General features: G+C 62.3%; 112 protein-coding genes, 1 tRNA gene, 1 other RNA gene and 1 pseudogene (1 of these 115 only partly in view). 63 read left to right on the top strand and 52 right to left on the bottom strand.

The features are described 5' to 3' along the window. From PIN31009_RS24835 to PIN31009_RS24825, 3 genes are all read right to left on the bottom strand, one after another. On the bottom strand, nucleotides 1-606 hold the full coding sequence (locus PIN31009_RS24835; protein ID WP_246185844.1) for a hypothetical protein: 606 nt from the start codon (nucleotides 604-606) through the stop codon (nucleotides 1-3). After that, nucleotides 599-1102, bottom strand: coding sequence for a hypothetical protein (locus PIN31009_RS24830; RefSeq protein WP_246185843.1), 504 nt, complete (start codon nucleotides 1100-1102; stop codon nucleotides 599-601). Before PIN31009_RS24830 ends, PIN31009_RS24835 begins: the two co-directional genes overlap by 8 nt. Before the next feature lie 77 nt (nucleotides 1103-1179). Beyond that, on the bottom strand, nucleotides 1180-1668 hold the full coding sequence (locus PIN31009_RS24825; protein ID WP_150791871.1) for a helix-turn-helix domain-containing protein: 489 nt from the start codon (nucleotides 1666-1668) through the stop codon (nucleotides 1180-1182). Between the two features lie 64 nt (nucleotides 1669-1732). Between PIN31009_RS24825 and PIN31009_RS24820 the strand changes: the two genes are divergently transcribed. The 35 genes from PIN31009_RS24820 to PIN31009_RS24650 all read left to right on the top strand — a co-directional run bounded on the left by PIN31009_RS24820 (nucleotide 1733) and on the right by PIN31009_RS24650 (nucleotide 26518). Continuing rightward, nucleotides 1733-1924, top strand: coding sequence for a DNA-binding protein (locus PIN31009_RS24820; RefSeq protein WP_150791903.1), 192 nt, complete (start codon nucleotides 1733-1735; stop codon nucleotides 1922-1924). Beyond that, nucleotides 1921-2964, top strand: a complete 1044-nt coding sequence (locus PIN31009_RS28250; protein WP_246185842.1) for a hypothetical protein — start codon at nucleotides 1921-1923, stop codon at nucleotides 2962-2964. Before PIN31009_RS24820 ends, PIN31009_RS28250 begins: the two co-directional genes overlap by 4 nt. Nucleotides 2965-3003: 39 nt before the next feature. Further along, entirely contained in the window at nucleotides 3004-4629 is a 1626-nt protein-coding gene (locus PIN31009_RS24810; RefSeq protein ID WP_150791870.1) for a Mu transposase C-terminal domain-containing protein, read from the top strand. 9 nt (nucleotides 4630-4638) lie between these two features. After that, the gene (locus PIN31009_RS24805) at nucleotides 4639-5631 is read left to right on the top strand and encodes an AAA family ATPase (protein ID WP_150791869.1); all 993 of its coding nucleotides are present in this window, start codon (nucleotides 4639-4641) and stop codon (nucleotides 5629-5631) included. Between the two features lie 7 nt (nucleotides 5632-5638). Continuing rightward, nucleotides 5639-5824, top strand: a complete 186-nt coding sequence (locus PIN31009_RS24800) for a hypothetical protein (RefSeq protein WP_150791868.1) — start codon at nucleotides 5639-5641, stop codon at nucleotides 5822-5824. Further along, the gene (locus PIN31009_RS24795) at nucleotides 5821-6126 is read left to right on the top strand and encodes a hypothetical protein (RefSeq protein ID WP_150791867.1); all 306 of its coding nucleotides are present in this window, start codon (nucleotides 5821-5823) and stop codon (nucleotides 6124-6126) included. Before PIN31009_RS24800 ends, PIN31009_RS24795 begins: the two co-directional genes overlap by 4 nt. Next, on the top strand, nucleotides 6113-6700 hold the full coding sequence (locus tag PIN31009_RS24790) for a hypothetical protein (RefSeq protein ID WP_150791866.1): 588 nt from the start codon (nucleotides 6113-6115) through the stop codon (nucleotides 6698-6700). The genes PIN31009_RS24795 and PIN31009_RS24790 overlap by 14 nt, the downstream gene beginning before the upstream one ends. Next, complete coding sequence (locus PIN31009_RS24785; RefSeq protein WP_150662829.1) at nucleotides 6697-7323, top strand: DUF3164 family protein; 627 nt, start codon at nucleotides 6697-6699, stop codon at nucleotides 7321-7323. The genes PIN31009_RS24790 and PIN31009_RS24785 overlap by 4 nt, the downstream gene beginning before the upstream one ends. Nucleotides 7324-7333: 10 nt before the next feature. Further along, nucleotides 7334-7735, top strand: a complete 402-nt coding sequence (locus PIN31009_RS24780; protein WP_150791865.1) for an ASCH domain-containing protein — start codon at nucleotides 7334-7336, stop codon at nucleotides 7733-7735. Between the two features lie 51 nt (nucleotides 7736-7786). Beyond that, nucleotides 7787-8059: an HU family DNA-binding protein gene (locus PIN31009_RS24775; protein WP_150791864.1), complete on the top strand. Its 273-nt coding sequence runs from the start codon at nucleotides 7787-7789 to the stop codon at nucleotides 8057-8059. After that, nucleotides 8059-8125, top strand: an RNA gene (locus PIN31009_RS24770) — hammerhead ribozyme type II. The genes PIN31009_RS24775 and PIN31009_RS24770 overlap by 1 nt, the downstream gene beginning before the upstream one ends. A gap of 12 nt (nucleotides 8126-8137) precedes the next feature. After that, complete coding sequence (locus PIN31009_RS24765) at nucleotides 8138-8494, top strand: DUF2528 family protein (RefSeq protein WP_150791863.1); 357 nt, start codon at nucleotides 8138-8140, stop codon at nucleotides 8492-8494. Between the two features lie 9 nt (nucleotides 8495-8503). Further along, nucleotides 8504-8827, top strand: a complete 324-nt coding sequence (locus PIN31009_RS24760; RefSeq protein ID WP_150791862.1) for a hypothetical protein — start codon at nucleotides 8504-8506, stop codon at nucleotides 8825-8827. Nucleotide 8828: 1 nt separating this feature from the next. Further along, nucleotides 8829-9257 (top strand): regulatory protein GemA, encoded by a 429-nt coding sequence (locus tag PIN31009_RS24755; protein ID WP_150791861.1) that lies wholly within the window; start codon nucleotides 8829-8831, stop codon nucleotides 9255-9257. Nucleotides 9258-9286: 29 nt separating this feature from the next. Then, nucleotides 9287-9655, top strand: a complete 369-nt coding sequence (locus PIN31009_RS24750; RefSeq protein WP_246184402.1) for a hypothetical protein — start codon at nucleotides 9287-9289, stop codon at nucleotides 9653-9655. A gap of 209 nt (nucleotides 9656-9864) precedes the next feature. Continuing rightward, complete coding sequence (locus PIN31009_RS24745) at nucleotides 9865-11022, top strand: hypothetical protein (RefSeq protein WP_150791859.1); 1158 nt, start codon at nucleotides 9865-9867, stop codon at nucleotides 11020-11022. Between the two features lie 60 nt (nucleotides 11023-11082). Continuing rightward, the gene (locus PIN31009_RS24740; RefSeq protein WP_150791858.1) at nucleotides 11083-11439 is read left to right on the top strand and encodes a DUF2190 family protein; all 357 of its coding nucleotides are present in this window, start codon (nucleotides 11083-11085) and stop codon (nucleotides 11437-11439) included. Between the two features lie 59 nt (nucleotides 11440-11498). Next, nucleotides 11499-12446, top strand: a complete 948-nt coding sequence (locus PIN31009_RS24735; protein ID WP_150791857.1) for a phage capsid protein — start codon at nucleotides 11499-11501, stop codon at nucleotides 12444-12446. Between the two features lie 71 nt (nucleotides 12447-12517). Next, nucleotides 12518-12913, top strand: coding sequence for a hypothetical protein (locus PIN31009_RS24730; protein WP_150791856.1), 396 nt, complete (start codon nucleotides 12518-12520; stop codon nucleotides 12911-12913). Then, nucleotides 12910-13413: a phage protein Gp36 family protein gene (locus tag PIN31009_RS24725; RefSeq protein WP_150791855.1), complete on the top strand. Its 504-nt coding sequence runs from the start codon at nucleotides 12910-12912 to the stop codon at nucleotides 13411-13413. The genes PIN31009_RS24730 and PIN31009_RS24725 overlap by 4 nt, the downstream gene beginning before the upstream one ends. Then, entirely contained in the window at nucleotides 13410-13841 is a 432-nt protein-coding gene (locus PIN31009_RS24720) for a phage virion morphogenesis protein (RefSeq protein ID WP_150791854.1), read from the top strand. Before PIN31009_RS24725 ends, PIN31009_RS24720 begins: the two co-directional genes overlap by 4 nt. Continuing rightward, nucleotides 13841-14440 (top strand): phage protein Gp37, encoded by a 600-nt coding sequence (locus PIN31009_RS24715; protein WP_150791853.1) that lies wholly within the window; start codon nucleotides 13841-13843, stop codon nucleotides 14438-14440. Before PIN31009_RS24720 ends, PIN31009_RS24715 begins: the two co-directional genes overlap by 1 nt. Further along, nucleotides 14424-14699 (top strand): hypothetical protein, encoded by a 276-nt coding sequence (locus PIN31009_RS24710; RefSeq protein WP_150791852.1) that lies wholly within the window; start codon nucleotides 14424-14426, stop codon nucleotides 14697-14699. The genes PIN31009_RS24715 and PIN31009_RS24710 overlap by 17 nt, the downstream gene beginning before the upstream one ends. 53 nt (nucleotides 14700-14752) lie before the next feature. Continuing rightward, nucleotides 14753-16231, top strand: a complete 1479-nt coding sequence (locus PIN31009_RS24705; RefSeq protein WP_150791851.1) for a phage tail sheath subtilisin-like domain-containing protein — start codon at nucleotides 14753-14755, stop codon at nucleotides 16229-16231. Between the two features lie 48 nt (nucleotides 16232-16279). Continuing rightward, entirely contained in the window at nucleotides 16280-16651 is a 372-nt protein-coding gene (locus tag PIN31009_RS24700; RefSeq protein ID WP_150662813.1) for a hypothetical protein, read from the top strand. An 84-nt stretch (nucleotides 16652-16735) separates the two neighbouring features. Further along, on the top strand, nucleotides 16736-17290 hold the full coding sequence (locus PIN31009_RS24695) for a phage tail assembly protein (protein ID WP_150791850.1): 555 nt from the start codon (nucleotides 16736-16738) through the stop codon (nucleotides 17288-17290). 48 nt (nucleotides 17291-17338) lie between these two features. Beyond that, on the top strand, nucleotides 17339-19720 hold the full coding sequence (locus PIN31009_RS24690) for a phage tail tape measure protein (RefSeq protein ID WP_150791849.1): 2382 nt from the start codon (nucleotides 17339-17341) through the stop codon (nucleotides 19718-19720). Then, nucleotides 19720-21198 (top strand): DNA circularization protein, encoded by a 1479-nt coding sequence (locus PIN31009_RS24685; RefSeq protein ID WP_150791848.1) that lies wholly within the window; start codon nucleotides 19720-19722, stop codon nucleotides 21196-21198. The genes PIN31009_RS24690 and PIN31009_RS24685 overlap by 1 nt, the downstream gene beginning before the upstream one ends. A 3-nt stretch (nucleotides 21199-21201) precedes the next feature. Next, a complete protein-coding gene (locus tag PIN31009_RS24680; protein ID WP_150791847.1) occupies nucleotides 21202-22368 on the top strand; it encodes a phage baseplate assembly protein in 1167 nt (388 codons plus the stop codon). Further along, the gene (locus PIN31009_RS24675; RefSeq protein WP_150791846.1) at nucleotides 22365-22886 is read left to right on the top strand and encodes a phage baseplate assembly protein domain-containing protein; all 522 of its coding nucleotides are present in this window, start codon (nucleotides 22365-22367) and stop codon (nucleotides 22884-22886) included. Before PIN31009_RS24680 ends, PIN31009_RS24675 begins: the two co-directional genes overlap by 4 nt. 83 nt (nucleotides 22887-22969) lie before the next feature. Continuing rightward, nucleotides 22970-23554: a phage GP46 family protein gene (locus PIN31009_RS24670; protein ID WP_150791845.1), complete on the top strand. Its 585-nt coding sequence runs from the start codon at nucleotides 22970-22972 to the stop codon at nucleotides 23552-23554. After that, nucleotides 23551-24672 carry a baseplate J/gp47 family protein gene (locus PIN31009_RS24665; RefSeq protein ID WP_150791901.1) on the top strand — a complete coding sequence of 374 codons (1122 nt, stop codon included), beginning with the start codon at nucleotides 23551-23553 and terminating at the stop codon, nucleotides 24670-24672. Before PIN31009_RS24670 ends, PIN31009_RS24665 begins: the two co-directional genes overlap by 4 nt. Then, nucleotides 24672-25268, top strand: coding sequence for a putative phage tail protein (locus PIN31009_RS24660; protein WP_150662805.1), 597 nt, complete (start codon nucleotides 24672-24674; stop codon nucleotides 25266-25268). The genes PIN31009_RS24665 and PIN31009_RS24660 overlap by 1 nt, the downstream gene beginning before the upstream one ends. Nucleotides 25269-25279: 11 nt before the next feature. Continuing rightward, the gene (locus PIN31009_RS27985) at nucleotides 25280-26107 is read left to right on the top strand and encodes a phage tail protein (protein ID WP_174997378.1); all 828 of its coding nucleotides are present in this window, start codon (nucleotides 25280-25282) and stop codon (nucleotides 26105-26107) included. A gap of 54 nt (nucleotides 26108-26161) precedes the next feature. Beyond that, on the top strand, nucleotides 26162-26518 hold the full coding sequence (locus PIN31009_RS24650) for a phage tail protein (RefSeq protein ID WP_150791844.1): 357 nt from the start codon (nucleotides 26162-26164) through the stop codon (nucleotides 26516-26518). A 202-nt stretch (nucleotides 26519-26720) separates the two neighbouring features. Here PIN31009_RS24650 and PIN31009_RS24645 read toward each other — a convergent pair whose 3' ends face one another. Further along, on the bottom strand, nucleotides 26721-27344 hold the full coding sequence (locus PIN31009_RS24645; protein ID WP_246185849.1) for a M24 family metallopeptidase: 624 nt from the start codon (nucleotides 27342-27344) through the stop codon (nucleotides 26721-26723). 389 nt (nucleotides 27345-27733) lie between these two features. Here PIN31009_RS24645 and PIN31009_RS24640 point away from each other — a divergent pair, with 389 nt between their 5' ends. Next, entirely contained in the window at nucleotides 27734-28702 is a 969-nt protein-coding gene (locus tag PIN31009_RS24640) for a GlxA family transcriptional regulator (protein WP_150791842.1), read from the top strand. A 45-nt stretch (nucleotides 28703-28747) separates the two neighbouring features. Here PIN31009_RS24640 and PIN31009_RS24635 read toward each other — a convergent pair whose 3' ends face one another. From PIN31009_RS24635 to PIN31009_RS24625, 3 genes are all read right to left on the bottom strand, one after another. After that, a complete protein-coding gene (locus PIN31009_RS24635; RefSeq protein ID WP_150791900.1) occupies nucleotides 28748-30043 on the bottom strand; it encodes a 2-hydroxycarboxylate transporter family protein in 1296 nt (431 codons plus the stop codon). Between the two features lie 207 nt (nucleotides 30044-30250). Continuing rightward, nucleotides 30251-31486 carry a CaiB/BaiF CoA transferase family protein gene (locus PIN31009_RS24630; RefSeq protein ID WP_246185839.1) on the bottom strand — a complete coding sequence of 412 codons (1236 nt, stop codon included), beginning with the start codon at nucleotides 31484-31486 and terminating at the stop codon, nucleotides 30251-30253. Nucleotides 31487-31518: 32 nt separating this feature from the next. Then, nucleotides 31519-32403 carry an HpcH/HpaI aldolase/citrate lyase family protein gene (locus tag PIN31009_RS24625; protein ID WP_150791840.1) on the bottom strand — a complete coding sequence of 295 codons (885 nt, stop codon included), beginning with the start codon at nucleotides 32401-32403 and terminating at the stop codon, nucleotides 31519-31521. 103 nt (nucleotides 32404-32506) lie between these two features. Here PIN31009_RS24625 and PIN31009_RS24620 point away from each other — a divergent pair, with 103 nt between their 5' ends. From PIN31009_RS24620 to PIN31009_RS24580, 9 genes are all read left to right on the top strand, one after another. Then, nucleotides 32507-33379: a LysR substrate-binding domain-containing protein gene (locus PIN31009_RS24620; RefSeq protein ID WP_150791839.1), complete on the top strand. Its 873-nt coding sequence runs from the start codon at nucleotides 32507-32509 to the stop codon at nucleotides 33377-33379. 121 nt (nucleotides 33380-33500) lie between these two features. Further along, nucleotides 33501-34508, top strand: a complete 1008-nt coding sequence (paaA, locus tag PIN31009_RS24615; RefSeq protein ID WP_058376421.1) for a 1,2-phenylacetyl-CoA epoxidase subunit PaaA — start codon at nucleotides 33501-33503, stop codon at nucleotides 34506-34508. A gap of 87 nt (nucleotides 34509-34595) precedes the next feature. Beyond that, on the top strand, nucleotides 34596-34892 hold the full coding sequence (paaB, locus tag PIN31009_RS24610; protein ID WP_058376422.1) for a 1,2-phenylacetyl-CoA epoxidase subunit PaaB: 297 nt from the start codon (nucleotides 34596-34598) through the stop codon (nucleotides 34890-34892). Between the two features lie 49 nt (nucleotides 34893-34941). Further along, nucleotides 34942-35745: a 1,2-phenylacetyl-CoA epoxidase subunit PaaC gene (gene paaC / locus PIN31009_RS24605; protein WP_150682428.1), complete on the top strand. Its 804-nt coding sequence runs from the start codon at nucleotides 34942-34944 to the stop codon at nucleotides 35743-35745. Between the two features lie 20 nt (nucleotides 35746-35765). After that, nucleotides 35766-36365: a 1,2-phenylacetyl-CoA epoxidase subunit PaaD gene (paaD, locus tag PIN31009_RS24600; protein WP_087721985.1), complete on the top strand. Its 600-nt coding sequence runs from the start codon at nucleotides 35766-35768 to the stop codon at nucleotides 36363-36365. A 50-nt stretch (nucleotides 36366-36415) separates the two neighbouring features. Continuing rightward, the gene (gene paaE, locus PIN31009_RS24595; RefSeq protein ID WP_150791838.1) at nucleotides 36416-37504 is read left to right on the top strand and encodes a 1,2-phenylacetyl-CoA epoxidase subunit PaaE; all 1089 of its coding nucleotides are present in this window, start codon (nucleotides 36416-36418) and stop codon (nucleotides 37502-37504) included. A gap of 171 nt (nucleotides 37505-37675) precedes the next feature. Continuing rightward, complete coding sequence (locus PIN31009_RS24590; protein ID WP_150791837.1) at nucleotides 37676-38473, top strand: DUF1835 domain-containing protein; 798 nt, start codon at nucleotides 37676-37678, stop codon at nucleotides 38471-38473. Nucleotides 38474-38482: 9 nt separating this feature from the next. Beyond that, entirely contained in the window at nucleotides 38483-39139 is a 657-nt protein-coding gene (locus PIN31009_RS24585) for a TetR/AcrR family transcriptional regulator (protein ID WP_150791836.1), read from the top strand. A gap of 248 nt (nucleotides 39140-39387) precedes the next feature. Further along, nucleotides 39388-40038: a GNAT family N-acetyltransferase gene (locus PIN31009_RS24580; protein ID WP_087691149.1), complete on the top strand. Its 651-nt coding sequence runs from the start codon at nucleotides 39388-39390 to the stop codon at nucleotides 40036-40038. Nucleotides 40039-40149: 111 nt separating this feature from the next. On the opposite strand, the gene PIN31009_RS24575 is transcribed toward PIN31009_RS24580, so the two are convergent. Beyond that, complete coding sequence (locus tag PIN31009_RS24575; protein WP_058376428.1) at nucleotides 40150-40638, bottom strand: Lrp/AsnC family transcriptional regulator; 489 nt, start codon at nucleotides 40636-40638, stop codon at nucleotides 40150-40152. 328 nt (nucleotides 40639-40966) lie between these two features. Then, nucleotides 40967-41191 carry a hypothetical protein gene (locus PIN31009_RS24570; protein ID WP_058376429.1) on the bottom strand — a complete coding sequence of 75 codons (225 nt, stop codon included), beginning with the start codon at nucleotides 41189-41191 and terminating at the stop codon, nucleotides 40967-40969. 610 nt (nucleotides 41192-41801) lie between these two features. On the opposite strand from PIN31009_RS24570, the gene PIN31009_RS24565 reads away from it, so the two are divergent. Then, complete coding sequence (locus PIN31009_RS24565) at nucleotides 41802-45368, top strand: indolepyruvate ferredoxin oxidoreductase family protein (protein ID WP_150791835.1); 3567 nt, start codon at nucleotides 41802-41804, stop codon at nucleotides 45366-45368. Nucleotides 45369-45537: 169 nt separating this feature from the next. Here PIN31009_RS24565 and PIN31009_RS24560 read toward each other — a convergent pair whose 3' ends face one another. Next, on the bottom strand, nucleotides 45538-47823 hold the full coding sequence (locus tag PIN31009_RS24560) for an NADP-dependent malic enzyme (protein ID WP_058376431.1): 2286 nt from the start codon (nucleotides 47821-47823) through the stop codon (nucleotides 45538-45540). A 337-nt stretch (nucleotides 47824-48160) separates the two neighbouring features. Next, complete coding sequence (locus PIN31009_RS24555) at nucleotides 48161-49408, bottom strand: MFS transporter (protein ID WP_150791834.1); 1248 nt, start codon at nucleotides 49406-49408, stop codon at nucleotides 48161-48163. 301 nt (nucleotides 49409-49709) lie between these two features. Between PIN31009_RS24555 and PIN31009_RS24550 the strand changes: the two genes are divergently transcribed. Further along, nucleotides 49710-50399 (top strand): orotate phosphoribosyltransferase, encoded by a 690-nt coding sequence (locus PIN31009_RS24550; protein ID WP_058376433.1) that lies wholly within the window; start codon nucleotides 49710-49712, stop codon nucleotides 50397-50399. Between the two features lie 103 nt (nucleotides 50400-50502). Next, nucleotides 50503-50901: a fluoride efflux transporter CrcB gene (gene crcB, locus PIN31009_RS24545; protein ID WP_150682434.1), complete on the top strand. Its 399-nt coding sequence runs from the start codon at nucleotides 50503-50505 to the stop codon at nucleotides 50899-50901. A 6-nt stretch (nucleotides 50902-50907) separates the two neighbouring features. Here crcB and PIN31009_RS24540 read toward each other — a convergent pair whose 3' ends face one another. Then, nucleotides 50908-51735: a helix-turn-helix transcriptional regulator gene (locus tag PIN31009_RS24540; RefSeq protein WP_150791833.1), complete on the bottom strand. Its 828-nt coding sequence runs from the start codon at nucleotides 51733-51735 to the stop codon at nucleotides 50908-50910. Nucleotides 51736-51908: 173 nt separating this feature from the next. Here PIN31009_RS24540 and PIN31009_RS24535 point away from each other — a divergent pair, with 173 nt between their 5' ends. Beyond that, a complete protein-coding gene (locus PIN31009_RS24535; RefSeq protein ID WP_087721979.1) occupies nucleotides 51909-52718 on the top strand; it encodes a class I SAM-dependent methyltransferase in 810 nt (269 codons plus the stop codon). Nucleotides 52719-52806: 88 nt separating this feature from the next. On the opposite strand, the gene PIN31009_RS24530 is transcribed toward PIN31009_RS24535, so the two are convergent. The 4 genes from PIN31009_RS24530 to PIN31009_RS24515 form a co-directional block, all read right to left on the bottom strand. Beyond that, nucleotides 52807-53568 (bottom strand): peptidylprolyl isomerase, encoded by a 762-nt coding sequence (locus tag PIN31009_RS24530; RefSeq protein ID WP_087691136.1) that lies wholly within the window; start codon nucleotides 53566-53568, stop codon nucleotides 52807-52809. A 65-nt stretch (nucleotides 53569-53633) separates the two neighbouring features. Next, nucleotides 53634-54194, bottom strand: a complete 561-nt coding sequence (locus PIN31009_RS24525) for a gamma carbonic anhydrase family protein (protein ID WP_058376438.1) — start codon at nucleotides 54192-54194, stop codon at nucleotides 53634-53636. A 343-nt stretch (nucleotides 54195-54537) separates the two neighbouring features. After that, nucleotides 54538-55491, bottom strand: coding sequence for a ketopantoate/pantoate/pantothenate transporter PanS (gene panS, locus PIN31009_RS24520; protein ID WP_058376439.1), 954 nt, complete (start codon nucleotides 55489-55491; stop codon nucleotides 54538-54540). A 328-nt stretch (nucleotides 55492-55819) separates the two neighbouring features. Further along, nucleotides 55820-57535 carry a DEAD/DEAH box helicase gene (locus PIN31009_RS24515; protein ID WP_150791832.1) on the bottom strand — a complete coding sequence of 572 codons (1716 nt, stop codon included), beginning with the start codon at nucleotides 57533-57535 and terminating at the stop codon, nucleotides 55820-55822. Nucleotides 57536-57863: 328 nt separating this feature from the next. Here PIN31009_RS24515 and PIN31009_RS24510 point away from each other — a divergent pair, with 328 nt between their 5' ends. Further along, nucleotides 57864-58799, top strand: coding sequence for a LysR family transcriptional regulator (locus tag PIN31009_RS24510; protein WP_150791831.1), 936 nt, complete (start codon nucleotides 57864-57866; stop codon nucleotides 58797-58799). 74 nt (nucleotides 58800-58873) lie between these two features. On the opposite strand, the gene PIN31009_RS24505 is transcribed toward PIN31009_RS24510, so the two are convergent. The 3 genes from PIN31009_RS24505 to mprF all read right to left on the bottom strand — a co-directional run bounded on the left by PIN31009_RS24505 (nucleotide 58874) and on the right by mprF (nucleotide 64784). Next, nucleotides 58874-60181, bottom strand: coding sequence for a solute carrier family 23 protein (locus PIN31009_RS24505; protein WP_150682438.1), 1308 nt, complete (start codon nucleotides 60179-60181; stop codon nucleotides 58874-58876). Between the two features lie 212 nt (nucleotides 60182-60393). Beyond that, nucleotides 60394-62172: a virulence factor family protein gene (locus PIN31009_RS24500; RefSeq protein ID WP_150791830.1), complete on the bottom strand. Its 1779-nt coding sequence runs from the start codon at nucleotides 62170-62172 to the stop codon at nucleotides 60394-60396. 35 nt (nucleotides 62173-62207) lie between these two features. Beyond that, nucleotides 62208-64784 (bottom strand): bifunctional lysylphosphatidylglycerol flippase/synthetase MprF, encoded by a 2577-nt coding sequence (gene mprF / locus PIN31009_RS24495; RefSeq protein ID WP_246185847.1) that lies wholly within the window; start codon nucleotides 64782-64784, stop codon nucleotides 62208-62210. Nucleotides 64785-65376: 592 nt separating this feature from the next. Here mprF and PIN31009_RS24490 point away from each other — a divergent pair. Then, nucleotides 65377-66663 (top strand): serine hydrolase domain-containing protein, encoded by a 1287-nt coding sequence (locus tag PIN31009_RS24490; RefSeq protein ID WP_174997376.1) that lies wholly within the window; start codon nucleotides 65377-65379, stop codon nucleotides 66661-66663. On the opposite strand, the gene PIN31009_RS24485 is transcribed toward PIN31009_RS24490, so the two are convergent. Both PIN31009_RS24485 and PIN31009_RS24480 read right to left on the bottom strand, forming a co-directional pair. After that, entirely contained in the window at nucleotides 66635-66991 is a 357-nt protein-coding gene (locus PIN31009_RS24485; protein WP_246185838.1) for a GIY-YIG nuclease family protein, read from the bottom strand. The genes PIN31009_RS24490 and PIN31009_RS24485 overlap by 29 nt on opposite strands. Beyond that, nucleotides 66988-67800 carry a helix-turn-helix domain-containing protein gene (locus tag PIN31009_RS24480; protein WP_150791827.1) on the bottom strand — a complete coding sequence of 271 codons (813 nt, stop codon included), beginning with the start codon at nucleotides 67798-67800 and terminating at the stop codon, nucleotides 66988-66990. Before PIN31009_RS24480 ends, PIN31009_RS24485 begins: the two co-directional genes overlap by 4 nt. Before the next feature lie 164 nt (nucleotides 67801-67964). On the opposite strand from PIN31009_RS24480, the gene PIN31009_RS24475 reads away from it, so the two are divergent. Both PIN31009_RS24475 and PIN31009_RS28405 read left to right on the top strand, forming a co-directional pair. Beyond that, nucleotides 67965-69431 (top strand): SLC13 family permease, encoded by a 1467-nt coding sequence (locus PIN31009_RS24475; RefSeq protein ID WP_150791826.1) that lies wholly within the window; start codon nucleotides 67965-67967, stop codon nucleotides 69429-69431. 125 nt (nucleotides 69432-69556) lie between these two features. Next, entirely contained in the window at nucleotides 69557-70768 is a 1212-nt protein-coding gene (locus PIN31009_RS28405; RefSeq protein ID WP_150791825.1) for a methyl-accepting chemotaxis protein, read from the top strand. Here the strand turns inward: PIN31009_RS28405 and PIN31009_RS24465 are convergent. From PIN31009_RS24465 to PIN31009_RS24420, 10 genes are all read right to left on the bottom strand, one after another. Beyond that, nucleotides 70736-71179, bottom strand: a complete 444-nt coding sequence (locus PIN31009_RS24465) for a hypothetical protein (protein WP_150682446.1) — start codon at nucleotides 71177-71179, stop codon at nucleotides 70736-70738. The genes PIN31009_RS28405 and PIN31009_RS24465 overlap by 33 nt on opposite strands. A 4-nt stretch (nucleotides 71180-71183) precedes the next feature. Continuing rightward, nucleotides 71184-71834, bottom strand: a complete 651-nt coding sequence (locus PIN31009_RS24460) for a hypothetical protein (RefSeq protein ID WP_150791824.1) — start codon at nucleotides 71832-71834, stop codon at nucleotides 71184-71186. Nucleotides 71835-71899: 65 nt separating this feature from the next. Further along, the gene (sctE, locus tag PIN31009_RS24455) at nucleotides 71900-73399 is read right to left on the bottom strand and encodes a type III secretion system translocon subunit SseC family protein (RefSeq protein ID WP_174997374.1); all 1500 of its coding nucleotides are present in this window, start codon (nucleotides 73397-73399) and stop codon (nucleotides 71900-71902) included. Then, nucleotides 73396-73911, bottom strand: a complete 516-nt coding sequence (locus PIN31009_RS24450) for a CesD/SycD/LcrH family type III secretion system chaperone (RefSeq protein WP_246185837.1) — start codon at nucleotides 73909-73911, stop codon at nucleotides 73396-73398. Before PIN31009_RS24450 ends, sctE begins: the two co-directional genes overlap by 4 nt. Beyond that, nucleotides 73908-74522: a hypothetical protein gene (locus PIN31009_RS24445; protein ID WP_150682449.1), complete on the bottom strand. Its 615-nt coding sequence runs from the start codon at nucleotides 74520-74522 to the stop codon at nucleotides 73908-73910. Before PIN31009_RS24445 ends, PIN31009_RS24450 begins: the two co-directional genes overlap by 4 nt. A 30-nt stretch (nucleotides 74523-74552) precedes the next feature. Then, entirely contained in the window at nucleotides 74553-75095 is a 543-nt protein-coding gene (locus PIN31009_RS24440) for a hypothetical protein (RefSeq protein WP_150791822.1), read from the bottom strand. A gap of 14 nt (nucleotides 75096-75109) precedes the next feature. Beyond that, nucleotides 75110-75517, bottom strand: coding sequence for a hypothetical protein (locus PIN31009_RS24435; protein WP_150791821.1), 408 nt, complete (start codon nucleotides 75515-75517; stop codon nucleotides 75110-75112). A gap of 187 nt (nucleotides 75518-75704) precedes the next feature. Beyond that, the gene (locus PIN31009_RS24430) at nucleotides 75705-79346 is read right to left on the bottom strand and encodes a hydantoinase B/oxoprolinase family protein (RefSeq protein ID WP_150791820.1); all 3642 of its coding nucleotides are present in this window, start codon (nucleotides 79344-79346) and stop codon (nucleotides 75705-75707) included. A 207-nt stretch (nucleotides 79347-79553) separates the two neighbouring features. Beyond that, a complete protein-coding gene (locus PIN31009_RS24425) occupies nucleotides 79554-80891 on the bottom strand; it encodes an MFS transporter (protein ID WP_246185836.1) in 1338 nt (445 codons plus the stop codon). A 183-nt stretch (nucleotides 80892-81074) separates the two neighbouring features. Beyond that, the gene (locus PIN31009_RS24420) at nucleotides 81075-81848 is read right to left on the bottom strand and encodes a putative hydro-lyase (RefSeq protein ID WP_150791897.1); all 774 of its coding nucleotides are present in this window, start codon (nucleotides 81846-81848) and stop codon (nucleotides 81075-81077) included. 284 nt (nucleotides 81849-82132) lie between these two features. On the opposite strand from PIN31009_RS24420, the gene PIN31009_RS24415 reads away from it, so the two are divergent. Next, nucleotides 82133-83065: a LysR family transcriptional regulator gene (locus PIN31009_RS24415; RefSeq protein WP_150682453.1), complete on the top strand. Its 933-nt coding sequence runs from the start codon at nucleotides 82133-82135 to the stop codon at nucleotides 83063-83065. A gap of 12 nt (nucleotides 83066-83077) precedes the next feature. On the opposite strand, the gene PIN31009_RS24410 is transcribed toward PIN31009_RS24415, so the two are convergent. From PIN31009_RS24410 to PIN31009_RS24385, 6 genes and pseudogenes are all read right to left on the bottom strand, one after another. Next, complete coding sequence (locus tag PIN31009_RS24410; protein ID WP_150682454.1) at nucleotides 83078-83440, bottom strand: cytochrome C oxidase subunit IV family protein; 363 nt, start codon at nucleotides 83438-83440, stop codon at nucleotides 83078-83080. A gap of 9 nt (nucleotides 83441-83449) precedes the next feature. Next, a complete protein-coding gene (locus PIN31009_RS24405) occupies nucleotides 83450-84151 on the bottom strand; it encodes a heme-copper oxidase subunit III family protein (RefSeq protein WP_174997372.1) in 702 nt (233 codons plus the stop codon). 14 nt (nucleotides 84152-84165) lie between these two features. Continuing rightward, a complete protein-coding gene (locus PIN31009_RS24400) occupies nucleotides 84166-84789 on the bottom strand; it encodes a cytochrome c oxidase subunit 3 (RefSeq protein WP_246185835.1) in 624 nt (207 codons plus the stop codon). Continuing rightward, nucleotides 84786-86615: a cytochrome c oxidase subunit I gene (ctaD, locus tag PIN31009_RS24395; protein WP_150791819.1), complete on the bottom strand. Its 1830-nt coding sequence runs from the start codon at nucleotides 86613-86615 to the stop codon at nucleotides 84786-84788. Before ctaD ends, PIN31009_RS24400 begins: the two co-directional genes overlap by 4 nt. Before the next feature lie 416 nt (nucleotides 86616-87031). Then, a pseudogene (locus PIN31009_RS24390) lies at nucleotides 87032-88153 on the bottom strand (cytochrome c oxidase subunit II); the annotation flags it as partial. A gap of 313 nt (nucleotides 88154-88466) precedes the next feature. Further along, nucleotides 88467-89795 (bottom strand): hypothetical protein, encoded by a 1329-nt coding sequence (locus PIN31009_RS24385; protein WP_150791817.1) that lies wholly within the window; start codon nucleotides 89793-89795, stop codon nucleotides 88467-88469. A 424-nt stretch (nucleotides 89796-90219) separates the two neighbouring features. Between PIN31009_RS24385 and PIN31009_RS24380 the strand changes: the two genes are divergently transcribed. From PIN31009_RS24380 to PIN31009_RS24340, 9 genes are all read left to right on the top strand, one after another. Continuing rightward, complete coding sequence (locus PIN31009_RS24380) at nucleotides 90220-90585, top strand: MarR family EPS-associated transcriptional regulator (RefSeq protein WP_150682458.1); 366 nt, start codon at nucleotides 90220-90222, stop codon at nucleotides 90583-90585. Next, the gene (locus tag PIN31009_RS24375; RefSeq protein WP_150791816.1) at nucleotides 90582-92048 is read left to right on the top strand and encodes a mannose-1-phosphate guanylyltransferase/mannose-6-phosphate isomerase; all 1467 of its coding nucleotides are present in this window, start codon (nucleotides 90582-90584) and stop codon (nucleotides 92046-92048) included. The genes PIN31009_RS24380 and PIN31009_RS24375 overlap by 4 nt, the downstream gene beginning before the upstream one ends. Before the next feature lie 45 nt (nucleotides 92049-92093). Then, on the top strand, nucleotides 92094-92930 hold the full coding sequence (locus PIN31009_RS24370; RefSeq protein WP_150682460.1) for a WxcM-like domain-containing protein: 837 nt from the start codon (nucleotides 92094-92096) through the stop codon (nucleotides 92928-92930). Nucleotide 92931: 1 nt separating this feature from the next. Next, on the top strand, nucleotides 92932-93387 hold the full coding sequence (locus tag PIN31009_RS28400; protein ID WP_150791815.1) for an acyltransferase: 456 nt from the start codon (nucleotides 92932-92934) through the stop codon (nucleotides 93385-93387). Further along, complete coding sequence (locus PIN31009_RS24360) at nucleotides 93384-94487, top strand: DegT/DnrJ/EryC1/StrS family aminotransferase (RefSeq protein ID WP_150791814.1); 1104 nt, start codon at nucleotides 93384-93386, stop codon at nucleotides 94485-94487. The genes PIN31009_RS28400 and PIN31009_RS24360 overlap by 4 nt, the downstream gene beginning before the upstream one ends. A 69-nt stretch (nucleotides 94488-94556) precedes the next feature. Further along, nucleotides 94557-95819: a glycosyltransferase family protein gene (locus tag PIN31009_RS24355; RefSeq protein WP_150791813.1), complete on the top strand. Its 1263-nt coding sequence runs from the start codon at nucleotides 94557-94559 to the stop codon at nucleotides 95817-95819. Between the two features lie 67 nt (nucleotides 95820-95886). After that, a complete protein-coding gene (locus tag PIN31009_RS24350; protein ID WP_150791812.1) occupies nucleotides 95887-96765 on the top strand; it encodes a DUF4422 domain-containing protein in 879 nt (292 codons plus the stop codon). Nucleotides 96766-96866: 101 nt separating this feature from the next. Beyond that, entirely contained in the window at nucleotides 96867-98180 is a 1314-nt protein-coding gene (locus tag PIN31009_RS24345) for a flippase (protein ID WP_150682465.1), read from the top strand. Nucleotides 98181-98190: 10 nt separating this feature from the next. Next, nucleotides 98191-99339, top strand: coding sequence for a glycosyltransferase family protein (locus tag PIN31009_RS24340; protein WP_150791811.1), 1149 nt, complete (start codon nucleotides 98191-98193; stop codon nucleotides 99337-99339). Here the strand turns inward: PIN31009_RS24340 and PIN31009_RS24335 are convergent. The 15 genes from PIN31009_RS24335 to soxC form a co-directional block, all read right to left on the bottom strand. Then, nucleotides 99323-100540, bottom strand: coding sequence for a glycosyltransferase family 4 protein (locus PIN31009_RS24335; protein ID WP_150791810.1), 1218 nt, complete (start codon nucleotides 100538-100540; stop codon nucleotides 99323-99325). The genes PIN31009_RS24340 and PIN31009_RS24335 overlap by 17 nt on opposite strands. Nucleotides 100541-100554: 14 nt before the next feature. Continuing rightward, a complete protein-coding gene (gene wecB / locus PIN31009_RS24330) occupies nucleotides 100555-101691 on the bottom strand; it encodes a non-hydrolyzing UDP-N-acetylglucosamine 2-epimerase (RefSeq protein WP_150683356.1) in 1137 nt (378 codons plus the stop codon). 7 nt (nucleotides 101692-101698) lie between these two features. Then, on the bottom strand, nucleotides 101699-102826 hold the full coding sequence (gene wbjC, locus PIN31009_RS24325; protein WP_150791809.1) for a UDP-2-acetamido-2,6-beta-L-arabino-hexul-4-ose reductase: 1128 nt from the start codon (nucleotides 102824-102826) through the stop codon (nucleotides 101699-101701). Nucleotides 102827-102923: 97 nt separating this feature from the next. Continuing rightward, nucleotides 102924-103931 carry a polysaccharide biosynthesis protein gene (locus tag PIN31009_RS24320; RefSeq protein WP_150682469.1) on the bottom strand — a complete coding sequence of 336 codons (1008 nt, stop codon included), beginning with the start codon at nucleotides 103929-103931 and terminating at the stop codon, nucleotides 102924-102926. A 207-nt stretch (nucleotides 103932-104138) separates the two neighbouring features. Beyond that, a complete protein-coding gene (locus PIN31009_RS24315) occupies nucleotides 104139-105311 on the bottom strand; it encodes an EpsG family protein (RefSeq protein ID WP_174995924.1) in 1173 nt (390 codons plus the stop codon). Nucleotides 105312-105500: 189 nt separating this feature from the next. Continuing rightward, nucleotides 105501-105576 (bottom strand) — tRNA-Ala (locus PIN31009_RS24310). Nucleotides 105577-105678: 102 nt separating this feature from the next. Next, a complete protein-coding gene (gene soxB / locus PIN31009_RS24305) occupies nucleotides 105679-107388 on the bottom strand; it encodes a thiosulfohydrolase SoxB (protein ID WP_150791808.1) in 1710 nt (569 codons plus the stop codon). A gap of 77 nt (nucleotides 107389-107465) precedes the next feature. Continuing rightward, complete coding sequence (locus PIN31009_RS24300) at nucleotides 107466-107930, bottom strand: TlpA family protein disulfide reductase (RefSeq protein ID WP_150791894.1); 465 nt, start codon at nucleotides 107928-107930, stop codon at nucleotides 107466-107468. Nucleotides 107931-108065: 135 nt separating this feature from the next. Next, nucleotides 108066-108713: a sulfur oxidation c-type cytochrome SoxX gene (gene soxX, locus PIN31009_RS24295; protein ID WP_150791807.1), complete on the bottom strand. Its 648-nt coding sequence runs from the start codon at nucleotides 108711-108713 to the stop codon at nucleotides 108066-108068. Between the two features lie 19 nt (nucleotides 108714-108732). Then, on the bottom strand, nucleotides 108733-109524 hold the full coding sequence (gene soxA, locus PIN31009_RS24290; protein WP_407668854.1) for a sulfur oxidation c-type cytochrome SoxA: 792 nt from the start codon (nucleotides 109522-109524) through the stop codon (nucleotides 108733-108735). A gap of 209 nt (nucleotides 109525-109733) precedes the next feature. Continuing rightward, nucleotides 109734-110045, bottom strand: a complete 312-nt coding sequence (gene soxZ, locus PIN31009_RS24285; RefSeq protein WP_058376479.1) for a thiosulfate oxidation carrier complex protein SoxZ — start codon at nucleotides 110043-110045, stop codon at nucleotides 109734-109736. A gap of 30 nt (nucleotides 110046-110075) precedes the next feature. Further along, complete coding sequence (gene soxY / locus PIN31009_RS24280; protein WP_058376480.1) at nucleotides 110076-110543, bottom strand: thiosulfate oxidation carrier protein SoxY; 468 nt, start codon at nucleotides 110541-110543, stop codon at nucleotides 110076-110078. 120 nt (nucleotides 110544-110663) lie between these two features. After that, nucleotides 110664-110993 (bottom strand): c-type cytochrome, encoded by a 330-nt coding sequence (locus PIN31009_RS24275; protein ID WP_058376481.1) that lies wholly within the window; start codon nucleotides 110991-110993, stop codon nucleotides 110664-110666. An 82-nt stretch (nucleotides 110994-111075) separates the two neighbouring features. Continuing rightward, nucleotides 111076-112179 (bottom strand): c-type cytochrome, encoded by a 1104-nt coding sequence (locus PIN31009_RS24270; protein WP_217426837.1) that lies wholly within the window; start codon nucleotides 112177-112179, stop codon nucleotides 111076-111078. Between the two features lie 109 nt (nucleotides 112180-112288). Next, a protein-coding gene (soxC, locus tag PIN31009_RS24265; RefSeq protein ID WP_150791805.1) for a sulfite dehydrogenase crosses the window boundary here: on the bottom strand, nucleotides 112289-113431 show its 3' portion. It continues 231 nt past the right edge of the window; the window shows 1143 of its 1374 coding nt (coding positions 232-1374); its start codon lies beyond the right edge, outside the window; it ends in the stop codon at nucleotides 112289-112291.

Here is a 113431-nt window from a genome sequence, read left to right as displayed (position 1 = left end):
TCAACTGGTGGTGCTGCTCACTTCGCGGCAGCGCCAAAGCGCCTTCCCCTCAGCGACTTGTTTCAAGAGCTCAGGCTCACAGCTCTCTTTGGGAGCCGCATCACCTGCTCGTGTTTGAATGAAAACTTGCGCCTGAGGTTCGGACTTCAGTTGCCTATCGCAGTCCCCAATGGTGATTTGATAGGCCTTAATTTTCTTTTCGGCCGCAGTCGTAAGCTCCGGTTCGGAGGCACTGCGGATCGTCTCGTCTATGGCCGAAAGCGCGGCGGAGCCAAGCATGCCGCAGGTGCCCAATGGTTCCGACATTGGCTTGCCGAACATCTCAACCGTTTCGCTCGCTAGACGGACATTCTCCAGCGCAACCTTGAGTGTGGCTGCATCGCCTGCGCTGAAACTCTCGGGCGCAGAAACCATCTTGACCATGAGTGCAGTCGACTGATTCATTGAGTTTACGACAGCATCACGATAGCGCTGAGCGTGTTCGCGATGCTCCCGGTAAAACCTAATTTCATCGGCGTTGTTTCCGACGACAGTGTGCGAAGTATCACAGCCGGTGACGGCCAGCAGTGCGATACAGCACCAAAACGTCCTCATGTGGTTAAACACCTCTAGCCTCCCAGTAGCTACCCCATCTAGTCATAGTGAATGCGAGCGTGGCACGCAACTCCCACATCGTCATATCGCGTAGCAACTCGCTATTGAAGTTCGTTCGCGCAAATTCGATCGTCGGCATTTTGATGTGCGGCACGATGCCCCACATTCTCAGAATCTGGGCGACCATGGCGTCATTCGACAGCTCTCGACCCTGAGCGCAGTTCCGCCATCCGTTAAGGAAGATGGACGCTTTCTGGATCATGTCGGGTGTGATTCCTTCGACGCTTTGCACGCCGAGGTATGCGTTCAATGCGCCGCGAACGATCTTGCTCGATACCGAACCTTGTTCAGCCGTCACCACTTCTTCGGCCCATGCAGACAGTTGGCCACGCTCCTGGCGCGACAACTTTCCGATCGAAGGGCTTTTCGCTTTCGCCTGCTGAACAACTATGTTTGTAACAGACAAGTCGCCCGAGACTTGAATGATGTTGCTGCCCATCGCGGTCATCAATGGGGTGTCGTTTTCTGATGCTCTGGTCATCCGTCGGTGTTCCCCTATAGCAAATACGATTCATATTTTGTACATCATTTGGTGTTCATTTTACCGCCACGAGAAATAGAAATTCGGCCTCCTACCTGAGTAATTCCAGTGCCAGTGGCGATCATGTTTCCACGGCCGGTCGGTTCGCGTACAGAGGACACCTCTTCCGGCGGCAACGGCAACGCCTTAATCGTCTGCGGCATCAACGTTTTTACCATTTGTACAAATTGGCTCGATGTCACCTCCACTCCGGAGGACTTGATCATCTCAAACGCCGTAGAAATGGCGTTCTCCATCGCATCGATCGGAACACTGTTTTCAACAGTTCGCCTTCCCGTCGTTATGTACTGAATGTCGACGCCTGCCGAAGCGATTGCGACTAGGTAATTGAGGTCCGGCGAGCGCTTACCCGTTTCGTACACAGTTTGTGAACGTTGGGTGGTTCCGGCCAATGACGCAAAGTCCGTTTGGTTGTATCCAAGGCGAATTCGCTCTTCACGAAGCCTTTCATGAGCACCAATTAGTGTTGACATAGCACCAAATGTTCCTATAATGGGTGTCAGTTGTACTTCTATCGACGTATGAATGGGGTTCAATATGACAGGTGAGCAAGTCAAGCGCAAGTTGCGCTCTGAAGGCAAGACGATCCGCCAATGGGCGGACGAGAACGGTTTTTCGTACATCCTCGTGTCGCGGGTAATTCGTGGTGTGCAACGTGGCAACTACGGAAAAGGACACGACATCGCGGTCGCGTTGGGTATGAAACGCGCCATCGGGGAGGACGCATGAGCCGGGTAAAGAGCATCGTGCCGGCCAAACATGCGGGCAAAATTGATTCGGCAGCAGGCCACGCTGCCGTGGTGGAAGTCAAATCCCCGAACGTTCGGGGATTTGGCGACGCAGAACAGACGCTGGCGGACGTGCTGGGAGTCTCCGTGTCTGGTGGTGCCGAAGCCCGCATAAGCAGTGCCGTGGCAAAAACAAACTCAGCACTCCGACTCGTCATTGAGGCGGGGTTGATCCTTCTGAGCGTACGTGCCGAATGTGGCCATGGTGAATTCGAGGCATTGATCGCCGATCACGGAATGCCCAGTCAGCGTGCCAGTGAAGCTATGACCTACGCCCGATTCGCGGCATCGCTGTCGCCGCAAGATCGTGATCGCGTTATCGAAATGCCCAAGACGAAAGTTCTTGAGCTCGCCAAGGCGGACCCTGAAGTTCTTCAGGATCTATTTGAAGACGACGCCAAGTTTGACGAGCTAACGGCGCTGTCGGTGCGCGACCTTCGTATCGCACTGCGCGATGCCAACGCAAAGCGCACGGACCTTTCCACGCGTAACGAGACGCTGGAGCGCGAGCGCGACCGCTTGCAAGAGGATCTGCGGGTGTTGCGCGAAGGCCGGGTGCGCACTGGTGGTGACGTGCCGGCGGTCGTGCAGGACATCCGGCTGGAGTGCGCCGCACTTCACAAGAAGGCGCTCATGGCGGTCGAGGATGTTGGTCGACTCGGGCGGGAATTCTTTGTGAACGGCCTCCCCGACGACTCCGAGTGGAACGTGCCCGTCGTGCGTCATCTGTATGGCTCACTCGCCTCCCTGCATGCCGTCATCGGCGGGCAGCTCGCGGACCTTCGTAAGAGCTTCGGCCCTCGCGTGGGCGGTGAATCATCGGTGCTCGATACGTTTTCGCCGGAGGAAGCGACGCGGTGCGCGCTTGAATACCGCGCGTTGATCCAAGAGCACGACCACGAAGCCAAGGCTCGCGAGTGGGAGCGTGAAATGGACCGCCCGCGCAAGGCTGGTCGACCACGCACCGCTCCGAAGAAGTAATCCCCCGATCAGATCGACTACCGCCCATCAAGGTGCGATATGCGCTCCGTACTCATCAAATCCGACACCATGACCAGCCAAGTACCGGCTGCGCTGAATAGCGACCCTTGGCTGGTCGCCACCGAAGCGCAGCGGCAGACGGCTGAGCTGCGATATCAGTTGATCGGCCCAGGCGTTCAATTGATCCAGTCCGGCGCCAGCGTCAACAATGTTGCGGCGTTGCTTTGCGAGCGTCTGCGCGATGCAGAGTCCGCTGTCCAGAAACAGCTGCTCGCCCACTTGGGTGAGGTGCCGTCTCTGTCCACGCTCAAGCGCTGGCTTTCAGCGTTCCGTCGTCAGGGCAAGGTCGGTCTGCTGTCCCATCACACCGGCCGCGTCCGCAAGGAATATGGCTGGGAGTTGCGCGCCACCGCGCTGTTCAATCTCCCCAGCAAGCCGAGCTATTCGGCGGTCGCGCTGAAGCTGCGCAAGGAAGGGTTCGATACCGCGACGGAATCACGCGTGAAGACCTATCTGAAGTCCTTGCCGGCGACATTGGGCGAGAACAGCCCCGCCCGCGTTGGCAAGCACCTGCACAAGTTGCGTCACCAGAAGTACCAGCCCCGCACCTTGGAGCAGATCAAGGTCGGCGACATCTACGCAGGCGACGGCCACACCTGCGACTGCTATGTCGCGCATCCGAATACCGGCGGGCTTTTCCGTCCCGAACTTACCGCGTTCATCGACATTCGTTCGCGGTACGTGCCTGGCTGGTATCTGTCCGAGTCGGAGTCGGCGTTGTCGACGGTATTCGCGCTGTCTCACGCGATGCAAACCCACGATCACCTGCCGCTCTTCCTCTACCTGGACCGTGGTGCAGGCTACCGAGCCAAGATGCTCAACGACGAGTCGACCGGCTTTTATGCGCGATTCGAGATGGACGTCATCGGCGCGTTGCCCGGCAACCCGCATGGGAAAGGCTGGATTGAGCGGTGGTTCCGCACGGTGCGTGACCATCACGACAAGTTCTTTGCCGGTGGCCAGCTTTACTGCGGCGACGACATGGCCGAGGAAGTGAACCGCCGCTTGTCCGTACAAGTGCGCTCGGGCAAGCGCCAGTTGGCGTCTTTGGCCGAGTACATGGCAAGCCTCGCCAACTTCATTCACGAGTACAACCACACGCCCATGGACGTGCTGGAGGGCCGCACGCCCGCCCAGGTATGGGCATCGCTTGATCGCAATCCGGTTGTGTTGTCTGCCGAAGCCATTGTCCGACCACGCGAGAAGCGCACCGTGCGTCGTCAGATGGTGGAGCTGCATAAGCGCCAGTACTACGCCGCCGAGCTGGCGCTGTACGACGGCAAGCCACTCACGATCGAGTACGACCTGCACGACGACAAGACCGTCTGGCTCTACGACGCCAAGGACCGATTCGTCTGCCAGGCGTCCATCGTTCGCACTATCGGCGTCGTGCCGCAGTCACGCATCGATGAGCAACGGGAGAAGCGTCTGCAAGGCCAGATCAAACGCCTGGAGCGCAAGGCCGACGAAGCCCGCGCCAGGTCGTTGGACAGCGTGACCGTCCAGGACCAACTGGCGCAACTGCCCGATCTACAAGTTCAACCTGTCATCGATCTGGAGCGCCCTGGCAAGGGGATCGTGATCGATTTGCTCGATAACAACTAAGGAGTGTCCATGACTTCCAAGAGCCAAAACGAAGCGTCGCTGCCGGTGCCGACCGAATGGACCGAGCACTACAGCGAGAAGAACCGCGCCGAAGCGCTCGCAATCTCGAAGCAACTGGCCGACATTGGCAAGACGCGTGCATGGCTCGCGCGACTGTCGCGCGTCAATGTCACCACGCTGTCGACCGTGCTCAATGGCAACTATGCCTCCGATCCGTCGAAGTGGCTGCGGATGATGGCCGATGCCCTGGAGACGATTGCCGGTCGCGCGACGATTGCCGCCATGCCACACGTCCAAACCAGCGTGTCGCAACTGGCGACCGTGGTGTGCGATCGCGCTCGCAAGTATCGCAACTTCGGCGTGCTCACCGGCTTCGTCGGTGTCGGTAAGACGGACGCTGTTCGCCAGTACAAAGAGCAGAACAGTCACACGATCATCATTGAGGCCAACCCCAACATGTCGCCTGCCGTGATGCTCGATGAGCTGCGCGCCAGTCTGTCCGCACCGATGGCGCGCACGCTCGACGGGAAGTTCGCCACCATCGCTGAAGCACTCTCGAGCTCGACGTATCTGATCATCGTGGACGAAGCAGAAACCATGATGCCGAACTGCCTGCATTACCTACGTCGGATCCGCGACAAGGCAGGTATTGGCATCGTCCTTGTCGGCACAGATCGCTTACTCCAACTCATCAAGCCCAGCTACGGCCAGTTCGACCAGATCCGCTCGCGTGTCGGCTTCTGGCCGCAGAACGTTCGCGGCATTTCCCGCGACGACGCCGACGCCTTGGCGCAGGCCGCGTTGGACGACCAGGGCGAACTGTCTGCCGAGGTACTGGAGGCCCTTTGGCATTACTGCCGAGGTTCCGCCCGCATGCTCATCGAAAACTTCATTCCGGCACTGCGCGATTACGGCCTGAAGAAGAACCACGAACTGTCCGCTGAGCTGGTCCATGCCGTCGCTCGCGACGCGCTACTGCTCGGCGATCAACGTACCGCGTGAGGCAGCCATGCAGAAGAAAACTCGCTCATGCATCACCATCACTCAGAAGCCTGGCCGCACGCGTATCAGCGTCACGGGACGCTTCGCGTTGCCGATGCTCGAAGCACTGGCCAATGGGGCAACGCCGCAGGCCGCAGCGATTACCGCGTGGCTTACGACGCCTCCGTCAGCAGAACAGGAGGCGAAGGCATGAACCGGCCAAACCGATGGAAGCGTGGCCCCGTGCTGACGGAAGTACTTGCTGGCCTGCAGCGAGTAGCTGCGGAGGCACGCCTTACTGCTCAGCGCGTGCGCGTGCATTGCCAACTGCGAGCGTTGGAACGCGACGAGCGCCGAGCGATTCGGGAACTTGCGTGGCTGCACCGCGAGTATTTGAATGCCCAAGCTAATTTCGCGCTGATCGAGCGGCGCTGCAAGAACCAACGACGAGCACTTCAACGCCGCTTGCAGGAGACATTGCGCGATCGCTCGGGAGACTGCGATGCCGCTTCCTGAAATCTCCTGCCCGAACTGCCGCGTGCGCATGAGCTTGGACGTCGTGCTCGCTGACGACAGCATGCGCGACATCGTGCTGGCGTTGACCGACATTCACCCCGCCGGCGATGCCTTTATCAAGCCGCTCCTACGTTATCTGAGCCTGTTCGCGCCGCATAAGTCGCATATGTCTTGGGGGCGCATGGTGACGTTGATCCGTGAACTGGAGCCGGAAATGCGCGCCGCGCAGTTGACCTGGAACGGAACCACGTACGCCGCGCCGCTCGCCAATTGGTCGTCTGCGATGGCATATGCGGTCGACCAGGCACACCAGGGAAAACTGGATCTTCCGCTCAAGTCGCATGGTTGGCTTCGCTCCGTGATGGCCAGTCAGATCATCCGCGCGGCCGGGCGGGCGGAGGAAGCGCGCGAAGCTCAACTGCGCGGCGTCGCTGGTGCAGGGTCTGTCGAAGAACGTCGCGCGCCAACAGGTCCGGCCGGAGGTCCGATCCGACTGGACGCCTCACTGCCCAAATCCAAGATGCCACAGCACATCCGTGAACAGCTGAAGTTAAAACCGAGGGACCCATCATGACCAAGCAGACCAAAGAAGTTATTCCGACTGGCTACCGCAAGAACGCCGTGGGCCACCTGGTGCCCGAGGCGACGATCCGCGATATCGATCTGGAGCGCGACGGCCTGGTGCGAGAGATGATCGACGCCGCGAAGGCTGCACAGGAGAGTTTGAGCGGCCTCAAGCAACGTCTGTTTGGCGATGCCAACGCCTTTATCTCCCTCTCTGCCGACAAGTACGACGTGAAGCTGGGCGGCGCGAAGGGCAACGTAACGCTGCACTCCTTTGATGGCTCGCTCAAGGTCGTCATCCAACGCGCAGAGAACATGTCGTTCGATGAGCGCCTGCAGGCCGCCAAGGTGCTCATCGATGAGTGCATCACTGAGTGGGCGCGAGGCAGCGATCCGAAGATTCAAGTGCTCGTCCAGCAAGCATTCGAGACGGACAAGGAAGGCAAGATCAACGTGGGTCGCGTGCTTGCGCTGCGTCGCCTGGAGATCGATGACGAGAAGTGGCAGCGCGCAATGTTGGCCATCGGCGAGTCGGTCCAGGTCGTCGGTACAAAAACGTATATGCGCTTCTACGAGCGCCTGGAGGGCAGCGAGCAGTACACGGCAATCAGTCTTGACTTCGCTTCGCTGTGAGGCCCTGGACATGCACCTGCTCAATTTTCAATCGCACTTCGAGCCGCTGATCGTCAGCGGCCACAAGCCTCACACCATTCGCGCTAAGCGGGTCGACGGACGGGATCCGGAGCCAGGCGACGTGCTGCGCATGTACGTCGCGCTGCGATCGCCGCGCGCCCGGATGATCGCCCAAGAGGTCTGCGAGTACGTGTCTGAGATCCAGATCCTGCCACCGCTCGCCGACCGCTTGCCGCAGGTGTTCGTCGGCGATCGCTTGCTGGAAGAAGCGCAGGTCGAGGCGCTGGCCCGTGCGGACGGATTCGATGGATGGCGCGACATGGTCGCCTACATCGCAGGACAGTACGGCTTGCCGTTCACCGGCAACCTCATCGGCTGGGTTCACACGCCGTCTTACGTTCGATTGCAGTAACGCCCGCCGCGAGCGTTTCGTGGCAACTCAATCCAACTGGAGAACTACCTCATGAACAAGTCGCAACTGATCGAAGCCGTCGCCAAGAATGCCGAGCAAACCAAGGCGCAAGCCGCGCAATCCGTCGATGCGGTGCTCGACGCCATCCGTATCGGCCTGCAGGAAGACGGTGACGTTTCTCTGTCGGGCTTCGGCACCTTCGGCGTCTCGCAGCGTGAAGCGCGCACCGGCCGCAACCCGGCGACCGGTGAGGCAATCGAGATTGCCGCGAGCAACGCAGTGAAGTTCAAAGCCGGCAAGACGTTGAAAGACGCTGTGAACTGATGCGAAACGCCCGCGCAAGCGGGCGTCTATCCGGCGCGGTGGCCGGGTACTGACGAGCAGCCACACTTGAGAAAACCAATGCCGACTATCAAGAAATATACCTTGGAGCATGAGTTCGGTGCCGAGATCGACGTGGAAGTGGATCACGACATCCTGACGCCTGAAGTGCTCACTGAGTTTGTGATGTTTTGGGGTGATGGGGCCGAAAAACTCGCAGAGTATGGGCCGCTGCACGCGTTTCTTCGCAACTTTGCTGTCGCGTTTCTGGTCGAGGCGATCACGTCCATCTCGCCGTCCGACAGCTTCAATCGAGGATGTGTCGAGGGCTACCCCGCAGTGGATGGATCGACCGGCCTGCGAGTGTTGCATTACGACGTTTTCGACTTCGATAGCGCTGATGTTGACGTGCGGGAACGTGCCGCACGCGCTGCGTGAGCTGCTGCCATGGCCGACGTGAAAATCTTCTATGAAGTCGTCGCCGGGGAACGGCTGACTACCGTCTGTGGTGAATGCATTCGACTGCCGTACACCAATGCGTCGTTCGGCATCCATGCACGCCATAGTGCCTTGGGGGAGTTTCAAGGCTGGACCGTAACGCACCTTCTGTCGGGTGCGTGTTTTGGCGAAGGCGGCACGAAGACGGCTGCGTTCCTCAATGCGGTCCAACACGTTCGCAAGCATGGGAACGACATGCCTTCAGTCCTGGCGCGTGCCGTCGAATTCCGGGCGCAGCTCGAAAGCGCCCTTGTTACTGCCCAAGGAGGTTGACATGGCACTGTCTCAGGATCCGGCAAAACGCGACACACAGATGGTCCGCCTGAAAGCCATGAAGGCGGGCATGACCGAGGACCAATACAAGGATTGGTTGTTCGCCCAGTTCGGCGTGCGGTCAGCCACCGCGTTGACGGAGCGGCAACGACGCCAGGCACACGGACGCCTGCATAAGCTGCTCGATGCAGGCAAGCCTCAATCCTGGAATGAGCCGCAATTGCGCAAGCTGCGTGTCTTGTGGGGAATGCTCGCTGAGCGCGGAGCGGTCCAGGTCAAGACGGAGGACGCGATGGAAGCCTGGGCCACGCGCCGTATTCCCGGACTCGACGCGCTTCGCTTTGCGCGAAGCGAGGAACTGCAGCATCTGATCGAATCGGCCAAGAAGTGGCTGCTTCGGGTAGATCCAGACGTCGACCTGACGCTATGAGCACGGGGGCCATCATCAATCGCGCTGCGTTGCCCGAGCTGCTGCGCGAGCTCATCGACTGTATCGGTGAGGCCGCTGCATTCGCACTGATCGACTGGCGCGGTGGCGCGTATCTCTCGGTGCCCAAGCGGGTCGATCCGCAGCATATGCTGGTCGATCATATTGGCCCGGTCGCCTTCGTGGCCCTGGTCGATCGCTTCGGTGGCGAGACGGTCATGCTACCGAAGAAAGACGCAATCACGCGCCAACAGCGCCACCAAATCGTGCGTCATCTTCGCTACTTCGAGCGACTGACCGTCGATCAAATCGCCATCCGCACCGGATACACGATGCGCCGCGTTTTCCAGATTCTCGGAGAGCGCCCCGCTGAACCATCGAGCGGCGATTTGTTTGAGTGAGGTTCGCTGTCAAAGGGAACCCCATTCAAAAACCTTCAAACCGTATTTCAAAACCGCTGCTACCCTCCGGGACGACCCTTCGGTCATCTAACCCCGCCAGCGGCTTGTAGGCCCTCTCAGCACGCCTACTCCCCAACCTCCCAACGAACCGTTTGCTTGTGAAATGGTTCACCAATTTTTCCTAGTCCGAGCCACGCACACTGCGAGGCATGGACAAGACCACTCTTCCTCAAGCTAAGGGCCTCGCCAACTGGATCGAGGTGTTTCGGGCCGGCAGTCATACCGACGCCAAAGGCCAGCACATCACTTTTTCGCGTGCGGATCTGGATCAGATGGTCGCGAACCATGCGTTGGGTGCCGCCCCGGCTGTGCTCGGTCATCCGAAACATAACGATCCGGCCTACGCCTGGACCAGCAGCATCAAGCGTGACGGCGACACGCTGCTCGCCCGCTTCGCCGACATCAACCCGCAGTTTGCCGCCGGCGTCGAGTCGGGGGCGTACCGCAATCGCTCCGTATCGGTGTTCAAAGATCCGCAGCACGGCTGGCGGGTGCGTCATGTCGGCTGGCTCGGAGCGACGCCGCCCGCCATCGACGGACTGCGCCCGGTCGAATTCGCGGACGGCCATGAATGCTTCGAGTTTGCCGCTCCTGGCGTTGCGCAGCTCGGCTGGGGCCTCAATTCGGCCGCACGGCTGTTTCGCGGCATCCGTGAGTGGATCATCGGCTCCCAGGGCATGGAGGTGGCTGATTCCGTGCTTCCGAACTACCAGGTCGAATCCATCGAAGAGGCAGCGCGTGCGGCGAACGATGTTGACGCGGCGTCCGCCATTTCCGCTTTTTCCCACCCCGGAGGTAATGACGTGAACTTCACGAAGGAAGACCTGGACCGTGCGCGCCAGGAAGGCATGACCCAAGGCCGCGAGACGGCGACCGCCGAATTCAGCCAGCGCGTGAACGACGCGGATGCCCGCACGGCGCGCGTTGAGGGTGAGCGCCGCACCGAGCGTATCCAGACGCAGATTGCCGGCTGGCTCGGTGAAGGCCGCGTCCTGCCAGCCGAGCAGGCGGGCCTGGCCGAATTCATGGCACAGATCGAGACTGCTGGCCAATCGTTCGAGTTTTCGGCGAACAACGGCACGGTCTCGAAGACGCCCGCGCAATGGTTCGCAGAGTTCATGTCGGCTCGTGCCCCGGTCATCAAGCTCGGCCAGCACGCAGACGGTGGCACGCCGACCGATGTCAACGACGCGGCAGCGCTTGCGGAGAAGGCCAAGGAGTTCATGAAGAGCCAGCAAGACAAGGGCCTCACGGTGTCGTATGCCGACGCTGTTTTGAAAGTCTCCACTGGCTCGGCAGCCAGCTAAACCAGTCGCGACTCACGCGCTCACGCTCACGCATTCCCACATATCCAATAGAGGATCGAAATGCTCACCAACAAACGAATCTTGGTCGCGAACTACGTTGCGGCCACCGCGATCGTCTCGCACCAGCTTGTCGCGTATGGCGACGCCGACGACCAGATCAAAGCAGCAGCCGGCACAGTTGGCGAAAAGCTGCTGGGCGCGTCCACGGACGTGGGAGCCGGAATCGGAGAGCGCGCCGACGCCGTGCTGCTCGGTCCGACGCCGGTCGTGTACGGCGGTGCTGTCGCGCGCGGTGACCGCGTAAAGGCCGACGCCCAGGGGCGAGCAGTGACCGCTGCCGCAGGCGACGCTTCCGTCGGCGAAGCGATGATCAGCGGCGTCGCGGGGGATATCGGCTCGGTGTTCATCGGCCGCTAATCGCATCGTTTCGCCTTTAGTACACACATCACAGTTCACTCAAAGTCTAGGAGCACTCCATGGCCAGTCCGTTTCCGATCGATCCGCAGTTGACCGCCATTGCGGTGATCGTGCGCAACCAGGCGATGATCGCCGACCTGGTCCTGCCGCGCACGTCGCCGCTGGGCAAGCCGACTTTTGCGTACCAGTACTACCCGCCCGAGCAGCAGTTCACCGTGCCGGACACGAAGGTCGGTCGTCGCTCGCAAGTCAACGAAGTCGAGTTCAACGGCGAGCGCAAGACCTCGGAGACCGAGGACCACGGTCTGGATCACCCGCTGCCTCAGACCGATATCGACAACGCGCCGGATAACACCAATTTGCAGGCGCTGACGACCGAGATGCTGTCCGGCCTGATCCTCCTGGGGCGCGAGATCCGTGTCGCCCGCCAGGTGTTCAACGCTGCGACGTACAACGGCAACTCGGAGAACGTCGCCGCGACGGATCGCTTCGACAACGCGAACAGCGACCCGCTCGAATACCTGCTCGATGTGCTGGATCGCCCGATCATGCGCCCCAACGTCGCGGTGCTTGGTCAGTCCGAATGGCGTGCATTGCGCACCCATCCGGTCATCGCCAAGGCTGTGCACGGCAACGCGGGCGACAAGGGCGCAGCGACGCGTGAGCAAGTGGCCGAGCTGCTCGAAATCGACCAGATCCTGGTCGGCCGTGCTCGTGTGAACCTCTCGAAGCCTGGTCAACAGGCCAAGATTGCACCGGCCTGGAGCGGTGGCATGTCGTTGCTGTATCAGGACACCGCTGCCGCCAAGATCGCCGGCGTTGTCGACGGTGCGAACGTCACGTTCGGCTTCACCGCTGAATACGGCTCGCGCATCGCTGGTGCCGAATCGGACTCGAAGATCGGCCTGCGTGGCGGCGTTCGCGTGCGCGTCGGCGAATCGGTCAAGGAAGTCGTCTGCGCACCGCAGCTCGGCTTCTTCCTCAAGGACGTCATCACGCCGGCATAACAACCCGCGAGCGTGCCAGCGACCCCGGCCGGTGTGGAGTGCAGCGCCGGCCGGCAACGGCAGGAGAGATCATGAGCGAGAAGAAAACGTATGAGGTGGTGCAGCCGATTCGCCTGGAGCGTCGTTCGCATCCCGTTGGTGCGCGTGTTCACGCTGAGCCCGATCACGTCGCCGACCTGGTGGCCGGCGGCGTGCTGCGTGAAGTGGGCGACGCCGTCGCACAACAGCGCCCGACCGATGGTGCACAGTCGAAAGCCGGTGCAAATCCCGATGCAGCGCTGGACACTGCCCCGAAGGGTACGTCGGCTGGGGTTGAAAGCGGCTCGCAAGCCGCCAAAGCGCCCGACAGTACGGCGCAGGCAACAAACGACCAGCCGACGCGCAGCCCTGTGAAGAAGCCGGCCGCAAAAGTCGCAGCGTCGAAAAACGCCCCGAAGCGCGGCACCGCAGCGAAGGGCCGGCAATGACCGCATACGCGACGCTGGCCGAGTATGTGCAGGAGTTCGGACTTGAGGAAACCTGCCAACTGTTGCGTGATGAAGGCGATGATCTCCTGACGCCGGAGCTGTTGCGCGAAGGCATCGCCGACGAGTACACGCCGGAACGTTCGGCTGACGAGCGCGCCGCCTGCGATCGCGCGATGGCCAGGCTGAGCGCCATGCTGGATCAGACCAGCCGGTTCATGGACGGTTACTTGCGCGCGAACGTTCGTTTGCCGCTTCTTCAAGCGGATATCGATCAAACGCCGCTGAAGACATGCTGCCTGGCGCTCACTCGGTGTTCCCTGCAGGACGATCCCGACAACGCGACCGACCTGCAGGAAAAGCGTTGCAAGTCTTGGTACGACTGGCTGCGGGATGTCTCAACCGGGCGCGTGCGGCTGCTGCCGCCGCCAGTAGCAAGCGGTCGACGTGTGCTTTGGGGCAAGGTCGACAGCGGCTATGACTGGGGGAACTACGGGCGATGAATGGCGCATCGGTCCAATGGTCGTTTGACGATGGCCAGATCCGCAAGCACCTCGCAGCAATCGGGGGAGCAACGTTTGAGCGTGTGCGCCAAGACATCGGCGAATACATGCTCGGGCAGATCCAGGATCGTTTTGACCAGCAGCAGCTCTGGGATGGATCGGCGATGCCGCAGTCGCGCGCAGCCCTGGCGCGCGGTGGCCAGACGCTCATGAACACGCGCCGACTGTACAGCAGCTACGTTTATCGGCTGGTGAGTGGCGGCGTCGAGATCGGTAGCAACCTCGTCTACGCCCGGATACACCATTTCGGCGGGGAAACCGGACGCGGGCACGCCGTGCGCATCGAGGCGCGGCCGGTGTTGGGTGTGAATGATGAAAACTCGACCGTGATCGGCAACATGCTGCTCGACGCAATAAGGATGATGTGATGTCACACCCGCTCAAGTCCGTAGAAATTCTGGACAGCGTGAAAGCTGAGATCCGCGCCCGTATGGGATCGATGTTCAAGACCATCGAAGATTACGGCGGTGATTTCGGCGACGAAGAGATCGGCGCAAAGTCGTTCGTGTCTCCTGCTGCGTTCACGACCTGCCTGGGATGGCGCAAAGCAGCGAAGGGATCGTATGTCGGCGGGAAATTTGTCTGGGAAGCCCGCTTCGCTGTGTTCATCGTGACAAAGCATAGCGAGCGAGCCGAGCGCATGCGCGAGGCAATGGTGCGCGCGGAAATGGTGTCGCGCGTGCTTCAGGCATGGTCGCAGCCACCGTGCGTCGGTCGTCCTGACGGCTTGATGGCGGAGAACCTTTACAACCGCAAGCTCGACACCAAGGGTCTGGCGCTCTGGATGGTTGCCTGGTGGCAGGAGGCCGAGTTTAACGGCACGCCGTCCCCTGACGAGATCCCTGCCATGGGCGCGGTTGGTATCACGAGCGAGCCGACGGTGTCGGTACAGGATCCACCTCGCGAGATGCCTGATTTGACTGTGGAACATGAAATCAAAGGAGTGACGAATGGCAACGAAAGCTAAGACCGGCGGCAGCGTCTCCACCGCACCGACGCAAATCGCTACGGAATACGACGTGACCGAGTCTCCCGTCACGCAGGTGCGTTTGCCCGCACCGCGGATGGGGCAAATGATCCGTGTCGTGGCAGCCGCAGACCGTTTCGTCATCAATCGTGAATTCGGCGGCCGCTACAGCGAGACCGAGGCGTCCCCTGCGACCGTCAATCTCCGCATCCTTCGCTTGCTCCAGGACAGCGACCTGATCCGCCAGCCCGACGAGTGATCTTTCCCGTCGGCTGAAACGCACTTTCAACGAACTTTAATGAGGCCTTCGACATGTTGCCGAACCTGCTTTCCTTGAACTTTCTGGTGCCGTTCGTGGCACACAAATTCGATGCATCCAAGGCGATCCGTGGACTTCGCGGCATGCCGCGAAGCCTGCTGCTCATCGGTCAGGCGAGTCCGCCCGTCGGCGTCGACATCACGAAGCGCCAACGCGTAACCAGCGAGGCCGAGGCCGTGGGCCTGCTCGGCGAAGGCTCGATGCTGCTCGCGATGTGGCGCAAGGGCAAGGCGAATGCGGACCTGGGCATGCCGATCGATCTCGTGATCCTGGCGGACGACGAAACTGCGATCGCATCGACCGGGAAAGTGACCGTGCAAGTCAGTGCGCAACACGCTGCGGGCGAATTGCCGCTGTACATCGGCGGCGTGCGTGTGCGCATCGGTGTGGCGATCAACGACACGGCGATCACGGCGGCGACAAAGCTGGTCAACGCTATCAACGCCGTTCCCAGCCTGCCCGTGATCGCTGCGGCAGGTGCAACGGACGGCGAAGTGAAGCTGACCTGCCGCTGGAAAGGCGCGACCGGTAACGGCATTGATCTGCGTGGCACGTATTACGCGGACGACCGTCTTCCTCAGGGTGTGACTTTGACCGTCTCGCCGATGGCTGGCGGCGCAGTCAATCCCGACGTCACGCCGGTGGTGTCCGCAATCCAGGGCTTCTGGCCGACCGAATACGCGATGCCGTACACCGACAGCCCGAACATGGGGGTGTTGGAAACCGAGCTGGAGCGGCGCTGGAACTTCGACAACATGAAGGACGGCCAGGCCGTGACGGTGATGCGCGGCACCGAAGGTGAGGTCGTCGGCTGGCTGGGCCCCCGCAATAGTCCGCAGGTGCACACCATCTGCGTCACGCGTGATCTGACGAATACGTGGGAGACGGCGGCAGCCGCTGCGGCCGCGATCGAAAGCCAGGCGGCGATCGATCCCGCTCAGCCGTGGACGGGCGTGAAACTCAGCGGGTATGTCGCGGCACGCCTGGAGGACGACTGGGAAGTCGAGCAGCGCAACAACATGCTCGTGGCTGGCGGCTCCGTGCTCGAAACCATGGAAGACGGCACTGCCAACATCCTGCGCATGGTGACGAACTACACCACGCACCCGACTGGGGCCGCTGATGCTTCCTGGCGCAATCTGAACTGGGTGAAGACGCTGTCGTATTACCGGTGGTTCATCGTCTCGGAATTCCAGACGAAGTATCGCGGGTACAAGCTGGCCGAATACGTCACTGAGCCGATTCCGGGCCAGAAGATCATGACGGCCCAGCTCGGCAACGACATCATGCTCAACTGTTATGAACAGTTCATGGGAGCCGGCCTGTTCCAGAACATGGAGTACTACAAGAACGCGCTCCTGGTCGAGGTCGACGGGCCGAACGGGAAGCTGAAGATTGTGGATCAGCCGGTCCTCATCACGCAGCACTACCAGACCGAAATCACCAGCGAGTTCATCGCCGGGCACGTCTGATCACCCGCACATCACACTATTTTCTGACTGACTGACTGGAGGGGCTAAATGGCCTGCGATAGCGAACTTTTCCGCGTGGATAGCTTCACCGTCGATGGTGAGGAATGGGCGATTGAGGACGGCAGCGCAACGATTGAAGGCGCGGCCGGCTTTGAGCGCGAGGCTGCTCTGGCGGCAAACGGTCCGGATTTCACCACGCGTAAGCGCGTGGCCCGTGTCATCAAGGCCAAGCTGCTGTTCACCGGGTCGCGCAACCCGGACACGATCAGCCAAATCTGCGAAGCACAGATCGTGATGACCAACTTGCATACCGGTCGACGTGTGCGCGCCGGCAAATGCTCGTTCATGAGCATGGGCGAGGTCGGCACGGGGGCTGTCGACATCCAGTTCGCGGTCCTCACGGCGCTCCAGTGGCTTTAAGCGTCGCCCGCTGATGCAGCTCTCCCGAAGGCAGGATTTTTCCTGCCTTCGTTACTTTCCGCCCACACATTCGAGGTTCACACCATGAATCAGCAAGACATCCATGTCGTCGCGCTCGTTGACGGCCTGCGCTCCCAGGTTGGGGACAAGGAAGTTCGATATCGCACGGTGCGCCTGCGTGAGACGACCGTTGCAGACGAATACGCTGCGATGCAGCTTGCGGAACGCGTTGTCGACGTGAAGGGCAAGCCCACTCTGCTCGTGTCCGACGAGTTGTATCGCGTCGCGTTGACGCTGCGCCATTGCGACCGTTTCCAGTGTGCTGGTCTGGACGACATCCCGCTGAGCCTCATGACACTGGAGATGTTCGGCCGTCTGTCGCCGCTTGATCTGGCTCGCATCGAAGAGCGTTGTGTCCTGGTCGACTTGGCGGCGCAGCTTCGCCACGGCCTGATTTCCCAAGACGCGTTCGAGACGATGCTCAGCGACGTAACCAAACCGGAGGGTGTCGGCCCGCGATCCGAGGGCCAGACTGCAGAGCTGGGAGACGCTGGCGCGTCAGCTCAGTCTGGCCCTTCCATGCTCGCTGACTACGCTGCGCGAAACACCGAAGGTGCAGCTGATGGCGCAGGCCGCTGACTTGGAGCGGATGAATAAGGCACGGCAGGCAGAAGCGAGGAAGAGACGATGAGCAGCATGACGTTGCGATACATCATCAATCTGGCGGGCGACCTCAAGCGAGGCGCTGCGGAAAACGCGCGCGCGATCGAGCAAGCTGGCAAGCGGCAAACCACGGCGCTGACCAACACCGACAAAGCAGCTCAGAAGGCTGAGAAGTCTGTGGAAAAGGTAGGAGCCAAAACGGGCGCGAGCAAGCTCGAATCCGACGCACGTCGTATGCAATCGGGCTTGAACAACGTCACTTCGGCCACACAGCGTGCTGACAGTGCATTGTCCCGCCTGGGCAGTTCGACGGCGCTTGATCGCCAGTTTCGCTACCTCGGGAGCATCGCGCGCCGCATGAGCGATATTCGCCGCGACGCGGATCGTATGGCGGCTGTGCTCGGTCGTGCTGGCCAGACGGCCGGCGCTGTCACCGGAGGTGTGGTCGCAGGCGGCGCGGCTGCTGTGGCCACGCTCAAGCGGCCGGTGCAGTTCGACACGCGTCTGGCCAACATGGCAAACGTGGCCTATGGCGATCGTAATCTCGCGGGTCGCCTGCTTGGCATGAAGGAACTCGAAGGCACCATTAATGACGCGGTCCGCCAAGGCGGCGGTACTCGTGACTCTGCTGCAGAGGCATTAAACAAAGTCATTTCCTCCGGAGTTGTGAAGATTGATACGGCAAAGGCCATGCTGCTTGATCTCCAGCGAGGAGCAACCGCTGGAGATGCCGATGTCGGAGATATCGGAAACATTGCGATTGCCGGTCTGCGAAACTATGGGCTGACCGAAAAGAATATCGGCCAGGCTATTTCCAAAGCCGTCGTCGCCGGGCAGGAGGGCGGATTTGAGCTTAAAGACATGGCTCGTTGGTTGCCGGAGCTCATGGCTGCATCGAGTGACAAGCTGGGCATGCGCGGGATGGCCGACTTCGAGCGTCTGGTGTCGTACGCACAGGCCTCCATCATGACTGCAGGGAGTGCCGATGCTGCAGGCAATAACCTCAAGAATTTGTTGTTGAAGATCAACTCAGCCGACACGGAGAAGGACTTCGCTCGTTTGGGCGTTGATCTTCCGAAGTCACTTGCGCGCGCGCGCGAGCGAGGCGTTGACGGTATCGCGGCGTTTGTAGATTTTGCGGAGCAGATTGCGGGCAAAAACAAGAGCTTCGTGTCTCTTCGCGATCGCGCCGCTACAGAACAAGGCGACGAAAAAAAAGCGACGCTTCAAGCAATGGCTTCGATTCTTCAGGGATCGGCCATCGGGCAGGTTATTCAAGACCGGGAAGCTCTGATGGCGCTCGTCGGAATCATGCAAAACAAGGGCTACGTGAAAGATGTACTGGCGAAAGTGCATGAAGACACAGGGCAAGCCGTCGCGTCGAACTTTGATGTCGTCTCTGGACGCGCAGGATATAAGGCGCAACAGGTCGCAAACGAAACGGACATGGCGCGTAGCCGTGTGTTCGATCAGATCGACGGTCCGCTCAAAGCCGTGCTCAAGAGCGCGACCGATCTCGCCCAGGCATTTCCTGCCGTGACGACAGCGCTGACCGGATTCGGTCAGGCGGTTGGTATCGCTACCGCAGCGGGTGCCGGCGGCGCATTCACCGCCTTTTTGTTATCGCGCGGCCGCTCGGGTGCTCCTGGTGGTGCGGGCCCCGGCGGACTCGGAGGGTTCGGAGCCGGCCCCATTCCTGTTTGGGTTGTGAACAAGATGCCGGGCTGGGACGCCCCTATGCCTGGCGGTCCGGGTGGTGCTGGCGGGGCCGGTGGCCCTGGCGGTGCTGGCGGCAAGCGTGGCGCGGCATTCCTTGGCGGCGCGCGTGGCGCTGGCATGGCTGCTGCCGCATATGCGGCCTACGAGGCCATCCCTACGCTGCTTGATGGCTCCAAATCGGCTACAGAGAAGGTCAATGACTTGGGCCGGATTGCGGCTGGAGCGACTGGAGCGTGGGCCGGCATGCAAGCCGGTGCAGCAGTCGGGGCATTTGGCGGCCCGCTCGCACCTATTACGGTTCCGATCGGCGGCGCAATTGGCGGGGCACTCGGCTACTTCGGCGCAACGCGCGCGGGCGACGCCCTGACGCGCATGACGGCCACGCCATCCCAGCGCGCAGGACTCCTGGCCGATGCGGCCGGATTGCCCACAGATACGCAGGACCGTATGAGCGTCCTGCGTACTGCACCGGCGTACATGACAAACCCGCTCATGCAACCGTCCGTCGGGCTCGACATGATCAAGCGCATCCAGGCAGAACCGCAGCGGGTCGAGATCGGCAACGGCCAGCTCGGCATTAACGTCACCGTGCGCGACGATCGCGTGATGATTGGAACGCAAGTGTTCCGGCAGCCGAATGCGTTGCGCATTGATCCAGGTGCGACGAACCCAGGGGGAGCGAATTAATGTCACTGATCGACAATCTGCCGAGCGTCCCGAGTCTTCCGAGCGTGCCCAGCCTGGGGAACCTGACCAACTTGGCCGGCTTAGGCGGTCTTTCGAGCCTCGCTGGTGCTGGCAAAAACACCTGGTTGAACCAGCTTCGCACGGCATCGTGGCGCGACGTACCGTTTCAGGTCGATTCGACCGAAATGACCGATGGCGATAACACCGTCCTGCGCGAATACCCGTTTCAGGATCTGCCGACGGTGTTTCGCATGGGCTCTGGTGCGAACGAGATTAAGTTCTCCGCGTACCTTATCGGCGATGATTACCTCGACCAGCTCAGCAAGTTGCGCAACGCGCTGACGGGTGACGGAGTGCTTGTCCATCCGACGCAGGGCAGCATTCGCTGCTGGTGTAATGGCAAGTACACGATCAAGGAAGCGCCGACGACCGAGGGCGGGTGCGCTCGTCTGGAGCTGTCATTTGTCAGGGCCGAGCCGCGTCGGTATCCGGCCGGCGTAACCAACACCACAGACCAAGTTTCCGCTGCGGCCGACAACGCAGAAAAGTCGCTCATTGACTCGCTGGCGGCCAATTTCAATGTCGCAGACCTGACGGGCTGGGCCAAGGACAATGTGCTGTCGCGCATGCGCTCGGCGCTTGATACTGTCTGGGATGGCATCTCTGCGGTCAATGGCGCTTTCGATACGTACAACAGCCTTGTGCGCCAGTACATCACGTTCCCGTTGAACGAGTTGTCGGCGATCTCGTCGGTGCTCGGCAGTCGATTTTCGGACCTCACGAAGATCCCGGATACGCTGACGTCGAACGATGCCTGGTCGGTCTTCGGAGCGGCACGCAATCTGTGGAAAGCGCCGACGGCGACGCAGAGCCTCCTGTCGCAGTCGACGCCGGCGTCACCGTCTGGATTGCCGCAAGCGATCAGCCCTGACGTCGCGGCTGCGTACGCCTCCACGGGCTTCACTCCCTCGTCCGCACAGGCCAAGCTGGCCGAGGCCTTCACGCCGCCCGTGAGTCCTTACCAAACGGCGTCGCGCCAGGCAGAAGCGCAAGCACTCAAGACGCTTGAAGGCTTCGTCAACGGAGTCATGACGATCATGGCCGTTCGTGCGGTGACGCAGATCGACCTGGACAACTATGACCAGGCGCTGGCGCTTCGCTCCGACTTCGGCCAGCAAATCACCGAGCTGATTCTGGCCAGCGCGGCTGAGCCGATCGGTGGCGTTGGCACGACGACGACTCACGATTCCCTTGTGCGCCTGAAAACCGCCGTGCTCACGGACCTGCAGGCGCGATCGCGTGATCTGGCGCGTCTCACGACTTACACGCCCGAGTCGTGGCAGCCGGCGCTGTACGTTTCGTATCGGATGTTCGGCACGACTCGCTGGGCCGACGAGATCATGGCCATGAACCCGCATATCCGTCATCCGCTGCTTGTGCCGCCTGGCGCTCCTTTGCGCATCACGAAGCACGACTGACCTATGGCAAAACCAACTCAGTTCACGCGCGACGACGCGAAGATTTATGTGACGGTCAATGGCCGCGACTACCAGGGGTGGCTGTCGTCCAGCGTCGAACGGTCACTTGAGACGCTGTCGAGCCGATTCAGCATCCCGGTTTCCCTTATTCCCGGCAATCCTCCGGACATCAATCGCCAGGACAGCATCAAGATTCGGATCAACGAAACGCTGGTCGTAACAGGGACGGTGCTCGCCGCCGAGCCGTTCTACCGGCGTGACGACTGCGGATTCAAGATCGAGGGCCGCAGCCGTAGCGGCGACCTAGTGGCCTGCTCTGCGATCTATCAGGGCGGCCAGTGGCGAAACGCGAAGCTCGACAGGATCGCGCGGGATCTGTGCTCGCCTTTTGGTATCGACGTGCGGATCGATACCGACATCGGTGAGCCGATCCGCGATCTGAAGATCGAGCACGGCGAGAAGGTCGTCCAGGTACTTGCACGCGCCGCTCGACTGCGCGGTGTTCTGGTGACAACCGATGCGGAGGGACGTGTGCTCATCACCCGCGCGGGCCAAACGAAGAGCCATGGGGCCATCGTGCGGGGCGTCAACGTGATCAGTATGGAGAGTGCCGGCACCGACGCCGATCGTCACTCCGACTACTTCTGTTACGGCCAGGGCAACGTCACGCACCACAAGAGCCTTCAGACGCTCGATGTCGGCGGAACAATGAGCGATGTTACGAAGGCATTCGGTCAAGCCGCTCAACAGAAGGCCCACTCTAAAGATCCAGGCATGAAGCGCTATCTACCGTTGGTGATCCATGCGGATGGCAACAACGAAGCGCCGGACATGCAGCGTCTCGTTGACCACACGATGCGCGTTCGCCGGGGCCACGCGTTCGGCTTTAAGTACACAGTGGAAGGCTGGACGTGGCAAGGCAAGCCGTGGGAAATCAATACGCTTGTGCCGATCTATGACGACATCGCGGGTCTGGACGGTGAAGAATGGCTCATCTGTGAGGTGAAACAGACTGTGGACCTCAAGGAAGGAGACGTAACCGAACTACTGGTGCGCCCGAAGGAGGCATACGACACCGTGCCGCTCAAAACGAAGGTGCGACGTGGTCGCGGCAAGGGAAAGCGCGGCAAGGACGGTTCCGTGCTCGAATTCAAGGGAGACCCGTCATGAACCTGATGAACATGCTACGCCGCGCGCTGCTGCGCGGCCTCAAAGAAGGCCCCGTCCAGGAAGTCTCAGTGCAGGTTTTTGACAGCAGCGGGCGTGAAAGCGTTGAGCGCTGGCAAGACTACGGCTTTGCGGGCAATCCCGTTGACGGGCAGGGGCTGGTCATCGAGGCCGGCGGGCATACGATCGTGTTGCGCATGGATCGTATCGACGGCCGGCCCCACCTGGCACCTTACGACGTGGCCGTATGGCACAAGGAGGGACATAGCATCCTGCTCAGTCAGGGCGGGAAGATCGCGGTGAAGTGCACGGATTTCGAGGTGGAGGCCGACACTATCGCTCTCAAAGGCAAGACCGGCGTGGCAGTCACGACGCCAACGCTGTCGACCAGCGAAGCACTCACCGTCGGCACGCGCGCGGAAGTCGGCGAGTCACTGCAGGTCTCGGAAAGCGAGTATTTCGGCCACAAGCACGACAATGTTCAACACGGTAGCGACCAGTCAGGCGGTGTCTCTCGCTAACCCGCTCCTGTCGTGTGTGAAATGTTTCACAGCGACTTAAACCCCTTCTGAACCGATCATGAAGGCCTAATCAATAGGCCATCATGATCGATATCCTCACCACCTCCCGAGCATCCGTTGATACCGGTATCCCGTTCGACTGGAGCATCGTTCGGAGCGGTCGCAGGACCACGGGTGCCTGGCACGATTTCTCCAATCCTTGTATTGCCGTAGGTCACTATGCCGACCTCCTGGAGGTTCGCGCCCTGGAGCTCGATGACAGCCTTTGCACGGCAGTCATTCTGTCGCTGTTTTGCGATCGCCGAGCTGACGACGACACGGTGTTGCCGCAGAACCAGACGGACCGTCGAGGCTGGTGTGGCGACGAGTTCGTCATGCCTGCTACTGATGCGCCGCGCGATGAAACCGACGCGTGGGGATCGCATCTGTGGCTCTGCTACGTCACCAAATCGACGGTCGACATGCTGGAGCGGGCTCGCTTCGCGGCGTGGGAGTCCCTGCAGTGGATGGTCCGTTCTGAAGTGGCCAGCCAGGTCGACGTGGTAGCGCAGTGGGCGGGGGCAACCAATGAACGCCTCGCGCTGCGGCCGTGCATTTTTCAAGGGAACATCGAACGCCCGGTCTACGACGTGCTTTGGGGCACGAGCCTTCGGAGGGCTGCAGCATGAGCACATTCGTCCAGGTTGCAATCCCTTCGATTGCCGAGCTCAAGGACAATGCCGCTCGCCAGCTTCAGCAAGGGCTTGTCGACGCCGCGACCGCGCAAGGGGCAGATCTATCGGCCACGGACGTGGCGCTCGCACGCTCGAACATCGATGTGCAGGCGTTCGTCCAAGGTGTCGGAATTCACGGCGCATACCGTTACCTGCGCGACTACATCGCCAAGCAAGCCATTCCGACCAAGTCGAGCGACGAATTTCTGGACGATTGGCTGGTCGCCTACGGCTTGCCGCGTAAAGAAGCGAACGTCTCACGCGGCATGGTGATCGGCACCGGCACCGCGAATTCATTGCTGGAAGCTGGCAACGTCATTCGGGCCGACGGCGACCAAACGTTCACGGTACTGGAAGACGCTCGCGTCGCGGCCGATCTGAGTATCACGGCCAAAGTGGCTTGCGACGTCGCAGGCAGCGCCGGCAACCTCGCGGCCGACACGCCGCTGGAGCTGATCGCGACCGTCCCTGGTATTGATGTCAGCTTCAAGGCTGGCCCGGATGGCATTGCCGCCGGCACGGACCGGGAGACAGACGCCGAAGGCATCTATCGGTTGGGGCAGCGATTGGCTAACCCGCCCCGAGGTAGTGCGCCTGGCGACTACGAACGCTGGGCACTCTCTGTGCCGGGTATCACGCGCGCATGGGGTGTTCGCAACCCGAGCGGCCCCACGTCGGCGGGTGTGGTCATCATGGCCGACAACAACACGCCATACGGTCTGCCGACGGCCGCGCAAAAGCAACTGGTTTACGACTACATCCGTGATCCGATGCGCGGGCCGCCCGACGAGCTGTTTGTGATTGTTCCTGAGCCGGTCTTCGTCGACATCGAGCTGGAGATTACGCCGGATACGGCAGCGACACGCGATGCGATCGAGCTGGAGCTGAAAGACCTGTTCTTTCGCGAGGCAGCACCGCACGGCCGCATCCCTCATTCGCACCTGCGTGAAGCCGTTTCGACAGCGCCAGGTGAATTCGATCATCGGTTTATCGCGCCTGTGCTCACGGAGGGCGGCTTTTTAGTCGCCGGCGCGTACGAGATTCTGATCCTTCGATCGGTGACGTTCCGCTGATGGACAAGTTCTGGCAAGCCCTGACGCACTTGCTGCCGCCTGGCTTCGCGTTCCCCCGCGCGCCGGGATCCGTAGTCATGCGTTGGCTCAAGGCATGGGCGGGCGTCCTACGCGAGCACCACGAGTGGGTGGAAAGTGCCGTTCGACAGTGGATTCCCCATCGGACGTGCTCACGTCTAGAGGAATGGGAGGAAGCGCTGGGCTTACCTGATCCCTGCTTCGAGGGCGAACAGGATGGCGAGCAACGGCGCACGAACATGCTCGCGCGGCTGCGTGGTGACGTTGATCTGGCATACGACGACAGCTCGGCGGAAAGCCCGGAGGCGATCAAAGCCTATCTGGCCAGATACGGCTATCAAGTCGAAATCTGGTATTCGACGCCGTTTCGCGTTGGGAGAAACCGGGTCGGCGATCGGCTCGGCAGCCTATCAGGCGTGCTCAACGTGAAGGTGCTGTATCTGTGCGTCCCGTTTCGGGTTGGCGCGAACCGTGTTGGCCAACGTCTGCGCATCTGCAGCCAGGACGGCATTGAAATCCAATGCCTGCTTGGCCGAATCGCGCCAGCGCGCTTTGAAATCAACGTAATCTACCTTTAAAGAGGCTTTGAATGGACTACACAACCAGTGCCGACAATGTGGTGCACGGCCCGACTGGCCACCGCATGCATAGCGACAGCGTCGCAGTGCCGACGGTCTGGTCTGGAAACGACAGCAATATGATCATCTGGAGCCTGATGGAGCTGCTGAAGCTGGCCAACATGGACGGCCAGCCGTTCAATCCTGATGACCCTGACAGTTATTCGCTTCTGCGTGACGCACTCCTGGCCGTCTTCGCGAAGCGCTCCGACTATCCCCGGCTCTACTCGATCACGGCGCTGCCCACCCAGAATATCGGTCCGATTTCCGTGGCCGAGGCCGGGGAGATCTGGATCTGGAGCGCCAGCGCGTATTTCACCGGCTACCGTTCGCCGCTTTGCGGCCGCCCTATCGACGGACATACGTTGACTCCGCTGGCCAGCGAAATTGACGCTGTCGGTGGCACGTTGAGCAAGACCGCATACGCTGGACTGTGGGGCTACGCGCAGGAAAACGGCTTAGTTGTCGCCGCTGGCGCTTGGACGGCCGCCATGCATAAGTTTGTCGACCTCGGCGGAGACAACTTCCGGTGTCCGGACCTGCGCAACCAGATCCGCCGATATACCGGCACCGACGCTGACACTGGAAATGCCCGGACGCTGGGAACGAAGCAGGTCGGATCGATTCAACGCCACTCTCACACGCTGACCATGTTCGCATCGAGCACGGTATTCCCCGCTGGGAGCTACTCAGCCGTCATGCAGACCCCCGGTGACTCTCCGAGCAGCGCGACCAATGAAACGGGAGGGGCGGAAACCCGCCCGACTAACACCGCCTATGCCCCGCGCGTGCACATCTAGATGTGAATTCTCGGACCATAAGCGTTATGTGGAACTACCTTTGAAGGATTGATGATGGAAGAGAAGATCGTGTACCAAACCGACGAGTCCGGTTTTTTTCTATACCAGACAACAGCGCACGAGCTGTTCTTGTCGCCCGGCGAGTTCAATGTCCCCTATGGCGCTGTGGAAGCGGAGCCGCCGGCGGTGAACGAAGGCTCCGTTTCGAGGTGGGACGGCGAGAAGTGGACGATCGTTGAAGACAACCGTCGAAAGCTGCTCTATGTCGTAACGACCAGCGCCCCCTACACGATAGGTGAGCCCGTTGATCTGGTGAACGAGACCGTCAGATACGACGGGGGCGGACCTATCCCGGCGTGGCTGACGCTCGGCCCTCTATCTCCGAAGGATCCGCTGCGTCAGGCGGACTGAAAGTCTGTCGGCGCGCAAGGTCAGCACTTCCATCGGAGGGCTTGCTAGCGCGCTTTCCCGGTGTCGTAAAATTTGCAGCCGAAATTACTGGGTCAAATTAAACGTCAGCGCGGGTCAAAATAAACGGCGCGCTACTGGGCGTCGCGCGGGCGCGACGATTGCCCATCGTTCAGGAACCGATCAAGCACAGATCGGGAATCGATCAATAGTAGGTATCGTCGAGCAACATGTCCTCGAAGAACGCGCCGAAGCGTTGCTGCGGGTCGCGCAAATGGATTTCCAGAATCCAGCGCATCGCCGATGGGGTGGTCTCGAAGTCGGCGAGCGAGCCCGTATGAATGGCGGCATGCGGGAAGTCCGACACGCGATGCCCCGGCAGGTCGAAGTTCAGTTCCCAGCCCATCCGTTTCGCCACATCGTCGGCATAGGCGTACAACGCTTGTCCCGATACGCCGTCGCGCAGCCACTTGCCGCGCACGTCATGAAACAGCGCTTGCGCGTCGTGCGCGCAACGCGCTTGCTCCGCGTGCTCGCCCACGACGAAGCTCGCGCCGCCATCGCCTTCCCACGCGTCGAAGCGCGGCGCGATGTCAATGAAGAAGATGTCGTTCTCACCCAGCACCACACCGGGTGCGGACGGCTGGCGCATGGGTTTGAGCGTGTTCACGCCGAAACGCACCCGCGTCGGATGCCAGCTCAGTTCGAGCCCGGCGGCCACGAGCACGCCTTTGGCCATCTCGACGGCATCCTCTTCCACCATGCCCGGCTTCACCTGCTGCGCGATGTCGGCAATAGCGGCACGCGTCTTGTGACGCGCCATCAACATGCCGTCGACCGAGAACGCCGGGCCGACGCGCTCGGCGAGCGATGCATCGTCCGGATAGCGCACGCGAGGTGCATCGTTGGCCGCCGCCCCGCCCGTTGCGGTGGACGGTGCGGAGGGCGTTGGAGAAATCGGCGGAGTCGGGGAATTCGGGGAAGTCGGGGAAGTCGCAGTTTTGGCGTTGTGCATCGATGCCTCTCGGGGGAAACGCAGCGGCCCATGCCGCCGTCGATGTCACCGATTGTGCGAACGCTGCCTTTGGATGCCACGCGCCCCGAGCGGCCCGATTCTGCCAAACCGAGGCACCTTCGCGCCAATGGCGGGGCGTGATCGGCTCACCTGACCGCTTTCTGCCAAAATGCAGCGCATTACTGCCAGAGCGCCCCTTTGCCATGATCCGGAATGTCGCCTTGCTGGTTTTTCCCGGCGTGCAATCGCTCGATGTGAGCGGCCCGCTCGACGTCTTCGCGGAAGCGAACCGCTTTCTGCTGCCCGGCGATCACTATCAGACGGAAGTCATCGGCACCCAGCACGGGCCGATTGCCTGTTCGAACGGCATGACGATCCTGCCGCGCCGTCACTATCAGGAAGCCGGCGGACATGTCGATCTACTGCTGGTAGCGGGCGGCCCGTCGCTGCTGACCGATGACCTCGGCCCGAACGTGTCGCGCTGGCTGCACGACGCCACGGCACGAGCGCGCCGCTTCGGTTCGATTTGCAACGGCGCGCTGGTGCTCGCCGCCGCTGGCCTGCTCGACGGCAAACGCGTGACCACGCACTGGAACGATGTCGACGTGCTTGCCGAGCGCGCCCCCGGCGCCCGCATCGAGGCCGACCGGCTCTTCGTTCAGGACGGGAATCTGTACACGTCTGCGGGTGTGACGGCGGGCATCGACTTGTCGCTACACCTGCTCGCGCAGGATCACGGGCAAGAGGTGGCACTCAACGTGGCGAAGCGGCTGGTGGTGTTCACACAGCGCGCCGGCGGTCAGTCGCAGTTCAGCCCGTACCTCACGCCCTACGCGGGACCGAACTCCCCGGTCGCTCAGGTGCAGCAATTCGTGCTGGAACATCTGGCCGAGCCGCTGTCGGTGGGTGATTTGGCCGCGGTGGCCAAGATGAGTGTGCGCAATTTCTCGCGCGTGTTTGCTCGCGACGCGGGCGTGACGCCCGCCGACTTCGTGAGCGCCGCCCGCATCGATGCGGCGCGCGTGATGCTGGAGAACGGCAACGCACCGCTCAAAACTGTCGCATGGCAATGCGGCTTCGGCGATCCGCACAACATGCGCAAGGTATTTCAGCGCCGCTTCGGCGTGTCGCCCCAGCAGTATCGCGAACACTTCGGGCAGCCGCAGGACTGAACAACCGACGGCCGCGTGCTGCCCGTTACCGGCGACGCTCCAGCTTCAATGCCAGTAAGAAAACGCCGCCAGCGACGTCATCACGACAATCGCGCCGCCGATACGGGTGGCGATCTGTGCGAAGGGCATCAACGCCATGCGGTTCGCTGCCGTCAGAATCGCCACATCGCCAGTGCCGCCCAAGCCGCTGTGTGTCACGTTGACGATGGCTGCTTCCACCCGATACATCCCTACCCACTTCGCCACCACGAACCCGGTGACCGCCAGTGACAGCACCGTCGAGACGGCCGTCACGATATTGATCCAGTGAAATGCGGTGACGATCTCGCCCCACGGTGTCATCGCGACGCTGATAGCGAACATCAGTGGATACGTGACCGCCGTCGAGAAGAAGCTGTACATGAAGCGTGCCCCGCCCCGCACGCGCGGCGACACGATCTGGAACAACTGCGCGATCACCACGAAGACCAGCATCACCACGGGCGCCGGCCAGTTGAACCACTGATGGCTCAGCACCCCCAGCAGATACAGGGCAATCGCCGTGCCGCCCGCCGCCGCCAGACTCGAGGCGTCGAAACTCTGTGACGACTCATCTTGCGCCGCGAGCGCCTCACCCGCCGGCGTGACCGTCAGTTGGCCATTGCCGGTGAGCTTCGGCTTGCGCGTGCCCAGATAGCTCAACAACCCCGCCAGACAGATCGCCGAGATGTTGCCGAGCATCGCGGCCGAGAGTGCCTGCGCGAAGAGCGGCCCCTGTTCCACGCCGAGAATCTGCGCGTAGCCCGCCGAGAGCGGCAACGCGCCTTCGCCGACCCCGCCCGCCATGATCGGCACGACGATGTAGAAGAACGCCTGCTTCGCCTCGAGACCCAGTGCTGTGCCGACCGACGTGCCGACAATGGCCGCGACGAACGATCCACTTGCCAGCGGGATGAAGATACGCACGAAGCCTTTCACCAGCGTGCGCCGGTCCATGCTCAACACGCTGCCGACGATGATCGCGGCGATAAACAGGTAGAGGAAATTGGAGCTCTTGGTGAACGTGGTGACAGCCTTCGTCACCGGCGCGGGCATGAGGCCGTAATAGACCATTGCCGACGGGATGAACGCCGCAAAGATCGACGTCGCGCCGATATGACGCACCCACGGAATGCGCTTGGCCAACTCGGCACACGTGAAGCCGCCGACGGCGACGAGCGCGATGCCGGTAGGCAGATCGGCGGCGAGCTTGCCGTTGTGCGTCATCGCCGCGAGGATCGCCACGAGCGCGAGATACACCGGCAACGGCAGCGCACCGATGCGCAGGTCGAACACCGCCCACCAACGTTCGCGCAGCGACATCACGCTGCCGCTTGCAGCACCGGCGCCGTCCGTCGTGCCCGAGGGCTTGGGCGGTGTCGCCCCGGCCCTCGGCTGGGTCTGCACGGATGCCCTTGCCGCCTCAGCGCGCGTGGTTACCGTTTCCATGGATTTGTCTCCGTTCATCTTTCTTATATAAGGCGCGCAGCCTTGCGAATCCGTTCGCCTGTCGCGCGCGGGGGGATTCGCTTACTGCACCGCCTCTGTCTTACGCAGCGCGGCGATGTCGGTGTCCGTCAGGCCGAGATCGCGCAGCACTTCATCGGAATGCTGGCCGAAGGCGGGCGCGGCGCGCGATACCGGCGCGTTGCCGTTATCGCTGGCGCCTGCGCCGAACCGGATCGGCTGCCGGAAACCGCGATAGCCCAGATCACCGTTCGTCCCGGCGTAGGTGTAGTGCTGCACCATCGCTTCGGCATCGACCTGCGGGTCGTCGAACATGTCTTCGATGCGACGCGCGGCGGCGCACGGCACGGCGTCGCCAAAGATCACCTCCCACTCGCGCGCGCCATGCGCCTGCAACGCGGCGTGCAACTGCGGCACGATCTCGTCGCGATGCTGCGCGCGCTTGCGCACGGAATCGTAGCGCTCGTCGGCGGCCAGTGCAGCCATGCCCGTCTTTTCGCACAGCGCCTGCCAGAAGTGCGGCGTGTTGGCGGAGATATACAGATAGCCGTCGCGCGTCGGATGGATACCGGTAATACCGCCAGAGCGCATATCGCGACCGACGTCACGCGGTTCGTCATCGGCCCAGATCATGCGGGCGGACTGCATCGCCAGCGCGCTGCGCAGCAACGACACGCCCACGTATTGCCCCTGCCCGGTGCGCTCACGCGCGAACAGCGCCGAGCACACGCCCGCCGCCACCATCGACGCCGCATAGTAGTCGACCACCGAGCCGTAGAGTATTTCGGGCGGCCCGTCGGCCTTACCCTGCATGGCGCACATGCCCGTCATGGTTTGCAGCACTTGGTCGTAACCGGCCTTGTCCTTGTTCGGGCCGGTCTCGCCGTAGCCCGTCACCGCGCAATAAATCAGGCGCGGATTCACTTCGCAAAGTTGTTCGTACGCGATGCCCAACCGGGCGGGCACGCTCGGACGGAAGTTGTGGACGAGCACGTCGGCCGATTCGACCAAACGGCGCAGCACGGCAAGCGCTTCCGGCTGCTTGAGATCGAGCACGAGCCCGCGCTTGCCGCGATTGACGCCGAGAAACGCGCGGCTCTCGCTGGCAAGCGTCGACGGGTATTTGCGCAGGTTGTCGCCCGTGGGCGGTTCGATCTTGATGACTTCCGCCCCCTGATCGGCGAGCAACGTGCAGCCGTAGGGGCCCGCGATGTAGGCACTCAGATCGAGCACGCGGACGCCATCGAGCGGACCGGCAGCGGTGGCAGCCGTCGCGTCTTGGGTGACGGCGGAAGACAAAAGGGAATCTCGGGAATCTCGTTTCATAACCGTCAGTTCACCGGTTGCTCGTCGCGCAGCAGGCCCATGCGGCGGGCGTTGCTCACCAGCGCGCGGGCGCGTTCGACAAACGGCACATCGATCATTTTTCCGTCGACGACATAGGCACCGACGCCATCACGCGCCGCAGTGCGTGCGGCATCGACCACGCGCAACGCATGAGCGATCTCTTCATCGGACGGTCGGAATACATCGTTGGCGAGCGCAATCTGGCTCGGATGAATGCAGCTCTTGCCGAGGAAACCCATCGCTTTGGCGAGCTGCGCTTCGGCGCGAAAGCCCGCCTCGTCTTTGATATTGGCGAAGGCGGCGTCGTAGGCAAAAACGCCCGCCTCCCCGGCGGCCATGCGCAACGCGAACATCGCTTGCGAGATCGCGGCGGTTTCGCGACGTGCCATGCCCAGCGGTTCGAACAAATCACCAAGACCCAGCTGCAATCCGGCCACGCGCGGATGCGCCGCCGCAAGTTCGGCGGCACGGCGCAGCGCTTGCGGCGATTCGATATTCAGCAGCAGACGTACGGGCGTCGTGACGCCGTTGGCGCGTTCGGCCTGCTCGATTCGTTCGGCGGCGGCGAGCACGTCGTCGGCGCTTTCAGGCTTGGGCAGATTGATCAGGGCAACGCCGTTCTGCACGACGGCATCGATGTCGTCGCCGAAGTACGCGGTATCGCGCGGGTTCACGCGCACGATCAGCTGCTTGTCGGCGTGGGCGGAACCCGGCGTACGCAGCCAGTCACGCAGGGTGTTGCGCGCGTCGTGCTTACGCTCGGGGGCGACGGAATCTTCCAGATCGAACGACAGCGCGTCCGCCGCGCTGGCGAGCGCCTTGGCGAAGAGCTCCGGCCGCGATGCGGGCACGAAGAGTTTGCTTCTCATGTCTCCAGTCCTTGCTTTCTTCTGACTGGAAATGAGTCTAAGTGCCGCCTTGCTTTAGATAAACTATCTGCACCTATCTTAAAAGCATAGAAAATCTATCGTTATGGACACGACCTTTCTTGCCAATCTTCTGCTCGTGGTCGATAGCGGCTCGATGGCCGAGGCCGCGCGCCGTATCGGGGTGACGCCTGCTGCTATCGCCCAACAGGTGCAGGCGCTCGAACGCGAACTCGGCGTGCCGCTGCTGGTGCGCGCGGGGCGGACCGTCATTCCGACGGAAGCGGGACATCGGGTGATTGAAAAAGCACGCGCGCTGGTTCGCGAGGCAGCCGAGCTCAAAGCCGTGGCGCTGACCGACGAACCCTCGGGCGAACTGCGGATCGGCACCATTACGACGGCGTTGCTCAGTTTGCTGCCCGACGTGCTGGCGAACTTCTCGACGGCGTTTCCGCAAGCCAAGGTACTGATTCGTGCGGGCACGTCCATGGAGTTGTACGAAACCTTGCAGCGCGGCGATCTGGACGTGGCCATCTGCCTGCATCCGCCGTTTGCGCTGCCTAAGGCCTACGACTGGCACTTGCTGCGCGAGGAGCCGATCGTGGTGTTGGCGCCGTCGCATCTGGCGAATGAAGATCCACACTCGTTGCTGCGGCGCGAGCCGTTCATCCGCTATGACCGGTCGCTGGGCGGCGGCAAGCAGGCCGACCATTACCTGCGCGCGGCCAAGATCGTGCCGAACGAGTTGTTCGAACTGAATTCGCTGATGGCCATCGCCATGATGGTGGACCGCCGGCTGGGCGTGTCGCTGGTGCCCGATATCGTCTCACCGCTCACGAGTGGCCTGAACATCGTGCGTCTGCCGCTGCCAGCCCCCGTCGAGCGCCGTCGTTTCGGCTTGCTGTGGCACCGGGCGTCGCCCCGGGCACGGCTGATCAAGGGGTTGATGGCCTGTGCGGCCGAGGTGATCGGGACGTAATCAGGGCGCAAACACCCCTCCTCAATCGCCCCCGCCATCTCATGGAAAACATTTATTGACCGACCGGCCGGTCGGTTTATAATGCGTTCCATATCCCCATATGCCGCGGAGGCCTTCCTCTATGTATACGCAAGCCATCGATCTGGCCGGCAACAGCCCCAAGGGCGTGCGCACCCTGAGCGAGACGGAGCAGCAGCAACAAGCCCGCTTCGACGCGCGCATGGCCGCCGATCAGAAGATCGAGCCGCAGGACTACATGCCCGTCGAGTACCGCAAGACGCTCGTGCGCCAGATTTCGCAGCACGCGCACTCGGAAGTCGTCGGCATGCTGCCGGAAGGCAACTGGATTTCGCGCGCCCCCAGCCTCAAGCGCAAAGCGATCCTGTTGGCCAAGGTGCAGGACGAAGCCGGCCACGGTCTCTATCTCTATTCCGCCGCTGAAACCCTCGGCACGTCGCGCGACCAGATGATCGACGCGCTGCACTCGGGCAAGGCCAAGTACTCCAGCATCTTCAATTACCCCACGCTCACGTGGGCCGACGTCGGCGTGATCGGCTGGCTGGTCGATGGCGCCGCCATCATGAACCAAGTGCCGCTGTGCCGCTGCTCATATGGCCCGTATGCGCGCGCGATGATCCGCGTCTGTAAGGAAGAGTCGTTCCATCAGCGTCAGGGCTTCGACGCCCTGCTCTCGATGATGAACGGCACGCAGGCCCAGCGCGACATGGTGCAGGAAGCCGTCAACCGCTGGTGGTGGCCGGTGCTGATGATGTTCGGCCCGAGCGACAAGGAATCGATCCACAGCGCGCAGACCATGAAGTGGGGCATCAAGCGCATTTCGAACGACGACCTGCGTCAGAAGTTTGTCGACGCCGCCATCGAACAAGCCCGCGTGCTCGGCGTGACCTTCCCCGATCCGGATCTGAAGTGGAACGAAGCCCGCAAGGCCCACGACTACGGCGAGATCGACTGGTCGGAATTCTGGCGTGTCGTGAACGGCGAAGGCCCGTGCAACAAGGAACGTGTGGGCACCCGCGTGGCCGCGCACGACAACGGCGCCTGGGTGCGCGACGCCGCCCTCGCCCACGCGGCGAAGCAACGTCAGCGCGCTGAAAAACAAGCCGCCTGAACAAGCTGCCCGAACCAGCCGCCCGGCCAGTCACGTGCGCCAGCGGCAACCTCACAGACACGCGGGACGCCCCGCACAGGAACGATCATGACGCAAGCAAGCAACAAGGAATGGCCCCTCTGGGAAGTGTTCGTGCGCAGCAAGATGGGCCTCGAACATAAGCACAGCGGCAGCCTGCACGCCGCCGACGCCGAAATGGCGCTGCGCATGGCGCGCGACGTGTACACGCGCCGACAGGAAGGCGTGAGCCTCTGGGTCGTGCCCTCGGCCGCCATCACGGCCTCGGCACCGGAAGACAAGGCCGAACTGTTCGACCCGGCCGCCGACAAGATCTACCGCCACCCGACCTTCTATCAGTTGCCGGAAGAAGTGAACCACATGTAAGTGGCTGCGCGCCGTCTGTCACGGCGCGCCCCGAGCGAGACACCAGAACATGAAACCGACGCAGGAACACCTGTCCTATCTGCTGCGCCTTGCCGACAACGCGCTGATCCTCGGTCAGCGCAACGCGGAATGGTGCGGCCACGGCCCCGTGCTCGAAGAAGACATCGCGCTCACCAACCTGAGCCTCGATCTGATCGGGCAGGCACGCATGCTCTATCAACACGCCGCCAAGCTCGAAACCGAACTGACCGGCCTCGCCAAGCAGGAAGACGACTACGCCTTCTGGCGCGACGAGTTCGCCTTCCGTAACTGGACGCTCGTCGAACTGCCGCATTACGGCCCGACCGCCGGTACCTCGGCCGCCGAGCGCGACTACGCCGTGACGATCGTGCGCAACTTCCTGTACTCGGCCCTGATGGTCGAAGTCTGGCAAGCGCTCGCGCAGTCGGGCGACGCCGAACTCGCCGCCATCGCCGCGAAGTCGGTCAAGGAAGCGCATTACCACCTGCATCACGCCCGCGACTGGCTGGTGCGCTTTGGCGACGGCACGGAAGAGTCGCACCGTCGCGCGCAGGCTGCCCTCGACTACCTGATGCCGTACATGAACGAAATCTTCAAGCGCGATGCGCTCGAAGACGCCGCGGCCGCTGCCGGCACGGGCGTGACCATGTCCGATCTGAAGGATGCATGGCAGGCCGTCGTGACCGACGCGCTCGACGAAGCCACGCTCAGCGCCCCGGCCACCGGCGCGTTCGAGAGCACGGGCAAGTTCGGCCATCACTCCGAGCACATGAGCTACCTGCTCGGCGAGATGCAGGTCATCGCGCGTCAGCATCCCGGCGCGAGCTGGTAACTGGTCACGCGACGCCCGCCATGCACACGCACCTCGACACGATCATGAATCTGCCGCTCACCCCGCCCGTCGCACCCGACGTGCTGACACCGGCATCGGAAGCCTCGCTGCCGCTCGCGTGGCAGACGCTCGAATCGGTGCCCGATCCCGAGATTCCGGTCGTGTCGATTCGCGAACTCGGCATTCTGCGCGACGTGCGCGTGGTGCAGAACGCGGATGACGTGACGTCGTTCGAGATCGTGATTACGCCGACGTACTCGGGGTGTCCGGCGATGCAACAGATCGCCGAAGACATCGACGCCGCGATGACGCGCGCGGGCCTCGGCCCGTGGCACATCAAGACCGTGCTGGCGCCCGCGTGGACCACCGACTGGATCAGCCCGGAGGCCCGCGAGAAGCTGCGCGGCTACGGCATTGCACCGCCCACGGGCGCGCATGCGGTAGCCGCCGACGCACCGCGCAAGATCACGTTCTACGGCCGCCCGAAAGACGGTGTGCCGTGCCCGCACTGCGGTTCGAGCGACACGGAAGTGGTATCGGCGTTCGGCTCGACCGCGTGCAAGGCGCATTACCGTTGCCGTACGTGCCGCGAGCCGTTCGACTACTTCAAGCCCTATTGATTGATCCGATTGATCCCGACCGGCGGGTGCCGGCGGCAAGGAAGCCCACGATGACGACCCCGCAATTCCATTCGCTGACCATTCGCGAAATCCGTCCCGAGACCGCCGACGCCATCTCGATCGCGTTCACCGTGCCGGAAGCCCTGCGCGACGCCTACCGTTTCACGCAAGGCCAGTTCCTCACGCTCAAGACGCAGATCGAAGGCGAGGAAGCCCGCCGCTCCTACTCCATTTGCGTAGGCGTTCCCGACTACGAGGCGACCGGCGAATTGCGCGTGGGTATCAAGCGCGTGCCGGGCGGCAAGTTCTCGAACTTCGCCAACGACCAGTTGAAGCCGGGCCAGCAGATCGACGTGATGACGCCGGACGGCCGCTTTTTCACGCGTCTGTCGCCTGAGCATGCCAAGCATTACGTCGGCTTTGCCGGTGGCTCGGGTATCACGCCGATGCTCGCGCTCATCAAGACGACGCTGGCTTCGGAGCCGAACAGCCAGTTCACGCTCGTGTACGGCAACCGCTCGGTGCCTGCCATCATGTTTGCCGAAGCGCTGGAAGACCTGAAGAACACGTATCTGGGCCGTCTGCGCCTGTATCACGTGCTCTCGGACGAAGCGCAGGAAGTCGAGTTGTTCAACGGCCTGCTCAATCAGGACAAGTGCTCGGCGTTTCTCGATACGCTGATCCCGCCGTCGAGCATCGACGAAGCGTTCATCTGCGGGCCGGGCCCGATGATGGATGCCGCCGAAGCCGCACTGGCCGCCGCTGGTGTCGCGAAGGAAAAGATCCACGTCGAGCGCTTCGGTGTGCCCACGTCGCAAGCCCCGGTGAAGGCGGTGGTGATCACCGACGACACGCCGATGGCCGAGCTGGTCGTCGTCATGGACGGCAAGGAACGCCGCCTGCGTCAGCCGTACGAAGGCCAGAGCATTCTCGACACGGGTCTCGCGGCCGGACTCTCGCTGCCGTACGCCTGCAAGGGCGGCGTGTGCTGCACGTGCCGCGCCAAGGTGCTCGAAGGCGAAGTGGCGATGGAAAAGAACTACACGCTGGAAGATTACGAGGTGGAACAAGGTTTCGTGCTGACGTGTCAGGCACGTCCGTTGACGGAACGCGTAGTGGTCAGCTACGACGAGCGCTAAGCCCGCCGTTGGGTGCGCAGGGCGGCGGATTCTGTTGCCGCCCGGTGCGAACGCTCCCGAACGCCACGTCATCGCAACGGGATTTGCCTTGAATTGGTGCCAATGCGTCGATTATTCCCGGCATTACGGGAGCGTCAACCCGAGGTACCGGGAATACCGTAAACTACCGGCATGAATACCATCCATGTCGTCTGTGGCGATGTCGCCGCGCAGCAGTTGCGCGCGGCGATGGCGCAAGCGCTTCGCGCCGACCCTGTCCTTGTCTTACGTGACGATCTGGCCGTTGGCCCGTTGCGCGAAATCGACGAGAACGAGCGGCAACGCGCCGCCTTCTGGCAACGTGTCGTCCCCTCCGCCGGCCGCGATTATGCGGGTGAGTTGCGCGAGGAACTGGCATCGCTGCAACGGTTGGTGGAAGGCGACAATGCGGTGGTTTGCTGGCACGGCGACAGTGCTTCCGACCAGCTCACGCTGCGGCGCGTGGCGTTCATGCTGCGCAACACCCCCGCGCGGCTGAACGAGATCGTGCTGCGCAGTACCGATCTGGCCCCGTCTGCCCAGACGGCGACGGCGCAGGATGCCAATCGCCGCACTAGCGTCGGCATGTACGCGCCGGAAGTGCTGGCCGAGCGCTTCGCCCGTATCGCCCCGATTTCGCTGCTGCGGATCGGCCGGTTGTCACTGGAATGGCGAGCGCTCAAGCAAGTGAATACCCAAGTGCGCCGCTGGGTGCACAACACCTTCGAAGGTGCGACGTTCGCCGAAATCGATGACCAGATTCTCGATCGGGCGCCGGTGACGTGGATGCCGATGGCCGCGTTTCTCGGTGAAATGATGCCGCGCGTCGAAGGTTTTTTCGCGACCGACAGTTTTCTGCTCTGGCGCTGCCGCGAACTCGGTGCGGCGGGCCGGCTCGCGTTGCGCGGCGACACCACCGTGCCCGCAGCGTGCGATCTACGACTGGAGTAACCCCCGTTTATGGCACGTACCAAGGCGCCCGACCACGAGTCGCAGCGCGAACAGATTCTCGATGTCGCCGCCGAGGCCTTTGCCCGCGCGAGCTATCCCAGCACGTCGATGTCGGAACTGGCCGCCGCCTGCGGCACGTCGAAAGCCCGTCTCTATCACTACTACGCCAGCAAGGACGCCATCCTGTTCGACCTGCTCGACCGCTACACGCAGCGGCTGATGCTGATCGTCACGGAAGTCGAAGCCCTTGGCCAGCGGCGCGGGCTCTCCGAGCGCGAAACGTTTCATGAACTGATCCGTGCGTTTCTGGACGAGTACGAAACCTCGCAGACGCGCCACATTGCGCTGCTCAACGACGTCAAATTCCTCAACGACGAACAGCGCGAAGTGGTGCTCAACCGCCAGCGCGATGTGGTCGGTGCCTTCTCCCGTCAGTTATCGCGCGCGTTCCCCGAGCGCGTGGGCAAGCCCAATCAGACGGCGCTCACGATGATGCTGTTCGGCATGATCAACTGGACCTTCACGTGGCTCAAGCCGGGCGGCCGCATGCGCTACCGCGACTTCGCCGATGAAGTGATCGGTGTGCTGGAACACGGTCTTGCCCAGCCGCTGCCCGAGACGACCGGCGCGACCGCCGCAGCGACATCGGGCTCCGCGCAGGCCTGAACACCATCGAAGTGAGCGACCACTTACGACAAAAAGGGCGAATTTCGCCCTTTCTTGTTGCTTCGCAGCAACCCCTCCCCTGATGGTCCGACGCGAACTATCGAGAAAACACGCCATTCTTCAGGCACTTAGACGTTTCCTTCCACGGCGCGCTTTTATTTCCTAGGGTTTTTACCTAGCCGTTCGGCTATAATTCTTTTGCGCCGCACAATTCAGTGCACGCTCGAAAGAACACCAAGGAATACGCCATGACTGCCCCGAACCACACGCCCGACGTCGCCCGCGCGACGGTTGCCGCCAACGAGCGGTCGAGCGTGCTGATTCGTGAGCTGACGTCGGGCGACATCCACCGCCTGCAACGCCACTTTCTGGCGCTGGGCGAAGAAGACCGCCTGCTGCGTTTCGGTCAGGCCGTCACCGACGACGTGATTACCCGCTACGTCGCCAGCCTCGACTTCTCGCGTGACAGCCTGCTCGGCGTCTACGACGACAATCTGGCGCTGGTCGCGGTCGCCCACGTGGCACAACTCCCCGAAGGCAAGAACGGCCGTGTCGCCGAATTCGGCGTCTCGGTACTGGAATCGGCTCGTGGCCGCGGCATCGGCTCGCGTCTGTTCGAACGTGCCTCCATCCACTGCCGCAACAAGCGCGTCGATACGCTCTACATGCACTGCCTGTCGCGCAACGCCCGCATGATGCGCATCGCAAAGAAGGCCGGCATGGAAATCAACTACGCCTATGGCGAAGCCGACGGTTACCTCAGCCTGCCGCCCGCCGACACGCAGTCGATGCTCTCGGAAATGATGCAGGATCAGGTCGCCGCCTTCGATTACGCGATCAAGCGTCAGGTGCGTAACGCGCGACGCCTGCTCGGTGCCATCCTGCCGAACGCCGCCTGATTCGCCTCAGACCCGCAGCACGGCAAAACAAAAAACCGGCCAAATTGGCCGGTTTCTTTTTTGTCCCGTCAAAATGACGAATCGCTGGGCATCCTGCGGTCACCGCACGGATCAGGGTAGCGGTAGCGCCGTCGTTTCTTTGAGCTGATCGAGTACGAAGCTCGTTTTCACGTCGACCACGCTGGGATGCATCAGCAGCTGCTTTTGCATGAAACGCGAAAAGTGCGTCATATCGCCGACGTGCACGCGCAGCAGATAGTCCATGTCGCCGGCCATCGCATAGCAACCGACGACCTCGGGCCACGTATCGACCACGTCGCGAAAGTGCTCGTTGACTGTGCCGCCGTCTCCGTCGCCGGGATGCCGTTTGTCGAGCCGCACGTTGACGTACGCCAGCAAGCCGAGCCCCAGCCTTGTGGGTTCCAGCAGCGCAACGTAGCCGCGAATGACGCCGGCCTCTTCCAGACGCCGGATGCGGCGCAGGCAAGGGCTCGGCGAGAGCCGCACCTGTTCGGCGATTTCGAGGTTGGATAATCGGCCATTGCTTTGCAGCAATCCGAGAATCCGGCGGTCGATCTTATCCAATTCGAGTTTTGGCACATCTCCCCCTGATTTTGATATTTATGAGCAATGATATTGCGTCAAAATACGAAAATCATAAAGTCATCACCCTGTTTACCCGATTACAAGACATTACAAGACAGTTCGGGGTAAAGACTTAGGGAATCGCGGCAGTCACGCCGCAAAGACACCCCCTGCGAACCACCCATTAAAAAAGGCGCCAGCCTCATCGGTCGGCGCCCTGTGGTGTGGGGCGGTGTCACGCGGTGGTGACGCGCTCATGGTGTGTCTGGGGCCCGGCTTCGCAGCGCCTGATGCGCTCGCGTGGGAACAGTCTGACCCCGTTAGCCGTTATGCCTGCTACGGCTTAACGGCGCTGAAATTCTCGCGGATCGATCGTGCGCTGGTCGAGCGGGCCTTCGTACCGTTGCGGCTGCTGCGTGGTGCGCAGCGGCGGCGTGACTGCCACGGTAACGGGGGTAGGTTCGGCCGCCTTGTCGCGTGCCAGTTCATCGGCGCGTGCGACGCTCACTTCCAGGGTCAGAAACGAAGCGGAAACCAGCAGGAATTTGGCGATGTTTCGTTGATTCACAGTGACTCCTTCTTTCGTGTTGCTTGGGTGCTTCCTTGCGTACTTCTTAAGCGCAATGTCGTTTTTCCATCTGTCGGGTAACGCAACTTAGTGTGCATTCTGCCCTGCCCGTTCCCGATCGCCGACAGGCGTTACACGTTGTTACCGCCGTGTCAGAAACCACCGACAAGCGTACCTTTGTCGACATAATCGCGACACAATCCCGCCATTTTGCTGCGGAATCCGAAAAACACCACGCGTCACGATGCCGCATCTGCCACCCCATATTGGGATGATGCACATCGGCGCAAAGGGAGGGTTTACGCCAGCCATATGACGTTTACGTAAACGTCATAATCCTCGCTATACTGCCCTCGATCGACAACTCGGCTGACACCGGAACAACGTCGCTACGCGGGCACGATGCCCAGCGGGCGATGGCGTGACGCCGGTGCTAACATAGTTGCGACTGGTAACAGCATCACGAAAAAAGGCCCCGCTCATGGAGTGACATCGTTCACCCATGGGACGTTAAAGAGGCCTGTGTCACCACCGCCGTCCTGCTTCACGAGAGCGGGGGGGCAGGAAGTTTTGGCGATCCCAAAATCAGTGAGAGTGAGGAGCACACCCCATGAACGCCCCCGTCAATCCGAGCTTGCTGGCCGCGCTGGAGTCGGTCACGCTCGACGACAAATACACGCTCGAGCGCGGTCGCGCTTATATGAGCGGCATTCAAGCCCTGGTCCGACTACCGATGTTGCAGCAGGCCCGCGATGCGGCCGCCGGGCTCAACACCGCCGGTTATATTTCGGGCTATCGCGGCTCGCCGCTCGGCGGTCTGGATCTGTCGCTATGGAAGGCCAAGCAGCACCTCGCCGGCCATAACATCGTCTTTCAGCCCGGTCTGAACGAAGACCTCGCGGCCACCGCCGTCTGGGGCTCTCAACAAGTCAATCTGTATCCCGCCAAGTTCGATGGCGTGTTTTCCATGTGGTACGGCAAGGGGCCCGGCGTCGACCGCTCCATGGACGTACTCAAACACGGCAACTCGGCAGGCTCGTCGAAGCACGGTGGCGTACTGGTCCTCGCCGGCGACGACCACGCGGCCAAATCCTCCACGCTCGCGCACCAGTCCGAACACGTCTTCAAGGCAGCCGGTATCCCCGTGCTGTATCCGTCGAACGTGCAGGAGTATCTCGACTACGGCCTGCATGGCTGGGCCATGAGCCGCTACTCGGGCCTGTGGGTCGCGATGAAGTGCGTGACTGACGTGGTCGAATCGTCGGCCTCGGTGATGATCGACCCGCACAACGTCGACATCCGCCTGCCGAACGACTTCATCATGCCGCCCGACGGCCTGAACATCCGCTGGCCCGATCCGCCGCTGGTGCAGGAAGCGCGGATGATCGACCACAAGTGGTACGCCGCCCTCGCCTACGTGCGCGCCAACAAGCTCGACCGCGTCACGATCGATTCCGACAACGCGCGTTTCGGCATCATGACCGGCGGCAAGGCGTATCTCGACGTGTGTCAGGCGCTCGCCGATCTGGGGCTCGACGAAGCCACGTGCCAGCGCATCGGTATCCGTCTGTACAAAGTGGGTTGTGTGTGGCCGCTCGAAGCGCAGGGTGCGCGCGCGTTTGCACAAGGCTTGCAGGAAATTCTCGTGGTCGAGGAAAAGCGTCAGATCCTCGAATATCAGATCAAGGAAGAGCTGTACAACTGGCGCGACGACGTACGCCCGCGCGTGTACGGCAAGTTCGACGAGAAGGATGGTGCCGGCGGCGAATGGTCGGTGCCGATGGCCAACTGGCTGCTGCCGGCGCACTACGAACTCTCGCCCGCACTGATTGCGAAGGCAATTGCCACCCGTCTGGAAAAATTCGAATTGCCGAGCGACGTGCGCGATCGCATCAACACGCGCCTCAAGGTCATCGAAGCCAAGGAACAGGCGCTCGCCAAGCCGCGCGTGGCCGCAGAACGCAAGCCGTGGTTCTGCTCGGGCTGCCCGCACAACACCTCGACGAACGTGCCGGAAGGCTCGCGCGCCATCGCAGGCATCGGCTGTCACTACATGACCGTGTGGATGGACCGCAAGACCGACACCTTCTCGCAGATGGGCGGCGAAGGCGTGCCTTGGATCGGTCAGGCGCCGTTCTCGTGCGACGAACACATCTTCGCGAATCTGGGCGACGGCACCTACTTCCACTCGGGCTTGCTCGCGATTCGCGCGGCGATCTCGTCGAAGGTCAACATCACCTACAAGATTCTCTACAACGACGCCGTCGCGATGACGGGCGGCCAGCCGGTCGACGGCACGTTGAGCGTGCCGCAGATCGTGGCGCAGGTGGCTGCCGAAGGCGCCGAGAAGATTGTCATCGTGACCGATGAGCCCGAGAAGTACGAGGGTGTGAAGCTCGTTGGCGATGTGCCCATCTACCATCGCAGCGAACTCGATCGCGTGCAGCGCGAACTCCGGCTGGTCAAAGGCACGACGATCCTCGTCTACGACCAGACGTGTGCCACCGAGAAGCGCCGCCGCCGCAAACGCGGTGCGTATCCCGACCCGGCCAAGCGTGTCGTGATCAACGAGGCGGTCTGCGAAGGCTGCGGCGATTGCTCGGTGAAGTCGAACTGCCTGTCGGTCGAACCGCTGGAAACGGAATTCGGCACGAAGCGCCAGATCAACCAGTCGACCTGCAACAAGGACTTCTCGTGCCTGAACGGGTTCTGCCCGAGCTTCGTGACGGTGGAAGGCGGTCAGCTGCGCAAGCCCAAGACGGCCAAGGTCGATAACGAAGGTCTGCCGCCGCTGCCGGAACCCGCGCTCCCGCAAATCACGCGTCCGTACGGCATTCTCGTCACGGGCGTGGGTGGCACGGGTGTCGTGACCATCGGCGGCCTGCTCGGCATGGCGGCGCATCTGGAAAACAAGGGCGTCACCACGCTCGACGTGACCGGCTTGGCGCAAAAGGGTGGCGCGGTGACGAGCCACGTACAGATCGCGCTGCAACCGGACGACATCCACGCCACGCGCATCGCCATGGGCGACGCACGTGTGGTGATCGGCTGCGACGCGATCACCACCGCCACCGACGACACGCTGTCGCGCGTACAGCACGGCGTGACGAACATCGTGGTGAACAGCGCCCACACGCCGACGGCCGACTTCATCCGCAACCCGAACTGGCGTTTCCCGGGATCGAGCACGGAGAACGATATCCGCGCCGCCGCCGGTGACAACGTCGATTTCGTCGATGCGAATCACCTCGCACTGCGTCTGCTCGGCGACACGATCTACACCAACCCGTTCGTGCTCGGCTTCGCGTGGCAGAAGGGCTGGGTACCGCTCTCGTACGCCGCACTCACGCGCGCCATCGAACTCAACGGCGTGTCGATCGAGAAGAACAAGCAGGCGTTCGAGTGGGGACGCCGTGCCGCGCACGATCTCGCCAGCGTACGCAAGCTCGCCCAGCAAGGGGAAACGCCGGAGTCCTCAGCCGCCGGCGGCAAGCTGATCACGCTGCACTCGCCCAAGGCGCTCGACGCGCTGATTCAACGCCGCTACGACCAACTGGTGGCGTATCAGGATCGTGCGTATGCCGAGCGCTTCAAGCAGACGGTCGATCGCGTGCGCACGGCCGAGTCGGCCATCGACAACGGCGCGTCGCAAATGCCGCTGACCGAAGCGGTTGCCCGCGCGCTCTACAAACTCATGGCCTACAAGGACGAGTACGAAGTCGCGCGCCTGTACACCGACCCGGCCTTCATGAAGAAGCTGAACGAGCAGTTCGAAGGCGACTTCTCGGTGCACTTCCACCTGGCGCCGCCGTCGCTCGCCAAGCACGACGACAAGGGGCATCTGATCAAGAAGTCCTACGGCCCGTGGATGATGAAGGCGTTCGGCGTGCTGGCGAAGTTCAAGGGCCTGCGCGGCGGCGCGTTCGACATCTTCGGCCGCACGGAAGAGCGTCGTACCGAACGTGCGCTGATCGGTGAGTACGAGGCACTGGTGAACGAGCTGATCTCGCATCTGAACGAGCGCAACACGTCGCTGGCCGTGCAACTGGCCGAGCTGCCGCAGGAGATTCGCGGCTATGGCCACGTGAAGGATCAGAACCTCGCCGCCACGCGCATCAAGTGGACGAAGCTGCTCACGCAGTTCCGCGATGGCAATGCGCATCGCGTTGCGGCTTGAAAGTCCGTTTAGTCTGAGCATGAGCCTGAGCCGATAGCATCACCTGCATCAGAAGCTGTATGAAAAATCCCGCCAGCGCGTAAGCGACTGGCGGGATTTTTTTATCCTGCACTTCCTGCACTGACAGACACGCGCACCGGATCCACCCGGCCGCGTGTCCGTCAGATCATCAACGAACCACGTTGGCAGCAGCCACGGCGGTCATGTTGATGATGCGGCGCACGGTGGCGGCCGGCGTCAGGATGTGAACCGGCTTGGCGCAGCCAAGCAGGAACGGACCGACCGTCACGCCTTCGCCGCCCGTCATCTTGAGCAGGTTGTACGTGATGTTGGCCGCTTCCACGTTCGGCATGACCAGCAGGTTGGCTTCGCCCGACAGACGCGAGGCCGGGTAAGCGGCGCGACGCACCGACTCCGACAGCGCGGCGTCGCCGTGCATTTCGCCGTCCACTTCCAGCGACGGTGCGCGGGCAGCGAGCAGTTCGCAGGCGCGCGCCATGCGTTGTGCCGATGCCGACTTCACGCTACCGAAGTTCGAGTTCGAGAGCAGCGCCACCTTCGGGGCGATACCGAAGCGCTCGATTTCCTTGGCGGCGAGCACCGTCATCTCGGCGAGTTGCTCCGAGGTCGGCGTCTCGTTCACGTACGTGTCGCTGATGAACAGGTTGCGCTTCTCAAGCATCAACAGGTTCATGGCGGCGTAGTTGCTCACGCCTTCGGCACGGCCCAGCACCTGATCGACCACGTCGAGGTGACGGTGGTACGTATCGATCATGCCGCAGATCATGCCGTCGGCTTCGCCCAGATGCACGAGGATCGAACCGATCAGCGTGTTGTCCTTGCGCATGGCGGCCTTCGCCACTTCCGGGGTCACGCCGTGACGGGCGCCCAGGTTGTGGTATTCCTGCCAGCAACGCTGATAGCGCGCGTCGTCTTCCGGATTGACGATCTCGAAATCGACGCCCGGCTTGAGCTTCGAGCCGATCTTTTGCAGACGCATTTCCACCACGGCCGGACGGCCGATGATGATCGGCTTGGCGATGCGCTCGGCCAGCACGAACTGGGCAGCACGCAGCACGCGCTCGTCTTCGCCTTCGGCAAACACGATGCGGGCAGCCGTATCGGCGGCGAAACGGGCACGCGCGGCGGCAAACACCGGACGCATGATGAAGCCCGTGCGGTAGACCGTGCCACCGAGTTGCTCGCGGTAGGCGTCCATGTCCTTGATCGGACGCGTCGCCACGCCCGAGTCCATCGCGGCTTGCGCGACGGCCGGTGCGATCTTGATGATCAGACGCGGATCGAACGGCTTCGGAATGATGTATTCCGGACCGAATTCGAGCGACTGGCCTTCATAGGCGCGCGCGACTTCTTCGCTCTGCTCTTCTTCCTGCGCCAGTTCGGCGATGGCACGCACGGTGGCGAGCTTCATCTCTTCCGTAATGGTCGTCGCGCCCACGTCGAGCGCGCCGCGGAAGATGAACGGGAAGCACAGCACGTTGTTCACCTGGTTCGGATAGTCCGAACGGCCGGTGGCCACGATGCAGTCCGGGCGAGCGGCCTTGGCGATTTCCGGGCGAATTTCCGGCTCGGGGTTGGCGAGCGCGAGAATCAGCGGGCTCGGGCCCATGGTCTTGACCATGTCGCCGGTGAGCACGCCTGCGGTCGAGCAGCCGAGGAACACGTCGGCACCGTTGCTCGCATCAGCCAGCGTGCGGGCTTCGGTCGCCACGGCGTAGCGTGCCTTGCTCTCGTCGAGCTTGTCGCGGCCGGTGTGAATCACGCCCTTCGAGTCGAGAACCAGAATGTTCTCTTTCTTCAGGCCCAGATTCACCAGCAGGTCCAGACAGGCAATCGCGGCAGCGCCGGCGCCCGAGCAGACCAGCTTCACGTTGCCGATATCCTTGCCCACGACCTTCAGGCCGTTGAGGATAGCGGCCGACGCGATGATGGCGGTACCGTGCTGATCGTCGTGGAAGACGGGGATCTTCATGCGCTCGCGCAGCTTCTTCTCGATGTAGAAGCACTCGGGCGCCTTGATGTCTTCGAGGTTGATGCCGCCGAGCGTCGGCTCGAGCATGGCGATCGCTTCGACGAGCTTGTCCGGGTCATGTTCGGCGAGTTCGATGTCGAACACGTCGATGCCGGCGAACTTCTTGAACAGGCAGCCCTTGCCTTCCATCACCGGCTTGGCGGCGAGCGGGCCGATGTTGCCCAGACCCAGCACGGCGGTACCGTTGGTGATCACGCCCACGAGGTTGCTGCGCGACGTGTAGCGATTGGCGGCGAGGGGGTCTTCGGCGATCGCTTCGCAGGCGTAGGCCACGCCCGGCGAGTAAGCCAGCGACAGATCGATCTGGTTCGACAGCGGCTTCGTCGGCGTCACCGAGATTTTGCCCGGGCGGGGAAATTCGTGGTACGCCAGAGCGCTTTCTTTCAAGTCAGGTTTGTCCATATCTCGATACCTAAATACAGGGCGACGGCCGGGCGTCGGCCACCCGAGGGTAGCGCGCAGGCACGGCAGTCTTGTGACGGATCACGGCGGGAAGAGCCAACCGGAGGGATTCGGCGATTTTGTCGCTGACGGTGTTCTTCGCTGCGCGGCGGCGTGATGGCCCCCGCTCCCCCGGGTCTTGCATACCGCGCTCGCACGCGTCAGACCAAGGGCTTGCGGCGCGCCGGACGCACCGCAGGACGCAAAGTGTACACCTTGCGCCAAAAGCTTGATGGCAGTGCACGGCAACCCGTTCTGACGGTTTACCGGGCACTGCGAATCTGTCGATTATCCTGAATCAGGAAAGCGCCTCGCCGCGACGCTCCGGAATCAGGAACAGCGTGGCGATGATGTCGAGCACATAAATGCTGGCGAGAAACACGAGCGCCATCTTGAACGAGTACGCCGCGGCCAGTGCGCCGACCGCGAGCGGGCCGAAACCGCCCACGGCACGGCCGATGTTGAACAGCACGTTCTGCGCCGTGGCGCGTGCCGCCGTCGGGTACAGCTCCGAGATCAGTGCGCCGTAGCCGCCGATCATGCCGTTCACGAACATGCCCATCACGGCCCCGCCGATCAACAGCGCGAACTGCGATTGCAACTGCGCATAGACGAACACCATCACGACAGCCCCGATCTGGTAGCCGATGAACGTCGGGCGGCGGCCGAAGCGATCGGCCAGACGGCCGAACAGCCAGATGCCGAATGCCATGCCGAGCACGGTCACTGCCGTCCACATGGCCGACTTGGTGAGCGAATAACCGAACGCCTTCGACAGATACGACGGCATCCAGATCATCAGGCCGTAATAGCCGAAGTTCTGCACGGAACACAGGATGGCCACGCCGAGACTCGCACGCGTGGTCGCGCAGTCCTTCACCAGCAGCTTGAGCGGCGCGTGTTCACGCGGCTGCTTCTGTTGTGCGATGAAGAGCTCCGGTTCGCCCAGCGTGCGGCGCATGATGAACGACACCACCGCCGGCAGCAGGCCGACCGCGAACATGCCACGCCAGCCGATGATTGGCAGCAGCACCGGCGTGAGCAACGCGGCGGCGAGCACCCCGGCTTGCCAGCCCAGCCCCACGAACGACGATGCGCGGGCACGCCGTGCCGGTGCGCAGGCTTCTGCGGCCAGCGCCATGCCGATGCCGAACTCGCCGCCCAGACCGATCCCGGCGATGGTGCGATACGCGAGCAGGTCCCAATACCCTTGGGCGAGCGCGCACATCCCGGTGAAGACCGCGAACAGCAGAATCGTCCACGACAACACGCGCACGCGGCCGTATCGATCGGAGAGCATGCCGAAGACCAGACCGCCCACGACGGCACCGATGAGTGTCCATGTCACGAGTGCGCCCGACTGCGCGCTGGTCAGCGACAGGTCAGCGGCAATCGCGGGAAGAATAAAGCCGAGAATCAGCAGGTCGAAGCCGTCCATCGCGTAACCGACGGCCGACGCCCAGAGGGCCCGGTTGGCATAACCGTTGTCTTGCGCGTGGCCCGGCACGGCGCTCGCGGCGGGGAATGACGTTGAATCGTTGGACATGTTGGCGGCTCCGGCCGGCGTATGAAATTCGGCGAGAGTGTATGCCTGTCATAAACCGTCGGCAACTGTCTCTTTTTTTGGACTCATCTATCGGGACGGATCTTTCATATGCGCCGTGCGGTCACCCTGCGCGTATGTGACGGCAAGAAAATATACGCTCCGTGCATAATTGACCGCTCGATTGCTGAATGTTGTGGCATAATTCGCGTTTAAGCGCCGGTCCGCCGTGCCGACCTGTCGCGCTGAACCTGATTTCCCCCTGCTGCCCGCACGGCGTGCAGCTATGCAAAGGATCCGCATCATGATTGGCATCGACCGCCAGGCGATCTCCGACATCACCGCCAAAATCCTGCTCGAAGTGGGCGCGGTGCATTTCAACGCTGAGAAGCCGTACATCTTCACCTCGGGCTGGGCCAGCCCGGTCTACACCGATTGCCGCAAGCTCATCTCGTACCCGCGCGTGCGCCGTACGCTGATGGACTTCGCAGAAGCCGTGCTCATCGAAGACGTCGGCTGCGAGCAGTTCGACACGGTCGCCGGCGGTGAAACCGCAGGCATTCCGTTCGCTGCGTGGATCGCCGACAAGCTGATGCTGCCGATGCAGTACGTGCGCAAAAAACCGAAGGGTTTTGGCCGCAATGCCCAGATCGAAGGCGATCTGCCGGAAGGCTCGCGCGTGCTGCTGGTCGAAGACCTGACGACCGACGGCCGCAGCAAGATCAACTTCTGCAAGGCCCTGCGCGAAGCCGGTGCGAGCGTGAACCACGTGTTCGTGATCTTCCACTACGACATCTTCCCGGAGAGCCGTCAGGTGTTGAAGGACATCGACGTGCAACTGCACTCGCTCGCGACGTGGTGGGACGTGCTGCGCGTGGCCAAGCAGCAGAACCACTTCGACACGAAGACGCTGGATGAAGTCGAGAAATTCCTGAACGCACCGGCCGAATGGTCGGGTGCGCACGGTGGCGCAACGTCCTTCCCGAAGGACTGAGCACCGTGGCAATGCCCGCAATGCCCGTAGTATTCGCTTGAGAGGCGAGGACGGCCGGCCCCGAACAGGGTCGGCCGTTTTGTTATCTGCAAGGGGAAAACCTATGTTTGCTTCGGTCGTTGCCATCAGCGTGGGCGCCGCCCTCGGGGCGCTGCTGCGCTGGGCGTTGAGCGTGCAGTTCAACGCCATTCTGCCGACCCTGCCGCTCGGCACGCTCGCCGCCAATCTCGGCGGCGGCTACCTGATCGGTGTTGCGGTCGCGCTGTTCAGCCAGTTCCCCTCGATCCCCGCCGAATGGCGGCTGCTGATCGTCACCGGCTTTCTCGGCGGCCTCACCACGTTCTCGACCTTCTCGGCGGAAGTCACGACGCTGCTGCGCGAAGGGCAACTCGGCTGGGCGTCGATGACGGTCGTCGCCCACGTGGCGGGCTCGCTTCTGATGACGCTGCTCGGCATGGCCAGTGCGACGTACCTCGTGCAGTGGATGCGGCCGGCGGCGTAACTTACCCTACGCCAGCAACATCACCAGCTTCACGTCATCGTGCCCCGAGAGCCGGAACGTCACCTGCGCGAAGTCGATCTCGCCGCGCGTCGGATGATGAAAGCCACGGCGGCCGCCTTCTCGCTCCACCACATCCTGCTGCGACCAGAGCGCTGCGAACACAGCGCACTCGCGTTGCAACGCGTCGGTCAGCGCACGCACCGGCGAATCGTCCAGATACGCGCTGCACTCGGCGCGAAACTCGGCCACCACGCGCCGCGCACGGCTCGGCCAGTCCTGAATCAAGGTCTGCGCGCCAACGTCGAGAAAGATGTAGCGCAGCAAATTCTTCGGCCCCGGCGCATCGAGCCAGCCACGGAAGATGTCGGACGCCGCGTCGTTCCACGCCAGCACATCCCAGCAGCGATCCAGCGCGTAGGCGGGTGCGGCCACGGCAGCGACGGCGGCCTGCACTTGTGCTGCCGCGTGGTGCGGCAGCGGCTCGGCACCCCGCTCGGGGTCGCGCTTGCCTGCGAGATCGAACAGGTACGAACGCTCTGCGCGCGAGAGTCGCAACGCACTCGCCACCGCCGACAACGCCCCCACCGAAATCGATACCTCGCGCGCCTGCTCGATCCACGTGTACCAAGTGGCGGACAATCCCGACAACTGCGCCACTTCCTCACGGCGCAGTCCCGGCGTGCGGCGGCGGCCGATCGGTGGCAGACCGACGGCGGCCGGGGTGAGGCGTTCGCGATGCGCGCGCAAGAAGTCGCCCAGTGCGCGGCGCTGGCTGGCAGCACCCCGGGCGTCGTCGGCGGCATGCCGCTGGGTCGTGGCGTCGGGTGAGGTCATGATAGGGGTAGTTTTCATACCAGGATAAATGGACAACTTGTACCGGTATCGACGAACCATTATCGTGAGTCACATCGAGGTTGCGCAAGCCCGAATACAGGGTCTCCCCGCTATCGGCATGCCCCGACCCGAGCCCACAAACATGACGACTGTCCATTCGAAGGAGACGCCCCGTGAGCGACGCTAATCGCCCCACTTCCTCGTCAGCGCCCCCCGCAGCGCACGACGCCCACAACGCGGTCGTCACCGGCCAGTTCGGCCCGCAGGCATCGGCGTATCTGACGAGCGCCAACCACGCGCAGGGTGCCGACCTCGAACAACTCGCGGCCATCGCCCGCGCACACCCGAACGCCCAAGTGCTCGATCTGGGTTGCGGCGCCGGTCACGTGAGCTTCTTTACCGCACCGTTTGCGGCCCGCGTCGTCGCGTACGACTTGTCTGCCGACATGCTCGGCGTCGTGGCCGGCGAAGCAGCGAAGCGCGGTTTGACGAATATCGAAACGCAACTCGGTGCGGCCGAATCGCTGCCGTTCGACGACGCGAGCTTCGACCTCGTGTTCAGCCGTTACAGCGCCCACCACTGGGCCGACGTCGGTGCCGCGTTGCGCGAGATGCGCCGCGTGTTGAAGCCGGGCGGCCGTGTCGTGATCTGTGATGTCGCCTCCACCGGCCAACCGCTGTTCGACACGTATCTTCAGGCGGTCGAAGTATTGCGCGATACGTCACACGTGCGTGATTACGCGGTGGGAGAATGGCTGACGATGGCAGCAAATGCCGGTTTCTCGGTGGCATCGCTCACGCCGCGCACGCTCGATCTCGACTTCAAGACGTGGACGACGCGCATGCGCACCCCCGAGCCGATGCAAGTCGCGATTCGCGCGTTGCAAACGGCCATGGCCGACGACGTGCGGCGACACTTCCGCATTCAGGACGACGGCTCGTTCACGCTTGATACCGTCACGCTGGAATTCATCGCCGGCTGACGACCCAAGGTTCGTCATGACGCAATGAAAATGGGGCGCTCCCGCAAGAGCGCCCCATCTTTTTTTGCCTTCGACTTCACGCGACGACTTACTGCAACAGCCGCGCGCCGTCGCCATCGTTAGCACCGCTGATTTCTGCCGCCCCGGCGAGCAGCGCCACATAGTGACGAAGCGCGCGCGTGCGGGCGTTTTCATACAGCTGCGCCGCGATGCGATCGGCCACGCGTTCGAATGGCGGCATGCGGCCTTTCACACGCCGCTCGATACGCACGACGTGAAAGCCGTAACGCGTATTCACCAGCCGTGGCAGCACGCCGAGCCGGTCACCGCAGAACAACACCAGCTCGAACTCGGGCGCGCCACTGCCGCGCGTGAGCATCCCGAGACTGCCGCCGCTTCGCCCCGAAGGACAATCCGACTCGCTCGCCGCGAGCGACTCGAAGGCAGCGGGCTCGACACGCAGCCGGTCGAGCGTCGCCTGCGCACGCGAAAGTGTGACGGAGAGCGGCACCCCGGCCGACAGCGCAAACAGAATGTGACTCGCCTGCACCTGATCGCCCACGCGGAACTGCCCCGCATGTTCGTGAAAGTACGCGCGGCACTCGGCTTCGGTGGGTCGCCGTACATGCACATCGCGGGTGAAGAGCGCATCGACAATCGCGTCGTCGCTCGCGCCGGCCATCTCAGCATCACCGAGCAACCGCAGGTCACGCACACGTTGCCGCAACAACTCGCGGCTCACGAGCGCGTGCTGGGCCGCCGTTTCCGGGTCGGCCGCGTCACGATGCTGATCGATCTCATCGGCGACGCGGCGTGCGTCGATGACAATCCCGTTGACGCTCAAAGACATGACGAACTCCTGCAAATGCTCAGAGGTCGGCGCTCACCCGCAATGACACACACTCACGTTCGCGCTCAGAACTCGTTCTGAATACGGCGGTAAGCGCGTGCCAGTTGCACGTTCGTGCGGCTCACCGATTCGGAGAACTCGCGCGCGTCGACAGTGACTTTCGGAATGGTCGCGAGATCGGTCTCGCGGCTGATGTGTGTGGTCGAGGGAATGTAGAAGTTCTCGGGAATATCGCGCCCGTCGACCACGCTGTTGTGCCGCACCACCACGCCGTCGTGCACGACGCAGTTGAACAACACCGAGTTGAAACCGATGAATACGTTGTTACCGATCACACACGGGCCATGCACGATAGAGCGATGGGCAATCGAAGTGTTCTCGCCGATGGTCACGCGTGCGCCGTCTTTCGAATGGATCACGACCCCGTCCTGAATATTGGAATTGGCGCCGATCACGATCGGCTCCATCTTGCCGCCCTCGTCGACTTCATCGGCACGCAATACGGCGTAGGGTCCGATGAAGACGTTCTCGCCGACGATGATCTTGCCGCACAAAATGGCCGTCGGATCGATGAACGAGGTTTCATGCACGACGGGGAAATCCCCGCTCGGATTCTTTCGCAACATTGATGAATGACTCCAGACCGCTCGCTCGTAAGCCCGGGCCCTGCGGACAGTCGCGTCGCGTACGTGCGCGATGCATCGCTGCCTGAAACGGCCTCGTCGGAATACGCCCTGTGGGCAAGCGGGGGAAAGGGAACACGGACAGGCGCCGTGGTACAGATTCTCTCACCGCCGCGAACGGTATAACGTTGTTGTAGGCGATGAGAGACAGAAAGGCAAATGCCCGCGATGACGGTGCGGGCAGCCGTTGCGCGCCGCACACAAGCGTGTTTAGCACGGGAAAAACGCGGTTCGCTACGCAATGACCGAAGTAATGGCCGGCGTAGCGAACGATCTGCTGAACCGCTTAGTGCGCAGCGCGCGTCGGGGCGGCTTGCGCATCGTTGGCGGTGCCCGTCGGGCGACCGCGCCAGTAGCCGGCGAGCAACGACCCGGACAGGTTGTGCCAGACCGAGAACAACGCCCCCGGCAGCGCCGCCAGCGGCGTGAAATACAACTTGCCGAGCGTGGCCGCGAGCCCCGAATTCTGCATGCCCACTTCGATGGCGAGCGTGCGGCAAATCGATTCGTCGAACCCGAGCAGACGCCCGCCCCAGTAGCCGCCGAGCAGCCCCAGACCGTTGTGCAGCACCACGCCGAGCATCACCAACGGACCCACCGTGGCAATGTTGCCCTGATTGGCACCCACCACGGCGCCGATGATCAGCACGATGGCGACCATCGAGACCAGCGGCAGATAGCTTTCGACTGCACGCACGGCACGGTTGAAGAAGCGGTTGATGAGCAACCCCGCGCCGATCGGCAGCGCGACGATTTGCAGAATCGAGAGCAGCATGCCTTCCACGTCCACCGAGATCGACGCGTCCACATACAGACGCGTGAGCAGCGGCGTGGCGAATACGCCGACGAGCGTGGACATCGCGCTGATGGTGACCGACAGCGCCACGTCGCCCCGCGCGAGATAAATCATGACGTTCGACGCCGTGCCGCTCGCGACGCTGCCCACGAGCACCATGCCGGCGGTCAGATCGGGCGGCATATGCAGCACGCGCGCGATCACCCACGCGGCCAGCGGCATCACGAGGTAGTGCAGCACCACGCCCGCGACGATCGGGGCGGGACGCGTAAAGACACGTTTGAAGTCGTCGAACGTGAGCGTGACGCCCATCGCGAACATCACGACGGTCAGCAGCGCGGTGACGTGCGGGGTGACGCCGGAGAAACTGGCTGGCGAAAAATAAGCGGCAACGGAGAGCAGCAGGGCCCACAAGGGGAACAGGCGGGTGACACGGGCGATCATGAGATCCTCGGAGAACGGAAATGCGGCGCGCGAACTGGCGAGTCCATGCGCCCTCGTTCCCTGAGAGGTCATCGCACCTGCCACACCCGGGCCGCCGGGCGCAAAAGGTTAATATTTTACTTAATTTGCGCCAGCCGCCTCTCGGGGACTCCCCGAACGGGTTCGGCATGCGCGCCAGACACGCGCGCAGCACGATGCCGCGAGGCCAAATGAAAACGGGCCTGACGAGCAAAACGCGGTTCAAACTCACCGGAGTGTTGAACCGCGAATGCATCATCAGGCCCGTGGCAAGCGCTGGCGACGCTTAATCACGTGCTTAATCACGTGCTTAATCTCGCTTCGGTTTGCCCATCAACAGGGCAGCACCGACGCCATCACGGCGTGCCGGGCGCGGCCCGCGCTGCGCGAAATCGCTGCGCTCACCGCCGCCCTGCCCGCGCGACGCATTCTGCCCGTCGCGACCTTGCCCTTGATGACCTGCGCCTTGCGTGGCACGTGCCGGGGCGCGTTGCCCTTCGACACGCTTGCCGCCGCCGACACCACCGCTACCACCGTTACCGCCACCGCCTGCGCGTTTGCCGGGTTGCGATTGATTGCCACCGAAGCCGCCACCGTTACCGTTCCCGCCGCCATTACGGCCACCGGTTGCCGCGCCGCTCGTGCGGGGTGCCGGTACGTTACGTTCGCCATTGCGTTGGCCGCCGTCGGCCGCGTGACGCGGCTTGCCGGCATCACCCTGACGCGGGGCACGGCCGTCGCGGCCACCTTCACGGGGCTCGCGCGCTTCACGCGGGGCTCGGGCCTGCTGGCCATCGCCGCGGCCGCGTCCACCACCACCGCCACCCGGCGCACCACGGCCACCCGATTGATTCTTGCGAATCGGCTGGGCGACAGCGGTCGGGTCGGGTTCGAAGCCCGGCACCACTTCCGTGTCGATCTGGCGCTTGATGAGGCGCTCGATGGCGGTGAGCAGTTGATGCTCGTCCACGCACACCAGCGACACCGCTTCGCCCTGCGCACCGGCGCGGCCGGTACGGCCGATACGGTGCACATAGTCTTCCGCCACTTCCGGCAGATCGAAGTTCACCACGTGCGGCAGTTGATCGATGTCGATACCGCGTGCCGCGATATCGGTCGCCACCAGCACTTGCAGCGTGCCGCTCTTGAACTCGGCCAGCGCGCGGGTGCGGGCACCCTGGCTCTTGTTGCCGTGAATCGCGAGGGCCGGCACACCACCCTTCGTCAGCTGTTCGGCAAGACGATTGGCACCGTGCTTGGTGCGCGTGAAGACGAGCACCTGAAACCAGTTGTTCTCGCGCACCAGATGTTCGAGCAGTTCGCGCTTGCGGTCACGGTCGACCGGGTGAATCTTCTGCGCGACCGTCTCGGCCGTGGTGTTGCGGCGAGCCACTTCGATCAGAGCGGGCGACTTCAGCAGGCCATCGGCCAGTTGCTTGATTTCGTCCGAGAACGTGGCCGAGAACAGCAGGTTCTGACGCTTTGCCGGCAACACGGCCAGCACGCGGCGGATGTCGCGAATGAAGCCCATGTCCAGCATGCGGTCGGCCTCGTCGAGCACGAGGATTTCCACGGCCGACAGGTCGACGGTTTTCTGCTGCATGTGGTCGAGCAGACGGCCCGGCGTGGCGACGAGAATATCGACACCGCGCGCCAGTTGACGCACCTGCGGCACCATCGACACGCCGCCGAATACGGTCATCGACGTGAGGGGCAGGTACTTGCCGTATTGCGTGACGCTCTCTTCGACTTGCGCGGCCAGCTCACGCGTGGGCGTGAGCACGAGGGCACGCACGCGGCGTTTGCCGTTGGCGGCAGCGGGGGCTGCACGCGACGAGAGCATTTGCAGGATAGGCAGCGTGAAGCCTGCCGTCTTGCCGGTACCGGTTTGGGCACCGGCGAGAAGATCGCCGCCTTGCAGGACAGCCGGAATCGCTTGTTGTTGAATCGGGGTCGGTTGTGTGTAGCCGAGATCGCTGACCGCACGCAGGATGTCGGCCGATAGGCCGAGCGTTTCAAAAGACATATAAAGACCAATGCGCGGACTCCACGATGTGTGTCCCCGCGCGTATCGATTGATTGTTCTTGATGGAAAGCCCGCGTCGGGCGTGCGACGCACGTCGCGCTCATTTTGGGCGACGCGTCTGAAGACGCCGGCAAGACGACCCGCCGGCTGACTATATGTGTCTAGCGGCTTGGCGGGCGAGGCCGTCGCGGGTACGGCCGTGTCTTGAAAGGGCGTAGTTTACCACGCGCCCCCTGCGCGAGTCAGGTGACATCCCATAGTGCTATCGCGAGCGTGGGCCTAGCCGCTACACTGATGCCATTCTCCCGACGCTCAGGTGGCATTTTCCGTGCGATTCGATCTGACCGACCTGCGCCTGTGCCTGCTCGTGGCCGAGGCCGGCAGCATTACCGGCGGGGCCGAGCGCGCCCATCTGACCCTTGCCTCCGCCAGCGCCCGCATTCGCGGGCTGGAAGAGACGCTGGGGGTCGCCCTGTTCATGCGCCACCGTCAGGGCGTCATCCCCACGCCGGCCGGACGCGCCCTGCTCGCCCACGCCCGCCGGGTGCTAGCTCAGATCGAGCAGATGCGCGGCGAACTCGGCGAGTACGCCGCAGGCCTCAAGGGCAACGTGCGCATTGCGTCGAACACAGTCGCCATGTCCGAATTTCTGCCGGATCTGCTGGGCGCATTCCTCGCGGAGCATCCGAATGTCGAGATTGCCCTGCGCGAACAGACCAGCCCCGCTGTCGTGCAAGCCGTGCTGGAAGGTGCGGCGGATATTGGCGTCGTCTCCGACTGGATCGAGCTGACCGGGCTTGAGACCGTGCCGTTCCGGCAAGACCGGCTGGTCGTCGTCACGCCCCCGGGCCATGCCCTGACGGAACGCGACGACGTCGCCCTCATCGACATTCTCGACGCCGAATTCATCGGCCTGCCCGAGCAGAGCGCCTTGGCCGAGCATCTCGACGGCCACGCGAAACGTGCCGGGCGGCCGCTGCGCTACCGGCTGCGGCTGCGTGACTTCGACAGCTTGTGCCGGGCCGTCGCAGCGGGTGCCGCGCTCGGTATCGTGCCGCTCAGCGCCGCCCGGCGCTCGGCGGCAACGTTGGGTATCGGCATGGTGCCGTTGTCCGACGCATGGGCGCTGCGCACGCTGGTGCTGTGTGTGCGCGAGCGCGACGCCCTGCCCGTCTACGCCCGCCAGTTGCTCGACCGGCTGCAAGGGCCTGCCGTCCATTCAACTGACACGACCGTCGACCCAAACAAAAACGGCACGACGTAATCGCCGTGCCGCTTGTGTGACGCTTGCCTAACACCGGGAGAACGTTCGCCCGGCGTGCTTGCTGTCGATATGGCTTACATCGCCGCCGGCGTTGAAACACCGCGTCCGCGCAGCAGCGCGTACAGGATGATGGCGCCGAACGTCGCGCAACCGATGCCGCCCAGCGAGAAGTTGCCGAACTTCAGCGTGAAGTCACCGGCACCGAGCACCAACGTGACAGCGGCCACGATCAGGTTGCGGTTATCCGAGAAATCCACCTTGTTCTGCACCCAGATGCGCGCGCCGGCCACCGTAATCAGGCCAAACACCACAATCGACACGCCACCGAGCACCGGGCCCGGAATTGTCTGGATCACCGCACCGAACTTCGGCGAGAAGCCCAGCACCAGCGCGATCACCGCCGCCACGGCAAACACCACCGTCGAATAGATCTTCGTGACCGCCATCACGCCGATGTTCTCGGCGTAAGTCGTCACCCCGGTACCGCCGACGCTGCCCGACACGATCGTCGCCAGACCGTCGCCGAGGAAGGCGCGGCCCATGTAGCGGTCCAGATTCTGACCGGTCATGGCGCTCACGGCTTTGATGTGGCCAAGGTTTTCCGCGACCAGAATGATGGCGATAGGCGCCAGCAGCACCATGGCTTCCGGCTTGAACACCGGTGCGGCAAAGTGCGGCAGGCCGAACCAGGCCGCATTGGCGACGATCGAGAAGTCGATCGGCTTGCCAAGCCCCATACCGTTGGTGAGCACCGCGTACAGCACATAGGCGAGCAGCAGGCCGACGAGAATCAGCAGCCGCTGCACCATGCCGCGCGCAAACACGGCGACGAGGCCGACGCACAACACCGTCGCGAGCGCCATCCACGTGTCGAAGCTGGTGGCCGAGACGCCCTTCACCGCCACGGGGGCAAGGTTCAGACCGATCACGGCGACGACCGCACCGGTCACCACCGGGGGCATGAGCGCCTCGATCCAGCGGGTGCCGACCGCCATGACGATCAGGCCGATGATGGCGTACAGCACGCCGCACGCGATGATGCCACCGAGCGCGACGGGAATATTCAGGTTCGGTCCGCTACCGGCATAGCCCGTCACCGAGATGACGAGGCCGATGAACGCGAAGCTCGACCCGAGGTAGCTCGGCACGCGCCCGCCGACGAGCACGAAGAACAGCAACGTGCCGATGCCCGACATGAAGATGGCGAGGTTCGGATCGAAGCCCATGAGCAACGGGGCCAGCACGGTCGAGCCGAACATGGCGACCACGTGCTGGACGCCCATGGCGATGGTCTGCGGCCAAGGCAGGCGCTCATCGGGCGCGATGACGCGTCCGGACGCCGTGTCCCGTTGCTGCCATTTGGGGAAATAACCCTCTGCCATATCGATCTTCTCCTGTGTGTCGTGCGCAAGGTGGGCCAATGAAACTGGCGGCAGTGTACGGAGCGCCAGACCGGAAGGCAAGGCGAGAAAAAGCGGCGCGGGCGGGGATACAACGGCGGGGTGAGTGGCCGGTGAGTGGCGGAGTGAGTAGCAGGGAGACTGGCAATGCGGGCGGCGGCATCCGGAATGCCGCCGCCGTGTGTGACGGGCGCTCAGTGCTTGCCGACGCCTTCGAGAATCAGATCGGCCAGCCGTGTGTAATTGCCGTCGAAGTGGTGGCCACCGGGCATTTTGACGATTTGCACGCGCTTGGGGTCGAGGCCGGGGCAATTGCTGTCGTCCTCGTCGGCGCCGTACACGCACATGGCCAGCCCGTCAGGCAGGCGCTCGACCTCCGGGCGGATCGGCAGGCCGTTCTGGCTGGACATCACCCAGTTAGTCATACGAAATTCGAAGTCGGCCTTCTGCCCCAACCCCATCAGCACGAGCAGCGCCACGCGCTCCTTGCTGACCGGTGGCATGCGATTGACCATGAACGGCAGCACGTCTGCCCCTTGCGAATAACCGATGAGAATCACGCGCTTCTTGTTCCAGCGTGTCTGATAGAAGCGCACCAGCCGGTCGATGTCGAGCGCGCCCGACGCGGGTGTACGCGCCGACCAGAAGTAGCGCAGCGAGTCGATGCCGACCACCGGCAGGCCGTGCGCGGCGAGCGCCCCCGCCACATCGCGGTCCAGCCCGGCCCAGCCGCCATCGCCCGACAGCAGAATCGCGAACGCATCGGCCATGTTGGCCGCGGGCTTGCCCGTCGCGGCGACTTCGATCACCGGCAGGTCGGCCACGGCGGCGGGCGGGCGCGCCGTCCCCGCCACGTGATGCGCGTTGAGCCGCTTGAACGCGTTCTTGTATTGCGTGGCCCAGTCGGCCAGCACCGGCGTGTTTCCTCCCGGTGAGGCGTCGGCACCGTCACCCTGACTGCCGAGACTGCCCGCCAGTCCGCCCACCACCCAACTGGCGTTCGAGGCGCGCGCGACAAAGCCTTGGGCGAGACGATCCGAACAACGCGGCGCACGCGCTACCGGACTGCCCGCCGGGCCGCTCATCGCCAGCCACGGCGCCCCCAATGCAGGGGCCGGCAGCAGACGCATCGGCGCGCCGCCGGCGGTATGCGTGATGCCCCGCCCGAAATGCACGCCCTCGCCCTGACACAGCGGCTTGGCCATCGGCAGCACCGGGCAGAAGTCGACCGAGAGCGCACCGGAGAAGGTTTCGCTCTTAGCTTGCGCGAGCATCGCGTAGGCGAACGTACCGCCGACGCCATCGCCCACGAGAATCGGGGGCGTGTAGCCGGGCAGCTTTTCGTAGGCTTCGAGAAAACGGCCGAAGTTGTCCAGATCGCCCGACGGGAAAACACACGCGCCGTCGTCCTTGGTGAAATTCGCCATCAACCGGGCCGTGTCGATGCCCGCCACGATGGCCCCGGTGTCGACGAGCGCGCGCGCCATGCGCTCGGCGCGCGGCGTCCAGCCATCGTCATCCGAGAGGAACAGCACCGTGGCATTCGGCTCGCCCGCTGGCCGGAAGACCGGCACGTTCTCGAAGCGGCCATGCGAGATGACTTCCGTGGCGGCGCCGCGTGATGCCGCAGCACCGGCCGCCGCGGCTGCCGCGGGCGCCATGACTGGTGCCGTAACGCTGGAGGCAGCCGATGGCGGCACGGCGACCGGGCCCGCCTTGGGCGGTGGCTTGAGCACGTTGCGCGCCTTCGCGGCCTGCTCCGCCGAGCGGGCAGATGCGGCGGACGCGAGATCGGCGTGCGTGACTGTCTGGGTCTGCGACGATGGCGTCGACGGCGCCGCCGTCTGTGCGCTTGCCAACCCGCTCACCGTCAGTGGCAGAAGCAATGCTGCGGCCAGCCACACGCCGCGTCCGCCGCCGTGCTTTATCCCTGCCGTCGCCATTGCGCGGTGTTTCCCCTGCGTTCGATCCATTCGACCCTTTCGATCCATGCGATCTGCCCGATCCGTCATTTCGTAATCATCCCTTTCCAGCCGCCCCCGACAAGCGCCGCCACGTCGGCGAGCGTGAGCATCGGCGCGAGTCCGCCCGGCGTCATCAGATAGCGCGCCTCCCATTGCGGATCGAATTTGTCCTTGAAGCTGCGCAGGCCACGGAAGTTGTAGAACCGTGCCCCGTGCGCAAACATCATTCGCCCGAAGCGATGCCAGCGCGGCGCGAGCTGGTGCGTCACCATGCCCGACATCGGCGCCATGCCCAGCCCGAAGCGCTGATAGCCCTGCGCCTTGAAGTGCAGCATCAGATTGGCGAACAGAAAGTCCATCGTGCCCGCGGGCGCATCCGGCACCTGACGCATCAGGTCGATGCTCGCCTCGATGCGCTGCACGTCCGGACACATCAACGTCGCAAACGCGACCAGCCGCCCGTCACGTCGTACCAATGCCACCGGTTGCCGTGCCACATAGGTGTCGGTGAACGCCCCCAACGAGAAGCCCTTCTCTCGCGTGTGCTGTCGCGCGAGCCACGCGTCGGACACCGCGCGCATCTCAGGCAGATGTGGCGGCACGTCGGCGGGGGCAACGATTTCCAGCGAGAGCCCTTCGCGCTCGCCGCGTGCCACGCCGTGTCGCAAATTCGCGCGGCGCGAGCCTTGCAGTCCGAACTCGGGCAACGACACGAACGCCTCCTCACCGAGCTTGTACGCACGCAATCCCGCATCGATGTAGAGCGGCAGCGCCTGCGGACGTGTCTTGTAAAACGCCGCGCGCCCGCCATGCGAGTCCGCCAGCTCGATGAAACGCCAGATCAATTCCGGCCATTCCTTCTGGTCCCCCACCGGATCGGCGAGCGAGACCCACGAGCGCCGATGCTTGGCGTACATGATGAAAGCGTTGCCCGACGGCGAGAACAGGAAGCTCTTGTCGCCCATGAGCGCGAGGCAGGCGTCGGCGGCCGGTTGCTTCTGAATCACTGCTCGCGCGCGCGCCAGTTCGTCTTCACTCGCAGGCACCATCGCCCCGGCCGACTGACGCAACAATTGCCACAGCGACAGGCCCAGACCGATGACGGCGACCACCATCAGCGCCCGCATCGAGCGCGGCGCATCGCCGTCGAACGTGAATTGCCACCAGAGTTGATTCGCGTAACCCACGCGCCGGTACGACATGAACATCAGCCACGTACATGCGCCGAGTACCGAGAGCACCGCGATGATCCAGCCCGGTTCGAAGGTCTGCGTGAAGAGCGACGAGCGCCGGTCGAACTGTTTGCGCGAGACCAGCAGCAACGTCGCCAGCACGGCCAGCACGAAGCACTCCGACAACGCGATGCCTTTCGGAATCGCGAGCACCGCCGCCACAATCGTCAGCCCGAGCGAGCCCCACCACGCGGCGTCCAGCCGATGCAACAGGCCGCGCGCGAGAAACAGCATCGCCAGCCCCGCCACACTGCCCAGCAAGTGCGAGACTTCGACGAGAAACAGTGGCACGTGTTGACGCAGGAAGTCTTCGGCGTCGCGCGTCGCGGGCGTCACGCCGGAGATCAGCAACATGACACCGGCCACGAGCGTGAGCGCCGCCAATACGCCGGGGAAGAGCCGCACGGCGGCACGTCCGATGGGGGCTGCCGGACTTTGGCGGAATTCAAACCACGCCAGCAGGCAGGCCGCGAGCATGAGAGGCAGCAGATAGTAGATGCCGCGATAGAGCACCAGCGCGCCGGCCACCTGACTCACCGGCGCGTGCCCGTTGGTGGCAAGCAGAATCACGGCCTCGAACACGCCCACGCCGCCCGGGACATGGCTGAGCACACCCAGCGCCATGGCGATGGCGTAGAACACGACGAACGTCGGCAGATCCACCACACCGGCGGGCAGCAGGCACCACAGCGCCGCGGCGGCCATGCCGAGATCGGCGGCGGAGATCAGGAGTTGGCGCAACGCGAGACGCAGCGGCGGCAGCGGGATATCCCAGCGGCCGAAGAGCGCCACCGTGCGCTTGCGTGCGCACAGCGCGAGGAACCAGCCCGACCCGGCGAGCAGCAACAGGGCCGCCAACTGCAACATCCATGCGGGCACCGGCACCAGCGCAGAGACGCGCGACGCGCCCCACAACATCCCCAGCGACCCGAAGACCGTCATGCCTAAACCGAACGCGCCCGCGTTGAAGGCAACGGCCTGCGCGACCTTCGAAGCATCGACGCCTGCCGCCGCATACATGCGCATGCGCACGGTGCCGCCGGTGAGCACGCCCAGCCCGACGGAATTCCCCAATGCATAGGCGATGAACGACGTGAGCATGACCGTCGAGCGCTTGACGGTGGCGCCCGCGAACCGCAGGCCGGAGATGTCGTAACCGGTGAGTGCCGCGTAGCTCGCGAGGGTTGCCAGCATGGCAAGCACGAGCCGTGTCACAGGGGTGTCGTGAATCGCGGCGATAACGTCGTCGTAGTGCACGTGACGCAGCATGTGATGCAGCGCGTCGAAGACGAAGAGGCCGAGCAGGATGACCCCGGCCGTGATCAGCCAAGGGCGTGCGGCGCTCCACGGCAACTGGCGCACCCAGCGCCATCGGGCGGGCAGCGCCATTACAGCAGCAGAATCGGCGGGCCGGCTCGGGCGCGCGCGAGTAGGTTCAGTCATGTATCGGTCGATCCTTCGGCCGGTACGACGCCATCAGACGCCGCCCCTAGGGCCTGTGGGCGAGTCGGAGCCAGTAGCCGATAGATTACACCGCGAAACGTGACAGGTCTTGTCGGTGTGGCGCTGACAGATCGGCTCGGTAAGCCGCAAAGCCTTATCAGGCGGGCATTTGCGGAGGTTGTCTCGCAAGACGAGAGAGTTCTCGGCGTGCAATAGCGACTGCGCGTCGGCCGCCACGCCCGAGGCTTCGGGGCTGGGCGGCTGCGATTGCGTTTAGCTATGGGTGAATTTTGTCGATATGTGCAACTTAATGTAAAATGCGGGCCTTTTGCTAGGTATTTACGCGAAGTTTTTCTAGACTTCGATCAACATTGAAGAGCGCCGCAAAGCGGCAAGTGCGCACCCCGAACCATTCCGACTCCGAAGAGAGTTGAGTTGATGTCCATCGGATCGTGCGCGGGGGGAATTCACAATGTACGTCGTTCGGCACCGCCGGGCGGCAGGGGCACGTTTGACCACGCATGAGGCGTTGCGTTGCATGTCGCGCGACGTCTTGTGCGGCGTATCGCGTATCGGCGCGCGTTTGAGGCGCGTTGCCGATCTTGGCGATACGACCGATGTGAAACCGCGTCAGTCCTTCCGGGGACTGGTGGCGGCCGCGCTTTTCGGCGCGGCGACCCTGCTGACGGCAGTCAATGCGCTTGCGCAGAACAATTCAGCGGCGGCAACAACCGCCAGCAGTGCCAACAGTGCCTACAGTGGAGCAGGCGCTGTCGTCGCACTGCCCTCGACCGGCGGCTCGGTGGCCATTACGCCGGCCGTGCCGATCGGGCAGTCGACCATCACGCAAGGCGTGGCGCAACTCAAGGAGCGCTATAACCTGTCGCACGTCTGGCTGCGCTCGGAAACCGATGGCGGCGCGCCGCTCGAAGCGGCCACGCCCGGCGACGACGCCTCGCGGATGCTGCCCGTGGCCAGCCTGTCGAAATCGGTCACCGCCATCGGCATCGCGCTGCTCGTGCAGCAGGGCAAGCTCTCGCTCGACGCCAAGCTGGGCGACCTGCTCGACACCTATTCCAAGGAACACGGCAAGCCGCTCGACCCGAGCCTGCGCGATTTGAGCGTGCGGCGTCTGCTCGCGCACCGCGCCGGTCTCGCCACCAACGGCTACAACGACCCCGTCAACGGGTTGTATAGCGGACTGGCGATTCGCCGTGTGGGCGGCAGCTCGGACTTCTTCAACTATCTCGATGCGGGCGACGCGGGTCACTCCACGGGCAAGACCGACTTCGTTTACTCGAACGTCTCGTATCTGTTGCTGGGGATGGTGATCGAAGCCGTGTCGGGCACCGACTACAAAGATTTCTGCGAGAAGAACATCTTCGGCCCGCTCGGCATCGCCGATGCGACGCTGCCTGAGAGCTGGCGCCTGCTGGCACCGTTTGCGGGCTGGCAGATGTCGACCTCGGCGCTGCTCAAGGTGTGGCGCGTGTTCGACATTCGCCGCCCGAGCCTGCTCACGGAGAAGACGCTGCGCGCGATGCTGCTCGACAAGCAGGCCGGCCCGATCAATCCGGATCGCGACATCTTCTACACGCTGGGCGTGTTTCTGGTGCCGGGTTCGGGGGATCGCAGTTACCGGATCAGTCACGACGGTATTGCCGACTTCTTCCGCACGCAGTCGACCTATTACACAGTGGTCGAAAAGACGGTGCCGGGGGATAGCTGGGCGCTGGTGGTGTCGCCGATTCCGCCGCGCGGCCAGTTCGGCGCGATTCAGCGCGACGTACGAAAGCTCATTCGACAGGCGCGTCTGGTGCCGTAACTTTGCGGCGGCGCGGTGTCTTTGGCGGCGCCGCTGCATCGCTCACGCCGAAATCCACGGCGAACGTGCCCGCGATCAGCGCGCGCTTTTGCGTCGCACTCAACTGCTTCACCCGATACTCCGCGCGCGACGCTGCGGAGCGGTCGGCAAAATCCATCGACAACAAAATGCGTGACGGCGGATGCGCGCGCGTGAAGCGCGCCCCTTTACCCGCCACGTGGGCGGCGTAGCGCGCCTGAACATCGACGGTGATGCCGGTATAGATGCGCCCGCCCGCGCATTCGAGTAAATAGAGAAACCACGGTTTGCTGGGTGGCGTGCCGGTCATGCCTTCGTCTTCCCCTCACGCGTGAACTCACGCGGCGACACGCCCAACGCGCGCCGGAACATCGCCGAGAACGCGGCCGGGTTCGCATACCCCAGACGTGCCGCAACACTTGCCACCGGCACGCCGCGCGCAATCCAGTCGACAGCACGCGCCAGTCTCACCTGTTGCCGCCACGTGCCGAAACTCGTCCCCAGTTCCGTGCTGAACAAGCGCGCGAGTGTGCGCTCCGATGCCCCCACTTCCGATGCCCACTGCGCCAGCGACCGATCGTCGTCGGGCTGTTCCATCAACGCGTCGCACAGCAACCGCAAGCGCCGGTCGGTCGGCATCTGCAAATCGAGCGAGACGGGGGGCGCGACGCGCAGTTCCTCGAGCAGCAGCGACGTGATCAACCCATGCCGGCGATCCGTCACCGGCATATCGCTCGCCAGCGCGGCGGCCAAATCACGCATCAGCGGCGACGCTTCGATCACCACGCAGCGGTCGGCCGGCAACGGCGACGCCTCGGGCCATAGATACAGCGCATAGAACTCGGCAACGCCCAGTGCCGCCACTTCATGCAGCATTTCCGCCGGCACCCACGCTGCGCGAAAAATCGGCGCGATCAGGCTCGTGTTGCCCGCGATAATGCGCAGACCGCCACGCAGCGGAAAGATCAGTTGCCCCCAAGGATGACGGTGCGATTCGATGAGTGCGTCGGCGGGTGGCGTGCGCAGATGCGCGATGACCGGCACATCGGCGCTCGGCGCGGTGCGCGGCATCGGGAAGAAGTTCGGGCGCGCCGCTGAGGCGCGCGGGGGGCGTGGCATGTTCGCGTTGGTATTTGTCCGGATCGGGGTGTCGTAGCCCCCGATGAGTCGCTAGGATACGACATGCCCGACGCGATGCAAGCCACCACCGCGCAGCGGGCGGCAATACCGAGCAATACCGAGCAATACCGATTCTCTGGCCCATCATCAAAACGACAAGCGCCATGACCAATGCTTCGCCGCAACACTCGCCCGTCCCCCCGCCCCGTCCTGCGGAAGCCCTTCGCCGCGATCGCCTGAAAGCGCAGGCCCGCGCCCTCTCCGGCTACGGCGTCTATATCCTGCTGGCGCTCGCGCTGTGGGCGGCCAGTCACGGCAGTACCACGCTGGGCCTGACACCGACCGCCGCGCAGGCGGCCGTGCTCGTGCTGTTCACCATCGGCGCGTGGGCGTTCGGGTTGTTCCCGGAGCCGATCACCACGCTGACGTTCTTCCTGCTGGCCGTATTGCTGCACGTCGCGAAGCCCGAAGTCATCTTCGCCGGCTTCCACTCGGCAGCGTGGTGGCTCGTGTTCGGCGGCGCCGTCACCGGCATTGCCGTGCGCACGACCGGTCTCGGCACGAAGCTGGCCGCGACGCTCTTCGCGCTCAAGCGCCCCACGTACCCGCGCTATGTCGCGTCCGTGATGGTGGCGTGTGTGGGTCTCGCGTTCGTGATGCCCTCGACGACGGGCCGTATTCTCTTGCTCATCCCCATCGTGCTGGCACTCGCCGATCGCATCGGACTCACGGAGGGACGACGTGGCCGCACGGGGCTCGTCATGACCGTCGCGGCCGCCAGCTATATGCCGCCCACGACGATCCTGCCCGCCAACATTCCCAACAGCGTGCTGATGGGGGCGGCTGACTCGTTCTACGGGGTGAAGCTGCACTACGCGCCGTATCTCTTGCTGCACTTCCCGGTGCTCGGCGCGCTCAAGGCTGTGATTCTGGTGTGGGTAATCTGCCGTCTGTTTCCCGATAACGGCCCGCTCGAGAACACGAAGGACGCCGTCGCACCGCCGCTGTCGACCGATGCGCGGCGCTTGTCGGTCTTGCTCGCGCTGGCGCTTGCGGGCTTCGCCACCGACGCGTGGCACGGCATCTCGCCCGCGTGGATCTCCGTGGCGGCGGCCATCATCTGCCTGCTCCCTGCCATTCACATCGTCACGCCGAAGACCTTCACCGAGCAGATGCACATCACGCCGCTGATCTACGTGGCAGGCTTTCTCGGCATGGGCGCGGTGGTGGCCGACACCGGTCTGGGGGAAAAACTCGCACGCTTGTGTCTCGACGCTGTCGGCATGGTGCCGGGCACGCCGGTCATCAATGCCGCGTGGTTGATCGCCATCGGTGCGGCTATCGGCCTCGTGGCCACGCTGCCGGGGCTGCCAGCGGTGCTCACGCCGCTCGCCGGACAACTCTCCACTGCCAGTGGCCTGCCGCTCTATACCGTGCTGATGTTGCAGGTTCCGGTGTTCTCCACAGCATTGCTGCCGTACCAGAGCCCGCCGATGATGATCGCCATGCATCTCGGCGGCGCCACCATGCGCGACGGCACGCGGCTGACCGTCGTCATGACCGTCATCACACTGGTGCTGCTGTTCCCGCTCGATTACCTCTGGTGGCGCGTGCTCGGCATGCTGCCCTGAACCCTGAATCGTCGTGAGTCCTGAATATCCATGACGTGCGAAGGGCTGCGTTGGCACGAGGCTTGCATGACATCTCATGTAGTCCGTGTGACACCACAACGCAGCGCACGTTTGGGAGATCGTTCATGGCAGCACCGGAGAGAATCGTCGAGTTGGCACACAGCGTTAAAAACATTGCCGACGACAAGATCGCAACCATTGCTCACATCACCCGGGAGACCAAGTACCTCGCGCTCAATGCGCTCATCGAAGCCGCACGCGCGGGCGACGCGGGACGGGGATTCGCCGTCGTCGCCAACGAAGTGAAACATGTCTCGGAGCGCATCACGACGATCGCCGGGGATCTGACCACGGAGCTCGCGGGCTCGCTCACCGAACTGTCTGCGCTCGGCGACAGCATGATCGGTCAACTGGAACAGCATCGCGGGCAACGTCTGGCCGACCTCGCGCATCACATGATCGAGATCATCGACCGCAACCTTTACGAGCGCTCGTGCGACGTACGCTGGTGGGCCACCGACACGGCGCTCGTCGATGTCTTGAGCGACCCATCGCCGGAAGCCGCGCGCCATGCATGCCGACGCCTTGGCGTGATTCTCGACAGCTACACGGTGTATCTCGATCTCTGGGTAGCGGATGCCGATGGACGCATCGTCGCCAACGGCCGCCCCGATCGCTATCCCGGTGTCATCGGCTCCGATGCCTCGCGGCACCCTTGGTTTCTCAAAGCGATGAACACGCCGAGCGGGGCCGACTACGCAGCGTTCGACGTACGCCGCGCAAAGCTTCTGCACAACGCCGAAGTGGCGACCTACGCCACGGCGATTCGGGAGGAAGGCGAAACGCATGGCGCACCGCTCGGCGCGCTGGGCATCTTCTTCGATTGGGCGCCGCAGGCGAAGGCCGTCGTGCAAGGGGTGCCGCTGTTGCCCGACGAACGCGCGCGTACACGTTGCCTCCTGCTCGATGCGGAGCATCGTGTGTTGGCGTCGAGCGATGGCGAGGGAATATTGCTGGAGCGATTCAGTTTGCGTCGACCGCGCGAAGGTGGGGCGGCGTCGACCGGCTTCTATCATGCCGGGGATGCAGGAGGTGCAGGCGACGATGGTCTCGTCGGCTACGCGCTCACGCCCGGCTACGAGACTTATGAGGGATTGGGATGGTACGGCGTGGTGCAGCAATGGGACGACGACGCTGCATTGCGGGAAATACGCACCAAAGGAGTGCTGCCTGCCACGCCGGCCTCGGTGTCTGCATCAAGCACGCATGACGCGTCGAACGGCATAGCGGCAGAGATCGAGCCTTCAACGCAGGCCCAGCGCTGGCTCGCCGCCTGATCGGCAAAACACTAGCCAGCGGTCGCCGTCTTCCTCACGCCAGAACGCCCCTTCGCGTTCAAGCACGGCGGCGAGCCGCTGGCGGGTGTCGCGTCGATGCGCGTCACTCACGCCGGGCAGAATCATGCCGCGCACGTAGGTCACATGCGGCACCGTGCGCAACAGCATCCGGATCAGGCGACAAAATCGGCGCACGACGAGTTCGCTGGCGTTGGCCTCCGGTCCGAGCCTGAAGTCGGTCACCGTCAGCACGGTGCCGGCGGCCACCTTATCCAAGCGATGACAGAGCGACAGCACGCCATCGTCGACACGGTGTCCCAACTCGACCCGCGTGTGCTCGCAGACTTCGACGTTTGCGGCAAAGCGGTGGGTTCGGAAGAATGCCGCGACGGCGCGCTCGCAAGTTCTCATGGGGTTACCGAATGGACTCGTACATTTTGACGACCTGCTGCCCCCACATGCTGAGCATCGCCTGAGACTTTTCGCGAATATCCGCACTGCTCGCTTCGATACGCTGACGCAACCGATCGTTGGTGCGGCGGGTCTCGTCGGTCAGCGATGTTTCGAACTCGCCGAGCACATCGTTATCGCGCCCCGCAAACGATTCGTTGTTGGCTTTGAAGTCGATGCCGTGCTTAATCGTCGTGCCCATGCCATTCGTGATATCGCTGCCGATGCGGGCGATATCACCCATGCCCTTGAAGCCGGCCGCCGCGCCACCGGCGCCTCCGACCAGCGAAAAGAGGCCGGCCCCCAGTCCGCCGCCCGCCGACGACATCCCCGAGCTGTAGTGCTTCTTGTTGGCGTTGTATTTCTCCTGCCGCGCGGTTTGCGCCCGCTCGAACACGATCACATCGTGGCGCGTGCGAAACGACTGATCGACGTTACGCTCTTCCGTGCGCATCGTGACGAAGAGCTTGTGCAGCATGCGCAGCAGTGCAAGACCATCCGGCCGGTCTCGGAGGGACGCCGGGACCCGCAGGCGTTCGCCATCGATCGCGCCATCGAACACGTAATCGGGCGGTACCGAGACGGCGGTTGAAATCGAAGCGGTGCGAAGTGTCATATCAAACTCCGTCATAAGAATGGCGTGGCTTCTGCCACGCCGGATGATTCAGAAGTGGCGCGAACTCACGCCATGGACGCAGCGATGCGAATCCGCGTTGCCCCCGTTTGCTGCACCATCTCGCTGGCGGACGTCGCAATGTCTGCCTGTTGCTCGATCAGCGTCTCCATGCGCTTTGCATTGCGCTTCTTGTCGTCCCCCGTCAGGTCCATGAGCGTTTGCAGCCACATCATGTCGACGCCGAGATTTCTCGCGTCGAAGTTGAGCTTCGCGCGCTGCATGCCGATCACGTTCTGACCGACAGCGTTGGCCCCGACCAGCGTGCTGCGCACCGCCCCCGAGAGCGACCACGAACCGCGCAGCGCCGCTCGCCCCGCCTCCAGACGCAATTGCGAACTGAACGAGTTGCCGAGACTTTTCGCCGTCACCGCTTTACCCTTCGCGACTTGTTTGGTAGCCGCCTTGACGACTTTCTTGAACGCGCGCTCGACCATCTGCTCGGTCATCTGCTGCGCAAAGGTCTCCGCCATCCGGTTGAAGCCCGCCTTGGCCAGCGCACGCGACGTGCGCGTACCGCTTTGCAGCAGCGACTTGCCGACGCGTTTGCCGATCTGGTCACCGATCACGAAACTGACTTCGGACGACACTCGCTTCTTGATCGTATCGATGGCTGCCTTGTCGCCCGCCTTGATCGCGTGTTCCAGCGACTCGCCGGCGGCGCCCTTGAACACGCGCCCGGCGGTTTTCGTCACCGTGCGCGCGGCGAGCACGCCTTTGAGCGAGGTGCCGAAGCCCACGACGGCGCCGATGATCTGAAATGCCATCTGCGCTTTGCCCCACTTTTCCGCCTGCTGCTCGTGGTAGCCCGCGTTCTTGGGGTCGACCAGCGCCATCGTCTTGTGGAACGCCGCACCGAGGCCGGCAATGCCCGCCCCCAGATCAGCGACGCCGCCCGCGATCAACAACGGGTTCATCGTCAAGACACCCGTCACCACTTTGACGGCGCCCACGACCGTCTCCACCGCCGCCACAATCCAGTCGAACACCGCACTGAAGACACCGCCCTTGCGGGCTTTGTTGGCGTCTTCCGTGGCCTTGTCCATTTGCTCGCGAAATCTCTGGATATCTTCTTGGCGCAACTTGTCCTGACGCTCGGCGAGCAATTCGAGCGCGCGTTGCGTTGACTTCGCCGTATCGCCCAGCGCTTCCATCGTGATCATCGACGCCATCATGGCCATGGTCGACGGATCGAGTTGCTCCAGCGATGCGAGGTCCTGTGCGCCGTGATGGCCCTGCGGGCGGAGCGCGTCCGCTGCGAGACCGCTGCTGATCGAGAAGAGCTTTTGCAATAGCCGGGCGAACGCACCATCGGCTTCTTTGGCATCGACGTCGTTCGGCATGTCAGGTGCGAAGTCATCCGATGTCAGCCACTTGTCATTCTCGCGGCGCTTACGTGCCGCATCGGCCTGCGCGCTGTCGGACGCTGCATCGGAGGCCGGCGCATCGCGGACATCCAACGCCCGCAACGGGCCAGCGCCGGCCCCTGCCGAATAAATCGAAATCATGTTGTCTCCTGTCGGGGAGGAATGTCGAGGGATTCGCATCTCGCGCTCGCCGAACGGGCAAGCGTTGCGTGTTGCGGTTCGGCAGCACACAACCGGAGCGTGGCGCGATACGCCTTCACAGCGAATTCCCGATTGCCGGTACGCTCGTAACTGAGCCCGGCGAGATACGGCGCGCGGGGGTCCGACGAGCGGATCACCCCGGCCTTCGCAAAACACGGCAACGCCTGTTCGTGCTGGCCGAGACGCTGGTAACACAGCCCCAGACCAAACCAGTCGTCGAACGACCATTGATCCAGCGTGGCAAGCACGAAGTACACCCGCTGGGCGGCCGCGATTTTTCCTTCCGTGAAGCGCTGACACGCATGGGCACGCACACGGGCGAGATCGGCCTCATCGAGATCGGCGAGCATTCGCAATGCGCCGCCACTCTCGAAAAACCTCGCGAAGATGGTCTCGGCGTCTTCCACCGGAAGCACTGGCCGCGACGCCGCCTCGGGTGCGATGCCGCTCACGTGCGCAACGAGCCGTTGATCTGGTTGAGCTGTGAACCTTGCGAGCTGATGATCGTGTTCACCAACGTCGACGCGCCGTTGTATTGCTGAAGCGTCTTGTTGATCTCGATCTGATCGACGGTGCGGCTATCGGAAGCCTGTTCGCCAAAACCTTCCGCAGCAGCCTTCAGCGCGCGCAGATGCGCAGCGTTGTAATCGCCGTTTCCGCCGGTCGGCGTCTTATCGTTCGCACCTCGTCCCTCCCATTGGCGCATTGTCTTCTTCGTACCATCGTCGCCGGTCGTAATTTCTATGTTGTATTTATCGAAGAAGCTTCGGATGCCCGCGCCGACCGCCACCTTCTTCGCGTTATCCGAGCCGACATCGTTGATCAGTTTCTCGATCTGATTGGCCGCTTCGCGCGCCTCGCGTCCTTGGGCCTGACGCTTCTTCATTTCCTGAATCTTGTAGTTCGCGTCTTCGGCGCCGGCTTCCATCATCATCGTGCCGTACTGCGCCAGCAAACCGTGAAAGTCGAGTTTCACTTTTCCGCCTGCACCTTCGTAACCGCGCAGGTCGCGCTTAACTTGGGATTCGGAGATGAAGCTTGGGATCGAGAGGGGCGTAGCCATTGATTGATTTCCTTAAGTAAGAGATGGGGTTCAGAAGTTTTGCGTGATCGACTTCAACGTCTCGCGCAGACGCGTCTGGGTGCCGTTAGCCAGCGATAACGTGGTTTCGTAGAACATGAGCAACCGCTTGACCTCGACCTGATCCTGCGTCGATGACCCGCCCGCGAACGACAACGCCTCAAGGTCCGCTTTCAGGCGGCGCAGCGCTGGTGCATCGAACGGCGCCGACGACGCTTCGGCGGAGATCAGATCGTGTTGGGCTGCAAATTCACGTAACGCTGGCGGCAACGGTTGGGTTTGTGCGGCGCTCGCCAGCAAGCTGTCGCAGACCTTTACGTAGTCACGCGCGCTGCGTGCCGCGTCGAGTCGGGCGATCAGCAGTGGCAACGCAGACGTCGAGTGCGCGTGCACCTCGATCAGCTGATCTCGCGCCCGCAGAATGACCGCCTTCAGCAAGTTGCCGTCGGCATCGTCGATCCGCGTGTCCGCGCTTTCATACGCCGGGATTTTTGACATGCCGGCAAGCCCTTCATCGAGACGCGTGCCGGACACGCCGGGAATGGCATTCCACATCGTTGCCTCCCGGTTCACGCGCGCGGCGCAGACGGCACACGCTTCGCCGGCTGACTCACGGGTTGATCGGATCGCGCAGCCAGCGATCTGGGGGCATCGGCTTTCAACTTCGCGACGGCGTGCGCCAGCGCACCGCTCATGCGCTGAATCTCACGCTCATCCCGTTGAAAAGACGCGCTGTCGATCAACGTGGCGAGCCGCTGAAGTTTCTCGTGGGATTCGGGGGTGTTGGCCGCCTCAAGACGAGCGACCTCATCGAGCATCGTCTGATATTCCTGCATCTGACGATGTAGCTTGCGACCCGCCAGTTGCATCTCGGCGCAAGCGCGCTCGTACTGGCGGATGACATCGTCCTGCGACACCGAATCGCTCTCGGCGGGCGAGAGCGTCGGCATTTGGGGGACCTGCGATGACTCGGACATTGACGTGCCTCCGTACGTAGATTGGTGCTGTTAGAAACAACACGTGCATCGTACGGAGGCGTCACTGACGTGACTTCTCAAACTGTGACTTTGCTTCCGGGAAGCGGTTAGGCTTCAGTGCTTTCCCATGTCACGCGTGTCATGTTCACCGCATTGCACGGTGACGACTCGCTCATTAACCACGCGATCAACGCACACCAAACCCGCCACCGCCCGGCGTTTCCACCACGAAGATGTCGCCCGGTTGCATTTGCGTGCGGCCGATGTGGCCCAGCGCTTCGCGGGTGCCGTCCGAGCGCTCCACGTAATTTGCGCCCAGCGCGCCGACCTCACCGCCCTGCGCACCGAACGGTGCGTGCACGCGATTGTTCGACAGGATCGATGCCGTCATCGGCGTGAGGAAGCGAATGCGCCGCACGGCACCGTTGCCGCCGTGCCAACGCCCTGTTCCTCCCGAACCTGCGCGAATACGGTGGCTTTCCAGTCGCACCGGATAGCGCCATTCCAGCACTTCTGGGTCCGTCAGGCGCGAGTTCGTCATGTGGGTCTGCACGGCGTCCGAACCGTTGAAGCCCTCGCCTGCTCCGCTGCCACCGGCGATGGTCTCGTAGTACTGATACGTCTCATTGCCGAACGTGAAGTTGTTCATCGTCCCTTGGCTCGATGCCACGCGACCCAGCGCACCGTACAACGCGTTGGTGATGGCTGACGACGTCTCCACGTTGCCCGACACCACCGCCGCCGGATACGCCGGGTTGAGCATCGAGCCGCGCGGCACGATCACCGTCAGCGGTTTCAGGCAACCGGCGTTAAGCGGAATGTCGTCATCGACCAGCGTACGGAATACGTACAGCACGGCTGCCATGCACACCGCACGCGGTGCGTTGAAGTTGTTCGGCAACTGGTCCGACGTGCCCGTGAAGTCGATGGTCGCGCTGTGCGTCGCCGCATCGACGCGAATCGTCACGTCGATCACCGCGCCGTTATCGAGCGGATAACGATAGTGCCCGTCGGCGAGTGCGCCAATCACTCGGCGCACGGCCGCTTCGGCGTTGTCCTGCACGTGGCCCATATAGGCCAGCACCACGTCGCGGCCGAACTCGTTCACCATGCGGCGCAGTTCGTCCACGCCCTTCTGGTTCGCAGCGACCTGCGCGCGCAAGTCCGCCATGTTCTGATCGATATTGCGTGCGGGATAACGTGCGCCGGCGAGCAGTCCGCGCGTTTCACGATCCCGCAGCGCACCGGCGGCCACCAGTTGCCAGTTGTCGATGAGCACGCCCTCTTCTTCGACATGCGTCGAATCCGGCGGCATCGAGCCGGGCGTGATACCGCCGATATCGGCATGGTGGCCGCGCGAGCCGACGTAGAACAACGGCTCGTCCTCGCCCGCCATGAACACCGGCGTGATCACCGTGACGTCCGGCAAGTGCGTGCCGCCGTGGTACGGATCGTTGAGCATGAAGACGTCGCCATCGCGCATCGCGCCGCGGTTGCGTTCGATCACCGTACGAATGCTCTCACCCATCGACCCCAGATGCACGGGCATGTGCGGTGCGTTGGCGATCAGATTACCTTCCCGGTCGAAGAGCGCGCACGAGAAATCGAGGCGTTCTTTGATATTCACCGAGTACGCCGTGTTTTGCAGACGCAGCCCCATCTGCTCAGCGATCGACATGAACAGGTTGTTGAAGATTTCCAGCCGCACCGGGTCGGCCTGCGTGCCCAGACCGCGTTGCGATTCACGCGGCACCACGCGCGTCAGAATTAAATTCCCTTGCGCGCTCATCTGCGCCTGCCATCCCGGTTCCACCACGGTCGTGCCGCTCTTCTCGGCGACGATGGCGGGGCCATCGAGGGTGTCACCCGCGAGCAACGTGTCGCGTGAGAACAGCGCGGCATCGCACCACGCGCCGCTCGCGTACAGCTTCACTTGATCGATCGGTTGCGGCGTACCGGCAGTGCGTGCGGCCAGCGGCGTGATATCGACGGGGGCGTCCGAGTGACCGATCGCTTCGACCGACGCCACTTCGACAATCAGCGCCGCGCCATCCATCAGGAACGAATAGCGCTGACGATAAGCCGCTTCGAAAGCCGCGCGCATTTGTTCGACATCGCCGAAGGGCACGGCAATGGCCGAATCCGTGCCGGCGTAGCGAACGTGCACACGTCGCACGGTTTCGATGCGCGACGGCGGCACGCCCTGCGCGAGCAGACTGTTGGCCGCTTCATCGGCAAGTGCACCGAGCGCGTCTTCCAGTGCTTGCAGACCGTCGACGGCAAGCGGTGCTTCGATCATGCGTTCTCGCATCGCCGTCTGATCGGCGAGACCCATGCCATACGCGGACAGCACGCCTGCAAGCGGATGCGCAAACACCTGCGTCATGCCGAGCGCATCGGCCACGCCGCACGCGTGTTGACCACCCGCACCGCCGAACGTCGTCAGCACATAGCGGCTCACGTCGTGACCGCGTTGCACGGAGATCTTCTTGATCGCGTTGGCCATACTGCCGATCGCGATTTCGAGGAAGCCTTCGGCGAGCGCTTCCGGTGTCTGGCTGCGGCCGGTGGCACGCTCGATCTCTTTCGCCAGCGCGGTGAACTTCTCGACCACAACCTCACGGTCGAGCGCTTCATTCGCCTGCGGTCCGAACACCTTCGGGAAGTGCGCAGGCTGAATCTTGCCCAGCATGACGTTGCAATCGGTCACCGTGAGCGGTCCGCCGCGGCGATACGCCGCCGGCCCCGGATTGGCGCCCGCCGAATCGGGACCCACGCGCAACCGTGTGCCATCGAACGACAGCACCGAGCCGCCACCGGCCGCCACCGTGTGAATACTCATCATTGGCGCGCGCATGCGCACGCCTGCGACCTGCGTCTCGAACACGCGCTCGAACTCGCCGTTGTAATGCGACACGTCGGTGGACGTGCCGCCCATGTCGAAGCCGATGACGCGATCAAAACCCGCAGCACTCGACGCGCGCACCATGCCGACGATGCCACCCGCCGGGCCGGACAAGATCGCATCCTTACCCTGAAAATTATCGGCACGCGTCAAGCCGCCGCTGCTCTGCATGAATTGCAGATTCACGCCCGGCATCTCCTGCGCGACCTGCTCGACATAGCGCCGCAGAATCGGCGAGAGATAGGCATCAACCACGGTCGTGTCACCGCGCGACACCAGCTTCATCAGCGGCGACACCTCGTGCGACACCGACACTTGCGTGAAGCCCAGTTCACGGGCGAGCGTCGCCAGTGCCTTTTCATGCGCCTGAAAGCGATAGCCGTGCATCAGCACGATGGCCAGCGCGCGCACGCCTTTCGCATACACGGATTCGAGTGCACCGCGTGCCGCGACGAGATCCAGCTCGCGCACCACCTCGCCCTGCGCACCGACACGCTCATCGACTTCCACCACTTCCGCATACAACGCTTCGGGCAGCGCGATATCCAGATCGAACAGCCGCGGGCGATTTTGATAAGCGATGCGCAACGCGTCGCGGAAGCCCTGCGTCGTGACCAACGCCAGCGCCTCGCCTTTGCGCTCCAGCAGAGCGTTGGTCGCGACGGTGGTGCCCATCTTCACCATCTCGACTTGTGCGGGCGTAATCGGTTCGCCCGTCGACAGACCGAGCAGGTGACGGATACCGGCAACGGCGGCATCGCGATACTGCTCCGGATTCTCCGAGAGCAGTTTGTGCGTCACCAGCGTGCCGTCCGGACGACGCGCCACGATGTCGGTGAAGGTGCCGCCACGATCGATCCAGAACTGCCAGCGCGGGTCGGTGGCGATGTTGTGTTGGGTAGCAGGCGTGAGAGCGTTCGTCATGGGGTCACTCGCAAAGCAATGGTCAAACGGGAAAGACCGATTCCACAGTTTCACAATTTCACAGAGCGCACGTCTCCCATGCAGGCCCGCATGGACATCGCCACGGGGCTGCACAGAATGATGCGATCAGGGGAATGTGTTCAGGCGCGGCAGCGACGGCTGCCGCGGTGTTTCATCAAATCGAAGTGAGGTGAAGTGCCGAATCCCTCACTGCGTTTTCAGTTCGAGCGATTCCAGCTCGCGGCCACGTGTTTCCGGCAGGGTAAGCGCCGCCAGAATCAGCACACCGTAAGCCACCGCCGCGAAGATGCCGATGGTCGTGCCCAGCCCGTACTGCTTGGAGAGCATGCCGATAAGGAAGGGGAACAGGGCACCCACTGCGCGGCCGACGTTGTAGCAGAAACCTTGGCCCGAGCCGCGAACGTTCGTCGGGAACAACTCGGTCAGGAAGGCGCCCATGCCGCTGAAGATACCGGAGGCGAAGAACCCGAGCGGGAAGCCCAGCCAGAACATAGCGCTGTCGGTGAGCGGCAGCGACGTGTACGAGAACGCAATCACCATCGAGCCCACGGCGAACAGGATGAAGTTCGGTTTGCGGCCCAGACGGTCGGTCAGGTACGAACTCACCAGATAGCCGACCCACGAGCCGAAGATGATCATCGCGAGATAGCCGCCCGTGCCCATCACCGTGAGATGACGCTCGGTCTTGAGGAACGTCGGCAACCACGTGGTGATGGCGTAGTAGCCGCCCTGCGCACCGGTGGTCAGCAATGCCGCGCGAATCGTCGTGGAGAGCAGTTTCGGGCTGAAGATGGCCGCGAGTCCCGGGGCGTCGTCCGACTTCGCCTGCTTGGCCTTCTCCTTTTGATACACCTCCGGCTCTTTCACGTAGCGGCGGATGAACAGCACCAGCAGCGCCGGCAGCAAGCCGATCAGGAACAGCGCACGCCAAGCCAGTTCCGCCGGCATCAGCGAGAACAGCACCGCGTAGAGAATGGCGGTCAGGCCCCACCCGATGGCCCAGCCCGACTGCACCAGCCCCACGGCCTTGCCGCGATCGCGGGCGCGGATCACTTCGCCGATCAGCACGGCGCCGGCCGTCCATTCACCGCCGAAGCCGAAGCCCATAAGCGCACGCGCTGCGAGCAGTTGGTGATAGTTCTGCGCGAGACCGCACAGCCCGGTGAATACCGCGAACCAGAGCACGGTCAGTTGCAGCGTACGCACGCGTCCGATGCGATCGGACAGAATGCCGGCGACCCAGCCGCCGAGGGCCGACGCGAGCAGTGTGAGCGTGCCGATGAAGCCCGCGTCGGCGAGGCTGATGCCCCACGTGGCGATCAATGTCGGGATGACGAAGCTCAGCATCTGCGTGTCCATGCCGTCGAGCATGTAGCCGACCTTGCAGCTCCAGAACGCGCGCTTTTCAGTTGGTGTCGCGTCGCCGTACCAGCCGAACAGACTGCCGCCGGCGGGGGCCGGCGTGTCCGGCGCCGTGGCAGCAGCGGCTGCCGACGGGCTCGCGAGAGGGGTTTTGCTATCCATGAGAAGAAGACTCCGGTGATGTCCTGTCTTGCCGTGTGATGCCCTCGGGCCGCGCTCCGCGATGGGCGTGTTCGGTCGACGGCCGGCAGCAACTGCCCTGCCGACTTCCGTCATGGCGCGGTGTTCTTATGTGATGCGTGCTACGTGGTGCCTGATGCGGGGTGCGTGTCTTGCCGTCAGGAATTAGAAGACGGCGAGCGAGGCATTCGGGATATCGGTCATGAGCATGTAGCCCGGCTTGTGTGCGATGGCGAGCGGCAGCTTGGCGCCCATCAGCGCGGTCTGCGGCGTCACGCCGCAAGCCCAGTACACCGGCAATTCGCCGTCGCGAATGGTCACGGCGTCGCCGAATTCCGGCTTCGACAAGTCGGTGATGCCCAGCTCGGCCGGGTCACCAATATGAATCGGCGCGCCGTGCACGCCCGGGAAACGGCTCGTGATCTGCACGGCGCGAATGGCGTCGGCCCCTTTCATCGGGCGCATCGACACCACCAGCTCGCCGCCGAATTTGCCCGCACGCTGGTTGGCGATCTTCGTGCGATACATCGGCACATTGCAGCCCTCTTCCACGTGACGCAGCGGAATGCCCGCCTTGGCGAGCATGTGTTCGAACGAAAAAGAGCAGCCAATCGCGAACACGACGAAGTCGCTCTGCCAGTACTCGGCCAGATTGTCGACTTCGCCAGCGAGCTTGCCGTCGCGGTAGACGTTGTAGCCCGGCACGTCGGTACGGATATCCACTTCGCGGCCCAGCGACGGCACGTGCCATTGACCGGGCTCGCCCACGCCCAGCAGCGGACACGCCTTGGGGTTGCTCTGGCAGAAGCGCAGGAAGTCATGCGCATGCGCCACGGGAAGGATGGCGAGGTTGGCCTGCGCGAACTCGCCGCAATAGCCGGCAGTCGGTCCACGGAACTGGCCGCTGCGTACGGCCTGACGGAATTCGAAGGGCATGATCGTCTCGCGTTGCGAAGTGAAATCGAGCGGCGTGGCAGGGTGGTTCATGGCAGTCGGGCGAGTGAGCAACATTCCGGGGGAGATGCGTTGAAGTGCCTTGGGGGGCGCATCGGATGGGTGAAGCATAGAAAGAAAAAAATGTTGTCGCTAACGAGTTTTTCTACGCGTCGCCGTATAGAATTTCTTAACGACTTCGCGGGTTTTCCCGAGGTTTGCCGTCTTTCTTTTCTTCACAGCATGATCGCCATTGCGCGCACCGCGCCCCTGCCCCCCACAGGATTGCCGTGAACACCCGATTTCTCGAAACCTTCGTCACGCTGGCCAAACTGCGCAACTTTCGCGCCACGGCCGCCGCATTGCATGCCACGCCTGCCGCCATTTCGCAGCGCCTGAAAGCGCTCGAAGACGAGTTGAATACCGCGCTGGTCGATCGCGAGAGCCGCGAGTTTCGCCTCACGCCCAACGGTGAATATTTGCTGGGCTACGCCAAGGCCGTAGTCGAAGCGGCCAAGCGTCTGCAAGCGGCAGCGTCCGGCGAAAGCACCACGCGCGGACGCCTGCGTCTGGGCGTGATCGAAACGGTGGTGCATAGCTGGCTGCCGCACTACTTGCGACGGCTGGCCGCCGATTACCCGACACTGGAAGTCGAGTTGACGGTCGATGTTTCCGTGCAATTGCAACGACGGTTGCTCGCCGACGAACTCGATCTGATCATTCGCGTGGAAGGCAGCGACGACAGCAGCGTGGTGTGCGACGCGTTAGCCAATTACCCGGTGCACTGGATCGCACGCACTGGCCTGTTTCCGAACACGCGTGGAGGTCTCGCGAAGCAGGTCTTGCAGCACCCGATCCTCACCTACGGACGCGGCACCGCACCACATCGGGCGCTCGAAGATATCGTCGCAAAGCTGGCGGGCGTGCATGGCGTGCCGCTGTCGGAGACGCGCATCACGGGTTCGCCGTCGATTGCCGTCATCGTGCAACTGGTGCGCGACGGCTTCGGCGTGGCGGCAATACCGCGCCTGTTCGTGGACGCACTGATCGCGAGTGGGGAAGTGGTCGAACTGCCGTTGCAGCCCGCGCCGCCGTCCATCGTCGTGTCGATGTCGCGGCGCGCCGATGCGCCGTTGTTCGTGCACGGTGCGGCGACGGCTGCACGTGCGGCCTGCGCGGAGTACTGTCGCAAGAGCGACCGGCGGCTGGTGGAATTGTTGTGATCGTTGGTGCGATTAACCGAAATGTGCCAACCGCGTGAGGAACGTGTAGTCGGCTTCCGTCGCCATGAGCGCCATCAGCACGAGTAGCGCGAGCGGCGGAATCAGAATCGCATAGACGAGCGCCAGCCGCTCCCAGCGCATATGCATGAACACCGCCACGATCAGCCCCGCCTTGGCAACCATCAGCGCGAGAATCAATCCCCATCGCAGATAGCCATGCAGGTTCGCATAGTCGACCAGATACGAGAGCGTCGAGAGCACGAACAGCAGCCCCCACACCTTCAGGTAGATGCCAACCGGGTGCTGTTGTCCGGCGTGGTCGTCGGATGCGGAGGCAGTTGCAGATGCCGTTGAGGATGCAGCAGCGGGGTCCATGGCAGGCCTCTACCAGAGATAGAACAACGCAAAGATGAACACCCAGACGAGATCGACGAAGTGCCAGTAAAGGCCCGCGATTTCGACGAGCTGATAGTTGTCCCGACGCTCAAGCGTGCCGTTGAGCACCTTGCGCATGACGGTGAGCAGATAGATCACGCCCGCGCTCACGTGCAGTCCGTGAAAGCCAGTGATCATGAAAAAGCACGCGCCGAACTGCGCCGCGCCCATCTTGTTGCCCCACGGGCGAATACCTTCGTGCGCGATCAGATTGGTCCACTCGAAGGCCTGCATGCCCACGAACGCAATGCCCAGATACGCGGTCGCAAGAATGCACGCTGCCGTCTTGTCGCGGTCTTTCCGATACGCGTAGTTGACGGCCATCGCCATGCTGCCGCTGCTGCTGATCAGCACGAAGGTCATGATCGCGATGAGCAGCAGCGGCACCGGGTGCCCGTTCACATTCAGCGAAAAAATCTCGGCGGGGTTGGGCCACGGTGCCGTCGTGGAGATGCGCACCGTCATGTAGCCGATGAGAAAGCTGCTGAAGACGAAGGTGTCGGAGACGAGGAAGATCCACATCATCGCCTTGCCCCACGGCACCTGAAATGCCGCGCGGTCGCCTGACCAATCGGTCACGATGCCGCGCCAGCCGCCGGGCAGATGCGCTGGGTCTGCGATGGCGTTCGAAGGGGTCGATGTCGTGTTCACGATGACGCTCCGGCTCACTGACTGACGCCACACAACCGCTGCGCAATCTCCGGCGTGAGATTGGTCATGGCGGCAAACAGCACGAGCCACAGCAGCAGCAGAAAATGCCAGTACTGCGCGGTGAGCGACAGCCGTCTCGCGCGCGTGCCATGCGACATCGCGCGCGGCATGAGCAGCGCCCACGCGACGAGTCCGCCGACGAGATGCAGCGCATGCAGCCCCGTGAGCAGGAAGAAGAAGCTATTGGCCGGATTACCTGCCACGCCGTAGTGGCGCGCGACGAGATCGCGCCAGACCCAGAGCTGTCCGATCACGAACACCAGCGCGAGCACACCCGCCACCGTCCAGTCGCGGCGCGAGCGACGCAGCTCTCCGCGTTTTGCCTGCCAGACGGACGACTGCATCACGATGCAGGCCGCGGCCAGCACCCCGGTGTTCAACCACAGCATCGGGAGCGACGGCAGCGGCCGCCAGTCGCCGAGACTCATGCGCATCACGTAGGCGACGAGCATCAGACCGAACAGCACGCCGATGACGCCCATCAGCCACCAGATGGCAACCTGCGACGCCCTGCGGCGCGGTGGCTGCGCGATTGGCGCGCCTCCGGGCATGGGCGGCCACGACGGAACGGGTCTCATGATGCGGCTCCTTTCGGGCTATCCGGCGAAGGGGGTGTGGGCGGCACTGAGGGCGACGATTGTCCGTGCGAGGGCAAGGCATCGCGATCGACCATCGTCGCGGGGCGTCGTGGATCGGGGGCGAGATTCTGCGCAACGAAGTCATCGATGTCGCCCGGCACGCTGTACTCATACGGCCAGCGATAGGCCACGGGCAGCGTCGGGCCCCAGTTGCCGTGCACCGGCGGCACGTTGGGCGTCTGCCATTCGAGCGACGCGGCCCGCCACGTATTCGCACCGGCCGGTTTGCCGTGCCGCAGACTCCATGCGAGATTGAACAGGAACAGCAATTGCCCGAGCGCGACGATGAACGCCGCCACGGAGATATACGTGTTCATCGTGTGGGCCGACTGCGGAATGAAGCTGTAGCCCTGAAATTCGTAATAGCGTCGCGGCATGCCGAGAATGCCGAGGTAATGCATCGGGAAGAAGATCGCGTAGGTGCCGAGAAACGTGATCCAGAAATGCCACTGCCCGAGACGATCGTTCAGGCGTTTGCCGCTCACCAGCGGATACCAATGATAGATGCCGCCGAACACCACTAGCAGCGGCGCGACGCCCATCACCATGTGGAAGTGTGCGACCACGAAGTAGGTGTTCGAGAGCGGCATGTCCACGCTGACGTTGCCGAGAAACAATCCCGTCAGGCCGCCGATCACGAACGTGCTGATGAAGCCGATGGCGAACAGCATCGGCACGCTCAGATGAATGTCGCCGCGCCAAAGCGTGAGCACCCAGTTGTAGACCTTGATGGCCGTGGGGATGGCGATGATGAGCGTGGTCGTGGCGAAGAAGAAGCCGAAGTACGGATTCATGCCGCTGATGAACATGTGGTGTGCCCACACGACGAACGACAGCACGCCGATAGCGAGAATCGCCCAGACCATCATGCGGTAGCCGAAGATGTTCTTGCGCGCGTGCACGCTGATGAGATCGGAGACGATACCGAACGCCGGCAGCGCGACGATGTAGACCTCAGGGTGACCGAAGAACCAGAACAGATGCTGGAACAGCAACGGACTGCCGCCGCGATAGTCGAGCGGCTGTCCGAGCGAGACGATGGCGGGCATGAAGAAGCTGGTATGCAGCGTCTTATCGAGCAGCATCATCACGCCCGACACAAACAGCGCAGGGAAGGCGAGCAGCGCCAGCACGGTCGCCATCACAATGCCCCAGACGGTGAGCGGCATGCGCAGCAACGTCATGCCATCGGTGCGCGCCTGCAAGACCGTGGTGACGTAGTTGAGGCCACCCATCGTCGCCGCCACGATGAAGATCAGCAGCGAGATGAGCATCAGCACGATGCCCCACTCGGTGCCCGGTGTGCCGGGCAGGATGGCTTGTGGCGGGTAGAGCGTCCAGCCGGCGCCCGTGGGGCCGCCCGGTACGAAGAAACTCGCCATCAGCACGATCACGGCCAGCAGGTAGACCCAGTAACTGAGCATGTTCAGGAACGGGAAGACCATGTCGCGCGCGCCGACCATCAGCGGGATCAGGTAGTTGCCGAAGCCGCCCAGAAACAGCGCGGTGAGCAGGTAGATCACCATGATCATGCCGTGCATCGTCACGTACTGGTAATAGTGACTGGCGTCGATGAACGAGAACTTGCCGGGGAAGCCCAGTTGCAGACGCATCAGGTTGGAGAGCACGAGGCCGACCAGACCGACGGCGATGGCCGTGAGCGCGTACTGCACGGCAATGACTTTGTGGTCCTGACTCCAGACGTACTTCGTCCAGAAGCTTTGCGGGCCGTCGTGGTCGCCGTGTGCGGATTTTCCGTAAGCCATGAAGTCTCTCCTCCTTCACGTGCGTCTTGTCTGTCTCGTCTTTCTCTTCTGTCTCGTCCTTGCGGGTCGATCTATTGCGGTCTCGTTTGTGGCGGGACCATCGACGGCACGCGCGGCGGTGTCACCCCGCCTGACGGTGCCGATGGTGCGTTGCCCGGTTGGGGCGGGATGGCCAAGGGCGGAATCGGTGTCGCCAGCGGCGGCGGCCCGGACTGCGATGGCGCCCGGTAGCCCGATGGGGGCGACGAAGGTGACGGCGACGACGATGAGGACGATGCGGACGACGAGTCGGCCGCAGGTGACAACGGCGCCATCGGTGCGGGCGAGCGCGGCGTAGCCAGCGAGTTCTGGGCGAGTTGCACGGTGTCTGCGCGTGCCGTCGGCGCGGCAGGGGCGGCAGGCGCTGTGGGGGTTGCAGGCGTCCCGGCTGCCCCGCCCGGTGCGAGTGTCTTGATGTAGGCGATCAGTGCGGCGAGATCGGCATCGCTTACGTCGAGTTGCGGCATGATCGGCGCGAAGCCTTTGGGCACGCGCGCCGTCGGATTGCGGATGAACGTGGCGAGATACGCGTCGTCGACCTTGGCGGAGCTGCCGTCCTGAAATGTCTCGGTCTTGCCATACAGGCCATGCCACGTCGGTCCGACGCCCGCAGAGCCGTCAACCGAATGGCAGCCGGCGCAGCCCTTGGCCTGTGCAAGCAGCTTGCCCTTGGCGGCGAGCGGATTCATCGCACTGGCCCCGGCGTGCTGTGCTTGCAGTGCAGCAAATGTCGGCAGTTTGGCGGCCCATGCATCGTAGGCGGGGCGGTCGTCCACCACGACGACGCCGCGCATGTTCGAATGGCCGACGCCGCAAAGCTGGGCGCAGAGAATGTCGAAGCGCCCGGTTTGCGTGGGGGTGAGCCACATCTGCGTGACCATGCCCGGCACCATGTTCATCCGAGTGCGGAATGGCGGGACGTAGAAATCGTGGAGGACATCTTTGGCGCGCAGCAGCAATTTGACCGGCACGCCGACGAGCAGATGAAGCTCGGGGGCATCGACGATGCGATTGTCCTGATTGGCGGGATCCTTGGGATTCAGGCCGAGCGGGTTATCGGCGGTGACATACGCGGGGTCGGAGCTGCCGAGGCGTCCGTCCGGTCCCGGCAGCCGAAACCGCCATTGCCACTGCTGGCCGACAACTTCCACCACCATGGCGTTCGACGGCGGGTTGATGAGCTTGGCGTAGACGAGCAGGCCCGGGGCGAGCATCGCGACGATGCCGACGGTAGTGATACCGATGAGCCAGGCTTCAAGACGGCGGTTGTGGGGCTCGTAGGCGGCGCGGTGGCCGTCTCGATGGCGATACCGAAATACCGCCCATGCCACGAAGAGATTGATGACGACGAACGCCACGCCGGTAATCACCAGCGTGATGGTGAGGGTGTCGTCCATCTGGCGCCAGTTGGACGCCAGCGGGGTCAGCCACCACGGACTCCAGAAATGAAACGCGAGCGCGGCGACGACAATGACGATCAGGAGGATCGGGAGGGCCATGGGGCCTGCCTCTGTCGAGTCGATCTACGACCACGCTGCGATCGGGCGATCGATTTTTGTGAGGCGCTTCCTCTGTACTGCCGTGGATCAGTGAGTTGACTCCCAGAAACCTCGATCCTGAGATGGGCGCCGGCCGATGTTCGCGTTCACCACTAGTAGGTTAGTTCGCGAAACGTTGCTGTCAAGGAACGAAGCAACGAGCCGGGCAGATGACGCCTGACGGCACATGAATGGGTTTCGAGCCCTGCGACGAAACGCCGGGGGGGCATATGCCGCCGCCCCGGCGTCCCAGCGTCACTATGGGAGGTCGCGCTTACGCGGGACGCTGATTCGGCGCCTTCCCGAAGAATTGCAGGATGGTCGAATGCAACGCCGCGACATGGCTGCGATCGCCCGGTGCGTAGGGAGCCACGCCACCGGTGAAGTACGAAAAACCCTTTTCCTGATGCATGCCGTTCTTGATGGCGACGAAGGCGACGTAGGGCTGAAGCGGCCATGCTTCGTCACCGAACGTCACGCGCAGATCGGCAGAGATTTCGTGCGGGTACGTCAGGGTCACGAAGAGACTGTCGCCACGATTGTCGATTTCGCCAAACACCGGCAAGCCGTCCTTTACCACGCGCAGTGCCGACAGGCGCGACTGTGCGGCCAGAGCGTCTTCGGCCGAATCGAACTCGAGAAGAAAGTCGCGGGTCATGCGCGGCTGAATCGACTTGACCTCGACACCGATCAAGCGCATGAAATCGGCGTGGTCCTTGAGCCGGTAGTAGTACTTCACACGGTCATAGGGCAGTTGCGACAAGCCCGTCGCGACGATGACTTCGGTGCGATCGAAACTCACGCAATCGGCCACCAGCCGGTCATAAACATCCAGCATCTCGGCGACCGGGTCCACGTCCCCGGCGACATACCACGCCGGATTCGCCATCTTTGCCTTCGCTTTAACAACGTGCGAATTGAAAAAATAGTGGTGCTGGATGTGTGCCCCCGCATTCAGGAACACGGTGGAAAAATTCGGCCGGTGGGCCCGGAAGAGCTTGGCGTGAATGTCGTGCAGCAACAGATCGAGCACCAGCGCCTTGCGCCACGATGCGCCGCGGCTGCCGGCGATCAGCTTGGCATACAAGCCGTAGTGTTTGGGTTGCGCAAAGCGCAGCAATCCCAGCCCGAGGTGCAGCGCGCTGCGCCACGTGATGCGGGCCTGCGCATTGTCGTTGACCGTCTGGGACACGGCGGACGTCAGGACCCGGCTCCACCACGAATCGTCGCTCGGCGTGGCCGTCCACGGGTCGGGGATAAAGTACGCCGGCGCCTTCAGACGATTCTCGGCGTTCATCGCCGACACACAGCCGACGCTCAGCCCACTGCGCTCCAGCTGCTCGAACACCTGAGGCACGTCCGAGCCGACGATGTCGCCGAGCCGGAAAATCCCGTGCTCGGTATACGTTTTCCCGCTATGGACCGACGCCCATTGAATCCAAGGCTCGAGCTCCTCGTAGTTGCGTTCGCAGGTGGTGCTGATGCCCGCGCCCGACGTCAACTTGGCGAGCGCCGGAAAACGGCCTGGGAACGCCTCGATGTAGTTCGACACAATGTCGAAATTGATTTCATTGAGTTCGACCAGAACGAGTCTTTTGTTCACCGACGTATCACCACTACGCATGTTTCGACCTTAAGAAATTTTTCAGCATTGTATTAGCGGCCGCATGACTGCGGAACACTCGGGTGGCGGGCACCTCGCCGCACAATAACCGGTACGCGGGACACAGTCATTGATTCACCACAAACGGACACTCACTAGCAGACGATGTTTAGGCCGGCGCAGCGGCGAGCCCATTCGTCCGAATATTTGTGGATTTTAGCAGCCTGCCGGTGACGCTCCCGCGCGCACCCCCTGAAAACTGGCGTGGACCGGCCAACCTACACTCAAGTAGAATTGTTCGAACTCTTACAGACATCGGTCGCAGCTATCGCTACCGCCATATCAATCGCGCATCTCAATCGCGTTAGATCGGGATGGCCCGGGGGCGCTATGCCCCGCGTTCGTCGAAAAAGCCGTCAAGCCCATGACCAGTAGACAAGCGAAAATACAAGAAGATACGTATTTCCGAGTGATGCGTATTTTGTCTGAGAATCCCGACCTCACACAGCGGGAGCTGGCCGAGAAGCTTGGCGTCAGCGTGGGCGGACTGAATTACTGTCTGAAATCGCTGATGGAAAAAGGATGGGTCAAAATGCTGAACTTTGCCCATTCAAAAAACAAGTTTGGCTACATGTATATCCTGACGCCAAGAGGGATCGTCGAAAAAGCGAATCTAACGAGCCGATTCCTGAAACGGAAGATGGAAGAATATGACGCTTTGAAAATGGAGATCGACGCCTTGAAATCTGAAATCGCATTCTCTGAAAAAGAAGGGGAGCAGGAAGCATGATTCACGTCACTCCAGTAATTCTGTGCGGCGGCTCGGGTACGCGGCTATGGCCCTTGTCGCGGGCCGGCTTTCCGAAGCAGTTTCTTTGTTTGACGGGCAACGAGAGTCTTTTCCAACTCTCCGTCAAGCGCTCGATGATTCTCGGCGACAGCGATATCGAGATTGCGAATCCCCTTATCGTCAGCAACGAGGAACACCGCTTCCTGCTGGCAGAACAACTGCGTGAAATCGGCGTCGTTCCCGGCGCGGCATTGCTGGAGCCGCAAAGCAAGAATACGGCCCCTGCCCTGACCCTCGCGGCCCTCGAAGGATGCGTCGACGGCCACGACCCCGTTCTGGTGGTGACACCTTCGGATCAGGTGATCGAGAACACGGACGCCTTTGCCGCCGCCATGCGCGCGGCGATCCGGCAAGCCGACAACGGCGGGGTCGTCATTCTCGGCATCAAGCCCGACCAGCCGGCGACGGGGTACGGTTACATTCGCGCGGAGCCTGGCCAAGACGGCGCCCCGATGGACGTGCGTAGTTTTGTCGAAAAGCCCGACTTGGCGACGGCGCAGCAATACTTGCAGGATGGCGGCTATTTCTGGAATGCCGGCATCTTCATCGTGAAAGCATCCACGTGGCTGCGCGCCATCGAGCATTTCCGTCAGGACATCGCGCTCGCCACGAAGGCCGCCTGGACGAAGTGCAGCAGAGAAGTCTCGCTCGACACCCGCTTTGTCCGGCCCGCTAAGGAGGAATTCCGCGACATCCCCGCGGAATCCATCGACTACGCCGTTATCGAACACTGCCCGGGGAGCACTTTCGACATCAAGATGGTTCCGCTGGATGCCGGCTGGAGCGACCTTGGGTCGTGGGACGCCGTGCTTCAGGCATCGCCCAGAGATGAAGCCGGCAATGCCTGCTTTGGCGACGTGCTGACGACCGATACCAAGAACTCGCTCGCCCACGCGTCAAGCCGGTTGGTGGCACTGGTCGGCGTCGAAAACCTGATCGTCATCGAAACGGCCGATGCGGTTCTGGTCGCTGACCGGACACGCAGCCAGGACGTCAAACATATCGTGTCGGCCCTCACGCGGGAAGACCGCGAAGAGCATGTGCTGCACCGCAAGGTGCACCGTCCGTGGGGCTGGTACGACACGGTCGATACGGGCCGCCGCTTTAAGGTCAAACGTATTCAGGTGAGACCCGGCGCCAGCCTGAGCTTGCAAAAGCACCACCATCGCGCGGAGCACTGGATCGTCGTCAAGGGGACGGCCGAAGTCGTCAACGGCGATGAGACGAAGATCCTGACCGAGAATCAGGGTGTGCACATTCCGTTGGGTCAGGTCCATCGACTGACCAACCCGGGGAAGATCCCACTGGAAATCATCGAAGTGCAATCCGGCGGATATCTCGGCGAGGATGACATCGTGCGCTTTGAAGACACCTATGGCCGCACCCCTAAGCAGAATGGTTGATCGCGTCCGCGCCATTCCCACTACATCACGAGACGAACCGAAGCAATGGAAGTGAAAACCAGTCAACCAGCAACCCCGGAGGGCGACGCCCTTTCGTTCGTCTCTCCCGACGCGGTGATCGGGCAGAACGCCACGATCGGCGTCGGTGTTTGTATTCCCAAGGGCGTGACGCTGGGCAATGGCGTCAGCATCCGTAGTCATGTCGTATTCGCGACGCCGGAAGACCCGGCGGCCGATGCGAACGTCGTCATCGAGGACAACGTCACCATCGGCGAGGGCTCGGTGATTTATCCGGGCGTGCGGATGGCCGCCGGGGCCTATGTGCGCCCGGGTACGGTGGTCACGCGTTCGATTCCGCCGAGTGCCATTGTCGAAGGCAATCCCGCGACCATCGTCGGCTACGTGAATACGAACCGTCCCGAGGTACAACCCGTCGCCGTTGCCGAGCGCCGCGCGCCTCGCACCGCACTCGATGTCGGCGGCGTGGAAATTTTCCGGTTCCCCGTCATTCCCGATTTGCGCGGCAATCTCACGGTCGGGGAATTCGAGAAGCAAATTCCCTTCGCGCCGCTGCGTTACTTCATGGTTTACGACGTGCCGAGCAGCGAAATTCGCGGCGAGCACGCGCATCACGAATGCCATCAGTTTCTGATTTGCGTGCGCGGCAGTTGCTCGGTCGTGGTCGATGACGGTCACAAGCGCGCGGAAGTCGAGCTCGAGGACCCCAGCACCGGACTCTATATTCCGCCGATGGTCTGGGGCATCCAGTACAAGTACTCGTCGGACGCGCTGCTGCTGGTGTTCGCGTCGCATCATTACGACTCGAACGACTATATTCGCGATTACGGGGCGTTCCTGAAACACGTTGCCCAAGGGACCTGAGATGTATAGCGCTTTCAGTGATGTGCAAAGCCAATCGATCGGCGAAGGCACGAAGATCTGGCAATTCGTGGTGGTGCTGCCCAACGCCGAGATCGGTGCCGACTGCAACATCTGCTCGCATTGCTTCATCGAAAACGACGTCAAGATCGGTGACCGGGTCACCGTCAAATGTGGCGTTCAACTATGGGACGGCACGCTCATTGAAAATGACGTGTTCATCGGCCCGAACGTGACGTTCTCGAATGACAATTTCCCGCGATCGAAAGTCTATCCCGAGAAGTTCTCAAAGACGATCGTGCGGGAAGGCGCCTCCATTGGCGCCAACGCCACCATTCTTCCCGGCATCGAGATCGGCAGGCACGCGATGATCGGTGCGGGTAGCGTCGTTACGAAAGATGTTCCGGAAAACGCGGTCGTCGCAGGAAACCCTGCCCGCATACTTCGAATCCTCAAATGAATATTCCATTTCTCGATCTCAAGAAAATCAACCTCGCCCATGAGGAAGAGCTGACGCAAACGATGGTCGGCGTCCTGAATTCCGGCTGGTACATCCTCGGCCAGGAAGTGCGTGCGTTCGAGAGCGAATTCGCGAGCTATTGCGGCGTTGAACACGCGATCGGCGTGAGCAACGGACTCGACGCCCTTCACCTGATCCTCCGTGCGTACGACATCGGCCCGGGCGACGAAGTGATTGTGCCGTCCAACACCTACGTCGCCACGTGGCTTGCCGTGACCTACGCCGGCGCGACGCCGGTGCCCGTGGAGCCGGACGAGGCGACGTACAACATCGACCCGGCGAAGCTCGAAGCTGCGATTACGCCGCGAACGAAAGCGATCATCGCGGTCCATCTGTACGGGCAGTGCGCCGATATGGACCCCATCAACGCGATCGCCCGCCGTCACGGGATCAAGGTCGTCGAAGACGCCGCGCAGTCCCACGGTGCGACGTACAAAGGCCGTAAGGCCGGTGCGCTCGGGGATGCGGCGGGGTTCAGCTTCTATCCCGGCAAGAATCTTGGCGCGCTGGGCGACGCCGGTGGCGTCACGACCAACGACCCGGTGCTGGCCGAGAAAGTCAGACTGCTGTTGAACTACGGGTCGAGCAAGAAGTATCACAACGAAGTCAAAGGCTTCAACTGCCGGCTCGATGAGCTTCAAGCGGCGATTCTGCGGAAAAAGCTGAAGTATCTGGACGACGAAAATCAGAAGCGGCGAGACGTTGCGACCATCTATCTGGATACGCTCTCGAAATCAAAGCATCTGATCCTTCCGAAGGTTCTGGCAGATTGCGAATCCGTTTTCCACATTTTCGCCATTCGTTTCGACGAACGCGACCAGCTGCAAGCCAAGCTGACTGAGAAGACGATCGGGACCATCATTCACTACCCGATCCCGCCGCATTTGCAGGAAGCCTACAAGGACCTGAATATCGGCAAAGGCCGCCTGCCCATTTCCGAGAAGATTCACGACACGATCCTCAGCATCCCCATGAGCCCGGTGCTCACCGATGCCGAAGCCAAGTACGTGGCCGAATCGATCCTCGAAATCTGCGGCTAGTCTTCGCAACGGACGGGGCACCGTCTCCGAGATAATTTCAGCCTTAATCATCCCATCAGCCAAGCGCGCATGATCGTTCTGTATAACGCAAATTCTTATCTCGGCGGCGGTGAAACGCTGTTTGTTCGCTTCTGCGATTACCTCGACTCGATCAACGAACCGTACATCGCCATCTGTGCCGAGGGCAGCTTTATCCAGAAGAAGTTGTCCGTGTCGCCGAAAAGATGCGGCACCGTCATCGCGCTTGACGGCAATCTTGATTATTTTTACCTGCAACCGAATGAGCAGGAAAACCTGCTCCGGCGAATCGCCGACGGCATCGGCGAGCATGACAAGATCAATTTCGTGACTTTTTGCATGCGGGATCTGCATCTCGCCAGAGCATTGAGCCGCAAGGTCAGCAACATTGCGCTGTCCCACCTGATTCTTCATGTGCAGGACGATCTCTATCTCGGCCAGACGTTGTTCGATAAGGCGGTCTACGCCGTCACGAAAAAGCGGGTATTCCGCAACAAGGCACTGATCGGGTTCAACAGAGCCTTGTTGAAGCAAATCAATAACAACGACGGATTGATTTGCATGGCCCAGGTCATTGCAGATCACTGGGAACGTACTTTTCAACTGCACGTCCCAAGAAATCGCATCGTTCCGCTGCCCTCCTTCTCCGAGGCCCAGCGAGACGAAGAAGCCGATCCGAACGCCAAATCGATCATCTGGATCGGGCGAATTGTCGACTTCAAGATTCCGGCTGTCTGCGCGATGATCGAGTTTCTCTCGAAGCATCCGGCCTATACATTGACGATTGTCGGTAGCGGTGCGACGGCACAAATCGATGCCGCCCTTCGGAAATTCGGTGTCGATGCCACGCGCATCCGTTTCATCGGCGAACTGCCCTACGACAAGATTCGGGATGAGATCGTCAAGCACTCTGTCGGGTATGCCATGGGCACGTCGCTGGTCGAGCTGGCCAGATACCGAATTCCGGTGGTGATTGCCCTCGCGAGCTACGACCACGCATTGTTCGACCGCCCGATCTGCGGCGGCCTCTTTTACGACAAGCCGCTGGGATGCGATGGCTCTGAATTGATGAACAGTTCGGGCCCGGACATCGCGGACCTGTCCGAGGTATTTCGGCACATCGAGAACGACTATCAGACGGTAGCGGACAAATGCTACGAATATGCCAAAACTAATTATTCCGTCACCGAGAATTTTTCCCGGTATGTCGAAATAATCAAAGGCACGAAGCCGATGGCAGGCGAAGCGTTTTCACAACGCCAGCCCAGGGCGAATGCATTGCGGCGAATCATTTTTCACGCCGCGAAATCCTGAATACCGTCGCCGATATTTTTTGCCAAAGAATCATGCTTCTTCACCTCACTTCCATTCCTGAAAGATAATGAACAAAGAAGAAGAAATAAAGCTGCTTTGTTTATATCACAACAAGGCATTGATAAATACTGAACGGGATTTCCTGTTCAATATTCAATGCGGCAGAAGTGCCATGGATTCTCATCTTCCGATGTCAGGCGATGACGTCGGAGATAACATCAGCAGTCGCAATCAATTCTGGTCGGAAATTACCGGCATTTACTGGGCCTGGAAGCATCTTCCCAAGGTCCCGTATATCGGCGTCTGTAGCTATCGAAGATTCTTCAATTTCGATTTCGGATCTTCAAAACCCATTGAGATTATCAGTCTCCCCGAGGGTCAGAAGTTCATCGATAACTACACACTCCCGTCCGCACATGAGCTTTTCAAGGATGCGGACATCATCACGCCGGTGCCATACACGTACGCCTACAGCATCGCGCGCGTTTGCAGCATGAACTATAACGACGCCGATTTTGAAATTCTGGAGAGCGTTGTCGGCGAGAAGTACCCCGATTACATGGATTCGTACCGGGATCACATGTACGAAAACAACAAGATGATCGGGCACAACATGTTCATCATGAGCTGGGAGAATTTCACCCGTTATTGCGAGTGGGTCTTCGACATCTTGCTGGAAGTGGAAAGACGAATCGATCCCACGAATTACCCAATCCACCAGATTCGCGTGTTTGGGTACATGCACGAACTGTTGCTTGAAATCTACATCAAGAAAAACAAGCTTCGCACCAAGACATCACCGCTCTTGTGGGTCGAGTCGACAGTAAAGAAAACGCACTTCAACAGTTTGCGTTACAGAATTGCCGCGAACGTCTATTACATGCTGGACCGGGCAATTCATCGAAATTATCAACATCGAGCAAAGAAGAAGCTCCACGGCTCATAAATCAAGAGTCAGCAGACTGTCACGGCAGATTTGATTCATGTGCGGATAACACAATATTCCAATGCATGAACGACTGTAATGGATATTAGGAATCTTGCACTATGTCGATAAAAAGAAACTCCCTTTGGAATTTGGCGGGTTTAGGGGGACCGTTACTGGTCGCAGCCGTTACCGTTCCCTATCTCCTTCGCCATCTGGGCGTGGAGTCCTTCGGGATCTTGACGCTGATCTGGACCTTGATCGGCTATTTCAGCCTGTTCGATCTCGGCCTGGGGCGTGCTATCACGCAGAAGGTCAGTTCAATCCTGAATTCGAATCGGAAGAACGAAGTCAATCCGATGATTCAGAGCGGACTGGTCGTCACGGCCGCCGCCGGGTTGTTCGGCATGCTCGTGCTCGCCGCACTGGCGCACGTTCTCGCGCATAAGTGGTTGAACGTGAGCGGCACCCTGATCGACGAGACGTTCTGGTCGCTCATCATTTCTGCGATTGGCATTCCCATCACCACGCTGACGATTGGATTCCGTGGTGTTCTGGAGGCCTTCGAGAACTTCAAGATCTCGAGCACGTTCCGCATCATCTTGGGGATTCTGAATTTTGCCGCGCCGGCAGTCGTCGTTGCCTGCGTCGGGAATTCTCTCGTGTGGATATCGCTGAGCCTGATTGTCACCCGGCTTCTCGTGGCAGCCATTCACTGGCGATATGTGAGTCGCGTCTACGACATCAAATTTGCACGAAGCGGCGTCAGCTGGGCGTACGTCAAGGAATTGATCGCCTTCGGCGGATGGACGACGGCATCGAATGTCATCGGCCCGCTGCTGGTCTCTGCCGACCGATTTTTCATCTCCTCCGTGCTCGGCGCCACCGCGGTGGCGTATTACACCGTGCCGTACGAGATCGCCAACCGAATGCTGATCATTCCGGTCGCGTTGACCGGTGCGCTGTTCCCCCGGCTATCGAACGCCATCGGCTCCCAGCATCACGAAGCCGAAACGACGTACAAGAACAGCTGGAAGTTGATTCTGTACATCATGCTGCCGATTTGCCTTGCGGCCGCAGCACTGTCCAAGGTCTTGCTGACGATTTGGCTCGGTGCAAAATTTGCTGAACAGTCGTGGATGGCCGCATCGATCCTGTTCATGGGGATTTTCTTCAACTCGCTGGCGAGCGTTCCCTTCACGTACATTCAGGCCGCAGGGAAATCGAGAACGACCGCGTTCATTCACATCTTCGAAACGATCGTCTATATTCCGGCGCTGCTTCTGGTGCTCCACACCGTTGGCATTGTCGGTGCGGCGATCGCATGGTCGGGCCGCGCGCTCTTCGATCTGTTGATCTTGCTGTATTTGCGTCGCGAATTGTCCGTAACGGCGCGCGGCGGCGAGCACGCGAAGTCCTCTGACGCCAAACAATGAACGCTTCTACATGACAGACATCACTCATCTGTACTTCGGAACCGCAGGATCGGCCGGACTCTACACACACCGCATTTACAAGGCGCTGGAGGGAGAATTCTCTCAGGAAGCCATTGTGAATTACTACTTTCCGTTCCCGTACGGAAGAAAGATTTTCTTCAAGTACACGGAGTTGACCGGCCCCAATCAATTCAAGAATCACAAATATCTTCGATTCTTCGTGAGATATCTTGAATTGATTTTCGGCCTGCTGCGCTCGCTCGTCATCATCGGGAAAAACAAGACCAAGGTCTTGAATTACAACCTGATCAGCGAACACCTCGTGGAGTATCTTTTCTTACTCACCGTGAAGAAGGTTTTGCGCCGGAAGATCATGCTGACGCTGCACGATGTGATTCCATTCGAGTCGCAGCACGTGAACGTGACGCCGAGACATCGTATCAAGCAGCTCATTATCGATCTGGCCGATACGATCTTGCTTCACAACAAGAATTCCGTCGACGATTTCAAGGCAAGTTTCAAGTTTGCCGGCACCATCCGCTTGCATGACTTCCCGATCATGGACCCCGCGCCCATGCGCGGGACGTCCACGCACGCCGCAGCAGACAACGATCGGGGCAATGGCAAGACGTTTCTGTTCGTGGGACACCCGCGCTCGGAGAAGGGGCTCGACGTCCTTGCCAAGGCTTGGTCGATTTTCGCCGGCGCGAAAGACTTCGACGCATCGACGGCAAATCTCGTGATCGCGTCCAATCTGACGAAGCACCACCCTGCGATGGCATTATTTGCCGGCACGCCAGGGGTCAGCATCATCGCCGAATTCATTTCGGACGCACGATATTTCGATTTGATCGCGCAGGCAGACTACGTCATTCTTCCCTACAAACGGGGAACGAATAGCGGCATACCCGGGACGGTGTTCTCGCTGCGGACGGGGCTGATTTGCTCGGACATCGCGATGTTCAAATCGAATGCCCTGATTCCGGAGTCGTCGTTCTTTGCCAGCGAAACGCCCGAAGCATTGGCGGGGAAAATCGCGGAAGCACTGTCCGCACCGGTCGATCGTTATCGACCGTCTCCCGAGGCGCTGGCGCAGTACAACCTGTCGTTCGACACTGACGTCCGGCGCCTCTACGAAAAGGTTATTGCCGGGGCATAGAGCGCCGAAGTGGCTCGCTGAGCGCGGCCACGATCTGGCGGACCTTCGTTTCGGGTGAGAACAGCTTCGCATAAAGCGATTTGCAGCGCGCCGGGACATCCCCACCGGCGTCGAGATCGTCGATCAGCTCCAAGGCCAGACGTTCCAGCGTTTCCACCGTATTGTCTTCGCTGACCCTGCCGACGCCTTCCGCCCGAATCATGTCGGCCAGATCATTGCCCGGATTGATGTTTGCCAATACGGGCAACCCGCTGGCCATGTAGGAAAGGAATTTCCCCGGGATGTTGTGCGATTTGTGGCGCGGGTCCAACGCGACCAACCCGACATGACACTGCGCATACAGCCCCGGAATCTCGTCCGGGTCGATCTCGTCGCGGAAAATCACGTTATCCAGCCCTCGGCTCGCGGCACTGGCAGCGAGTCTGGCCGCATCGCTGCCTCGACCGACAAACAGAAAACCGACGTCGGTGCGAGCACGCAAGCGCTCAGCCAGATCGAGCAGGATGTCCATCCCTTGCGCCACGCCCATATTGCCCGCGTAGACGAACACCTTTCGTCCGTCCAACGGTGACGCCTGAATCGAGATGGGGCACCCTGCAACCGGCGCCTCGTAGAGCCAGTTCGGCAGCACTTCCACTTTGCGGGCAGGCTTGCGCGCCCATTCGTCGAAATAGCTGACGTTGCCCTGCGTCTGAACCCCGATCGTGTCGGCGACCGAATACTGGTAACGCGCAATCGCATCGAAAAAGCGATACGCCAGTCCTCGGCCCATCAGGCCAAGGTCGGCTGCCCATTGAGGGAAGATGTCGCGAATGATGAGGTACGTTTTGCAGCCGCTCTTCTTTTGCAGGTACCGGACGAGCGGTCCGTGAAAAATAGAAGGCGAATACCACACGATGCCTTCCCACTTTTCGCCGGCGAGCGCGCTGCGACGCAGATTTCTCCGCATCGCAAACGGCATGACGAACTCACTGAGGGTCCGGCGAACGTAGCCGATCCCCTTGGTCTCGGGCGCGCGCAATCGCAGCACCTGAAACCCGTCCATCTGCTCGAGCCGCCAGCTTTCCTGAATGTCGGCCGACGGAAGCACAACGGTCAGGGCATGGCCCTGGCGCGCGAACTCGCGCGCAAGATCGCGCAACTGCACCGCGCCTGATGTCCGTTGTGGCGGAAAGTTTTCCGTAACTAAAGCAATTCGCATCGACTGTCCGAGCGTCAATATTTCTTCCAGACCACACGGTTCACATAGTCCGTGTAGCTGTGAATGATGCGAACGACCTTGTCCGAAACGTTGGGCATGCTGTAGTCGGCGACAAGGCGAAGACCGCGAACGGCACCGCGCGGTTGCGACTCGAGAATCGCCAGACCCTGACGGACGCGATCGAGCTCAAGCCCCACCATCATCACGGTGCCTTCTTCCATCGCTTCCGGGCGCTCATGCGCCTCGCGCAGGTTCAGCGCGGGGAAGTTGAGGATGGAGGATTCTTCGCTGATCGTGCCGCTGTCCGACAGCACCGCTTTCGCCGACATTTGCAGATTCACGTAGTCGTGAAAACCCAGCGGCTTGAGAAAACGAATCTGCGGGTGGAACGTGGAGCCGGCCGCATCGATACGCTTGCGCGTGCGCGGATGCGTCGACACGATCACCGGAATATCGTGATCTTCGGCAATGCCGTTCAGCACGTCGACCAGCTTGCGGTATCCGCTCTCCGGCTCGATGTTCTCTTCACGGTGCGCGCTGACGACGAAGTAACGCTCGGGCGTGAGCGCCAGTCGCTGCAAAACGTCCGACGACTCGATGGCCGGCAGATAGTGATGCAGAACCTCGTACATCGGGCTGCCGGTCTTGATCACCTGATCCGGCGGCAGTCCTTCCCTGAGAAGGTATTCGCGCGCGATATCGCTGTACGTCAGATTGATGTCGGACGTATGGTCGACGATGCGGCGATTGGTCTCTTCCGGCACGCGCAGGTCGAAGCAGCGGTTGCCGGCTTCCATGTGGAAAATGGGGATCTGACGGCGCTTCGCCGGAATCACCGACAGGCAGCTATTGGTATCGCCCAACACGAGAATGGCGTCCGGCATGACCTCTGCCAACACGCGATCCACTTCAATGATCAAGTTGCCGATCGTTTGCGCAGCACTACGGCTGCCGGCGGCACTATTCAAAAAGTGATCGGGCCGGCGGACATCGAGATCTTCGAAGAAGACCTGATTCAGTTCGTAATCGTAGTTCTGCCCCGTATGGACCAATACGTGGTCGCAGTGGGCGTCGAGTGCTGCCAGCACGCGCGACAGACGGATGATCTCCGGCCGGGTGCCGACCACCGTCATGATCTTTAGCTTCTTCATCATTGCCTTACAGAATGCTCGAATAAGTATCGGGCTTAGCGCGATCGAATACTTCGTTTGCCCAAAGCATGACGATCAATTCGCCGTCACCGATGTTCGTAACGTCATGCGTCCAGCCGGGAACCGTCTCGACGATCTCCGCCTTCTCGCCATTCGTGACGAATTCCAGCGTTTCTCCCGTGTGCATGTGGCGGAACCGGAAGCTGGCCTGCCCTTTCATGACGAGAAACTTCTCGGTCTTCGTGTGGTGGTAGTGCCCGCCGCGCGTCACGCCCGGGTGCGCCGTGAAATACGAAAACTGGCCGCAGTCCGGCGTCTTGAGCATCTCGACAAACACGCCGCGGGGATCTTCGTGACGCGGCACGCTGTACACGAAGCCGCTCGCCGGCAAATAGCTGACGAACGTCGCATAAAGCGCCCGCTCCAGACCGGTGCCGACACGTTCCGTCATCAAGGTGTTGCGGCCGTCACGGAACGCCTGAATCGATCGTGCCACGTCGCCGACCGTCGTCGTGTAGGTCGGCATCACCGCTTCGAAGCCCGACGCGTCAGGCGCCGCGTCGGCACCGAACAAGATGTCCGTGAAGCGCTGAAGGACATCGTCCACGTAGACCAGCGTCAACTTCGCCGCCGGGTCGTGGATTTCGATCGGCAGATCTCGGGCGATGTTGTGGCAGAACGTGGCCACCGCCGAGTTGTAGTTCGGGCGGCACCACTTGCCGAACACGTTCGGCAAACGGAATACGAAGGTGGGAATCCCGTGACGTTGCGAGACCGCTTGCACGGCCTGCTCCGCGTCAAGCTTGGTGCGACCGTAGGGGGTGTCTCGACCCGCTTGTGTCGACGAAGTGAAAACAACGGGGATTTTCCGGCCGGTCGACGCGGCGATGGCACCGACGGCATCGCACAGCGTTTGTGTCAGATCGCGATTGCCCCGCTCGAAGTCTTCCGGTGCCTGCGATCGATTGATGCCGGCCAGATGGAAGACGAATTCGACGCCATCGAGCATGCCGGGGAGTTCATCGACCCCACGCCGGGTGTCGAAGCTCACAACCTCCACATCCTTGAACTCGGACAGCTTCAGGAGCAGGTTGCGCCCGATGAATCCATTTGACCCGGTGACAAGTACTTTCATAATCCGTTCGTTGGAGCACCTGCCGTCATTGCCGGCGGGTGCTCGGGTACTGTTCGTTGGTGATGCGAGCCGCCCGCACGTCGCATGGCGACGAGCGTTATCGCGGAATGATCGACTGAATCAGCGGCAACTTCAGCAGCAGTTGCTTCATCCCTTCCACATCGAGCCGCGTCGTGTTGTGCGAGTTGTAGTCCGTCGCCTCGGAGATCTTCGTTTCCCCTTGGTCGATGAACTTGCCGTAGTTCAGGTCGCGAAGATCGGGCGGCACACGATAGTAATCGCCGGAATCCTGAGCCATCACCATCTCTTCACGGCTCAACAGCACTTCGTAGAGCTTCTCGCCGTGACGCGTACCGATGACGTTGATCGGATAGTCCGGCAACTTCATCAACGAGCTCAGCGCCTTCGCCAGCGTATCGATGGTTGCCGCCGGCGACTTCTGCACGAAGATCTCGCCCGGGTTGCCATTCTCGAACGCGTACAGCACCAGATCCACGGCGTCATCCAACGTCATCATGAATCGGGTCATGTTCAGATCGGTCGCGGTAATCGGCTTGCCGGCCTGCATCTGATCGATGAACAGCGGGATCACCGACCCGCGCGACGCCATGACGTTGCCATAGCGGGTGGCGCAAATGACCGTCGAATTGCTGTTGCGCGACTTGGCCACCATGACCTTTTCCATCATGGCTTTGGAGATACCCATCGCATTGATCGGGTAGACGGCCTTATCCGTGCTCAGGCAAACCACACGTTTGACGCCGCACGAAACGGCTGCCTCAAGCACGTTCTCGGTCCCCAGCACATTGGTCTTGACGGCCTCGAGCGGGTGAAATTCGCACGACGGCACTTGCTTCAGTGCGGCTGCATGGAAGATGAAATCAACGCCTCGGACCGCACTCATGACGGACTGATAATCCCGAACGTCGCCGATGTAGAACTTCAGCTTGGGATTGTTGTATTTCTTTCTCATGTCGTCTTGCTTCTTTTCGTCCCGGCTCAGGATTCTGATTTCCCCGATGTCCGAATCGATAAAGCGACGCAATACGGCATTCCCGAATGATCCGGTACCACCGCTGATGAGAAGAGTCTTCTTGTTGAACATAAAAGTATCCATGAGTCTGAACCAGGCCTCAGGCGCGCGTCGGAAAGCGCTCTTCGCCATGACCCACCGTGCTGGAACGCCGGTGTCGCCTGTGCATGCACCCGCGATCATTCGAATCTTGCATTCTACCTAACTCGATAACGTCCGTGCTGAGCCCTGCTCACTTTCCGCTCGGCCGGCGCCCCGGGTACCTCGGCGGCACCTGCGTCATTCCTTCGCTTCCAGTCTCGAAATTTCCTCCCGGTCCGGATCGACCGCGCCCGAGATGAAGGTGTAGTACGGGAAGTAGCGCTTGTACGTGGGGATATCGTTTGTCGGGTTGGGGCTGAGCAAGGGGAGCGTGTTGAACAGCACCACGACCACCAGCACCAGCGGACTGAGGATCGCAGCCTTCCTCAAGCCCAGAAACCTTCCGATGTAGTCCGGCACCGTGCATGCGAAAAGCACGAGCGGAAAGAACACGAAGTAATTCGCGATACGGTCGACATAGGGCGTTGCCGTAATCCGAATGAAAATCAACAACGCATACACCAGACAGCCACTATAAAGAATGCGGCGCGAAATCAACAGATTCGGAATTTCTCTGTTCCGGTAAACGTAAAGAATGAACAGTACCGGCAGAAATCTCAGAATATTGTAGGCATATCCGGCCAGCGTCAGATTGACATCCAGCTTGTAGAAAGAGAGATCGGCCGTGGAGAACGTCGAAATGATCGGTTCTGCATAATTGATCGGATCCCCGGTCAGCGTCAGCAGAACAGCGATCATCAGGGCGATCAGCAGCTTCATCTTGAAAGCGATTCTGCGCGTGGACAACAGCAAAAGCAGGATCGCGAAAATGGCAAACTTGTGAAACCCGATTGCACACAGCATCGACACCGTCATCTTGAAGTATTTTTCCCGCGACAGGAATATGACGGAAATCAGAAACAGCGAAATCGCCAGAGACTCTCTCAGAATCTCCATACTGAAGTACAGGTAGCAGGCCGCAATATAAAATGCGACGCCGAGAAACACCATCTTCGTCGCATTTTTGAAGAAATAGATAATGACGTAGGCCAGCAGACTGGATACCGTGAACTGGAAGAAGAAATACCCGCCGATGCTCTTACACGTCGAAGCGAGAATATTCCAGAGCGGTTCGTATCTGGCGTGAAAAATGTTATCAAGCCCCATCGATTCGAGAGGTGGCACCTCATTCTCGAACCAAGTCATATACCAGACCGTATCGGGGGCCATTCTGAAGCGCAATCCTGCAACGAGTGCCATCAACAGGAATAGCAATACGATATTTAATTTGTATTTGAAGGACGATTTTTTGACATCCTGATCAAATGCAGAGATAAATGCCAAATAGATAAAGGCGATCGTATATGTCATGCGCTGAAGATCTTGAGTGCGTACTTCTGCACTAGGTATCGGGGAGAGATCGCGGGGAAGTCGCTGTCGAATGATAGCCGACTGGAACTCAGCAGGGGCCGCCAAACGCCATGGGCCGGTGGTCCGCCTGTTTGCCGCGCTGTCCCGAACGGAAGGAAGTTGGCCGCATCGAGGCCGATGCGTACCGGATGGTGGAGCGGAGGAGGATCGAACTCCCGACCTTCGCATTGCGAACGCGACGCTCTCCCAGCTGAGCTACCGCCCCACGTGAAGAAATGATCATAGCGGGTTTTTTTCAGCCCGGCCAGCGCCCGACAAATTTGCTCGGGATTAGCCGCAAACCCTTGTGGCAAAAAGCAAAAAGGCGTCAGGCCGCGCCCTGATTCCCCTTCATGCCCTTGATCACCGGCACTTTCGGCGCTTTTGCCACGATGGTCTTCTGCGCCCGCAGGTAGCGCGCCACCACGTCCCACACCGGCTCGCCCTGAGCGCCTTCGGCCACCGGCGCCCAGCCGGCCACCTTGTACGTCTTGCCCGCATCGATCGGCTTGCCGTTCAGGCGCATGTCCGTGATGCGCTGGCCCATCGGTGCCATCGGATCGATCGTGTAGTCCATGCCGCCCACCCGCACCATGTCGCCGCCCTGCTGGTAGTACGGATCCGGGTTGAACAGGTTATCGGCCACGTCTTCGAGTACCGTCTTGATCGTCTCGCCGGTCATCGGCGTGAGCGTCGTATACGGATAGGTAATGGCCGTCTGATCGAGCAGCTGCTCCATCGTGATCGCCTGCCCCGGCAAGAGCGACGTGCCCCAACGGAAGCCCGGCGAGAAGCCGATTTCGGCATCCTTCTCCGCCATGACGGCGTCCAGCAGCAACTGGTCGAAGGTGCCGTTGAAATTGCCGCGCCGGTACAACACGCCTTCCGTCACGGCGAGCGGTTCGGTCAGTTTCGCGGCGAACGGCGCGCGCACACGCTCGATCAGCGCCTGCATCGGCGCGTCGGCCGGCAACAGGTTCGCAAAGATCGGCAACAGCTTGTAGCGGAAGTCGACCGGCTTGCCACCCTTGACGTCGAAGTCGAGCACCGCGAGGAACTTGCCGTTCGAGCCCGCGTTGGTCACGAGCGTTTTGCCGCCCGCATTCTCCACGACCACCGGCTTGGGCACGCCGTCATGGGTGTGCCCGCCCAGAATCGCGTCGATGCCGCGCACACGCGACGCCAGCTTCAGGTCGACGTCCATGCCGTTGTGCGAGAGCACCACCACGACCTGCGCCCCCTTGCCGCGCACCTCGTCGACCATCGCCTGCAAACGCTCTTCCTGAATGCCGAAGGTCCAGTCGGGCACCAGATAGCGCGGGTTGGCAATCGGGGTGTACGGGAACGCCTGCCCGATGATCGCCACCGGCACGCCGTTCATCGACTTCATCGTATATGGCGCAAAGACCGGATCGCCGAAGTCGTTGGTCTGCACGTTCTGGGCGACAAAATCGATCTTGCCCTTGAGCTGCTCCTCGACCACCGACTTCACCCGCTCGGCCCCGTAAGTGAACTCCCAGTGCGCCGTCATCACGTCGACGCCCAACGCGAGCGTGGCGTCGACCATGTCCTGCCCCTTGGTCCACATGGCCGTGCCGGAGCCTTGCCACGTGTCGCCGCCGTCGAGCAGCAACGCGCCCGGGCGCGACGCCTTCATGCGCTTGACCAGCGTGGCCAGATGCGCGAAACCGCCGACCTTGCCGTACGTGCGCGACGCCGCAGCGAAATCGAGATAGGTGAACGCGTAAGCGTCGGGGGTGCCCGGACGCAGCCCGTAGGCTTTCAGGAACGCGTCACCGACCAGATGCGGCGGACGGTTGGCCTGCGCGCCGATGCCCAGATTGACGCTCGGCTCACGGAAGTAGATCGGCAGCAACTGCGCATGGCAGTCGGTGAAGTGCAGAAAGTGCACGTTGCCGAATTTCGGCAGGTCGTAAAACGTCGCTGCCGCCTTGGCCGCCGCCGTCTCGTGATGCGACAGTGCCATCCCGCCGGCCGCTGCCACCGCCAATACCTGCATGAACTCGCGTCGATCCATTTCGTCTCCCGGCACGCGCCTCTGATGGCACGCTTGTTATGTCATTTGTCGGTAACCGCCAGCGCCTCGCGCCGGCCTCACTTGCCTGCGTAATCCGCCAGCGCCGCCACATCCTCGCCGAACATCTCGCCGACTTCCTTGCGCAGCACTTTGCCGTCGCGCCCGATCACGTAAAGCTCCGGCAGCCCGCGCCGCTTGCCGAGCGCCGCCTGCCACGTCTCGTTATCCATGCCGGCCGGGAACGTGTAGCGATGCGCCTTGAGATAGTCGATCGCGTCCGACGGCTTCTTGTCGATCGACAGCGTGACGATCTGGATCGGCTTGCCGCGCGTAGCCTCGTACAGCTTCTGAAGATGCGGATTCTGCTGCGCACAGAACGGGCACCACGACGCCCAGTACTCGACGATCACCGTGCGGCCCTTGAACGACTCGGCCGGCAGCGTCTTGCCGTCGAACGTCACGAGCGACGGCAGCGTGACCGTGTCGCCCACATCGACGGCGTGTGCGGGCATGCCGAAGGCCATGATCGCAGCACCCAACATGGCGAGCGCCGCCCGCCGCGCGGCGTTATCGCTGGCGGTACGAATCGAACGAAACAGGGATGTCATGAGGAACTCCGGAAGCCCGCCGGTCACCTGTCGTCTTCACGCAGGCAACCGGCCGGTACGGCAGACGACTTACTGATTGACCGGCGAGGCCGGGTCGAGCAACAGCGCCATCACGTCTTTCAACTGCTGTTCGGTCAGAATGCCCGCAGCGCCGAAACGCGGCATGTTCGAGCACGCCATGTAGCTGTGCGAGTCATAGACCTTGGCCCACGTGTACTTCACGACTTCGGGCGAATCGCCGCGCAGCTTGCCGTAGTTGTACAACGACGGACCGATGTTGCCGAACGAGATCTCGGTCTTGGTCAACTGGTGACAGGCGTAGCAGTTGCCGCCGTTGACCGTGTCGGCCTTGTCGGTGAACTGCATGCCGCGACCGTTCTGGGCCACCTTCTCGCCCTCTTTCCAGTCGCCCAGATACTTGCCGTCAGCCGGTGCCTTGACGGCGGCCAGCTCGGCCTTCTGCAAACGCTCGGCAATCTTGGCCGGCATCGGCTTCGTCGCGTATTGCGTGCACAGCTTCTGCAATTCGCTCTGATCGATACGGTCGAGTTGTGCGATGCCCGACGGACGGAACGAGTCGCGCAGCTCCTGCACGACTGCGGCATCGGCCGTGCCGGTCACGAGCTTCGCGCCCTCTTGGGCGAATGCCGCGCCGATGACGAGTGCCCCGGCCGCGCCCAGCACGGCGGTCGCCGTGCGCAATGCGAATGATTTCATGGGTGTGCCTCGTGATCGGTCAGCGCTTCAGGCCGGGGGCGTCCATCTTGCCGCCGTTGGCCATCACACCGAGGAAAGTAATCAGATCGATCGACGCCTGCGAGCCGTAGTTCAGCTCCGGCATGCGCTGCTGACGGAAGCAGTCGTACATGCGCCACTGAATCGTGCGCAGTGCGCCTTGCGAGACACGGTAGCCCGGCCACGTCGCAAACGCCTGACGGGCGGCGGCGGGCTTGGTCAGATTCGGCAGATCCTGCAAGCGGATGCGCTTATCGTCCGACCCGTGGCACGACGCGCACGAGAAATCGTACGGGCCGGCACGGTAATAGAAAATCTTCTGGCCGCGCGCGTAGGCATCCTTCTCTTCCTTGTGCGCCTGCGGCACATGGATGACGGCGCCGCGCGACTGGCCCGCCACATAGGCGGTCAGCGATTCGAGATCGGTCGGGTCCTGCCCTTCCTTCGAGAACGGCTGCTTGATGACGTCGGCCCGCTTGAAGCCTTGCAGATTCACCATGCACTCGACGATGCGCGACTCGGCGTCGAGCACACGTTTGGCATCGGGGAAATAGCGGGGCAATTGCGCGTAGGCGTCTTTCACGACACCGGCGCCGAGGCCGAGATCGCATTGCGCGAGCGAGACATTGTTCGGGCCGCGCGGCGTTTTCCAGAGCTCTTCGCCGCGCATCTCGATCAGTTCGGCCGGATTACCGTCGGCAAGCATCTCGCGATATTGCGCGATCGCGTCGGCGGTCGACTGACCGGCGGCAAATGCGGGGGCGCTGAGGCCCGCGATGGCGATGGCGAACATACCGCCGAGCACTGTCCGACGCAGCCATGTTTTGTGTCGCGGGGTGCTCACCCGTGCGCTATCTTGCGCATCAAGCATCTGACTCTCCTCTGTGTGGGTTGTTCGGCGCATCGCGAGGAGACTCCCCGCGAGCGCCACCGCGCACTTCCCGGCGCTTGATTCCTGCACGACCCGTGCGTGAATCGTACTTGAGTCGTGTTTGAAGCGTATCAGGCGACTGCCGTCTCGTCGGTACGTGTGTCGCCCTTGTTGTCGACCCACGTGACCGTGACCTTGTCACCCTTCTTGGCGCCCTTGAACTTGAACGACAGGAACGGATCCTTCGACACTGCCGGACCCCATTCCGCCGTCAGCACGGTCTTGCCGTTGCAGGCCACCGTCACCGTCTGGATGAAGTGTGCGGGCACGATATTACCGGAAGCGTCTTTGCGCTGACCGGTTTCCATGATGTGGCTCATCAGCACCTTGACCTCGACGACTCCGCCGGCCTCGGTTGCGCGAATGCGCATCGGATTACCCATGTGTGGCTCCTCGTTATTCTCTTCGCGCGCTTAACCGCCGCAGCCGCCCAGCGTGACCTTGATTTCTTTCTCGGCCACGAGGTACTTGTTGTCCGCCTTGACGAGCGCGTAGACCTTCGAGGTCTGGCCCATCTTGACGCGCGTGGTCACCGACGGGTCGGTGCCATCGGGAATGTCGAACGACGCCGCGAGGGTGTTCGGATTCTTCTCGATCAGAATCGCGATCGATTGCGTGTTCGGCGCCTTGCTCGTGACCGCCACCGGCACGACTGCACCGTTCTCGGCAATGTCGGGTGCGGTGAGCACGACCAGATCGCTCGGGCTGGCGCTCGTGCCACCCAGTGCCTTGACCGTATCGGCCACGCTCTTGGTGGCAAACGCCGCCTTGTTCCACTGCGCTTCTGCCGCGCGCGCCTCTTCGGGCTTGATCAGCCCGGCGGCCACCGCCAGTCCCATTACCGCGGAAAACCGCAGCATGTCGCGTCGCTGTTGGTTCATCTTCGTGTGTTTCCTTCTCTGAAGGCCGCCGGTGCGAAACATCCTGAACGCACCGGCCGCCGTTCGCTCATCCGGCCGCCTCGCGAACGAGGCGTGCCGCCTGAGCCCCCTGCCCCGGACTTACTTCGCCGGGGCGCCTGCCAGAACCCAATCCACCAGGATCTTGGCGTCGGCATCCGACATGTTCGGGTGCGCCGGCATCGGGATCGGACCCCAGACGCCTGCACCGCCACCCTTCACCTTCTTCACCAGCTTGGCCACGGCATCCTTGTCGCCCTTGTACTTGGCAGCGACGTCCTGATAGGACGGGCCCACGAGCTTCTTGTCGACGGCGTGGCAACCCATACAGGCATTGGCGGCGGCGAGCTTGGTCGCTGCGGCGACGTCGACACCGGCGTGTGCCAGCGAGGTACCGGCCAGCATCGCGGCGGCGATCAACAGCTTTTTCATCGTATCTCCTTCGATTTATGTAGGGGACGGTGTCCTGCGGCGGCATGCGGAACATGGCGCTGCCGTCGGACACCTTGCCCGCTCACTGTGCACCACGGAGAATCCAGTCGACCATCGTACGGACGTCGGTCTCGGCAACCTGCGACTGCGGCGGCATTGGCATGCTGCCCCAGTTACCGGCGCCTCCGGCACGTATCTTCGCCACCAGTTTTTCAGTCGCATCCGACTGCCCATGGTACTTGGTGGCGACCTCCGAAAAGGCGGGCCCGATCTTCTTGTCGGTGACGCCGTGACAGGCCAGACAACCGTTCTTGTCCGCAAGCGTTGCTGCCGGTGACGTCACAGCGGCGGTTTGAGCCGGTGCGTCCGGACTCGCCATGCCTAGCGTGGCGAGAGCCGCCATCTTGCGCACCGACGCATTTTGCGCGGCGGTGCCTGAGAGCGGCGGCAGCTTCGTATCGACACCGCGCACCGGTCCGATGACACGGTTTTGCGCGGCCAGATCTCCATGTGCGTCGCGGGCGTACGCAGGGAGTGCGGACGTCACGATACCAGCCTCAGGACAATCCTGCATACACGCACGGTTATGGGTATCCGGTTTGTCGCCCACGCGCCACATGCCGTGCGCGCGCGTCATGCCGTTGCGGTTGGGCATGCGCTGCTGCACGTCGGCGATGTTCTTGTCGGACAGCACGAAATCGGCCGGCACGATCTCGCCCAAATTCAGAATATAAGCGGTGACCGCATAGACTTCGTCGGGCGTCAGTGATCGCGGCGCATTCCAGGGCATGGCGCGGCGGATGTAGTCCCAGATCGTGGAGACCGTGTTGACCTTCATCAGCGTGGTGCGCACCGGCTGGTTGTTCGCGCGCAGCGAGGCGACGTGGCCGGTCTTGATGTCGTCGTCCGTGGTGCCGCCCACGAGTGGATTGAACACCTCGTTGCTCTCGCCGAACGTGCCGTGGCACGAGGCACAGCGCGCGTCGAAGAGCTTCTGCCCGTCGGCCACCGAACCTTGCCCCTTTGGCAGGCCCTTGAAGTCGGGGCGCACGTCGATGTCCCACGCGCTCAGTTCGGCGGGCGTGGCGTCGCGGCCGATGCCGGTCGGTGCCTTGATGGCCGGGGCTTTGATCGCGGGGGCAGCCGCAGGAGCGGCATGGGCAGAGGTGCTCACCCATGCGCTCACGGTCAGCCCGGCCACAGCAAGCGCGCTCGCCCAGAGGCAGGCGGCCGCAGCGGCCTGCAACCGGTGCCGAAACACGGCGCGCCGGTTCGGCTTGGCCATGCCGTACGGCTTAGTCGACGTGGACATTGGTCACCTCCCCGCTGGCGGCCACTTGCCACGTCTGGATCGCGTTGTTGTGATAAATCGACTTGGTGCCACGCACATCGCGCAACTGGCGATAACGCGGCTGCACGTAGCCCGTCTCGTCCACCGCACGGCTTTGCAGCAGCGCGGGCGAGCCGTCCCACTGCCAATCGAAGTTAAAGCGGGTGAGGCACTTGGGCAGCACGGGCGACTCGATACGCGCTGCGCGCCACGACTTGCCGCCATCGGTCGACACATCGACGCGTTTGATGCGCCCGCGCCCCGACCACGCCAGCCCCGTCACGTTGAAATAGCCGCGATCGAGCAGCGCCTGTCCGCCCGACGGCGACGTGATGACCGACTTGCACTCCTGAATCGACGTGTACTGGCGGTGTTGGCCGTCCGGCATCAGGTCGACGTAGTGACTTGTTTCATCCTTGGCATTCCACGGCGCATCGCCGATCTTGATGCGGCGCAGCCATTTCACCCACGACACGCCCTGCACACCGGGCACGACCAGACGCAGCGGGTAGCCATTCTCCGGACGCAGCATCTCGCCGTTCATGCCCCATGCCACGAGGACATCCGAGAGGGCGGCTTCCATCGAAATGGTGCGCGTCATGCCGGAGCCATCGCCCCCTTCGGCGAGCACGTACTGACCACGCTTGATATCGGCGCCCACGTCGTCGAGCAGTACCGACAGCGGCACACCGGTGAACTCGCAGCACGAGAGCATGCCGTGTGTGTATTGCACCGTGGGCACGGCCGAGTTGCCCCACTCCATGCCGGTGTTCGCGCCGCACTCGATGAAGTGCATGCGCGAGACGGACGGCAACCGCATGATGTCGTCCATCGTGTAGACCTTCGACTCACGCACCATGCCGTGCACCATCAGACGGTGCTGGGTCGGGTCGATCTCCTGCCAGCCCTGATGGTGACGCTCGAAGTGCAGGCCGCTCGGCGTGATGATGCCGAACAACCCCTGAAGCGGCGTGAAGGCAACCGACGCCTGCGCCGTCTGCGTGAGCCCCGGCGATTGCCGGCGTTGCAGGTTGGCTTCGAATTTCGACGGCATGCCGTACGGGCGCGCGGCCACCGCCTGACCCAGTGACGTCGCCCACGGACGCGG

Origin of the sequence: Pandoraea iniqua (assembly GCF_902459685.1) — a bacterium.
Lineage (GTDB): Bacteria > Pseudomonadota > Gammaproteobacteria > Burkholderiales > Burkholderiaceae > Pandoraea > Pandoraea iniqua.
Note: the sequence above shows the minus strand (reverse complement) of the source record. Positions and strands in the feature narration are given on the sequence as shown.

Coding starts and splice junctions, on each gene's coding strand:
- PIN31009_RS24830 (WP_246185843.1), bottom strand. CDS start 1,102: ATGACCGCGATGGGCAGCAACATCATTCAAGTCTCGGGCGACTTGTCT.
- PIN31009_RS24825 (WP_150791871.1), bottom strand. CDS start 1,668: ATGTCAACACTAATTGGTGCTCATGAAAGGCTTCGTGAAGAGCGAATT.
- PIN31009_RS24820 (WP_150791903.1), top strand. CDS start 1,733: ATGACAGGTGAGCAAGTCAAGCGCAAGTTGCGCTCTGAAGGCAAGACG.
- PIN31009_RS28250 (WP_246185842.1), top strand. CDS start 1,921: ATGAGCCGGGTAAAGAGCATCGTGCCGGCCAAACATGCGGGCAAAATT.
- PIN31009_RS24810 (WP_150791870.1), top strand. CDS start 3,004: ATGCGCTCCGTACTCATCAAATCCGACACCATGACCAGCCAAGTACCG.
- PIN31009_RS24805 (WP_150791869.1), top strand. CDS start 4,639: ATGACTTCCAAGAGCCAAAACGAAGCGTCGCTGCCGGTGCCGACCGAA.
- PIN31009_RS24800 (WP_150791868.1), top strand. CDS start 5,639: ATGCAGAAGAAAACTCGCTCATGCATCACCATCACTCAGAAGCCTGGC.
- PIN31009_RS24795 (WP_150791867.1), top strand. CDS start 5,821: ATGAACCGGCCAAACCGATGGAAGCGTGGCCCCGTGCTGACGGAAGTA.
- PIN31009_RS24790 (WP_150791866.1), top strand. CDS start 6,113: ATGCCGCTTCCTGAAATCTCCTGCCCGAACTGCCGCGTGCGCATGAGC.
- PIN31009_RS24785 (WP_150662829.1), top strand. CDS start 6,697: ATGACCAAGCAGACCAAAGAAGTTATTCCGACTGGCTACCGCAAGAAC.
- PIN31009_RS24780 (WP_150791865.1), top strand. CDS start 7,334: ATGCACCTGCTCAATTTTCAATCGCACTTCGAGCCGCTGATCGTCAGC.
- PIN31009_RS24775 (WP_150791864.1), top strand. CDS start 7,787: ATGAACAAGTCGCAACTGATCGAAGCCGTCGCCAAGAATGCCGAGCAA.
- PIN31009_RS24765 (WP_150791863.1), top strand. CDS start 8,138: ATGCCGACTATCAAGAAATATACCTTGGAGCATGAGTTCGGTGCCGAG.
- PIN31009_RS24760 (WP_150791862.1), top strand. CDS start 8,504: ATGGCCGACGTGAAAATCTTCTATGAAGTCGTCGCCGGGGAACGGCTG.
- PIN31009_RS24755 (WP_150791861.1), top strand. CDS start 8,829: ATGGCACTGTCTCAGGATCCGGCAAAACGCGACACACAGATGGTCCGC.
- PIN31009_RS24745 (WP_150791859.1), top strand. CDS start 9,865: ATGGACAAGACCACTCTTCCTCAAGCTAAGGGCCTCGCCAACTGGATC.
- PIN31009_RS24740 (WP_150791858.1), top strand. CDS start 11,083: ATGCTCACCAACAAACGAATCTTGGTCGCGAACTACGTTGCGGCCACC.
- PIN31009_RS24735 (WP_150791857.1), top strand. CDS start 11,499: ATGGCCAGTCCGTTTCCGATCGATCCGCAGTTGACCGCCATTGCGGTG.
- PIN31009_RS24730 (WP_150791856.1), top strand. CDS start 12,518: ATGAGCGAGAAGAAAACGTATGAGGTGGTGCAGCCGATTCGCCTGGAG.
- PIN31009_RS24725 (WP_150791855.1), top strand. CDS start 12,910: ATGACCGCATACGCGACGCTGGCCGAGTATGTGCAGGAGTTCGGACTT.
- PIN31009_RS24720 (WP_150791854.1), top strand. CDS start 13,410: ATGAATGGCGCATCGGTCCAATGGTCGTTTGACGATGGCCAGATCCGC.
- PIN31009_RS24715 (WP_150791853.1), top strand. CDS start 13,841: ATGTCACACCCGCTCAAGTCCGTAGAAATTCTGGACAGCGTGAAAGCT.
- PIN31009_RS24710 (WP_150791852.1), top strand. CDS start 14,424: ATGGCAACGAAAGCTAAGACCGGCGGCAGCGTCTCCACCGCACCGACG.
- PIN31009_RS24705 (WP_150791851.1), top strand. CDS start 14,753: ATGTTGCCGAACCTGCTTTCCTTGAACTTTCTGGTGCCGTTCGTGGCA.
- PIN31009_RS24700 (WP_150662813.1), top strand. CDS start 16,280: ATGGCCTGCGATAGCGAACTTTTCCGCGTGGATAGCTTCACCGTCGAT.
- PIN31009_RS24695 (WP_150791850.1), top strand. CDS start 16,736: ATGAATCAGCAAGACATCCATGTCGTCGCGCTCGTTGACGGCCTGCGC.
- PIN31009_RS24690 (WP_150791849.1), top strand. CDS start 17,339: ATGAGCAGCATGACGTTGCGATACATCATCAATCTGGCGGGCGACCTC.
- PIN31009_RS24685 (WP_150791848.1), top strand. CDS start 19,720: ATGTCACTGATCGACAATCTGCCGAGCGTCCCGAGTCTTCCGAGCGTG.
- PIN31009_RS24680 (WP_150791847.1), top strand. CDS start 21,202: ATGGCAAAACCAACTCAGTTCACGCGCGACGACGCGAAGATTTATGTG.
- PIN31009_RS24675 (WP_150791846.1), top strand. CDS start 22,365: ATGAACCTGATGAACATGCTACGCCGCGCGCTGCTGCGCGGCCTCAAA.
- PIN31009_RS24670 (WP_150791845.1), top strand. CDS start 22,970: ATGATCGATATCCTCACCACCTCCCGAGCATCCGTTGATACCGGTATC.
- PIN31009_RS24665 (WP_150791901.1), top strand. CDS start 23,551: ATGAGCACATTCGTCCAGGTTGCAATCCCTTCGATTGCCGAGCTCAAG.
- PIN31009_RS24660 (WP_150662805.1), top strand. CDS start 24,672: ATGGACAAGTTCTGGCAAGCCCTGACGCACTTGCTGCCGCCTGGCTTC.
- PIN31009_RS27985 (WP_174997378.1), top strand. CDS start 25,280: ATGGACTACACAACCAGTGCCGACAATGTGGTGCACGGCCCGACTGGC.
- PIN31009_RS24650 (WP_150791844.1), top strand. CDS start 26,162: ATGGAAGAGAAGATCGTGTACCAAACCGACGAGTCCGGTTTTTTTCTA.
- PIN31009_RS24645 (WP_246185849.1), bottom strand. CDS start 27,344: ATGTTGATGGCGCGTCACAAGACGCGTGCCGCTATTGCCGACATCGCG.
- PIN31009_RS24640 (WP_150791842.1), top strand. CDS start 27,734: ATGATCCGGAATGTCGCCTTGCTGGTTTTTCCCGGCGTGCAATCGCTC.
- PIN31009_RS24635 (WP_150791900.1), bottom strand. CDS start 30,043: ATGTCGCTGCGCGAACGTTGGTGGGCGGTGTTCGACCTGCGCATCGGT.
- PIN31009_RS24625 (WP_150791840.1), bottom strand. CDS start 32,403: ATGAGAAGCAAACTCTTCGTGCCCGCATCGCGGCCGGAGCTCTTCGCC.
- PIN31009_RS24620 (WP_150791839.1), top strand. CDS start 32,507: ATGGACACGACCTTTCTTGCCAATCTTCTGCTCGTGGTCGATAGCGGC.
- paaA (WP_058376421.1), top strand. CDS start 33,501: ATGTATACGCAAGCCATCGATCTGGCCGGCAACAGCCCCAAGGGCGTG.
- paaB (WP_058376422.1), top strand. CDS start 34,596: ATGACGCAAGCAAGCAACAAGGAATGGCCCCTCTGGGAAGTGTTCGTG.
- paaC (WP_150682428.1), top strand. CDS start 34,942: ATGAAACCGACGCAGGAACACCTGTCCTATCTGCTGCGCCTTGCCGAC.
- paaD (WP_087721985.1), top strand. CDS start 35,766: ATGCACACGCACCTCGACACGATCATGAATCTGCCGCTCACCCCGCCC.
- paaE (WP_150791838.1), top strand. CDS start 36,416: ATGACGACCCCGCAATTCCATTCGCTGACCATTCGCGAAATCCGTCCC.
- PIN31009_RS24590 (WP_150791837.1), top strand. CDS start 37,676: ATGAATACCATCCATGTCGTCTGTGGCGATGTCGCCGCGCAGCAGTTG.
- PIN31009_RS24585 (WP_150791836.1), top strand. CDS start 38,483: ATGGCACGTACCAAGGCGCCCGACCACGAGTCGCAGCGCGAACAGATT.
- PIN31009_RS24580 (WP_087691149.1), top strand. CDS start 39,388: ATGACTGCCCCGAACCACACGCCCGACGTCGCCCGCGCGACGGTTGCC.
- PIN31009_RS24565 (WP_150791835.1), top strand. CDS start 41,802: ATGAACGCCCCCGTCAATCCGAGCTTGCTGGCCGCGCTGGAGTCGGTC.
- PIN31009_RS24560 (WP_058376431.1), bottom strand. CDS start 47,823: ATGGACAAACCTGACTTGAAAGAAAGCGCTCTGGCGTACCACGAATTT.
- PIN31009_RS24555 (WP_150791834.1), bottom strand. CDS start 49,408: ATGTCCAACGATTCAACGTCATTCCCCGCCGCGAGCGCCGTGCCGGGC.
- PIN31009_RS24550 (WP_058376433.1), top strand. CDS start 49,710: ATGATTGGCATCGACCGCCAGGCGATCTCCGACATCACCGCCAAAATC.
- crcB (WP_150682434.1), top strand. CDS start 50,503: ATGTTTGCTTCGGTCGTTGCCATCAGCGTGGGCGCCGCCCTCGGGGCG.
- PIN31009_RS24540 (WP_150791833.1), bottom strand. CDS start 51,735: ATGACCTCACCCGACGCCACGACCCAGCGGCATGCCGCCGACGACGCC.
- PIN31009_RS24530 (WP_087691136.1), bottom strand. CDS start 53,568: ATGTCTTTGAGCGTCAACGGGATTGTCATCGACGCACGCCGCGTCGCC.
- PIN31009_RS24525 (WP_058376438.1), bottom strand. CDS start 54,194: ATGTTGCGAAAGAATCCGAGCGGGGATTTCCCCGTCGTGCATGAAACC.
- panS (WP_058376439.1), bottom strand. CDS start 55,491: ATGATCGCCCGTGTCACCCGCCTGTTCCCCTTGTGGGCCCTGCTGCTC.
- PIN31009_RS24515 (WP_150791832.1), bottom strand. CDS start 57,535: ATGTCTTTTGAAACGCTCGGCCTATCGGCCGACATCCTGCGTGCGGTC.
- PIN31009_RS24505 (WP_150682438.1), bottom strand. CDS start 60,181: ATGGCAGAGGGTTATTTCCCCAAATGGCAGCAACGGGACACGGCGTCC.
- PIN31009_RS24500 (WP_150791830.1), bottom strand. CDS start 62,172: ATGGATCGAACGCAGGGGAAACACCGCGCAATGGCGACGGCAGGGATA.
- mprF (WP_246185847.1), bottom strand. CDS start 64,784: ATGGCGCTGCCCGCCCGATGGCGCTGGGTGCGCCAGTTGCCGTGGAGC.
- PIN31009_RS24490 (WP_174997376.1), top strand. CDS start 65,377: ATGTCGCGCGACGTCTTGTGCGGCGTATCGCGTATCGGCGCGCGTTTG.
- PIN31009_RS24485 (WP_246185838.1), bottom strand. CDS start 66,991: ATGACCGGCACGCCACCCAGCAAACCGTGGTTTCTCTATTTACTCGAA.
- PIN31009_RS24480 (WP_150791827.1), bottom strand. CDS start 67,800: ATGCCACGCCCCCCGCGCGCCTCAGCGGCGCGCCCGAACTTCTTCCCG.
- PIN31009_RS24475 (WP_150791826.1), top strand. CDS start 67,965: ATGACCAATGCTTCGCCGCAACACTCGCCCGTCCCCCCGCCCCGTCCT.
- PIN31009_RS28405 (WP_150791825.1), top strand. CDS start 69,557: ATGGCAGCACCGGAGAGAATCGTCGAGTTGGCACACAGCGTTAAAAAC.
- PIN31009_RS24465 (WP_150682446.1), bottom strand. CDS start 71,179: ATGAGAACTTGCGAGCGCGCCGTCGCGGCATTCTTCCGAACCCACCGC.
- PIN31009_RS24460 (WP_150791824.1), bottom strand. CDS start 71,834: ATGACACTTCGCACCGCTTCGATTTCAACCGCCGTCTCGGTACCGCCC.
- sctE (WP_174997374.1), bottom strand. CDS start 73,399: ATGATTTCGATTTATTCGGCAGGGGCCGGCGCTGGCCCGTTGCGGGCG.
- PIN31009_RS24445 (WP_150682449.1), bottom strand. CDS start 74,522: ATGGCTACGCCCCTCTCGATCCCAAGCTTCATCTCCGAATCCCAAGTT.
- PIN31009_RS24440 (WP_150791822.1), bottom strand. CDS start 75,095: ATGTGGAATGCCATTCCCGGCGTGTCCGGCACGCGTCTCGATGAAGGG.
- PIN31009_RS24435 (WP_150791821.1), bottom strand. CDS start 75,517: ATGTCCGAGTCATCGCAGGTCCCCCAAATGCCGACGCTCTCGCCCGCC.
- PIN31009_RS24430 (WP_150791820.1), bottom strand. CDS start 79,346: ATGACGAACGCTCTCACGCCTGCTACCCAACACAACATCGCCACCGAC.
- PIN31009_RS24425 (WP_246185836.1), bottom strand. CDS start 80,891: ATGGATAGCAAAACCCCTCTCGCGAGCCCGTCGGCAGCCGCTGCTGCC.
- PIN31009_RS24410 (WP_150682454.1), bottom strand. CDS start 83,440: ATGGACCCCGCTGCTGCATCCTCAACGGCATCTGCAACTGCCTCCGCA.
- PIN31009_RS24400 (WP_246185835.1), bottom strand. CDS start 84,789: ATGAGACCCGTTCCGTCGTGGCCGCCCATGCCCGGAGGCGCGCCAATC.
- ctaD (WP_150791819.1), bottom strand. CDS start 86,615: ATGGCTTACGGAAAATCCGCACACGGCGACCACGACGGCCCGCAAAGC.
- PIN31009_RS24380 (WP_150682458.1), top strand. CDS start 90,220: ATGACCAGTAGACAAGCGAAAATACAAGAAGATACGTATTTCCGAGTG.
- PIN31009_RS24375 (WP_150791816.1), top strand. CDS start 90,582: ATGATTCACGTCACTCCAGTAATTCTGTGCGGCGGCTCGGGTACGCGG.
- PIN31009_RS24370 (WP_150682460.1), top strand. CDS start 92,094: ATGGAAGTGAAAACCAGTCAACCAGCAACCCCGGAGGGCGACGCCCTT.
- PIN31009_RS28400 (WP_150791815.1), top strand. CDS start 92,932: ATGTATAGCGCTTTCAGTGATGTGCAAAGCCAATCGATCGGCGAAGGC.
- PIN31009_RS24360 (WP_150791814.1), top strand. CDS start 93,384: ATGAATATTCCATTTCTCGATCTCAAGAAAATCAACCTCGCCCATGAG.
- PIN31009_RS24355 (WP_150791813.1), top strand. CDS start 94,557: ATGATCGTTCTGTATAACGCAAATTCTTATCTCGGCGGCGGTGAAACG.
- PIN31009_RS24350 (WP_150791812.1), top strand. CDS start 95,887: ATGAACAAAGAAGAAGAAATAAAGCTGCTTTGTTTATATCACAACAAG.
- PIN31009_RS24345 (WP_150682465.1), top strand. CDS start 96,867: ATGTCGATAAAAAGAAACTCCCTTTGGAATTTGGCGGGTTTAGGGGGA.
- PIN31009_RS24340 (WP_150791811.1), top strand. CDS start 98,191: ATGACAGACATCACTCATCTGTACTTCGGAACCGCAGGATCGGCCGGA.
- PIN31009_RS24335 (WP_150791810.1), bottom strand. CDS start 100,540: ATGCGAATTGCTTTAGTTACGGAAAACTTTCCGCCACAACGGACATCA.
- wecB (WP_150683356.1), bottom strand. CDS start 101,691: ATGAAGAAGCTAAAGATCATGACGGTGGTCGGCACCCGGCCGGAGATC.
- wbjC (WP_150791809.1), bottom strand. CDS start 102,826: ATGAAAGTACTTGTCACCGGGTCAAATGGATTCATCGGGCGCAACCTG.
- PIN31009_RS24320 (WP_150682469.1), bottom strand. CDS start 103,931: ATGTTCAACAAGAAGACTCTTCTCATCAGCGGTGGTACCGGATCATTC.
- PIN31009_RS24315 (WP_174995924.1), bottom strand. CDS start 105,311: ATGACATATACGATCGCCTTTATCTATTTGGCATTTATCTCTGCATTT.
- soxB (WP_150791808.1), bottom strand. CDS start 107,388: ATGGATCGACGCGAGTTCATGCAGGTATTGGCGGTGGCAGCGGCCGGC.
- PIN31009_RS24300 (WP_150791894.1), bottom strand. CDS start 107,930: ATGTTGGGTGCTGCGATCATGGCCTTCGGCATGCCCGCACACGCCGTC.
- soxX (WP_150791807.1), bottom strand. CDS start 108,713: ATGAAATCATTCGCATTGCGCACGGCGACCGCCGTGCTGGGCGCGGCC.
- soxA (WP_407668854.1), bottom strand. CDS start 109,524: ATGTTCGCCATCGCCATCGCGGGCCTCAGCGCCCCCGCATTTGCCGCC.
- soxZ (WP_058376479.1), bottom strand. CDS start 110,045: ATGGGTAATCCGATGCGCATTCGCGCAACCGAGGCCGGCGGAGTCGTC.
- soxY (WP_058376480.1), bottom strand. CDS start 110,543: ATGAACCAACAGCGACGCGACATGCTGCGGTTTTCCGCGGTAATGGGA.
- PIN31009_RS24275 (WP_058376481.1), bottom strand. CDS start 110,993: ATGAAAAAGCTGTTGATCGCCGCCGCGATGCTGGCCGGTACCTCGCTG.